Source organism: Arthrobacter sp. UYCo732 (genome assembly GCF_040547265.1).
Classification (GTDB): Bacteria; Actinomycetota; Actinomycetes; order Actinomycetales; family Micrococcaceae; genus Arthrobacter.
This window is the reverse complement of sequence record NZ_JBEPPJ010000014.1, coordinates 1-99,212: the sequence shown is the minus strand read 5'-3', so window position 1 is coordinate 99,212 and position 99,212 is coordinate 1. Positions and strand designations below refer to the sequence as shown.

The following is a 99,212-nucleotide window of genomic DNA, read 5'->3' as shown; positions in this document are numbered from 1 at the left end:
GTGGAGCTGCTGATCCCGGACTTCTCCGGCAAGCCCGAGCACATTGCGGCGATCTGCGATTCCAAGCCGGAGGTCTTCGCCCACAACGTCGAAACCGTGCCCAGGATCTTCAAGCGGATCCGGCCCGCGTTCCGGTACGACCGGTCCCTGGATGTCATCACGCAGGGCCGGAAGCTGGGCATGGTCACCAAGTCCAACCTGATCCTGGGCATGGGCGAGACCCGCGAGGAAATCTCCGAGGCCCTGCGGGACCTGCACGAGGCCGGCTGTGACCTGATCACCATCACCCAGTACCTGCGCCCGTCCGAACGGCACCTGCCGGTGGACCGCTGGGTCAAGCCCCAGGAGTTCGTGGACCTGCAGAACGAGGCCGACGAGCTCGGCTTCCTCGGTGTCATGAGCGGCCCGCTGGTCCGGTCCTCGTACCGTGCCGGGCGGCTCTGGGCCACCGCGATGCGTAAGAAGGGCTGGGAAATCCCCGCCGAACTCGCCCACATCGAGTCCTCCGGCAGCACCCGCCAGGAAGCCAGCTCACTGCTGGCCGCACGTTCCTGAGCCGCCAGTTTGTTGTGCCTTGAGGGCCGGCACCGGAGAATATCCGGCGTCCGGCCCTCGGCCACAAATCACGTAGAATTGAGGCACTATGGCGAACTCCCCTGATTCCAGTAACACGACGCCGGCGGCCGAAGGCGCCCCGAAGCGTGGTCTCTTCTCGCGCAAGCCAAAGGAAGCAAAGGTCAAAAAGCCCAGCCGCCTTAAGCAGATCGGCGAAGTCTTTAACATGACCCGCCGCCATGACCCCATGGTCCCGTGGCTGATGCTGCTGGTGTTCCTGGGCGTTGTGGCCGTCAGCTTCCTGGTGGGCTTCTGGCTCGATAACTGGATCACCGGCCTCCTGATCGGCATCCCCCTTGGCCTGCTCGGCGCCACCCTGATCCTGTCCAGGCGCGCCGAACGCGCAGCGTTCGCCCAGATCGAGAACCAGCCCGGCGCTTCGGGCGCTGCGCTGGGCACGCTCAAGCGCGGCTGGGTCACCGAAGACCAGCCCGTCGCAGTCAATCCCCGCACCCAGGACGCTGTGTTCCGCGCCGTCGGCCGTCCCGGCGTCGTCCTCGTCAGTGAAGGACCCACCGTCAGGGTCAGGCCGCTTCTGGACGCCGAACGCAAGCGACTGGCACGGATCCTCCCGAACGTCACGGTCCACGTGATCGAGAGCGGCCGCGGTGAAGGCCAGGTTCCCATCAGCCAGGTAGCCAAGAAAATGGGGAAGCTGAAGAACGAACTGACCAAGCTCGAGGTGAACGCAGTGTCCAAGCGCATCTCGTCTCTGGGCAACCGCCTCCCCATCCCCAAGGGAATCGATCCCTACAAAGCGCGCCCCAACCGCGGACGCTAAGACATTTGAACCGCCCCGGTCCCGGCTCAAGCCGGGCACCGGGGCGTTCTTATTTGTGTCACCAACCGTGCGCCAACGCATCCTGAGATCGGAGAAGCCCATGAAAATGCCGCTGAAGACTGGTGTAATCCGCGCCTTCCGAATCCTGGCAGTGGCCGAGGCGTTCAGCTGGGCAGCCCTGCTGGTCGGCATGTATTTCAAGTGGATCGCCAACACCAGTGAGCTCGGCGTGGAAATTGCCGGCCCGATTCACGGCGCACTCTTTGTCTGCTACGGAGTGGCAGCCCTCGCCCTGTGGCGGCTGCAGCGCTGGCCGTTCACCGTGGCGTTGTTTGCCGGGATCTCCGCTGCCTTCCCCTTCGCCACCATCACCTTTGAGCTTTGGGCCGGGAAACGCGGTTACCTCACAGACGCCGCAGCACGCACAACGGACGTCAAGGAAACCGCCGGAGTTTAGAGGCGGACCAACACCGTATTCATGGCTTTGTCGTGCAGGCCACGGTGGTCCGGATCAAAGATCACGGCCGGGATGACGAGGCACAGAAGCACGGTACGTACCAAGGCCGCCAGCGGACCTGCCGGCGCCCCGCCCATCCGGACCACGTGGATCCCCACCACCCGGTGGCCGATGCTGTAGCCGAGGGTACCCACCAGCAGCATCTGCTCAGCGGCGAAGACGGCCAAGGTGGCCCAGGAGTCACCGCCGAAGGCGAAGTTGCTGATCAGCAGGGCAACCGCCCAGTCCAGCATGATGGCCACAATGCGCCTGCCGGCCCGGGCTATCGAGCCGGAGCCGGATTCGGGCAGCCCCAGCCGCTCCCCGGGGTACTTAGAGATGCCGGAGGTGTCCGGTCCGGTGAGCCAGGAGCCGATGTCGTTGCGATCTACCACCGTCCAAGCTTACCGACTCCCCGCGTTCACAGAGTGGAAGCCGCTGGACCACACTATGGACAGCAGATAGCGTTGCCTGATCAGGGCATTCTGTAACCTGCCCGAAACAATGTGGACACCGACGAGAAATGACGTGTCCATAGGCTGGTAGCAGTTTCAAGCAATACCCCCAAGCAGGGAAACAATGTTTCCCTGCTTTTCGGATTGCGCTTTGTGGCTTGCCAGCCAGATATTACATATGCGTTAGGAGCATAGATGTTCAAGAATGCGGACGAAGTCCTCAAGTTCATCAAGGACGAAGATATTAAGTTCGTCGATATCCGCTTCACCGATCTCCCTGGTGTGCAGCAGCACTTCAACGTGCCGGCAAAGAGCGTGGACGCAGACTTCTTCGTCAACGGCCAGCTCTTTGACGGATCCTCCATCCGCGGCTTCCAGGGCATCGCCGAATCGGACATGCAATTGATCCCGGACGTAACCACCGCATTCCTGGACACCTTCCGCATGGAAAAGACGCTCGCGCTGAACTTCTCCATCGTGAACCCGCGCACCGGGGACCCCTACCACCGCGATCCCCGCGGCGTGGCCGAGAAGGCTGAGGCCTACCTCGCCTCCACCGGCATCGCCGACACCGCGTTCTTCGCCCCCGAGGCCGAATTCTTCGTTTTCGACAACGTCCAGTACCAGTCCTCCCCCGAGGGCAGCTTCTACAAGATCGACTCCGAAGAAGCACACTGGAACACCGGCCGTGAAGAGGAGGGTGGAAACCTCGGCTACAAGACCCCCATCAAGGGTGGCTACTTCCCCGTTTCCCCCACCGACAAGCAGGCTGACCTCCGCGACGCCATGTGCATCGCCCTGGACGAAGCCGGACTTGAGGTCGAGCGCAGCCACCACGAGGTTGGCTCCGCCGGCCAGGCTGAAATCAACTACAAGTTCACCACGCTGACCCACGCCGCTGATGACCTGCAGAAGTTCAAGTACGTCATCAAGAACACCGCTGACGCCTGGGGCAAGTCCGTGACCTTCATGCCGAAGCCGGTCTTCGGCGACAACGGTTCGGGCATGCACTGCCACCAGTCGCTGTGGAGCAACGGCGATCCGCTGTTCTACGACGAGAAGGGCTACGCCGGCCTTTCGGACATGGCCCGCTGGTACATCGGCGGCCTGCTGAAGCACTCGGACGCCGTGCTGGCTTTCACCAATCCGACGGTCAACTCCTACCGCCGCCTGGTCAAGGGCTTCGAAGCGCCCGTGAACATGGTTTACTCGCAGGGCAACCGCTCCGCCGGTATCCGCATCCCGATCACGGGCTCCAACCCCAAGGCCAAGCGCATCGAGTTCCGTGCGCCGGACCCCTCCTCCAACCCGTACCTGGCCTTCGCTGCCCAGCTGATGGCCGGCATTGACGGCATCCGCAACCGCATCGAACCGCCGGCTCCCATCGACAAGGACCTCTACGAGCTCCCCGCCGAGGAAGCCAAGGACATCCCCAAGGCTCCGGGAACGCTGGAAGAGGCCCTCGAGGCACTCCGCGAGGACAACGAGTTCCTGCAGGCCGGTGGCGTGTTCACCCAGGACCTGATCGACACCTGGATCGACTACAAGTATGAGTACGAGATCCGCCCGCTGTCCCTGCGCCCGAACCCGTACGAGTTCGAGCTCTACTACGGCGTCTAAGACACCCTGCGGCTGACCCGCTCAGCCCAGGAAGTCAGGCCACGAAGTCCGCCCGGGCTGCCAGCATGCGTGCTGGCAGCCCGGGCGGACTTTTGCGTATCTGTACCTGTGATCACACCGAAAGGCGGAGGCTGGCCCCAGACGTGCTGAGACCAGGAGCCAGCCCCCTGACATGTGCTCCCCGAGACGAAGACTTTTCAAGCCTTCCCCCCAACAAGGTTTGAAGAACACCGCCACCCACATAATCTGTCAATGTGCGCCGGGAGGCAACGCTGTGGGAGCCGTGTCCGGCTAATTCATCCGATGAAGCTGCTGTACATGACCCGCTGCGGGCCCGAACTGCCGCCGAGGTACCGTCCGTGGTCCACGAATCCGGCATGCCGGTAAGCCGCCAGTCCCGCCGGGTTGCCCTCGTTGACAGACAGAACGACGCCGGACTCTCCGCTCCCGTGCCCCGCCGTCAGTTTCGCGGCGGATGCCACAGCCGCGGCAGCAGCGAGCCGCCCCAGTCCCCTGCCCTGGCACCGGCGGTCGATCACGAACCCGCGCAGCAACCAGGCGGAGTCGTCATCCGGCCAGCCGGCGAGGGTAGCGGCTCCCGACTGCAGGGTCAGGACACCTATGGCGGTCCCATTGGAGTCAATGGCAAATGGATGCCGGCCGTCCTCTTCCAGTCCCACGAGGACCATTCGCAAGGGGTCACCGACAAAACGCCGCTGGGCGTCATCGACTTCGAGTTCGCCTATCTCACCCAGCTTGACGGCGCGGGCGTCGCCGTCAATATCCTTCAGCGGCAACAGCCACACGTTTTCAGGCATCAACGCAGCCTAGCCGGCGCATGTCGTAGACCCTGCTGCTGCACAGGCCGGACCTGCCGTTCCGGACGTTCCAGCCAGGATCACAGAACTTTGGACAGGAAGTCCCGGGTCCGTTGCTGCTGGGGATTTCCGAACAACTGCTCCGGTTTCCCTTGTTCGCAGATGACACCGTCCGCCATGAAGAGCACCCGATCCGCGACCTCGCGGGCGAAGCCCATCTCGTGCGTCACCAACACCATGGTCATACCTTCGCCGGCCAGGTCCTTGATGACCTGCAGGACCTCGCCGACCATCTCGGGGTCGAGCGCGGACGTAGCTTCATCGAAGAGCATGATGTCCGGGTTCATGGCCAGCGCCCGGGCGATCGCAACACGCTGTTTTTGGCCGCCGGAGAGGGACGCCGGCCGGGCGTCGGCCTTCTCGGCCAGCCCGACGCGTTCCAGCAGCTTCAGGGCGCTGGCCCGGGCCGCCTCCTTGCCCTGTTTCTTCGACTCCACCGGGGCCAGCATGATGTTCTCGATCACGGACATGTGCGGAAACAGGTTGAAGTGCTGGAAGACCATGCCGATGTGACGGCGGACCTCGTTGATGTCCACCTTGGGGTCCGACACGTCAAAGCCATCCACCGTGACATGACCGGCTGTAATGTCCTCGAGCTTGTTCAGGCAGCGAAGGAACGTGGACTTGCCTGAACCCGAGGGCCCGATCACACACACCACCTCGCCTTCCGCAACCTCGGCGGTAATGCCTTTGAGGACCTCGTGCGCCCCAAAGGACTTCTTGAGGTCCCTGACCGAGATCTTGCTGGCGGCACTTACTGCTGTGCTCATTTGTTGAACCTCTTATCTGCAACGTTGGCCAGTTTGGTCAGGAGCATGATCACTACGAAGTAGAGAACAGCGACAATCAGCAGTGTTTCGGTGATCCGGAAGTTCCCGGCGTAGATCTGCTGGCCCTGGTAAAGGAGCTCTGCGAAGCCGATCGCGAGCAGCAGTGAGCTGTCCTTGAGCATGATGATCAGCTGGTTTATCAGTGAGGGGGTCATGATCTTGAACGCCTGCGGGACCACAACCTTCTGCATGGACTTTGCGTAGCCCAGGCCCAGGCTGCGGCTGGCTTCGAGCTGGCCCGGATCCACAGACTGAATGGATCCTCGGACGATTTCCGTGATATACGCACCGGAGTTCAGGCTCAGGGTGAGGACGCCCGCCACCCAGATATCGATCGGCTGGCCGGTCAGCTGAGGGATGCCGAAGTAGAAGAAGAAGGCCCACACCAGCAGCGGCGTGCCGCGGAAGACGCTAACAAAGGTCGTTGCGATGCCACGGAGGAGCACACTGGTGGAGATCTTCAGGAAACCCATAAGCAGGCCGATCAGCATGGCAATCGCGAACGAGATGGCGGTCACCAGCACCGTGTTGCCAAGGCCCTTCATGAGCGCGGGGAAGCTGTTGCCCAGCAAATCCCAGAAGCTGGACGGGGTAGCCTTCGTCGGGTCCTTGAGGTACTTGTCCAGGATCCCCTGGTACTTGCCGCTAGACTTCAGCTCCCCCAGGCCTGTATTGAACGCCTGCAGCAGCTCCGGGTTCTTGCCCTTGTTGACGGCGAATCCGTAGGAGCCTCCCTTTTCCTTCTCTGTGACCGCCTTCAGCCCGTTGTTCTGGCTGATCCCATAAGCCAGGACAGGGTAATCGTCAAAGACGGCGACGGCGTTCCCTGACTTCACGAGCTCATACATGGTGGCGGACTGGTCCAGCGATTTGACGGCGAAGCCGTACTGGTCCGCGATGGACTTGGCGTACGTTTCGCCTTCGCTCCCGGTCTTGGCCGTGACGGTCTGGCCCTTGAGGTCCCCGTAACCCTTGATGTCCGAGTTGGACTTGGCGACGGCCATCTGGACACCCGACTCGAAGTAGGGGTCGGAGAAATCGTAGATCTGCTTGCGGGGCTCCGTGATGGACATTCCGGCGATCACGCCGTCCACCTGGTTGGAGGAGAGCGCTTGGAGGGCAGCGTTGAAGCCAAGCGACTTGATCTCAACGGCGAAACCCTGTTTTTGGGCAATCTCGCGGATGATGTCCATGTCGATGCCGGTCAGTTCGCCGCCGGCATCGCGGAATTCGAACGGGGCAAACGTTGTGTCCGTGCCGATGACGAAGGTCTTCCCCGAAAGGCTCGAGGGTGCGGCGGCCGCATGGGCTGAACCGACGGTGGCCTCGGTTGCCTCTGTCGGCGCGGCTGCGGCGCCGACAGCACCGAAGAGCATGGCGGCTAAGGCCAGCAACGCGCCTATGACCGTGGCCGTCCGCGGCCTTGCGGCCCCGGTCTGCTGGAGTCTGGACAAGTTCAAACATCCCCTAGGTAAGTGCGGCAGCCGGTCTTTGGACCGGCAAACTAACCCCTAGAGGCTACCTGTATTTGGCCGTCTTCATTACCCGCGCACGCCCAGCGCAACCGCCGCGGCGCTCGTCCGGCCGCCTAGTGGCCGTAGAACACCCGCTCGAAGACCGCACGTGCACGCCTGCTCAGGCGCAGGTAGTCCTCTTCCAGGGCCGCGGCGTGGCCCGGTTCGTACCCGCACCACCGTGCCACGGCTTCGAGGTCCCGTCGTGAGGACGGCAGCAGGTCCGAAGCCCTGCCGCTCCAAATCACGTTGGCGGAACGGATCCGGCTGGCCAGCCGCCACGCATCCGCAAGCAGCTTCGCATCATCCGTGGCGAGCAGCCCCAGGGAGGCCGCCGCATCTAGAGCCTCCACCGTTGAGGTTGTCCGCAGTTCAGGGTGTCTATCTGCGTCCTGGAGCTGCAGGAGTTGCACCAGCCACTCGACATCGCTCAGTCCCCCGCGCCCAAGTTTCAGGTGGCGGGCCGGATCCGCCCCGCGCGGCAGCCGTTCGGCTTCCACCCGCGCCTTGACCCTGCGCACCTCCCGGACATCGTGCGCCGAAATATTCTCCGGATACCTCATCGGATCGATGAGGGCCAGGAAGTCGCGGGCCAGCGCGTCATCTCCGGCCATGGGCCTTGCCCGCAGCAGCGCCTGCGCTTCCCAGATCAAAGACCACCGGCGGTAATATTCAGCGAAGGAATCGAGGGAACGCACCATGGCGCCGTTCTTCCCCTCCGGGCGGAGATCCGCATCCATCTGCAGCACCCGCTCGGCCATGATGGCGGGTTTGAGCGGCTGGGTCAGGAGGCTGGACACCTTGGACACAATCCGTGCGGCCTGCTCCTGCGCTTCCTCCTCCGTAAAGCCCGGTAGGGCGCGGTGCACGTACATCACATCGGCATCAGAGCCATAACCAATCTCCCGCCCGCCCTGCCGGCCCATGGCAACAATGAGCACGGCTGTCTTCAACGCTGCCTTCGAGGACACAATGCCCTCGGCCACGCGGAGGGCACCCAGCACTGCTGCCCTGTCCGTGTCCGCCAGGGCTGCACCCACCTCGTCCTGGTTAAGCAGCCCGGCAGAATCAGCAATGGCAATCCGCAGGATCTCGCGCCGCCGGATCAGCCGGATGAGCCGCATGGCGCTTTCCGGATCTGCGTGGCGTGACATTTTGGATGTGATCTCCTGCCACTGGGCTTCAAAGCCCAGCGGGACGAGGTCCTTGTTGGTGCCCAGCCATGCCACCGATTCCGGCGATACCTCCAGCAGGTCAGCGATCAGGCGGGAGTTGGAGAGCACGTGGCACAGCCGTTCGGCAGCGGCCGTGGAATCGCGGAGCATGCCCAAATACCAGTGCGTGGTTCCAAGCGCTTCGCTGACCCGCCGGAACGCGAGCAGCCCGGCGTCGGGATCAACGCCTTCGGCGAGCCAGTCCAACAGGATGGGCAGCAGCTGGCGCTGCAGTGCGGCCCGCCGGCTAACCCCGGCCGTGAGCGCCTGGATATGCCGCAAGGCGCCCTTCGGGTCACCGTAGCCCAGGGCGGCGAGGCGGCCCTGGGCTGCCTCCGGGGTCAGCTTGGCGTCTTCGCTGCTGAGTTTGGCTGCAGTATTGAGCAGCGGGCGGTAAAAGATGCGTTCGTGCAGTTCGCGGACGGACTTTTTGGTCTTCTGCCACTGCGCGAGCAGCGCATCCGGGTGCGGCCGGTCAGTGGAAAAAGGGCCCAGGACTGCCTTGGCGAGGGCTCGGAGGGCTGCCTCGCTGACTGGCATAAGGTGCGTCCGGCGGAGCTGGAAAAGCTGGATCCGGTGTTCCAGGAGCCGTAGGTAGCGGTAGGCCTGGTCGAAGGCGGCAGCGTCGGACCGGCCAATGTAGCCGCCGGCCGAGAGCGCCGTGATGGCCGCTGTGGTGTCCCTGCGGCGGAGGGACACGTCGGATTTCCCATGTACCAGCTGGAGCAGCTGGACGGTGAACTCGACGTCACGGAGGCCGCCCCGGCCGAGCTTGATCTGCCGCTGTTCCTCGGCGGCGGGGATGTGTTCGGTGACCCGGCGGCGCATCGCCTGCACTGACTCGACGAACCCTTCGCGCCCGGCAGAACTCCAGATGAGCGGCGCTACGGCATTTTCATAGCGTTCCCCGAGTTCTTTGTCGCCGGCGATGGTGCGCGCCTTCAGCAGTGCCTGGAACTCCCAGCTTTGCGCCCAGCGGGCGTAGTAGGTTTCGTGGGACGCCAGGGTCCTGACCAGCGGCCCGGACTTCCCTTCCGGACGGAGGTTCGCGTCCACTTCCCAAAGACCGGGCTCGCGTGCCACCGAGGAGATCGCCCGGGAAATGCCGGCGGCCAGGGCGGTACCGATGGTGCTGGCCCGGGCATCGTCCAGGTCGCCGGCATCGATCACGTAGATGACATCGACGTCGGAAATGTAGTTCAGTTCCCGGGCCCCGCACTTGCCCATGCCGATGACGGCCAGGCCGACGCCGGCCACTTCGTCGGCGCTGAACTGCTCTGCGGCCTCCGCCCGGGATACCGCCAGGGCGGCCTCAATGGCGGCCCCTGCCAGATCCGCGAGTTCAGCCCCGACGGCCGGCATAAAATCCAGCGGGTCGGCGGCGCACAAGTCCTTGACGGCAAGGTCCACCACCCCGCGCCGGTAGGCCGTCCGCAGTGCCGCATAGGCTTCGGTGCCGGTTATCCCGGCCAGCGGCCGGGACGACCGTGAGTCGGCCCGGACGGACGACAGGAGGGCTGCTCGGAGCTGCTCCGGATCTGCCGGCAGCGGTTCCGGGCTGGCCGTGACCTCGAAGGCTACCAAGTGTTCCGGATGGCGGATGAGGAACTCGCCCAGCGCTTCGGAGGCCCCCAGTACACGGTAGAGCGGCTCGCTGGTCTCCGGATCGGCGGCCGCCAGCTCCCGAAGCCGCGGGTGCTTTTCAATCAGCCTGACCAGGGACTGCAGCGCGACATCCGGGTTGGCGGCCATTTGCAGGCCGGCGAAGATCCTGTCCTGGTCCAGGCCGTCCAGTTCAGGGGCAGCCAGAAACCTCTCTCCCTTCTCCAGGTCACTGAAGCCGGCCGAGATCAGGCGGCGGGCGAAGCTCACAACCACCGCCTACAGAATGCCGAGGTTGCGCTGCAGTTCGTAGGGCGTCACCTGGAGCCGGTAGTCCTGCCACTCCGCGCGCTTGTTGCGCAGGAAGTGCTCAAAGACCTGTTCGCCCAGGATCTGCGGCATCAGTTCCGATTCCTCCATGATCCGGATGGCGTCGTGGAGGCTCGCCGGAAGCGGATCATGCCCCATGGCCCGGCGCTCCGCGGAACTCAGCGACCAGACGTCATCCTCGGCCGCGGCCGGGAGTTCGTAGCCTTCCTCGATTCCCTTCAACCCCGCGCCCAGCAGGACCGCGTAGGCCAGGTAAGGGTTGGCAGCAGAATCGATTCCCCGGTATTCGATCCTGGCGGACTGTCCCTTGCCCGGTTTGTACAGCGGTACGCGGACCAGCGCAGAGCGGTTGTTGTGGCCCCAACTCAAGTAGCTTGGCGCCTCGCCGCCGCCCCAGAGCCGTTTGTAGGAGTTCACGAACTGGTTGGTTACGGCCGTGAATTCGGGGGCATGCTTCAGGATTCCGGCGATGAATTGGCGCGCTGTTGTGGAGAGCTGGAATTCCGCGCCGGCCTCGTAAAATGCGTTGGCGTCGCCCTCAAACAGGGAGAAGTGCGTATGCATTCCGGACCCGGGGTGCGGGGTAAACGGCTTGGGCATAAAGGTTGCGTAGGTGCCCTGCTGCAGGGCCACCTCCTTGATGACTGTCCGGAAGGTCATGATGTTGTCCGCCGTCTGGAGGGCGTCCGCGTACCGGAGGTCGATCTCGTTCTGGCCCGGACCCGCTTCGTGGTGGCTGAACTCCACCGAGATACCGACAGATTCCAGCATGGTGACTGCCGTGCGGCGGAAGTCCTGGGCCACGCCGCCGGGGACATGGTCAAAGTAGCCACCCTCGTCCACCGGAACAGGCGACCCATCCGGGCCGGGTTCCTGGGACTTCAGGAGGTAGAACTCGATTTCGGGATGGGTGTAGCACGTGAACCCCATGTCCGCGGCCTTGGCCAGCGTGCGTTTGAGGACGTTGCGCGGATCCGCGGCCGACGGTTCGCCATCCGGGGTGAGGATGTCGCAGAACATTCGCGCAGTCTGCTCAGTCTCACCGCGCCACGGGAGGATCTGGAACGTGGCCGGGTCCGGCTGGGCCAGCATGTCGGCTTCGAATACCCGGGCCAGGCCTTCGATGGCTGAGCCGTCAAAGCCGAGGCCCTCCTCAAAGGCGCCCTCAACCTCGGCCGGGGCGAGCGCCACTGACTTGAGTGAACCCACGACGTCGGTGAACCACAGGCGTACAAACCGTACGTCGCGCTCCTCGATTGTGCGCAGGACAAACTCTTGCTGGCGGTCCATGGTGGCCTCTTCTCCGGTCAACGTTCATGCTCCGGGTCCGCGGAAGCGGCAGCCGGCAGCAGTTCACCATAACTTTACTAAGCAATCGACACCGATGCTGGAGCCGCCACCGCACGTAACGCAGGGTTAACATCCCAGCGCCTCCCGGCCCACCGGACAAAATGGCAAATACGCCTTCTCGGGAGCCCCGGCTATGACGGGGATCACAGGCTGCGGTCCTGTCCGCGGGTGGCTAGGACCGCGGGTGCCGCACTACGCTCTTGCCATGGCCTCAACCAATAGCTCTGACTCAAGCGCGTCCGTTGACGTACCCGCACCTTACGGAAACGGGCCGGCACCGGCGCAGGCGCCGTCGTCGGGCGCTCCAGCCAAGCCGGCAGCCAAAGTCCGCATCCACCACCTGCAGCAGGCCAAACGGGACGGCACCAGGTTCGCCATGCTGACTGCCTACGAGCAATACAGTGCTGAGATCTTCGATCAGGCCGGTATTGAGGTGCTCCTGGTGGGAGACTCCGCATCCAACAACGTCTTTGGCAACGAGACCAGCCTCCCCGTGACGGTGGATGAACTCCTCCCCCTCTGCCGGGCTGTGGCCCGTTCAGCCAAGCGCGCCCTGGTGGTGGCGGACCTGCCGTTCGGCAGTTATGAAGTCTCAGCCCAGCAAGGCGTGGCTAGCGGCGTCCGGTTCCTTAAGGAAGGGCTGGCGCACGCCGTCAAAATCGAGGGCGGGAAGTACTACGCCGAAACTGTGCGCGCCATGGTCCAGGCCGGCATCCCGGTCATGGCCCACATCGGGTTCACCCCGCAAAGCGAACACGCCCTGGGCGGTTACCGTGTGCAGGGCCGCGGTGATGACGCGCAGCGCCTGATTGACGACGCCGTGGCGCTGGCTGAGGCGGGTGCGTTCAGTATCCTGATGGAAATGGTGCCGGCGGAAACCGCGGCCGCCGTTGACGCGGCCGTGAGCGTGCCGACCGTCGGCATTGGCGCCGGTAACGCCACCACCGGGCAAGTGCTGGTCTGGCAGGACATGGCTGGACTCCGGGGCGGCCGCATGGCGAAGTTCGTCAAGCAGTACGCCGATCTCCGCGCCACACTCGGCGATGCTGCCAAGGCCTACGGCGAGGACGTACGTTCAGGCCAGTTCCCCGGCCCGGAGCACTCCTTCTAAAGCAGCGGCTTCCGGGTTGGCACCTTACCCCTCAGCCCTGTGCAGCGCCCTCTTCGACCTTAATGGCGGACTTCTCGAACTCCAGGGTGATCTTGTCCGACACCAGCACCCGCCCGAGTCCAGGTTGGTATTCCATTTGAGCCCGAAATCCTGGCGGTTTATCCTACGGGTACCTTCAAAGCCGGCCCGGAGGTTGCCCGCGGGGTTCCGTTCAACGCCGACGAAGTCGATCGGGATCGAAATCTCCCGGGTGATGCCCCGGATAGTTACGGCTCCACTGACAATGAAGTGGCCCTCGTCAACCTGATCCACGCGGTCGCTCACAAACGAAATCTCCGGGGACTGGGGAGCGTCAAAGAAGTCGTTGGTCCGCAGGTGCTGATCGCGGTCGGCATTGCGGGTGCCAATGCTCGCGACTTTGATGGTCAGCTCAACGATTGAGCGTTCGGGCGCCTCTGAGTCCACCATGATGGAGCCTTCGATGTCATTAAAGGCCCCGCGCACTTTCGTGACCATTGCGTGGCGGGTGGAAAAGCCGATACGCGTATACGCCGGGTCGAAGCGCTACTGTCCTGAGTATTCTGGCTTGAGTCCGGCCATGATGTGCCTCCTTGCGGTACCACCGGTCCGTCGTCCGGGCGTGTGTAGTAACTCTCCCAGCCGAAAGCCCCGTTGGGGAGTTGCAGCGGCCCTCAAAAACCGACGGCGGCACGGGGGTGCCGCGGCCCCCTTCAGTCTTCGTCGCCCTTTTCCCACGCCGCGTTGCGGGCCCGTACCTTTGCGAGTGCGTGCTCAGCTTCCTCCCGCGTTTTATACGGGCCAATCAGCTGGGTCCAATCTGACTGGGCGTCTTCTTCCACCTCGTGTGTTTTCACGTTGAACCAGTACTCAGTCATCGGATGCTCCTTCGTTCCGTCGGGCAGCAGGCCCCGGCTGTGACCCGCGTAACCCAAGTGACCACGGGTGCAGTTTAAGCCCTCGCGTTTCTTGGCGTTCTACGGTCCCTTATATGATCAATCTATGCCTTCCCTAGCCTCGACTGCACCCACCGGCACGCTGACCCGCGGAACGGTCAGCCTCCAACTGTCCGTTCCGGCGTCCATTCCGCGCCCGGAGTACGTGGGCAAGCCTGGCCCGGCCAAGTTCACCGGCTCCGAGGTCAAGTCGGCCGAGACCATCGAGAAGATCCGTACCGCCAGCCGGATCGCCGCGCAGGCGATCGTTGAGGTGGGCAAGCACGTCAAGCCGGGAGTCACCACCGACCAGCTGGACAAGGTGGGCCATGAGTTCCTGCTGGACCACAAGGCATACCCGTCCACCTTGGGTTACCGGGGATTCCCCAAGTCTCTGTGTTCGTCGCTGAATGAAGTCATCTGCCATGGCATTCCGGACAGCACCGTGGTTCAGGACGGCGATATCCTCAACATCGATATCACGGCCTTCATTAACGGGGTTCACGGCGACACAAACTACACCTTCCCGGCGGGCGACGTCGACGAGGAATCACGCCTCCTGGTGGAGCGGACGCAGGAGTCCCTCAACCGGGCCATCAGGGCCGTGGCGCCCGGCCGCGAAATCAACGTCATCGGCCGCGCCATCCAGTCGTACGCGAAACGTTTCGGCTACGGCGTGGTGCGGGACTTCACGGGTCACGGGGTGGGCGAAGCCTTCCATACCGGCCTGATCATCCCCCACTACGATGCCGCCCCTGCCTACAACACGGTGATCGAAGCAGGAATGGTGTTCACGATCGAACCCATGCTGACACTCGGCACCGTCGAATGGGACATGTGGGAAGACGACTGGACGGTTGTCACCCGCGACCACAAACGGACCGCGCAGTTTGAACACACCCTGCTGGTCACGGAATCCGGCGCGGAGATCCTGACGCTCCCCTGAATCCCCCGGTCAGCCGACCGGCCCGCCCGCCCTGCCACGAACGGATAAGACATTGGCCAAGAAGGACGAGAAGTCGCACAAAAAAGCTCCGCTGATCGGCATCGACATCGGCGGTACCGGAATCAAGGGCGGTATTGTCGACCTGAAGAAGGGCAAAGTCCTCGGCGAGCGGTTCCGGGTGCCCACTCCCCAGCCGGCCACCCCCGAGGCAGTTGCCGACGTCGTGGCGCAGGTCGTGGCCGAACTCTCCGGCCGCCCGGAGGCCCCGGCACCGGATTCGCCTGTGGGCGTTACATTCCCCGGCATCATCCAGCACGGCGTGGTGCATTCTGCGGCCAACGTGGACAAAAGCTGGCTTAACACAGACATCGACGCCCTGCTCACGGCCCGCCTGGGACGCCCGGTTGAGGTCATCAACGACGCCGACGCCGCGGGGCTGGCGGAGGCGCGCTTCGGTGCCGGCGCCGGGATTGACGGCACTGTCCTGGTGATCACCCTCGGCACCGGGATCGGTTCTGCTTTCATCTTCAACGGCCATCTGGTGCCCAACGCGGAGCTGGGCCACCTGGAGATCGACGGCTTCGACGCCGAGACCAAGGCTTCCGCCGTGGCCCGCGAGCGGGACGGCCTGAGCTGGGAGGAATACAGCGTACTGCTGCAGCGCTATTTCGCCCACGTCGAGTTCCTGTTCTCGCCCGAGCTGTTCATTGTGGGCGGCGGCATCTCCAAGCGCGCGGACGAGTTCCTGCCCAAGCTGAAGCTGCGCACTCCCATCGTGCCTGCTGAGTTGAAGAACGAGGCCGGAATCGTGGGCGCCGCCGTCGAAATTGCCTTGAAGCACAAGTACGTTAAATAGCTATTGGCTGGTTCTGATGCGGCTTCGCCTGCGGTGATGGTTGTTACCGGTGCCAGCAGCGGCATCGGGGCGGCTATCGCCCGCCGTGCCGCACAGGAGGGGTACGCCGTCGTCGTGAATTTTCCAGCCTACGCCGCAGGTGCCAGCTTAGTGGTGCGACACATTACTGGAAGCGGCGGGACGGCTGTTGCCGTCCAGGCGGATGTGAGCGACCCCGCCGCAGTGGAGGCCCTCGTCGACGCAGCCGACCAGCTGGGCAAATTCGCCGCGGGTGTAAACAAGGCCGGCATCACCGGGAACCTGATCGGCAAACTCGCCGACGTTCCCGCCGAGACGGTGCGGCGCGTGATGGACGTGAACGTGTCCGGCCCGATCTACGTCTGCCAGGCGGCCGTCCGCGGGCTGGGACGGAACACCGGCGGCAACGGCGGTTCCATCATCAACATCTCTTCCACGGCCACCAAGGCAGGTTCACCGGGAACGTGGGCGCACTATGCCGCGTCCAAGGGCGCCGTAGACGTCCTCACGGTGGGGCTGGTGGCCGGCCCGCAGTGACGGTGCTGGCTGCGTCTGCCCTCAGCCGCCGTACGGGAGCTTACAGGGGACTCTTTGCGGAGTTCTTAGTGCTCTTTGCAGGCTGTACCGGGATTTCTTCCGCGGACTCGTGGCGGAGCAGCGCAATGGCGGTCTCGAAGTCTTCAAGGGATTCGAAGGCCTGGTACACGCTGGCGAACCGCAGGTACGCCACCTGGTCGAGCTTCTGCAGCGGGCCGAGGATGACGAGGCCAACTTCATGCGCATCAATCTCTGCGGCCCCCGAGGCGCGGATCTGCTCCTCAACCTCCTGCGCAAGGAGCGCAAGGTCATCTTCGCTCACCGGGCGGCCCTGGCAGGCCTTGCGGACGCCGTTGATGACCTTGCTACGGCTGAACGGCTCGCCGACGCCGGAACGCTTAATGACGGACAGGCTGGTGGTTTCGACGGTGGTGAACCGGCGTCCGCACTCGGGGCACTGGCGGCGGCGCCTGATGGCTGAACCGTCGTCGGCCATGCGGCTGTCGACAACGCGGGAGTCCGGGTTGCGGCAGAACGGACAGTACATGGTGTCCCCTCCCTCGATCGTCAGGCATCAGTCTACGACCGGATGGTGTCTAACACCAAGCCTGTAACTACTACATGTAGTGAAGGCCAGTACTACATGTAGTACTTTCGCCCCGTCCCGGCGGTAATCAGGCGTTCCCCGTGAACCGGGCCGTCACGGCCTGGCCGTGGGCAGGGAGGTCCTCCGCCGCGGACAGGCTCACGATGTGACCGCTGACTTCGGCAAGGGCAGCCCGGCTGTAATTGACCACCTGGATGGCGCGCAGGAAAGTGGTGACGTTCAAGCCGGAGGAAAACGCCGCCGTACCGCTGGTGGGCAACACGTGGTTGGACCCCGCGCAGTAATCCCCCAGGCTGACGGGACTGTAGTCCCCCACAAAGATCGCACCGGCGTTCCGGATCCTGGCGGCCACCGTGGCCGCGTCCGCGGTCATGATTTCCAGGTGTTCCGCGGCATACGCGTCACAGGCGGCGATGCCCTGTCCGAGGTCCTCCACCAAAACGACGCCCGACTGAGGTCCGGACAGGGCCTCGCACACACGCTGCGAATGCTTGGTGGCGGCCGCCTGCCGGTCCAGTTCGACGCGGACTGCCGCGGCAAGGTCCTCCGAATCGGTGATGAGCACCGAAGCGGCCTGTGGGTCGTGTTCGGCCTGGCTGATCAGGTCCGCGGCCACAAGGTCAGGCTGGGCGGAGGAATCGGCCAGGATGGCAATTTCCGTGGTTCCGGCCTCGGAGTCGATGCCCACCACGCCCTTGACCAGCCGCTTCGCGGTGGCCACAAAAATGTTTCCGGGACCTGTCACTACGTCAACGGGTTCCAGCGCGGGCCCGGCGTCGCCGGCGTCCACGCCATAGGCGAACGCAGCGATGGCCTGCGCGCCGCCGATGGCGTACACCTCGCTGATGCCGAGCAGGGCCGCCGCCGCAAGAATGGTGGGGTGCGGGAGGCCGCCGAAGTCCTTCTGCGGCGGGGACGCCAGGGCGATGGACTCCACCCCGGCGGCCAGCGCGGGGACAACGTTCATGATGACCGACGACGGGTAGACGGCCAAGCCGCCCGGAACGTAAAGCCCCACCCGCGAAACCGGTACCCAGTTCTGGCTCACCAGCGCACCGTCGCCAAGTTCGACGTTGACGTTGCGCGGCCGCTGGGCGTCGGCAAACTGCCGGGCACGGCTGATGGATTCCTCCAGCGCGCTGCGGACGGCCGGATCCAGATCCGCCAGCGCCTTAGCCAGTGCTTCGGCAGGGACCCCGGGATGGACCTGGTCCACGCCGTCGAACCGAAGGGCAAGGTCGCTGAGGGCGGCAAAACCGTCCTGCCTGACAGCCTTGATGATGTCGAGGACTTTTTCTTCCGCGTCCGCCACCGTGTTGTGCCGGGCACGAGGCACGGCGGCACGCAAGCCGGCCAAGGTCAGGCCCCGTCCGCGCAGATCGACCGTGCGGAAGCTCACGGTTGTGGTTGGCGGGGTGGCGGGAGATTCAGGAGAAATGGTCACCTGATTATTTTACGCGCCGGGCGCCGTGCCTTCGGCGCGGGGTGCACTCCCGCCGTTTGGTCCCTTCTTCAGCAGGTTCAGTAGGCTCAGGCCAAACACGCAGGTTGCGGTTGCCGCCGGCCACAGCAGCACTACAGACCACGAGCGGAGGGAGAAGGCCACGCTGGAACTGAAGGTTGTGTCCGCCGGGACGCCCCACAGCCGGCCCGCCATCATGCCCGTCTGCCAGGCAATGAGTGCGCCGGCGAATCCGCCGGCCAGGCTGAGGAGGAAAGCCGGTTGCGCTGCCCGGCCGCCTTTGTCCGTAAGGAAGACGGCCATCAGGCAGCCGGCGAAAACGAGGAGGCCGCCGAGAGTCAGGTCCCGCGGCAGCCATGCGTCCGGATTGGTCCCGTCACCGAAGGCGGGATTGCGGGTGATCAGGTTCAGACCGCCCGGGGCGAGCAGCCACCACAAAAGTCCCACGGGGATACCACCGGCCGCGGCAGCAACAAACCACTTCCACGGCAACCGGGCGGACCGGTGGCTGATGTGTTCACTCATGAAACAAACCTTAACAAAGGTTCGATGCACGAGGTCACATGACGTGGGTTGTCAGCCGATTCCGCCGCGCCCGGCCGGACCAATACCCTTAAGGGAGAGTCCAGATCAGCATGTTTCCAAGGAGCGGTTTACACCATGTCAGATGCATCGCCGTTTGAGGGCACGTTCAAGGAAATGTTCCGGCGCCACGCGGCCGGCGTCGCCATCATCACGGTGAACTACAAGGGTGAGCCGTACGGTTTTACCGCCACGTCGGTTGCGTCGCTGTCAGCACAGCCGCCGCGGTTCACCTTCAACATGGCACGGAGTTCAAGTTCCTGGCCGGCCGTTGCCAACGCCACCCACCTCGGCGTCCACATGCTGGGCCTGGAAAACCAGGCCCTGGCCGACCGGTTCGCGCGCACGAAGGACCGCTTCGGCGGAGACCACTGGGAACTTGGCCCGCACGATGTCCCGGTCCTTAAGGACGTCGCCGGGTGGCTCATCGGCAAGATCCAGATGCGGCTCTCCTTCGAGAACAACGCCGTGGTGGTTGTCGAAGTAGTGGCGGGCGCCGTCGGCGCGGACGGCTCGCCGCTCCTCTACCACGCGGGCAGCTATGGCCAGCCGGTCCCGCTGGACTACGAAATCTAGCCAGAGAGACTAGTAGTCCAGGCAGGTTGGCCCAAGGAGGACCTTCAAGTCCCCGAACAGCGATGGGCTTGGATTGACCCTGAGATGGACTGGCAGGGCCATGACTTCGGTGCGCGTATCCCCCTGCAGGTGCAGCCGGACTTCGGAGTTGCCCCGGTGGTTCCGCAGGACGTCCCCCAGCTCGGTGACCACTGTTTCGGTGGCCTTGTGGGTTGCCATGGAAATCTGCACGGGACCGTTTGTGCCTTCACTGAGGTCCGGGACACTGAGTTCCATACAGTTTAAAGCCACGGCACCGTCGTCGCGCCGCTGCAGGCGGCCCTTGACCACCACAATCAGGTCCTCAGCCAGTACTGATGCGATGGGGCCATAGACCTGGCCGAAAAACATAACCTCCATCGAGCCGCCGAGGTCCTCGATTTCGGCACGTGCGTAGGCGTTGCCGCTGGCCTTGGCGATCCTGCGGCTGAGCGAGGTGATCATGCCCGAGATGGTGACAATTGCGCCGTCGTGCGGCCCGTCATCGGCGATGATCGAGGTGATGCTCTGGTCCGCGTGCTGGCTGAGGAGGCCTTCGAGTCCCTGGAGCGGGTGGTCCGAGACATAGAGTCCCAGCATGTCCCGTTCGAAGGACAGCTTGTCCTTCTTCTCCCATTCGGGCAGGTCGGGAATCTCAATGCTCAGCGAGGCCTCGGACTCGGCTTCCTCGAAGCCGGCGAAGAGGTCGAACTGGCCGATCGCTTCATTGCGCTTGAGTGTGATGACCGAATCGATGGCCTCCTCATGGATCATCGCCAGGGCGCGCCGATGGTGTTTGAGGGAGTCGAACGCGCCGGCCTTGATCAGGGACTCAATGGTGCGCTTGTTGCACACCACGGCGGGAACCTTGACCAGATAGTCCTTAAAGGACGTGTAGGCGCCCTCCTTTTCGCGCGCGGCCACCATCGCTTCGACGGCGTTGACCCCCACGTTGCGGATGGCCCCCATGCCGAAGCGGATGTCGGTGCCAACAGGCGTGAAGTTCAGTGCCGACTCGTTGACATCCGGCGGCAAGACGGTGATTCCCATGCGGCGGCATTCGTTGAGGTAGATAGCGGATTTGTCCTTGTCATCGCCAACCGACGTCAGCAGGGCTGCCATGTACTCCGGCGCGTAGTGTGCCTTCAGGTAGGCGGTCCAGTAGGAAATCACGCCATACGCGGCTGAATGCGCCTTGTTGAACGCGTAGTCGGAGAAGGGGAGCAGGATGTCCCAGAGAGTCTTCACGGCCTCCATGGAATAGCCGTTGTCCTGCATGCCCTGGGAGAACCCGGCGAACTGCTTGTCCAGCTCCGATTTCTTCTTTTTACCCATTGCGCGGCGGAGGATGTCGGCCTGGCCGAGGGAATAGCCGGCGAGCTTCTGCGCCACGGCCATCACCTGCTCCTGGTACACGATCAGGCCGTAGGTGCCGCCGAGGATCTCTGCGAGGGGTTCCTTCAGCTCCGGGTGGATCGGAATGACTTCCTGGATCCCGTTCTTGCGCAGTGCGTAGTCCGTGTGGGCGTTGGCGCCCATCGGACCGGGGCGGTACAGGGCGAGCACAGCGGAGATGTCTTCGAAGTTGTCAGGCTTCATCAGCTTCAGGAGCCCGCGCATCGGCCCTCCGTCAAGCTGGAAAACGCCCAGGGTGTCGCCCCGGGCCATCAGTTCGTAGGAGGCGACGTCGTCAAGGGCCAGGCTGTCCAGGTCGAGGTCGTGGCCGCGGTTGAGCTTGATGTTTTCCAGGGCGTCGGAAATGATCGTCAGGTTCCGCAACCCCAGGAAGTCCATCTTGATCAGGCCCAGGCCTTCGCAGGTGGGGTAATCGAACTGCGTAATCACCTGGCCGTCCTGGATGCGCCGCATGACGGGGATGACGTCAATAATGGGGTCCGAGGACATGATGACGCCGGCCGCGTGCACACCCCACTGGCGCTTCAGTCCCTCAATACCGAGGGCCGTCTCAAAGACCTTGGCTGCTTCGGGGTCCGTGCCGATCAGCTGCCGGAAGTCGCCGGCCTCGCTGTAGCGCTTGGAGTCCTTGTTCTGGATGTCCGCCAGCGGAATGTCCTTGGCCATCACGGCCGGAGGCAGGGCCTTGGTGAGCTGCTCGCCCATGCTGAACGGGTAGCCCAGCACCCGGGACGAGTCCTTCAGGGCCTGCTTGGTCTTGATGGTGCCGTAGGTCACGATCATGGCCACGCGCTCGTCACCGTACTTGCGGGTGACGTAGTCGATCACTTCGGACCGGCGGCGGTCATCGAAGTCGACGTCGAAGTCAGGCATGGAGACACGGTCCGGGTTGAGGAACCGCTCAAAGATCAGGCCGTGGTGGAGCGGATCAAGGTCGGTGATCCGCATCGCGTAGGCCACCATGGAACCGGCTCCGGAACCACGGCCCGGACCGACGCGGATGCCGTTGCTCTTGGCCCAGTTGATGAAGTCGGCCACCACCAGGAAGTAACCCGGGAATCCCATGGAGGTGATGACTTCGAGCTCATAGTCAGCCTGCGTGCGGACCTTGTCCGGGACGCCGCCCGGGTACCGGAACTCCAGGCCGGTGGCCACTTCCTTGACCAGCCAGGACGTCTCGTCCTCGCCCGGCGGGCAGGGGAACCGCGGCATGTAGTTTGCGCCCGTGTTGAACGAGACTTCGCAGCGCTCGGCGATCAGCAGTGTGTTGTCGCAGGCGTCAGGGTGGTCCCTGAAAAGCTCCCGCATTTCCTGCGGTGACTTCAGGTAGTAACCGCTGCCGGAGAACGCGAACCGCGAGCCGCCATTGTCATACGTGGGCTCCAGCAGGGTGGAACCGGACTGGATCGCCAGCAGGGCCTCATGCGCCTTGGCATCATGTTCGTGCGTATAGTGCAGGTCATTGGTGGCCACCAGTGGCAGGTTCAGGTCCTTGGCCAGCCGCAGCAGGTCCCCCGTGACCCGCCGTTCGATGTCCAGGCCGTGATCCATGAGTTCGCAGAAGTAATTCTCCGCACCGAAAATGTCACGGAATTCCGAGGCGGCCTCCAAAGCCTCGCGGTACTGGCCAAGGCGCAGCCGGGTCTGGACTTCTCCCGACGGGCAGCCCGTCGTGGCGATCAGGCCCTCCGAATACGTGTTTAGGAGTTCCCGGTCCAGCCGCGGCCACTTGCCGAAGACGGCATCCAGGGAGGCGATGGAAGACGCCCGGAAGAGGTTCCTCATGCCGGCGTTGTTGTAGCTCAGCAGTGTCATGTGGGTGTACGAACCACCACCGGAGATATCGTCTTTGCGCTGGTGCTCCTCGCCCCAACGGACACGGCTCTTGTCCGTCCGCGCGGTGCCGGGGGTGACATAGGCTTCGACGCCGATGATCGGCTTGATGCCCTGGTCCGTTGCACGTTTCCAGAAGTCGAAGGCGCCGAACAGGTAGCCGTGGTCAGTGGTGGCGAGTGCTGGCATCCCCAGGCGTTCGGTCTCATCGAAGAGCTCCCCCAGACGGGCGGCACCGTCCAGCATGGAGTATTCGGTGTGGTTGTGAAGATGGACGAACGAGGCATTGCTGGAAGTCACCGCACCATTCTAAGCGCTGGCGGGCGGCCCCTGGCCCAGCGGCGCAGCCGGTAGGGACTAGGTGATGAGGAACTCAGCGGCAAGCGGGCGGCAACCAGGCCGCGTGGCTAGGCTTGGCCTGATTCGAGAACTTCCAGGGCATAGGCAAGGTCCTGGGGGTATTCGCTGGTGACGGTCACACGCTCGCCAGTGACGGGGTGGTCGAAGCCGAGCTGGCGCGCATGCAGCCATTGCCGCGTCAGGCCCAGGGTTGCCGCAAGCCGCGGGTCAGCCCCGTAAGTAAGGTCACCGGCGCAAGGGTGCCGGAGCGCTGAAAAGTGCACCCTGATCTGATGCGTGCGTCCCGTTTCCAAGTGCACCTCCACCAGGGTTGCTTTGCCGAAGGCTTCCAATACTTCGTAGTGCGTCACCGACGGACGGCCGTCCTCAATCACCGCGAACCGCCAGTCGTGTCCGGGGTGGCGGCCGATGGGTGCGTCAATGGTGCCCTCCAGCGGGTCCGGGAGTCCCTGGACCACGGCGTGATATACCTTCTCCACGGTGCGTTCCTTGAAAGCCCGTTTCAGGGCCGTATAAGCGCGCTCGGTCTTGGCCACAACCATCACACCCGACGTGCCGACGTCGAGCCTGTGGACGATTCCCACGCGCTCAGGCGCGCCCGACGTCGAGATGCGGTACCCCGCCCCGGCAAGACCTCCCACCACAGTCGGTCCCACCCAGCCGGGAGAAGGATGCGCTGCCACGCCTACCGGCTTGTCCACCACCACGAAATCGTCGTCGTCGAGCAGGATTTTCAGGCCTTCCACAACTTCCTCCACCACTTCGAGCGGGTCCCGTCGATCAGGCACCGTCACTTCCAGGACGTCCCCGGCCACCAGGCGCGCGGACTTGCCGAGCTTTTTCCCGCGGCTGACCACATTGCCTTCGGCAATAAGGGTCGCCGCCAGGGAACGGGAAATCCCCATCAGCATGGCCAGCCCAGCATCGGCCCGTGTTCCACCGGATTCCTCATCCACCACCACACGCTCAGGCATCATCGGCTTTTTCCCGCGCGGCAGCGACGTGCCGTGAACCGTCCAGCGAGATCCCCCGCAGTGTCAGGATACAAATGATGGACACAGCGGAAACCACCGCCGAATCGGCAATATTGAAGATCGCGAAATTGGGCAGCTGGATGAAGTCCACCACGTGCCCCATGCCGAAGGAAGGTTCGCGGAACAGCCGGTCTGTCAGGTTGCCCAGGGCACCGCCCAGGAGCAGCCCCAACGCAAGTGCCCACCAGGCGGAGCCGAGCTTGCGCACCTGGAACAGGATGGCTATGGATACCCCGGCCATGATGATGGAAAACACCCAGGTTACGTTCTCGCCGATGGAGAAGGCCGCGCCGGAGTTCCGGATAAAGTACCAGTGCAGGAGCGGCGGCAGGACAGGGATGCGCTCCCCCTCCACCATGGAGGTGGTCACCCAGATTTTGGTCAGCTGGTCGAAGACGTAAGCAAAGATTACAAAGCCTGCGAAGAGGGAGAACAAGAGCGTCTTCCCTGGGCGGGGCGTTGAGGGAACCGGGTGTGCAGCGTCGGCGGCAAGATCGTCAGTCATGGTGCTTTCATTTGTAAAACCGATGTTAATCACAAAAACCGGCGGCCGAGGAAACCTCAGCCACCGGCTTTCAGAATACTTGCTTGACTGACTAGTTCGCTTCGACCTCGGGGGCCGCGACGGAACCGCGGGCGTCAAGGTCGCGCAACTGGCCTTCGATGTAGGCCTTCAGGCGTGAGCGGTAATCGCGCTCGAATCCACGAAGCTGCTCCACCTTGCGCTCCAGAACCGAGCGCTGCTGCTCCAAGGCGCCGAGGATCTTGCGTGACTTCTCCTGGGCATCGTTGACCAGGCTGCTGGCCTCGATCTGGGCCTCAGCGATGATCTTGTCCTTCTGCGACTGGCCATCGGCGACGTGGCGGTCGTGCATCTGCTGTGCCATGGCGAGCAGGCCGGCCGCGGACTCGGCGGAAACAGACCTTCCGCCGGCCGGTGCGGGGGCAGCGGCCGGAACGGCTGCAGCGGTGGCCACCGGCTCGGCTTCCTTCTTCTTCACAGCGTCGGCAGGTTTCGAGTCGACTGCGGCCTTCGCCGGAGCCTCAACCTTGTCTGCCTTGACGGGCGCGGGGACCTTCTCAACCACCGGGGCGGCTGCAGCGGAGCTGGCCGGCACGGCGGAACCGGATTCGGCAAGCTTCTTGCGGAGCTCGTCGTTCTCCTGGTTCAGGCGCCTGAGTTCCACAACGATTTCGTCCAGGAAGTCGTCAACTTCGTCCTGGTCGTAGCCTTCGCGGAACTTGGTCGGCTGAAAGCGCTTGTTGACAACGTCTTCTGGCGTCAAAGCCATCTGGTCACCTCATTGGTCTAGTTAGTCAGTAGGCCTTCCGGCCGTCAAAACTACGGTACCTAAATTTTGTCTGGTTCCTCTAATTCAACACTGGGTGTCAAACCGGAGATTTCTTTCGCGTCACAAGGATAAGTTCGCTTCCGGAACTTAGCCTGTGCCCGCTAGGTCTTGTCGAAGATTACGCGAAACCCCTGGTCACCGCCATCGCGATGCTCACGGCGATGAAAAGGACCAGGAAACCAAGGTCCAGTGTCACGCCGCCAAGCCTCAGCGGCGGGATCAGCCTTCGGAGCCCCTTGAGCGGCGGATCGGTAATCGAATAGACAGAATGGGCGGCCACGAGGGCAATTCCGCGGGGACGCCACTCCCTGGCGAACATCTGGACCCAGTCAAAAACCAGGCGGATGATCAGCGCCACTAGGAACAGCAGGAGGATGATATAGACAAGTCCGAAAACAATTCCCATGACTTAACTCATATCTCCATGTCCATTCCGGATACCGCAGTGCCCTGCCAACGTTTCTTGTCTATTTCAGCACGGATGCCAGACAGGTGTACCTGCCTGGCATCCGCAATAAGCTTTATGGGCTAACTTTGGTTGAAAAAGCTGGCCTGGGTCTCGCTGATCTTCTTGTCGTCGCCGATGACCTCAATGTATGACGGCGAAAGCAGGAAGACCTTGTTAGTAACCCGCTCGATGCTGCCCCGGAGCCCGAATACAAGCCCGGCTGAGAAGTCTACGAGGCGCTTTGCGTCCGCTTCACCCATGTCGGTGACGTTCATGATGACCGGAATGCCGTCACGGAAACTCTCACCGATGAGTTTGGCGTCGTTATAGGACCGCGGGTGGATCGTGGTGATCTGCCGAAGCCCGGACGTTTCTTCGCGGCTCGAGGCCGCGCGCTTGATGGGGGTCACTGGTGCGCGGTATTCCTCTTCAGGGGCGTGCGACGTCTCACGGCTGACTTCGCGGATCGGCGCCGGAGCCCGGCGTTCCTCGCGGTCAGCTTCCATGGGATCGTCCTCGTCCTTACGTGTTGTGGTGTGTTCGGACTCGTAGTGTTCATCGCCATCGGCGAGCCCAAGATAGATCATTGTCTTGCGCAGAGCGCCGGCCATGGTCGACTCCTAATCGTGTCCGTAGGCGGGCCGCCCAATAACTTGACAGCATTGGAATCCCCCGCCACTCACTTCCTATGTGTTCGACGCTACCCCACGTCGGGACGCGATCCGAGAATATCGGAACCGATTCGCAGGTGTGTCGCCCCGAACCGGATTGCCACTTCGAGGTCCTGGCTCATACCGGCGGAAATGGCTCCGGCGCCCGGATGCCGGGCCACCATGGACGCTGAAATGCCAGCGAGTTTTTCAAAAGCCGCCTCTGGACTGGCGCCCAGCGGGGCAACAGCCATCACACCTACCAGTTCCAGGCCGTCGGCCGCGGCCAGCCGGTCGGCGAGCAGCGGCACTTCAGCCGGCGCGGCGCCACCGCGGTGGGCGCCGGCGTCGTCCTCGAGACTGACCTGGATGAAGCACTGCAGGGCGTCCCTGCCAGTCCTGTCCTGCTCCACCGCGATGGCCCGCTGCAGGATGTCAATCAGGGCCGGCCGGTCTACGGAATGGAGTGCGCGGGCATATTTGACCACCGACTTGGCCTTTTTGCTTTGCAGTTGTCCGACGAAATGCCAATTGAGCCCAAGCTCAGCCAGTTCCGCTGCCTTCGATGAGGCTTCCTGGTCCCTGTTCTCGCCAACGTCCCGGACGCCCAGCGCGGCAAGGCGCCGGATGTCCTCCACCGGATGGAACTTGGTGACCACAATCAGCGTGGGCAGCTCACCGGCACGGCCGGCCGAGGCTGCAGCCAACCCGATACGACGCTGAACAGCCGCGAGCCGCTCCGCCAGCTGGGTCATCCGTGCTGAGTCTTCCATGGTCAGCCCTCACCCATGGGACCACACGAGGCCGGCAAACCGACCGGTGGCGTTGGACCTCCGGTAGGAGAAGAGCTGGTCGCTTTCCAGCGTGCACGGGCCCGCATATTCGATGACGACGCCCGCCGCCTCCAGTTGGCTGCGCGCCCCGGCAGGGAGATCCAGCCCATCAGTGCCCCAGGACGTAGTGCTCCACGTTGACGGCACCTGTTGGGCCACTTCGGAACGCAATTCAGCGGGGACTTCGTAGCAGTTGCCACAGATGGACGGTCCGAGCCAGGCACGGATGGCGGTGGCCCCTTCCGCCCGCATCCGCTCCACTGCCGCAGGCAGGATGCCGTTGGCGATCCCCGGGCGGCCCGCGTGCACGGCGGCCAGGACAGGACCGTCCGGCCCGTGGCCTACGAGCACTGCCGGGATGCAGTCGGCCACCATTACTGCCAGCGGCAGTCCCCGTGACACCATGCCGTCCGCGGTAGGGGCAGGCGTATCGGAGTCCATCATTTCCACGACTGTGCCATGGACCTGCTCCATAAAACGCAGGGATCCGGCAGCCAGGTCCGCTGCCTTCTCCAGCGTCCTGCGGCGCTGGTGAACGTCTGCGGCGTCGTCCCCGACGTGTAGGGCGAGGTTGCCGGCGTGAGTGTCCGTGAACGCCACACTCACGCCGGGTGAGACTTCAGCCCGCCAAAGGAACAAGCCGTGCCCTACTTCAGGAAGTCGGGGACATCCAGGTCATCTGCACGGTTGCCCGAGAGATCCGGCTCCACTACTGAGGGAAGGTCGACGTCGAAACCTGAGTCGGCGGGGACGGCCGACGGACGCTGCTGGCCCCAGTTGCTCAGTCCGGACGCGCCCACTCCGGCGTGGACGGGCTGGACGTTCATCTGGTGGCTGCCGCCGCCTAACGTGGGCGCCTGGGCGGGCGCGGGAGCCGCGGCAGGCCGCTGCGGTGCTACCTGCGGCTGGGACTGGTCCATCGAGGGCGAGGTGGCCTTGACATCATCGAATCCGGCGGCGATGACCGTAACACGTGCCTCGTCACCGAGGGCGTCGTCGATCACGGCACCGAAAATGATGTTGGCTTCGGGGTGGGCCACTTCCTGGACCAGGCGTGCTGCTTCGTTGATTTCAAACAGGCCGAGGTCTGAGCCGCCCTGGATGGAGAGCAGCACACCGTGGGCGCCGTCGATGGACGCTTCCAGCAGCGGTGAGGCGATGGCCAGTTCCGCTGCCTTCACGGCGCGGTCTTCGCCGCGGGCGGAGCCGATGCCCATCAGGGCGGAGCCTGCACCCTGCATGACCGACTTGACATCGGCGAAATCGAGGTTGATCAGGCCGGGCGTGGTAATGAGGTCAGTGATGCCCTGGACACCGGACAGCAGGACCTGGTCAGCGGATCGGAATGCGTCCAGGACGGAGACGTTTCGGTCGCTGATGGAAAGGAGCCTGTCGTTCGGGATCACGATCAGGGTGTCCACCTCGTCGCGGAGGGCGTCAATGCCCGCCTCGGCCGAGCCGGCACGGCGGCGGCCCTCAAACGTGAACGGCCTGGTGACCACGCCGATGGTCAGCGCACCAAGGGAGCGGGCGATGCGTGCCACCACGGGCGCGCCGCCGGTACCTGTGCCGCCACCTTCGCCAGCGGTCACAAACACCATGTCTGCGCCACGGATGACTTCTTCGATCTCGTCAGCGTGGTCCTCGGCAGCCTGCTTGCCCACCTCAGGATTCGCCCCTGCGCCGAGCCCACGGGTTAGCTCACGCCCGACGTCGAGCTTGACGTCGGCGTCACTCATCAGCAAGGCCTGGGCATCAGTGTTGATGGCGATGAATTCAACACCCCGGAGGCCGACCTCGATCATGCGGTTGACTGCGTTCACGCCACCGCCGCCGATGCCGACGACCTTGATGACGGCCAAGTAATTCTGCGGAGCTGCCACGTTACGTGTCCCTTGTTCGTGTCCTATTGCGAAAACTGTGGAGTCGGGCTTGAAGCCTGCAACCTTAACCTTCGAGTTGAAGGTTATAGTTATGTCAAGTAACTCATGTTGGAACGCTATTTCCTATGGTTCGGACATTCAATAACCGGCGCCGCGTGTCGCGGGAATACCGTGAAATATTGCGACTTCCACGAGAGAGCGTTCAGCGCGTCACCGGATGCCGGGGCGCGCTCACATCGTACACGCGCACGGGGTTCTTCGGGTCCGCGGGAACCTTAAGCAATGCCTCGAGTACTTTGGCTTTGAGTTTCTTGTCCCCTTCGTTGCCCCAGATGATGCTTTGACCGTCCACCAGTTTGAGCTCCACAGCGTCCACGGATTGGGCGGAGGCGTTGGACAGCCTTGCGAGGACGTCCGGCGGGAGCGCCCCCAGGACGGCGGCGGTGGCCTGGAAGAGATCCTTGCCGATGGCACCGGCCCCGCCGTCGATGACAGGCAACGAAACAGACGTCGGATCCGCCGTGGCGGCAAGCACCACGCCGTCCACATCAACCATCTGGTACTGCTCCCCCTGCTTGACCAAAGCCACCGGAACTCGTTCCAGCACCTGCACAACCAATTCCGACGGCGGCCGCGCCTGCGTCGACACGGATTTGACCTGGACCAGCGGCTCCAGCAGCCGGCCCACCTCGTCGTCGTTGACCTGCGGCAGAGGTTTGCCCTTCAGCGGCTCCAGCGCGGCCCGGACCTGCTCCGCGGTGACAAGCTTGGTCCCCGTTACTGAAATGGTGCCCACCGCCAGAATGGGAGAAAAGATGGCGGCAGCCAGCAGTGCCGCGACCAGCGCCAGCACAGTTCCCAGGGCAACAAGCAAGTGCCGCTTCCGGCGCTTACCCGGCCGCTCCGGAAATACCAGCACGTTGTCGCCACCGGCCGGCGTCTTTTCCCGGGCGGCAAACGTGTCCGGGTTCTTCCCCTTAGTGCGCGCTGCTGCGGATGGTGCCTCCGGCGCTCGGGTGGCACTTTTGGACGCGGAAATCACTTCCGGTTCCGCCGGCGTCTTGGCCGCCGCTTGCCGGCGCGGCGAGGCGTAGGTGGGCCGGCGCGGACTACCCATCGAGGGCCCGCACGATCTGCGGCCCGAAACCGGTCACGTCTCCGGCTCCGACGGTCAGGATGATATCGCCCGGCCCGGCGGCCGCCACGAGGGCTGCCACCGCTTCGCCGGCCGCCACCAGGCGGCCGCCGGAGGCCAGGTGATCGGCGATGAGCTGGCTGGTGACCCCGGGGACGGGATCCTCGCGGGCGGGATAAATGTCCAGTACCAGTGCGGTGTCTGCCAGGTTCAGTGCATCGGCGAACTCGACGGCGAACTCCCTGGTACGCGAGAACAGGTGCGGCTGGAACAGGACGTGTACGCCGTGCCCGTCCGCTACGGACCGCGCCGCAGTCAGGGCCGCCCTGACCTCGGTGGGGTGGTGCGCATAGTCATCAAAGACGCGCACGCCGCGTCCCTCGCCCTTCAGTTCAAACCGCCGGGACGCGCCGGAGAAGTGCGCCAGGGCGCGCGCTGCAGCAGCGGCGTCGACCCCAAGCTCCAAGGCGACAGCGACGGCGGCGCATGCGTTGAGTGCGTTGTGCCGGCCCGGGACCTGCAGCTCCAAGGCGAATCGACCGTCGGCCGAGGAAACCTCGACGTGCCCGGGGCCGCCGTCGTGCAGTACCAGGTCTGCCCGGTCAGAGGTTCCATACAGGACCACCCTGGTGTTGCCACGGGCCACAGTACGTTCCGCGAGGGCCAGGGCGCCGTCGTCGTCCGCACAGGCGATCAGGACACCGTCCGCCGGCAGCAGGTCCGTAAAGCGGTCAAAGGATTCGTAGACAGCTTCGGGCGTGCCGTAGTGGTCCAGGTGATCGGGTTCGACATTGGTGACCACGGCGATTTTCGGCCGGTAGTTCAGGAAGGAACCGTCCGATTCGTCCGCTTCGGCCACAAAAATGCCGGCAGCGCCGTGCGCCGCATTGACGCCGAGCGCCGGCACATTCGCGCCGATGGCAAACGAGGGGTCAAGTCCGGCCCCCTGCAGCAGGACCGTGATCATGGAAGTGGTGGTGGATTTCCCATGGGTCCCGGCGACGGTCACCACAATGTCATTCCCCATGGTGGCCGCCAGCGCCTCCGAGCGGTGCAGCACCGGCAGGCCGGACTCGCGCGCAGCCAGCAGTTCGGGGTTGTCCGCCCGGATGGCCGAACCTGCCACCACGGTCTGGGCATCGCCAAGGTTGTGGGCGCCATAGCCCACGGAGACTCGGGCCCCGGCGGCAGCCAGGTCCGCCATGACCGGCAGGTCTTTGGCGTCGGAGCCGCTTACGGTGACGCCGCGGGCCACCATGATCCGGGCCACCGCGGACATGCCCACGCCGCCGATGCCGATGAAGTGGACGCGGCCCAGTGACTCCTGGCTGCGGATGCTTGCGGGGATCATGCGGATACCGCTTCCAGGACAAGATCAGCCATGCGCTGATCGGCGTTTCGGATGCCAAGCCGGCGGGAGCTGGCGGCCATCGTGGCCAGCCGGGCGGCGTCGGTGGCCAGCGGGATCAGTTTCTGCGCTATCCACTGCGCGGTGAACTCCTTGTCCGTGACCAGGAGGGCGCCACCGGCGTTCACCAGCCCCGCCGCGTTGAGCGCCTGCTCGCCGTTGCCGATGGGCAGGGGGACAAATACTGCCGGCACTCCCACTGCGGCCACTTCGCAGACGGTAGCTGCACCGGAGCGTGCCAGCAGCACGTCAGCTGCGGCGTACACCCGTTCCATTCCGTCCACGTACTCAACCTGCCGGTAGCCGGCTGCGGTGAGCGGGCCGCCGTCGGGCCCCAGGACCGTCTTTCCGCGGCCGGTGATGTGAAGCGTCTGGATCCCGGCGGCGCCCAGCTCCCGGGCCGCAGCAGCCACGGCCCGGTTGATGCTTTGGGCGCCGGAGGACCCGCCCGTCACAATCAGCGTGGGCCTGCTCGCGTCCAGGCCCAGTGCTTCGCGCGCGGCAGCACGGGCGGAGTCCCTGTCGAGGCCGGAAATTTCGCTCCGCATGGGCATGCCGACGTGGCGTGCGTGCCGCAGGCGGGTGGTTTCAAACGCTGTGGCCACGTGCCGGGTCAGGAACGATCCAACGCGGTTGGCCAGGCCGGGCCTGGTATTGGCTTCATGGATCACGATGGGAATCCCCCGGCGGCAGGCGGCAAGGTAGAGCGGAGTGCACACATAGCCGCCCACGCCCACCAGGACGTCAGCCGAAGACTCGTCCAGGATACGGCCTGACTGCCGTACCGCCCCGGCCAGCCGCGAGGGCAACTTCAGCAGGTCCAGGGAAGGTTTGCGGGGAAACGGAACCCGGTCGATAGTGGCCAGCTCGACGCCGGCGGCGGGCACCAGCCGGGTTTCCATACCCGCCGGCGTACCCACAGCGAGCAGTCTGGCTCCCGGGGCCGCGGACCGGAGCGCGGCCGCGATGGCCAGGAGCGGGCTGATGTGGCCGGCGGTTCCGCCGCCCGCCAGGACAATGGACAGGTTCTGGGAAGTCATCTGGTGCTAGGTACGCTTTCTTGCGGTCTTGGTGCTGCGGGTGGATCCGCCGGCCTTTTTGGCGCCGAACTTCAGCATTCTCTTGGGCCGGATGGCGGGCGCCATTTGTTCGCGGGCCAGCGACAACACCACCCCCACGGCACAGAGGGACATCAGCAACGCCGAACCGCCGTAGGAAATGAACGGCAGCGGCACCCCGATGACGGGCATCAGGCCCGTCACTACGGCCATGTTGACGGTGGCCTGCCCCAGCAGCCACACCATGATGGTGCCGGCCAGGACACGGTGGAACATATCGTCCTGGGCCACCACCACGCGGTAAATGGCGGCACCGAGGATGGCGAAGAGAACCAGCACGACGACGGTGCCCACCAGGCCGAGTTCCTCGCCGATAATGGCAAAGATGAAGTCGTTGTGGGCTTCCGGAATCCAGCTGTACTTTTGCCGGCTTTGGCCTAGGCCCACACCAAACCAGCCGCCGGACGCAAGCCCGTAGAGCCCGTTGGTGGCCTGGTAGTTGGCGTCGATTCCTTCGGCACAGGACTGGCCCGTCCACCAGGAGGTGATGCGGCACATCCGGTTCGAACTGGTGACGGCCATAACTGCTGCGCCCGCGCAGCCCAGCACGGCGGCAAACCCGAACATGTACAGCGGCACGCCGGCGAAGAACAATGCGGCGGCCGTGATCATCATGATGATCATCGCCGTGCCCAGGTCGTTGCCCCACAGCACCAGGCCGATCACCGCACCTGCCAGCGGCACGGCCGGGACGAACACATGCTGCCAGAGACGGAGCAGTTTGCCCTTCCTGGCCATGACCGTCGCCATCCACAGCGCCAACGCCAGTTTGGAGGCTTCAGACGGCTGGAACGTTATCCCACCCAGGTCAATCCAGTTTTTGTTGCCGTTGACTTCGTCACCGACCAGCTGGACCAGGACCAGGAGGACAAGGGCGGCGCCCAGTACCGGCCAGGCCAGTCGCTTGAGCCAGACCACGTTGACGCGCGACAGCACAAACATGGTGAAGATGCCGATTGCGGCGAACATGCCCTGCTTGAGGGCATCACCATAGGGCGACTTTCCGGCGGCAATGGACTCAACGCTGGAGGCCGACAGCACCATCATGATGCCGATGGCGGTCAGGGCCAGCGTGGAGCCCAGGATGAGGTAGTAGGTTGAGCCGTTGCGGGACGTCCCTGTTCCTTCAAGGGCATACCAGAAGCCTCGGTACCAGCCCTGGATCCGGACCGGCATTGTGGTCCTGGCCGGCGGCGTCGCAGATCCTGCGGGCCGGGTAGGGGTGTTCCTGGACGTTGCGGGCCTGGCGCCGGTGGGCGAAGCTGGTTTGCCGGAGCGCGGCTGTGAAGCCTTGGGCCGGGTGGGTGTGCTGACCATTGTTACTCCTCGCCGGTCTGGGTGTGCCCTTCCACCAACTCGCGGACAGCTTCGATGAAGGCGTTGCCGCGGTGAGCGTAGGAAGAGAACTGATCCATGGAAGCAGCTGCCGGTGCCATCAGTACGGTATCGCCTGACACGGCCAGCTGCGCCGCTGACGCAACGGCCCGGAACATCACGTCCGCCCCGGAAACCGGAGAATTGGCCGCGCCGGCTCCGCCCGTTGCGGCAGTCTGCATAATTTCAGTGTCGCCCGCCGGGGTGGTGATCACGGGGACATCCGGCGCGTGTCGCTGCAGGGCGTCTGCCAGCGGAGTGGTGTCGAGGCCAATGAGCACCACTGCCTTCAGCCGGGCCGCCTGGTCCCGGACGAGCTCGTCGTAGCTGACCCCCTTGGAGAGTCCACCAGCAATCCAGATCACGTTCTCGAAGGCAGCCAGCGACGCCGCTGCGGCATGGGGGTTCGTGGCCTTGGAATCGTTAACCCAGTGGACACCGTTCTGGCGTGCCACCGTCTGGATGCGGTGGTTGCCCGGCACATAGTCCTGGATGCCCCGGCGCACAGCCTGGGCATCCACTCCGTAGGCGCGGACCAGGGCGGCCGCTGCGAGGGCATTGGCCACCATGTGGCGGGGAGCAAACTGCCCCAGGTCCGCCATGGAGGCCAGCTCGGCAGCGCTGTCCTTGCGCTGTTCGATAAAAGCGCGATCCACCAGAAGGCCTTCCACCACGCCAAGCATGCTGATGGCCGGGGCGACTGTGGTGAAGCCAACGGCCCGGCAGCCCTCCACCACGTCGGCGTCTTCCACCATCCGTTCAGTTTCGATCTGCTCGGCGTTGAAGATGCAGGCCTTTTGGGTCCGCGCATAGACCTTCGCTTTGTCAGCGAGGTAGGAGTTGTAGGAGCCGTGCCAGTCAACATGGTCTTCAGCCACGTTGAGGCAGACACTGGCCACGGGCGACAACGACTCCGCCCAGTGCAGCTGGAAGCTGGACAGTTCAACGGCGAATACGTCGTACTCAACGGGATCACGGAGGGCATCGAGGATGGGCGTGCCCACATTGCCCACGGCAATGGCCTTCAGGCCGGCGGCCTGCAGCATCGATGCCGTCAGGCCAACCGTGGTGGTCTTGCCGTTCGTGCCGGTGATGGTCAGCCAGTCAGCCGTCTTGTGACCCTCCCGGACGCGCAGCCGCCAGGCGAGTTCGACGTCGCCCCACACCGGAATGTGAGCGCGCGCCGCGGCGGCGAGGAGCGCCTGGTCAGGGCGCCAGCCCGGCGAGGTCACAATCAGGTCGGGGAAGCTGCCATCCACCTTGGGGATTCCGCTGACGGCCGCTTCGCCGAGGAGCACGTCCACGGCGCCGACTATCTTCAGGGTGTCGGCCTGCGCCTCGGCGGTCTCTGTGGTGGCGGCGTCGACCACTACCACCCGGGCACCGAGTTCGATGAGCGTGTCCGCTGCAGCGAAGCCGGAAACCCCGATCCCGGTGACCACAACACGCAGGCCCGCCCAGTCGGAGTCCCAGCTGACAAGGTGTTCGAGTCGGGGGGAAACAATCACAGGAGCACTACCCACTCAGCGTAGAAGACACCCAGGCCGACGGCTACGAAGAGCCCGCCCAAGATCCAGAAACGGACAACGACTGTGACTTCGGCCCAGCCTTTAAGCTCGAAGTGGTGTTGCAGCGGCGCCATCTTGAAGACGCGCTGGCCGCCGGTGATTTTGAAGTAGCCCACCTGGATGATGACCGACAGGGTAATCAGGACGAACAGGCCGCCGATGATGCCCAGCAGCAGTTCGGTGCGGGACAGGATGGCGAAGCCGGCAACGGCGCCGCCGATAGCCAGGGAGCCGGTGTCACCCATAAAGATCTTGGCCGGCGACGTGTTCCACCAGAGGAAGCCCACCAGTGCCGCGCTGAGGATGGCTGCCAAAAGCGCCAGGTCCAGGGGGTCACGGACGGAGTAGCAGCCGCTGCCGGCTTGTCGTGGGGAACCGCAGGCCTGGTTATTCTGCCAGATTCCCATCAATGTGTACGCGCCGAAGACCATCACCGCCGCTCCGGCTGCCAGACCGTCCAGACCGTCCGTCAGGTTCACGCCGTTGGTTGTTCCCGTGACGATCAGGTTGGACCAGAGGACAAAAAGAATGGCGCCGACAACCGTGCCCGCGAACGCGAGGTCCAGCCAGGGAATGTCACGGACCAGGGAGATTTTGGTCGAGGCCGGCGTGAGGCCCTGGGAGTCGGGAAAGTTCAGCGCCAGGATCGCGAAGCCTATGCCTACCGCCGCCTGGAGGATGAGCTTGGCCTTCGTGTCCAGCCCCAGGCTGCGCTGGCGTGAAATTTTGATGAAATCGTCCAGGAAGCCCACCAGGCCCATGCCGACCATCAGGAACAGCAGGATCAGGGCGGACGCCGATGGGCCGGCAGAGCCAGGGTTCATCAGCCACATGATCAGGTGGGTCAGTCCGTAGCTGAGCAGGACTGCGCCCACCACCACGGTTCCGCCCATGGTGGGCGTGCCGCGCTTGGTGTGGTGCGAGGTGGGTCCGTCGTCGCGGATGAATTGTCCGTAGCTCTTGCGGACAAGCAGTCGGATGAACAGCGGGGTTCCCACCAGTGCGAACAACAGGGCAAGTCCTGCGCCGATCAGCAGTGCAATCACAGCAACTCGCTCCTTTCGTCGGCAGGTTCCGTGGTTTGTGGGGGTAATGCTATCCGATCGCCCAGGTGCCGAAGCCCCACGCTGTTGGACGACTTGAAGAGCACCAGGTCACCGGGTTCAAGCTCCACGTTGAGGAGGTCGTAGGCGTCCTCGACGGTTTCGGCAAAGACACATTCGTCGCCCCAGGAGCCTTCCTGGACAGCGGAAACGTACAAAGCCCGCGCCTCGCGGCCAACAACCACCAGCCGTGAAATGTTCAGGCGCACCACTTGGGTGCCCACCGCAGTGTGCTCACGGATCGAGTCAGGCCCCAGCTCCAGCATGGCGCCCAGGACAGCCCAGGTGCGGCGCCCGCGGCCCAGATCGGCCAGGGTGCGCAGAGCGGCCCGCATGGATTCCGGGTTGGCGTTGTAGGCGTCATTGATGACTGTGACGCCATCAGGGCGTTCCGTCCGTTCCATCCGCCAGCGGCTGGCCGGCGACTGTGTGGAGAGGGAAACAGCGATGTCCGTGCCCGGCACTCCGGCTGCGTGCGCGGCCGCTGCTGCGGCGAGCAGGTTTCCGATGTGGTGGGCACCGATGAGGCGGCTGCTTACGTGCACTGCTTCTGCGCCGGGCAGGACGAGGTCGAATTCAGGGTTGCCGAAAGCATTGGTGTCCGGATGGTCAGCCCGCACTGTGGCGTCAGGGCGTTCCTCGGCGGAGAAACCCAGCACGGGAGCGCCGGTGCGGGTGCGCATCGCCGCTACCCGGTCGTCGTCGAGATTCAGGATGGCAGTGCCTGTTGGCGCAAGGGCCTCCACCAGCTCTCCCTTGGCCCGCACGATGTTTTCCACCCCGCCGAACTCCCCGGCGTGGGCGGTGCCAATGCCGAGGACCACTCCGATGTCAGGCTTGACCATATCGGCGAGGTAGCGGATATGCCCGATGCCGGTGGCACCCATCTCGATGACCAGGTAGCGTGTCCCGGTGGTTGCCCGGAAGACGGTGAGTGGCACGCCCACCTCGCCGTTATAGGAACCCTGTGGGGCAACCGTGGCGCCCTGCGTCGTGAGGATCCCCGCGAGGAGGTCCTTCGTGGTGGTTTTCCCGGCCGAACCGGTGATGCCGATAACAGTGAGGGTTTCGCCCGTAGCGGCCCGGGCCGCACGGATGCGGCGGACTGCTTCCGCAGCAAGCGCGCCCATGGCCAACACGGCGTCCTCGACCAGGACAGCCGGGTAGTTGGCGCCGTCCGCCCCGGCGACGGGGCGCTCCGCGAGAACCAGGACAGCACCCTGGCCGAAGGCAGCTGCGACGAACTCATGGCCGTCCGCGTGCTCGCCGGGTTTCGCGACGTAGAGGGAGCCTGCCGTGGCTTCGCGCGAATCGGTGACCACCGAAAGCGGGGTGATCCCCGGATCGGCGTCCAGGCGGCCGTTTGTGATTTCGGCGATTTCCGCCGCAGTAAGTGCAATCATCTCGGTTTAGGACTCTATCCGCTCGCCTTGGAGAACGTTGAATCCCTTGGCTGTCAAGGCGTTCCGGAGTTCCACCCTGTCATCGAGTGCAAGGTTGACTCCCTTGACTTCTTGCCAGACCTCGTGACCGCGGCCGGCAACCAGGATGGTGTCCTGCGGGCGGGCCAGCTCAACAGCCCGTTGAATAGCCACGTCCCGGGGATAAATCTCTTCGATGACGCATTCCAGCGCGTCCTGTTGTTGCGCTGCCTGGGCGCCCGCAAGCACGTCCGCCCGGATGGCTGCGGCATCCTCGTCGTGGGGATCGTCATCGGTGACGATCACAATATCGGCAAGCTGGGCGGCTACGGCCCCCATGGCCGGACGCTTTCCCTGATCGCGCTGTCCGGTCGCCCCAAAAACAACAATCACCCGGGAACCGGGCAGCGGTGACCTAACGGCCTCGAGGGCGCGTGCCAGGGCATCGGTGTTGTGGGCAAAATCGACGACGGCCGCGGGCTCCTCGGAGACGAGCTGCATGCGGCCAGGTACCGCCACGGTAAAGGGGTCATGGGCTGCAAGGGCTGACTGTACGGCGGCGCCGTCCACTCCGCTGGCCAGGACCATGACCGTGGCAAGCGCCGCGTTGGCGACGTTGAAGGCGCCGGGCAGGCCGGTGTGGACCTGCTGCGTGGCGCCGCCAGGCCCGCGCAGCGTGAACTCGGTGCCCAGGCCCCGCGCGGCGGTAGCGGTGACCGTCCAGTCTGCCGAAGCTCCGCCCGGAGCCGTCGCGAGGGTGGTGACCGGGATTCCGGTCGAGGCGGCGAGCCTTCGGCCCCATTCGTCGTCGACCGTCACCACGGCCGCCCGGGCACGGCGGGCGCTGAACAGTTCAGCCTTGGTGGCGAAGTACTCATCCATGGTTCCGTGCAGGTCCAGGTGGTCCTGGGTCAGGTTCGTGAAACCGGCGACGTCGAAGACTACCCCGTCAACGCGTTGGAAGGACACTGCGTGGGACGACACTTCCATCGAGGCTGCATCCAGTCCCCGCTCGCGCATGAGAGCCAGCAGCCCGTGAACATCCGTTGATTCGGGTGTGGTCAGGAGGCTCGGAATGGCCTCCCCGCCGGCCAGGATTTCGATGGTGCCGATCAGGCCCGTGCGCTGTCCGAGAGCCCGGAGCAGCGAATTGATGAAGTACGTGGTGGTGGTCTTGCCGTTCGTACCGGTGACGCCGAACAGGTGCGGCGGCTGGCCCGGGTCCGGCTGGCTGCGGTAGATCATGGCGGAAAGAGGCCCAACCACGTTGCGCGGAATGTCCACCACCAAAACAGGGACGGCAGTTTCCGCGGACGCCAGAAGCCGCGCCCCGGCGTCGTCAGTCAGGACCGCAACGGCCCCCCTCGCCACGGCCTGGGAGACAAAATCAGCGCCATGGCGGGCAGCCCCCGGCATCGCGACATACAGGTCGCCGCGTTCCACGGTGCGCGAATTAAGCGAAATCCCCGTGACGCCGACCTCGGCGGAGGCGCCCAGTACCGGGACGCCAATGGCTTCGCCGATGCTGTCCAGCCGGACCGCAGCAACTGCCGTCGGCCTGAACCGGGCAGCGGCAGGTTCCCCTGCCGGCCCTGGATGACTGCCTGGTACGTTCTGGTCTGACAAGGGGATCTCCGATGGTGCTAGTGGAACATGCCCGCGGGAAACTGCTCCCGTGCGGGCGGTGAAAGTAATGCTGCTTGGCTGGGTGCTATTTGGCGAACTGCGGCAGCCGGGCCGGTTCGCCGGTGGACGGCTGGACGTTGTAGGTGCGCAGTACCTGGCTCATGACCGAGCGGAAGACCGGACCATTGGTGATGCCATAGATGCTGCCCTTCGGACGCTGCAGGACCACCTCCACAATAAACCGAGGATCGTCCATCGGCGCCATCCCCACCATGGAGGCCGTGTAGCCGCAGAAGCCGGATTTGCCGTCGTCGCACGGGGACTCGGACGTTCCGGTCTTGGCTCCCACCCGATATCCATCGATGCCGGCGTCCTTGATCTGGCCTTCGGTCACCGCGCTCTCCAGGATGTCCTGGACCTGCTGCGCGGTGCTGTCCGACACCACCTGCCGCGACGGCTGCGGGGCCATCTTTTCCTCGGTGCCGTCTGCTGCGATGTAGGAGTCGATCAGGCGCGGCTGGAGCATCACACCGTTGTTGGCGATGGTCTGGAATGCGCGGACCGTCTGCAGGGTGGACTGCGAGACGCCCTGGCCGAACAGCACCGTGTACTGCTGACGGCTGTCCCACTGGTCCGCGGGCGCGAGGATGCCGGACGCGGTGGCAGGCAGTCCGATGTCCGGTGCCTCGCCGATGCCGAATTTCCGCAGCCAGTCGTAGCGTTGCTCCTTGCTGAGCCGGGAGCCGGCCGCAACGGTTCCCGTGTTCATGGAGTAACCCAGGATGCCGGCAAGGGTACGTTCTTCGGTGCCGTGGGTGAAGGCGTCCGTGAAGGTCTGGCCGTCCACCGTGTACGACGGCGGGAGCGTGAAGGTATCCAGGGGGTTGGACTTTCCTTCCTCGATCAGAGCCGAGGCCGTGATCATCTTCTGCACAGACCCCGGTTCGTAGGCGGCGGTCACCGACCGGACACCCCTGTCCTTAGCGGCCACCCGGCCGGGGTCGTTCGGGTCAGGGGCGTTGGTGTCCGCCATGGCCACGATGTTGCCCGTCTTGGTATCCATCACCACAATGCTGCCCCACTCCGCACCCAGTTTGTCGCTCTGGCTTTGGATGGCCTGCTGGGCGAAGTACTGCAGATCCGAATTAAGGGTGAGCTTGACGTCCTTGCCGTCCTGCGGGGGTGTCAGTTCATCCACACCGACGGGAATGCGCAGGCCGTCGGCGCCGATTTCGAAGAGCCGTTTGCCGTCTATACCCCGCAGCAGCCCATTCTGGGTCTGCTCGATGCCCGCCTGGCCAGTGTTGCCGTCCTGCAGGAAGCCGATAATCCCGCCGGCTACGGATCCGTTGGGATACACCCGTTTGCTGACGCCCACTGTGTCTACACCCGGGATGCTGAGTTTCGAGACCCTAAGCTCCACGTCCGGCTTCAGGTCCTTGGCCACGATGTAGTAGCGCGATGTACCGGTGACAGCTTCGCGGATGGCGTCCTGGCTCATTCCCAGGACAAGGGCCAGGTCCTTTAACCCCTGTTCCCGGCTGACGTCCACGAGCTTGTCCTTGCCATCAACTTGGGCAAAGCGTTTAAAGGTCTCGGTCTTGGTGTTGACGGTCTGGTCCACTATGACGTTGTACCGGATCACACTGTTGGCGAGGACAGTGCCGTCGGCGGCCAGGATGCTGCCGCGCTCGGCGGGGAGGGTTGTTTCGCGCATGCGGTAGTCAAGGGCAGCCGCAGCCATCCCGCCGACGTCCAGGCCCTGGACCATAAAGAGCTTGCCGCCCACCACCACCAGGAGTGTGAGCATGATTCCCAGGCCGAGGCGCAGCCGTTTGGTGGGGTTGGGCACCTTGCCGCCTTTTGCCTTGCCGGTCCTCTGTGCCACCGAAATTCCCTTGCTGCTCGCCTTGTTGCCTGCTGTTATGCCCGGCTGGTCGCCTGGCCTCCTGCCTGATCTGCTTTCAGCGGCGGTCAGTTACTGCCCGGGCAACTTCTGTTCCGGGGCCGGAACAGAACCGCCGTGGAGCTCCACGGCTGGTGCCGGCGGTGCCGGTACTGCGGCCGGAGCCGGCACAGCCGCTGCGGGGGCAGCCTCTTCGGGGACCGGCGTGCGGTTCGACAGCGGCTCCGACGCGGAGGGCGGCGGGACCACAGTCAGCGCCCCTGCGACCGCAGGAGCCGGGATAACGGCTCCCGCAGCGCCACCCTTCACGGCCGCTGTTGCCTTGCCCGTGACAGCGAGCGTGGAAAGGTCGATCTGGCCTTTGACGGTGGACGGTACCATTCCCAAGTCTCCCGCCTTGGCTGCCAGATTCTGGGGAGCTTCGAAGTGCTGGAGCTGCTGTGTCAGATCCTGATTCTCTTTGGTCAGCGTGCTTTGCTTGCCCCTCAGTTCCACCAGCTGGTACTGCGAGGTGGACACCGAGATGTTGAGGACCAGCACCGCCATCAGCGCCACGGAGAGCAGCGCGAAGCACATCACCACAAACGGGGCGCGGCGTTTCCTCGGTGCCGAGCGCACCACGGACAGGGGGGTGCGTTCCTTGCGGCCCGGGCCGGCAGGGTGGGTCCTTATCGCCGGGGCACTGCTGCCGGAGAGGACCGGAAAGTTCTTGACGGCGGCGGTGCTCATGCTTCGCTCCTGGCTCTGATGCGTTCCACTGCGCGCAGCCTGGCGGAGGCGGCGCGGGGGTTTTCGGCGATTTCGACGGCGGTGGGAACCTCAGTGCCCCTGGTCAAGGTTTTGAGGGGAGCTTTATGTTCCTCCAGTTCCACCGGAAATCCGAGTGGCGCAGAGGACTTGGAGCCGGCCTGGAAAACGGACTTGACGATCTTGTCTTCGAGGGAGTGGTACGACATCACCACAATCCGCCCGCCGAGGGCGGTTGCTTGCACGGCTGCGGGGACGGCCCGTTCCAGCACATCCAGTTCTTCGTTGACTTCGATCCTCAGTGCCTGGAAGGTCCGCTTGGCCGGGTGGCCGCCGGATTTGGCGGCAGCCGCCGGAACCACAGAGCGGATCTGTTCCACGAGTTCCCCCGTGGTGGCGAAGGGCGTAATCGCCCTTGCTGCGACAATCCTGTTGGCGATACGGCCGGCGAATTTCTCCTCGCCCCACTTACGGATAATCCGGACAAGTTCCTCTTCGCTGTAGTTGTTGACCACATCAGCGGCGGTCTGCCCGCGGCTTGTGTCCATCCGCATGTCCAGCGGTGCGTCAAAGGAGTAGGCGAAGCCACGCTCGCGCTCGTCAAGCTGAAGGGACGAGACGCCAAGGTCCATCAGGATGCCGTGGACTTCCTTGACGCCCAGGTCCTCGAGGACTTCTGCAATTTCGTCGTAGACGGCGTGCACCAGGTCGGTGCGGGCAGCGAAGGGAGCCAGTCGCTCCCCCGCTAGTGCCAGGGCTTCCTCGTCGCGGTCGATGCCGATCAGGTGCAGGTCCGGGAAGCGCTCCAGCATCGCTTCAGAGTGGCCGCCCATGCCGAGCGTCGCATCAATGACAATGGGTGCTTCGCCCCGGAGGCGTGCGGCTTCGAACCCTGGGGCCAACAAATTAATGCACCGGTCCTTGAGGACCGGCACATGGCGTTCGGACGTCGGCTTCGGGTGGTTGTTCATGCCTTCGTCCTTTCGTTCGGCGGGTGTGGAGGGGTGCTTCTTGAGCCAGATCCCCATCCGCGCCTATCTTCTGCCTGCCTGACTCCGGGGAAGTGAGCCAGGTTGACGGTCCGATGGGCGGCTGGAGATCTCGTTCAAGAAGCGGTCTTCAGTGCCGTTCAGGTGATCACAGGATCCCCGGAATGGCGTCGTCGGTCTCGGAGAAAGCAGTTTCCTTCTCCGCCAGGTACTCGTTCCAGGCTTGGGCGTCCCAGATCTCGGCGCGGGTTCCTGCGCCGATGACGGCCAGCTCCCTGCCGAGGCCTGCATACTCCCGGAGCGCCGCCGGTATGGTTACGCGCCCCTGCTTGTCAGGCACCTCGTCCGAGGCTCCAGAGAGAAAGACACGAATATAGTCCCGGGCCTGCTTGGAGGAGATGGGCGCCTCCCGCATTTGCTCGTGGACCTTCGCAAATTCCTGCTCACTGAAGACGTATATGCAACGCTCCTGGCCCCTCGTGAGAACCAGCCCGGCGGCAAGTTCCTCGCGGAACTTTGCGGGGAGGATAATCCGGCCCTTTTCGTCCAGACGTGGCGAATGCGTGCCCAGAAACACTGGCCCACCGCCTGTCTGCCGTCAGGAACTGCACATCCCCATATGTTTGCAACCACCCTCTTATGCCCTCCACATTACTCCACTTTCCCCCACAGTCAACGCAAAACGAACCCTTTTGCCCCATTTGGTGATCCTTGCCGGCACTGGCGCGGAACAGCACCGCTGATGAAGGTGGAGGGCAAGACGCGTCTGAGGGCACCACCCAATCTGAGGGTACTGAGGCGGTGCCCCCAACCGCCGTCGTGCGCTTGCCTGGCCAAGCCGCATCACCCCCACATCCCTCCCCACGTAGCAACTTTGGAGCGCTACGTGGGGAGGGATGTGGGGGTTAAACGCAGAAGACCCGCCGGGGCGGGTCTTCTGCAGCGGGCCCACTCAGCAGGTCGTCCAGCTGGGGAGGGATGTGGAGGGGTGGACAGTGGAGGAGTGAGGGCGCCGATCACTAAGGCAGACAGTTCATCACCGAGAACCGAGCAATCAGCAGAGACAGTGCCTCATGATTCGTCGCGGCGACGTTCGTCCCAGCGCTCCTCCAAGCTGGACATGAAGGAACTCCTGGGCTTTCCGGATTTCCCTGTGCCCGAAGCGGAGCCCCGCTTGGACCCGGCTGCGTTGCGCATCGTAGCGAAGTAGACACCGCCACCCATCACAACAAAGCCCAGGACTCCCACAAAGATGTTCTGGAGCGTGACGCCAACCAGAAGCAGGAAGATCCCCGCAAGCGCGCAAAGTACGCCAATCACCACATGGCGGGTGGACCAGGTTCGCCCCGGATCCGACCCCATGGAATTCGCGAACTTCGGATCGTCCTCGTGCAGCTGCTTCTCCAGTTGCTCAAGCAACTTCTGTTCGTGCTCCGAGAGCGGCATCACGACCTCCTTAAGTAGGCCAACGTCCGGGCTGGTCGTATCCGGTACTCCTGCTCCAATAACGACCAGCGTGCCCGGGAGGTTCCCGCCCCGCCGACGATGGCGGAATGCGAACACCGGCACGAGGCTGATTAGACCTGCAGTACGTCCAAGAAGTCCGGCAGTAACTGAAAACTATGTACATATAAGGATAGTTTGTTGGGGGCGGTTCTGAAAGACGGCCACCCCCTCGGGAGCCGCCCGGGCGCCGGATCGGCGTGCCTGTCAATGCCCTCTTCCCTGATCCAGCAGGCTGGCCGGCAGCACGGATTTGTCACCAAACTTCCGGCTGACCTGATCCAGCACCTGCTCTGCCGCCCGCCAGTTGTCATCCCGGCGGTCGAGGCTCAATTGCAGGGAGGTCTGGGCGGCCTCTTCGAGCTGCTCGGCCCGGATGCCGACCAGCCGGACGGTCATGGGACGCGGGCCCAGTGATTCCAGCAACTGGACCGCCACCGCATGGATTAGCTGGGCGCTGTCCACCGGCGTGTGAACTGTGCGGCTCCGGGTGATGGTGGAAAAATCGGCGTAGCGGAGCTTCAAGGCAACGGTCCGGGCCACCATCCCTGAACTTCGCAACCGCCCGGCAGTGCGATGGGCCAACCGCAGCAGCTCCCGGCTGATGACCGGGTCCTCCCCTGTATCGACGGCGAAGGTTTCCTCTGCCCCGATGCTTTTTTCCAGCCTTACAGGGGTTACCGCACGGGGGTCGATTCCCCACGACAGCCGGTAGACGTGTTCACCGGTGGCACCTAGCACCTTCTTCAGCGACGTCACGGGGGTGGCCGCCACATCCGCCACTGTCCTGATGCCCATCCGGGCCAGGACGTCCGTGGTCTTGGCACCTATTCCCCACAACGCGCCAACCGGCAGGCTGTGGAGGTACGGCACCGTCTGGTCGGGACCAATCAGCAACAGCCCGTCAGGCTTGCAGCGCGTGGACGCGATTTTGGCCACGAACTTGCTCGCTGCGATTCCCACCGACGCTGTGATGCCCAGTTCAGCAGCTACCCGACGGCGGATCAGTTCACCGATTTCGCGCGGGGGACCCAACCGCCGGATCGCCCCGCCGACATCGAGGAATGCTTCATCGACACTCAGCGGCTCCACGAGCTCGGTGATGGAATGGAAGATCTCCATCAGCTGTCCGGAAACCTCGTAGTAGAGCTTGTGCCGAGGTTCAATAATGACGGCTTGGGGGCACATCCTGGCCGCAACCACCATGGGCATCGCGGACTTAACGCCGAAGGCACGGGCTTCATAAGATGCTGACAGGACTACTGAACGATCCGCCGGAAATCCTACGATCACAGGTTTTCCGCGAAGTTCCGGCCGCGTGCGAAGTTCCACGGAGACGAAAAAGGCGTCCATATCCACGTGCATAATGCAGTTGCGCCGGAGCTCCCGAAGACCCGCTTCGGTGTACTGGTTGTTCTGCTCAGGCACCACAAGGGAAATTCTAGCGGTTGGTACTGACTAAACTGGAGGCAGAGTCCGGCATCAACCCCAGGAGGAAAGTCCCTGTGACGGTCACGACAAGTCTTAAGCCAACAGGATTAGCGGCGTTGGCCGCCGGCGTGATGCTGGCACTTGCTGCCTGCAGCCCCGCGGCGCCCGGCACGACCGCATCCTCGGCAGGCACCTCCGCACCCACAACGAGCCCTTCCAGCGTCACCGCTTCGGCAAGCCCGACGGCCTCGCCCGGAACGTCGGCCACGGTAGGGGAAATTGTGGAGGGGTTTCCGACAACGCTGATACCCGTGATGCCCGGCGCCACTGTGATTTCGAGCAGTTTCGACAAAAACTCACAGCCCGCCACCGTGGCACTGGTTGCCAGCCTTACAGCCCCCACGGCGGCCGTTGCGGACTTCTATACAAAGCATCTCGAGGGGCTGGGGTTCAAAGCCGTGCCCGGCGACGCCGTGGGGGCCGTGGCGTCCAAGGACTTTGTCAGGAACGGCAATGAGACAGTCAACGTCGCCGTGGTCGAAGCGGCCGGGGTATCCACCTTCACCATCGGCGCCAACGTGGCAGTTGAGGCAGCCAAGTGACGGTTTCAGAGCAGCTAAGGCTCGAACAGACCGCCTTCGTGGCCGCAGTCGCCGGTGAGCTGACCGAGTTTCTTACCCAGCGGCAAGCCCTTGTCGCGGCCATCTCTCCCGATATCGAACCCCTCATGGGTTCGATCTCCAACCTGGTAACCGGCGGCAAGAGGCTCCGGGCCCTGATGTGTTACTGGGGTTGGCGGGGCGCCGGCGGTGACCCAGCGGCACTGCAGATCGTCACGGCAGGATCGGCCCTGGAGCTGTTCCAAGCGGCCGCCCTTATCCATGACGACATCATCGACCGTTCCGACACCCGGCGGGGTGGACCCAGTGTCCACCGCCGGTTCAGCCAACTGCACGATGCCCAGGGCTGGGCACTGGACAGCGAACGGTTTGGGCACGCGGCAGCCATCCTGACCGGCGACCTGTGCCTGTCCTTCAGCGAAGAAGCGTTCACCGACATCGGCGGGCAGGCGGCCTCGGGAAGCCGGGCGCGGCTGATCTTCAACCTCATGCGCACCGAAGTGATGGCCGGGCAATACCTGGACATCCTGGAAGAAGTAGCCGGCCCCGTCCGGGACCGTGCAGGAGCAGTGACCCGCGCCCAGTCGATTATCAGGTTCAAGTCCGCCAAATATTCCACTGAGCATCCGCTTGCACTTGGCGGCGCACTCGCCGGGGCCTCGGACGAACTCCTCAGAGGATACTCCGGCTTTGCGTTGCCCCTGGGCGAGGCCTTCCAACTTCGCGACGACGTCCTGGGCGTGTTCGGCGACCCCGTTACCACCGGCAAACCGGCAGGTGATGACCTGCGCGAAGGCAAGAGGACTGTCCTTATTGCACTGGCTCTCGAACAGGCTTCGGCCGAAGAATCCACCTTCATTGACGCCAAGCTCGGCAGCCCGGACCTGGGCGACGGGGATGTTGCCGAGATCCGCCGGATCATTGAAGAGTCCGGGGCCCTGCAGGCAACCGAATTGCTGATCGGCGAATTCGGCGCGGCCGCTTACGAGGCCTTGGAACTGTTGCCACTCGACGAGCTGCCAAAGACGGCACTCCGGCGGCTGGCGGAAGCCACCGTCAGCCGCGCCGCCTAGTTTCAGCGCTGCCGGTCTCCGGCACTACCAGGCCAGAGTCTGCGCCCTGCGCCTGATTTCGGTTTTGCGGCCTTCCCGCAATGCATCAATCGGCCGGCCACGCAGCGATTCGTCGGCCGTGAACAGCCAGATGATCAAGTCCTCATCGGAATAGCCCGCGTCAGCCAGGACCACAATGGTCCCCCTCAAGCTGTCGACAACCTGGCCGTCCAGGATAAAAGCGGCCGGAACTGACCGTATCCGCCGCTCGCCGACCCGCAGGGCCGCCAGCGCCCGTTCATCAATAAGGCTGTGGACTTTCGTAATCGAAACGTCCAACAACTGCGCGACATCCGGCAGGGGCAGCCACTCGCCCACAAGGCTTTCTACGTTACTCACGGATCAAGGTTGCCACGGCCGGAGCCCTGCCGCCTAGTCGGGTTTCGCAGGCGCCCCAACGAAACAGGCGACACTCCACAAAACCAGCTATGCCGGGCAAAGCCAGGCTCTTGTGCTATGGCTGAATTCATGAGAAATTCACATAGATAACATTTGTAACAGCAATAACTTAAGTAACACTAGTATCAGTAATCACACGACATTACCCCGTCCCGGCAGTTCTAGAAGAGGATTCCATCCATGACGACGTCCCGCGCGCCAAAGCAGACCCCGAGGCCGAGTCTGCCCATGATTGCCGTCACCACGGCGGCACTTCCTGCGGTCGTCTTGTCATCCTTGGCCCTCGCACAACCCGCCGCCGCACAGCCACCCTCCCGGGTGATCCCGGCAACGCTTGCCGCCGCCATGAAGGCCCAGGCCGCCGAACCCAAAGCAGCCCTTATCCCGGCAGCCTCTGTTTCCACCACCATTCCGGCAGCCTTCCAGCCGGCACAGCCATCCGCCCCCGATGAGTACACCATTGCCCGGGGCGACACCGTCAGCGCCATCGCCGGGAAATACGGGCTCAACACCAACGAAGTCCTGAAGCTGAACAACCTCCAGCCGAACACGATCATCTACCCCGGCCAGAAGATCAAGCTGTCCGGCTCGGCTTCCTCCCCTTCAGCGGCTCCGGCTCCGGCAGCCCCTGCTCCGGCCGCACTGGCCAGTTCCGGCGGCAGCTACACGGTGAAGGCCGGCGACACTCTCAGCGCCATCGCAACCCGGCATAACGTCAGCCTGTCGGACATCTTCAGCTGGAACGGCCTGAACATGCGCTCCATCATCTACCCCGGCCAGAAGGTCAAGGTCGGTTCGGGCGAATCACCGGCCCCTGCAGCCCCGGCCCCACAGCCAGCGCCCGCTCCGGCTGCACCGGCGGCGGCGCCCGCTCCGGGTGGCTCCTACACGGTCAAGGCGGGCGATACCCTGTCCGCGATCGCTTCCAAGCACGGCGTCAAGCTCTCGGACGTCCTGGCGGCCAACCAGCTCAGCATGACCAGCGTCATTTACCCGGGCAACAAGCTTGTCATTCCGGGTGCCTCCCTCCAGCCGGCGTCGTCGACTCCGGCCGCCACCGTGACACCGCTTGTGCCGAGCTCATTCCTTGGTTTCACCTACCCCGCAGCCGTGGTCAGCTCCGCCAACGAGAACAAAGCCTTGCTGAACGCCTCCCCGGTTCCGTCACGCGAGCAAATGCGCACCATTGTGGCGGACACAGCGTGTGCTATGGGTGTGGAGCCGTCCGTGGCCCTTGCCTTCGCATACCAGGAATCCGGCTTCAACCAGCGCGCGGTATCCCCTGCCAACGCCATCGGGACCATGCAGGTGATTCCGACTTCCGGCGAGTGGGCCTCGGATCTGGTGGGGCGGAAACTGAATCTGTTGGATCCCTACGACAACGCCACGGCCGGTGTGGCCATCATCAAGCGGCTAATCGCCACGAGCAAGGACCAGGACACGGCCATCGCCGGCTACTACCAGGGCCAGTACTCGGTCAGCAAGTACGGCATGTACGACGACACCAAGGCCTATGTTGAGGCCATCAAGGCGCATCAGATGAACTTCGGCTAAACAGCCACCACGCAAGGCGCCCGCGGTTTGCTGAAACGAACTCCGGGGATAACGAAAAGGGTCCGGACCGCACGGCGGTTCGGACCCTTTTCACTGCGGGATTAGGATCGTAGGGTGCAGGAACACGTGTCTGACCTCCTTGCTGGAACGCTGGTGGATAACCGCTATGCCGTCCGCTCCAAAGTCGCGCGCGGAGGCATGTCCACCGTCTATCTGGCAACCGATCTCCGGTTGGAGCGGGATGTTGCCCTGAAGGTCCTCCATCCCCACCTCGCCACGGATGAGACCTTCCTGGGGCGGCTTGGCAGTGAGGCGAAGGCCGCTGCGAAACTGTCCCATCCGCACGTGGTGGGCGTACTGGACCAGGGCAATGACGGACTGACGGCCTATCTGGTGATGGAGTACATCAAGGGCCACACCCTTCGGGACGTCATCAGGTCAAAGGGTGCGCTGCCTCCCCGGCTGGCCCTTGCCTTGATTGATCCTGTGGTTGAAGGCCTGGGCGAGGCCCACGCCGCCGGGCTGATCCACCGCGATGTCAAACCTGAAAACGTGCTCATCGCCGACGACGGCCGCATCAAGATCGGCGACTTCGGTTTGGCCCGCGCCGTGACAACGTCCACCAGCACGGGAACCCTGATCGGTACCGTAGGCTACCTCTCCCCCGAGCTTGTGCTTGGAAAGACTGCCGATGCACGCAGCGACATCTACTCAGTGGGCATCATGCTGTATGAGATGCTCACCGGCCAACAGCCATACGGCGGCGACGTCCCCATCCAGGTTGCCTACAAGCATGTCCACGAAACCGTGGGCCCGCCGTCGGCCCTGGTGCCTGGGCTCGCCGCTGAAATGGATGAACTTGTTCAGTGGTGTACCTCCAACGACCCGGAAAACCGGCCCGTGGACGGCCATGCCCTCCTGCAGGAACTGCGCCATATCCGGACGAACCTCACGAATTCCGAACTGGACCTCCTGCCCCCGGCCGCCGTCCCTGCCGGGCAGCAGAATCCCACCGAGATCATCGCGCGGACGAACAATCCCACCGCCGCGCTGTCGTCCCTTTCCCGGCCGCAGCCCCCGCAACCTCCGCAACCGTCGCGCCAGCCGCACTCCCCTTACGCGCAGCATGCCCTGTACCCGCCGGAGGATCGCTACCCTCCCGAAACACAGCACATCCAGTACACACAGGATGCCCGGAACCAATCACCAGATTCGGCTGCCGTCCCGCTCAGCAAGCGTGAGCAGCGCAAAGCCGATCGCGAGGACGAGAAGGCACGGTCCCGCGCTGCGGCCACCCCCGTCCGGAGCCTGCGCGAAGGCAGCCCGCGGCGCCGCGGCATCTTGTGGGCGGTAGTCCTGATCATCATCGCGTTGCTCGCCACCGGGGCCGGCTGGTTCTTTGGTATGGGGCCCGGATCCGCGGCCACCATTCCGGCGGTCGCCAACAAGTCAGTGGCACAGGCGCAGCAGCTATTGAGCAAGGCAGGCTTCCAGTCCCGGACCAACGATGTATTCGACGACGACGTTCCCTCGGGATTGGTGGTGGGCTCAGACCCGGCGGCCGGGACCGAAATCAGGAAGTTCCTGCCAGTGGCGCTGTTTGTCTCCAAAGGACCACAGCTGTTCGGGCTGCCGAAGCTGACGGGCGGAACCCTCGAGGAAGCCAAGGTGGCACTGAACCAGGCTGAGATGGCCCTGGGGAATGTCACCGAAGAATTTGATGAGGCCGTTGCCGCCGGCGTGGTGCTCGCCCAGGATCCGGCGTCCGCGATTCCCGCCCGGCACGGCACACCGGTGAACCTGCTGGTGTCCAAGGGGACGCAGCCAATACCAGTGCCCGCCGTGGTGGGCCTGGAAGAGAACGAGGCCGTGGACGCCATCGAAGCCGCCGGCCTCAAGGCCGACGTCGCGAAGGACGAGGTCCACGATCCCAAGGTGCCCAAGGGATCGGTTGCCGCGCAGTCGCCGGCCACCGGAACCCTGACGAAGGGCTCAACGGTGACACTGAGGATTTCTGACGGACCCAAGCTTGTAAAGGTGCCCAGCTTCGTCGGCAAGCGGGCCGCGGAAGCCCGCAAGGGACTGGAAGCCCTGGGATTCAAGGTTGAGGTCAACAACATCCTGGGCGGCTTCTTCGGCACGGTCCGGGACCAGGACCCTGTGAACGAGGACGTCCCGGAAGGGTCCGTCATCACCCTCACGGTGGTGTAACCGGCGGCCTGCCGGCTACACCACCGTCGTGATCAGGGGTTCAGTGCTTGACAAGTGCCCCGGCCACAAGGAACGCCATTTCGAGTGACTGCATGTGGTTCAGGCGGGGGTCGCAGACCGACTCGTACTTGTCCAGGAACGCGTCCTGGTCCACTGGATCGGCACCGCCGAGGCATTCGGCAACGTCGTCGCCGGTCATCTCCACGTGCAGGCCACCAGGAACGGTGCCCAAGGCGTGGTGCACTTCGAAGAACCCGCGCACTTCGTCAATAACGTCGTCGAAATTGCGCGTCTTGTAGCCGTTGGGCGACGTGACGGTGTTGCCATGCATGGGATCCGTGACCCAGAGGACCTGGGCGCCGGAAGCGGTGACCTTTTCGACGACGGCGGGAAGCTTTTCGCGGATGTTTCCCGCACCCATGCGCGTGATGAATGTCAGGCGGCCGGGTTCGCGCTCCGGGTCCAGTTTGTCGATGAGGCGCAGGGCGTCGTCGCCGGAAGTGGACGGGCCCAGTTTCACGCCGATCGGATTGCGGACGCGGGAGAGGAAGTCGACGTGGGCGTCGTCGAGTCCGCGCGTCCGCTCCCCGATCCAGAGGAAATGCGCGGAGGTGTCGTAGGGGAAACCAGTGCGGGAGTCGATGCGGGTCAGGGCCCGCTCATAGTCCAGCAGCAGCGCTTCGTGGCTCGCGAAGAACTCCACCCGTTTGAGTGCCTCGAAGTCCGCACCGCAGGACGCCATGAACTTGATGGCACGGTCAATGTCGCGGGCCAGGGACTCATAGCGGGCGTGCGCCGGGTTTTCGGTGAAGCCCTTGTTCCACTGGTGCACCGAACGAAGGTCGGCAAAGCCACCCTGTGTGAAGGCCCGGATGAGGTTCAGCGTGGACGCCGACGTGTGGTAGGCCCTGAGCATCCGGGCAGCGTCGTGGCCGCGGGATTCAGGCGTGAAATCGTAGCCGTTGACGATGTCGCCGCGGTACGCCGGAAGCGTCACGCCATCGCGGGTTTCGTCATTGGAAGAACGTGGCTTGGCGAACTGGCCGGCCATTCGGCCCATCTTGATGACGGGCATCGCGGCACCGTAAGTGAGCACCACCGCCATCTGCAGGATGGTTTTCACACGGGCGCTGATCTTGTCTGCAGTGGCAGCCTCAAAGGTCTCAGCGCAGTCGCCGCCCTGGAGCAAAAACGCCTTGCCCTGGGCCGCGGCTGCCAGCCGCTCACGCAGGACATCGACTTCGCCGGCAAAAACCAGCGGCGGGAGGACGGAAAGTTCCCGGACCGAGGCGTCAAAGACGTCCTTGTCCTGCCAGCTGGGCTGCTGGGAGACGGGAAGATTCCGCCAGTCATCAAGGCCAGGATAGTTGGCTGCTCCGCTCTGGGCGGTGCTGGACAGCGAAAAGGCAGGTTTTGCAGATAGCTCAGTCACCATCTAAGACTAATGCTCGCCGCTGGCTTCAGGACACCTGACCGTCACGCGTTCGGAGAGCGGCGTCACAGTCAGCTTGCGTCCGGGTCCTTGCTGCCGGGCTCCGCAGGTTCCATGGGTTCGGTGGTCTCCACCCCGGCGAGCCGTAGTTTCACCACGGCCGCGTATTCGTCCACATATTGCTGGCCGGAAAGCCGCATCAGTTCGAACATGATTTCGTCCGTGACTTTGCGCTGAACCAGCCGGTCTTCGGCTTGGTCTGCGTACTCGCTGAAATCCAGCGGTGCCCCAAAAATCATGCCGATCCGCCGGATATTAGGCATCCGTTTGCCGATGGGCTGAACCTTGTCAGTTCCGATCATCGCTACCGGAATCACCGGGACCCCGGCCTGGAGGGCCAGCCTGGCCACGCCCACTTTGCCCCGGTAGAGCCGGGCGTCGGGGCTGCGGGTGCCCTCCGGGTAGATCCCCAGCAGGCCGCCGCTGGTGAGGACATCCATGCCGGCGTTCAGCGAACCCGCCGACGCGGCGCCGCCGGACCTATCCATGGGCAGCTGGTTGGTGAGCCTGAAGAACATGGCCGTCAGCCGGCCTTTGACACCGCTCCCCGTGAAGTACTCGGATTTGGCAAGGAAAACAACCGGCCGTGGCACCATCAGGGGCATAAAGATTGAATCGGAGAACGAGAGGTGGTTCGAGGCGATGATGGCAGCGCCCGCTGCCGGAACGTTGTCCAGGCCCTTGACCCAAGGGCGGAAAAGCAGCCGCAGCACCGGACCCAGGAAGACTCTTTTCATGACCCAATAGAACACGTGTCAAACCTCTCCGGAAGCCTGCCGGCTGGCCCGTCGATGGGTCCGGCCAGCACTTCAATGCAACCCTACTCTAGTGAGATTTGTCCGGAACAGTGACACGATGGTGTCATGACAGAAAGCAGCACTCCGCCCCGGCCTGCCGCTTTCAGCTACCCCGGCCATGGTTCCAATGCAAGGACCGGGATCGCCATCTGCCACGGGTTTACCGGAAGTCCGCTCAGCGTCCTGCCATGGGCGGAGGAGCTCGCTGCCCAGGGTTTTGCCGTCTCCGTCCCTCTCCTTCCCGGCCACGGCACGGACTGGCGCCAACTTGCACGCTCGAATTGGCGCGAATGGTACGGAACCTTCGAAGCGGCCTACCAGGAGCTCGAGGCCCGCACGGACCATTGTTTTGTGGCCGGCTTGTCGATGGGTGGTGCCATCGCGCTGCTGACGGCCGCACGGCATCCAGTGGCCGGTGTCTCCGTGGTAAATCCCGGGCTTAGCTTCTACGACCGCCGGGTCCGCATCATCGGGGTGCTCAAGTATTTCCAGCGCACCACACTGCCCATCCAGGAGGAACAGCCGACAGCGGCGGTAACCGAAGACGGCGACTACTCGCTCACGCCCTTGGCAGCGGTGCACGAGCTTAAGCGGCTGTTCGGCGCGGCTGTTCGCGGCTTGCGTAAAATAGACGCCCCGGTGCAGGTCTTCAAGTCCCGGGCCGACGCCGTCGTTCCACCCACTTCGCTCTCCACCCTGCGCCACAGGCTGGGCCCCCGGCTGACGGAGGTTGTGGACCTTCACAACAGTGGACATGTCGCAACCCTGGACGTTGACGCGCCGGAAATTTTCGCCCGTTCCAGTCAGTTTTTCCTCGACCATTCAGCCAGCACGGCAACCCCGGCCCGCACCCCGGGCGCCCCGCACACCACCTCGGAGACTTAATGACCAGCCTTCCGGACCACAGTCCTTTCAGCAGCACAGCGTCCGGTGACGTTGGCCGGATCGGGGTGGTCCTCTCCCACGGGTTTACGGGAAGCCCCCACGGACTCCGTGCCTGGGGACAGTCGCTCGCGGACGCCGGCTTCGCCGTACGGATGCCGCTGCTGCCCGGCCACGGCACAAGTTGGCAGGAGCTGGCACGGACACGCTGGACGCAGTGGCATGCCGAACTGGACCGCGCGTTCCTGGAACTCGACGCCAAGTGTGATCATGTCTTTGCTGCCGGCCTGAGCATGGGAGGGGCACTGGCACTGCGGATCGCCGCCACCAGGCCAGTCAGCGGCGTAATCCTGGTGAACCCCGGACTGGTCATCGACGATCCCCGCGCCCCGCTGGCCGGAATCCTGAAATTCGTCATGAAGAGCACCCCCGCGATCGCCAACGACATCCTAAAACCGGGCATGGACGAAGCCGCGTATCCGCGGACGCCGGTGGCAGCCGCCCACGAGCTAAACAAGATGTTCAAGGACACCGTCAGGCTGCTCCCCCGGGTCACCGCACCTGTCCGGGTGTTCCGTTCGACGGTGGACCATGTGGTCTCAGACTCCAGCATTGTGGCTTTGCGCCGTGGCCTGACCAACGCCCCGCTGACCCTGACCTCCCTAGAGAACAGCTACCACGTAGCAACACTGGACAACGACGCCGAGGAAATCTTCCGCGGGTCCGTGGAGTTTATCCGGACGGTGCTGGCGGACACGGCAGCAGCCCACGTCCAGGAGGGCATCCCCCATGACTAGGCCCAATTCAGGTTCGCCGGATCCGAGTGCAAACCAGGACGATGCTGTCTGGCTGGACCTGGTGGCCCGGCTGGAGGGGAAGTCCGCCGACGGCAGCAGCGTCGCGCCGGACAACAACTCTGCCGACCCCGAGACTACAGGGAGCCCCGATGACCATGCGGGCTCCGATGCCACAGGCCCGGACGCAAGCAGGGACGACCCCGCAAATACGCCGCGACCGTCCGCGACCTTCCGCGACTTTGATCCCCTGGGCCTGGCTGGCCCTGCCCCCATGGAGTTGTCCGCGGCCGAACGGCTCGCGGCCCCGCCCGGCGGCGGGCCATCCCGCCCCAGTGAGGATGCCGGCGTCGGTCAGAACGGTCAGGACGGCCAGGCTGGCGGCCCGCGTGACTATGAGGTGGATGACGACGGCGGCGAGTTCGTTCCCGAAGAACCACCAAGCCTGGCGGGAACAGATCCACTGACCATGCTCGCCTGGCTTGGCGCAGTCGGCGCCCCCGCGGCGCTGCTCCTGTCCGTCATGTTCTGGCGGTCAGCGCCGCTCCTGGCGATATCGGGCATGGTGGCAGCGTTCATCCTGGCCGTGGTCTACCTGATCATGAAGCTGCCCCAGGAAAAGGATGAGAACGACGACGGCGCCCGCGTCTGAGCTGCGGCCCTCACCGCAGTAACGGGCAGCTGCAGCCGCCGGTTCCCATGTCAGGCGCGCATGCGGCTGCTCACCCGTGATAGATCCGCGGCTCCGATGAGCCCTGCGTTGGGTCCCAGCGCAGCCAGCTCGATGCCGGCGGCGGGGCGGAAACCGCGGCCTGTCAGGTTCCTGGCGAACGCTTTGCGGGCCGGCTCCACCAGCAGGTCCCCCGCAGAGCAGAGTCCGCCGCCGATCACAAAGAGCCCCGGGTCCAGCGAGGCTGCCAGGTTCGCCAATCCAAGGCCCAGCCACTCCCCCACTTCCTCCAGGAGTTCGCGGCACGCGGCGTCGCCGGCCAGGGCCAGATCAGTGACGATCGCCCCGGTGATCCGGTCCGTCCTGCCGCCAACTGTGGCCAGCAGTTCCTGGGCCACCGGCGAATTGGCCGCCGCCAGGATCCTCGCCTCCCTCCCCAGGGCATTGCCGGAGGCGTACTGTTCCCAGCAGCCCCGGTTGCCGCACTCACAGCGGTGTCCGCCGGGCATGATGATCTGGTGTCCAAATTCGCCGGCGACACCAAACCGGCCGCGCTCCACCCGGCCATCCATCACCATGGCGCCGCCGATGCCGGTGCCGAGGGTGATGCACACCAGCCGGTCCTCACCTTGCCCGGCACCAAAGCGCCATTCCGCCCAGGCCGCGGCGTCGGCGTCGTTCGACAGCAGGACGGGCCGGCGCAGGAGTCGCTGAAGGTTGGCCCGCAGAGGCTCGTTGCGCCACGCGAGGTGCGGACTGAACAGCACTGTTCCACCGTCCAGGTCCATCCACCCGGCTGCCCCGATGCCCACTGACCGGATCCGGTGGCTCGCGCCCAACTCATCCACCAGCTCCACGATGACCTGCTCCACTGCCCGTGGGTCACTGCCGGGGGTGGACCGCCGTGACTCACTGAGGATCCTGCCGTCAGCGTCCACTACACCGGCAGCCACTTTGGTGCCGCCGATGTCGATCCCGATCGCCAGTCCCTTGCGCCGAAGCCGCAGATGCTCGCGGAACCTTTCTCCCCGCCAGGGCTGCATCCGCGCAGGCCGGGGCCGCCGCCGCCAAGGCGCGGGACGGCCGGGCGGACCGGCCTGCGATGCGGGGGACGTTGCATACATAGTGCCTCATTGTAGGCGCGCCCCGGGCACTGTGCCGGGAGCCCGGCGCCGTGCGTTCGAGCATCCTTTGACGGATATGTTACTGGCCAGTAGGTTTAGTACTGCACGGCCACGTTGCAGGCGTATTAGTCTTTAGGCATACCCTGTGCGGGTCCATGGATATCGAAGGAGCTATAGTGCGAGAATTCAGTGTTCCGCCGCTGGTTGTGGTCCCACCGGAAACCAACATCACACACCTTGTGCTGCGGCAGGCCGCCAAGCCCAGCAACCCGGCACTGTTCTCGCGGCTGAATTCTGCGGGCGCCTGGCAGGACGTCTCCGCCAAGGACTTCCTGGCCGACGTCTCCGCGCTTGCCAAGGGTCTGATCGCAAGCGGTGTGGGTGCCGGTGACAGGGTGGGCATCATGTCCCGCACGCGTTACGAATGGGCACTCGTTGACTTCGCCATCTGGTTTGCCGGAGCCGTGTCGGTGCCGATCTATGAGACCTCCTCGCCGTCCCAGGTTGCCTGGAACCTGGGCGACTCGGGTGCCGTCGCCGCCTTCGGCGAGTCCGCCCACCACGAAGACATCATCCGGCAGGCTGCCACCTCCGAGGGACTCACCGCCCTTCAGCACGTCTGGCAGCTCGAAGGCGCCGGGCTGGACGCGGTCCGCGAGGCCGGGCGTGGCGTCAGCGATGCCGACCTTGAAGCGCGCCGCTCGTCCGCCGGGCTCAGTGACGTTGCCACCATCATCTATACCTCCGGCACCACTGGACGGCCCAAGGGCTGCGAGCTGACCCACGGCAACTTCGTTGAACTGTCCGACAACGCCTTGGCCATACTCGGCGACGTCGTCAATGAGCAGGCCAGAACCATTATGTTCCTGCCGTTGGCTCACGTCTTTGCGCGCTTCATCTCCGTGCTGGCTGTTGCCGCAGGGGCAACCGTGGCGCACACGCCAGACATTAAGAACCTGCTGGCGGACCTGCAAAGCTACCAGCCCACGTTTATCCTCGCCGTGCCGCGCGTGTTCGAGAAAGTTTACAACTCGGCGCTTACCAAGGCAGAGGACGGCGGCAAGGGCGCAATTTTCCACAAGGCCACGGAAACCGCCATCGCATTCTCCAAAGCACGGCAGGCCGGGCATGTGGGCCTGGGACTGAAACTCCAGCACACTGTGTTCGACAAACTGGTCTACGGCAAGTTGCGTGCCGCCATGGGCGGGAACGTGGCCCACGCCGTGTCCGGCGGCGGTCCCCTCGGCGAACGGCTTGGCCATTTCTTCCAGGGCATCGGCTTGCAGATCCTGGAGGGTTATGGCCTGACGGAGACCACCGCCCCTATTTCCGTGAACACTCCGGCCCTGATCAAGATCGGTTCCGTGGGCAAACCCCTGCCAGGAAACTCGGTCCGGATCGCCGAGGACGGGGAAATCCTCGCCAAGGGTGTGTGCGTCATGCACGGGTATTACCAGCGTGAGGACCTGATGGCCGACACGTTTGCCGATGGCTGGTTCCGCACCGGCGACATCGGAAAACTCGATGACAGCGGCTTCCTCTGGATCACAGGCCGCAAGAAGGAAATCATTGTCACGGCCAGCGGCAAGAATGTGGTTCCGGCCCTGTTGGAGGACCAGATCCGTGCCGATGCGCTGGTCTCCCAGGTCCTCGTGGTGGGCGACAACCGGCCGTTCATCGGCGCCCTGGTGACCCTGGACCAGGAGGCACTTCCCGGCTGGCTGCAGCGCCACGGCCTGCCGAACACCACCACCCTGGCGGAGGCGGTGGAGAATCCCGTCGTCAAGGCAGCCGTCCAGGACCTCATCACGCAGGCCAACACTTCGGTGTCCCAGGCCGAGGCCATCAAGTCCTTCCGAATCGTCGCGGCCGACTTCACCGAGGCCTCCGGCCACCTGACGCCGTCCATGAAAGTGAAGCGTGCCCAGGTAATGAAGGACTTCGAGACCGTCATCGAGGAAATGTACGGCGCTCCGCGCAGCTAGCAGTCCCGGCAAGGCCGGAAACAACAAACGCGGGGTCACTTGCCGCCCGTCCGATGCAGCACCCGGATGGGCGGGAAGCGACCCCGCGTTGCTTTAAGTCTTAGTGTTCAACGACCAGGAGGAGATCTCCGCCCTGGACCTGCTCTACTGCCGAAATGGCGAGGCGCGAGACTTTGCCTGCCACCGGCGTTGTGATGGATGCTTCCATCTTCATCGCTTCGATGGTGGCCACGGTGTCACCCGCATTGACCGTATCGCCGGCCTTGGCCGTCACCGTGACAGCGCCGGCGAACGGCGCGGCGACGTGGCCCGGCTGGGCCGGATCCGCCTTCTCGGCAGCCTTGACGTTACTCACCACGGAACGGTCACGGACGACGACGGGGCGCGACTGCCCGTTCAGCGTACACATCACCGTGCGCATGCCCTTTTCGTCCGGCTCGGAGACGGCCTCGAGCGAGGCGATCAGCCGGACGCCCTTTTCGAGCTGGATCTCGTGCTCGGCGCCACGCTGAAGACCGTAGAGGTAATCGCGGGTGTCGAGGACGGAGATGTTGCCATAGGTCTCCACGCTCTTGAGGTAGTCCTTGGTGGGGCCATCAAAGAGCAGCCGGTTCAGAGTACTTTGCCGGGTCTTGGAGTCGCCCTTGAGCGCGGCGCTGTCCTCGGGGCTGAGCTCCACGTCGCGGACCTTGATGCTGCGGCCCTGGAGTGCCTTGGTGCGGAACGGTTCCGGCCAGCCCCCGGGCGGGTCGCCGAGTTCGCCGGACAGGAACCCAATGACGGAGTCGGGGATGTCGTAGTTCTGGGGATTCTCGTTGAAGTCCGCGGGGTCTGCGTTCAGCCCCACCAGGTGCAGGGCAAGGTCGCCCACCACCTTCGAGGACGGCGTGACCTTCACCAGGCGACCCAGGATACGATCCGCCGCCGTATACATGTCCTCGATCGCTTCGAAGCGCTCCCCCAGTCCCAGCGCCATGGCCTGCTGGCGCAGGTTAGACAGCTGACCGCCCGGGATCTCATGCTGGTAGACCCGGCCGGTGGGGCCGGGCAGGCCCGATTCGAACGGCGCATAAACGCGGCGCACGGCCTCCCAGTACGGCTCCAGGGAGCTGACGGCATCCAGGCTCAGGCCGGTGTCCCGCGGGGTATGGGCCAGTGCGGCCACGAGGGCGGAGGCAGACGGCTGGCTGGTGGTGCCGGCCAGCGACGCCGACGCGACGTCGACGGCGTCCACGCCGGCGTCCACTGCCGCCATCAGGGTGGCCAGCTGGCCGCCGGCGGTGTCGTGGGTGTGGAGGTGGACCGGGAGGTCGAAGCGTTCGCGCAGGGCGGCAACCAGCTTCGCGGCCGCAGCCGGACGCAGGAGGCCGGCCATGTCCTTGATGGCCAGGATGTGGGCACCGGCGTCCACAATCCGCTGTCCCAGTTCCAGGTAGTAGTCCAGCGTGTAGAGCTTCTCATCCGGGTTCAGCAGATCGCCGGTGTAGCACAGGGCTACCTCTGCCACTGCCGTGCCAGTGGCCCGGACTGCACGGATGGCGGGCGCCATCTGGTTTACGTCATTGAGCGCATCGAAGATACGGAAAATGTCGATGCCGGTGGCTGCGGCTTCGTTGACGAAAGCCTCGGTCACCTCTTCCGGGTACGGCGTGTAGCCAACGGTGTTCCGGCCGCGCAGCAGCATCTGCAGGCAGACATTCGGCAGCGCCTTCCGCAAGGCCGCAAGGCGGTCCCACGGGTCCTCGCCGAGGAAGCGCAGTGCCACGTCGTAGGTGGCGCCGCCCCAGGCTTCGACGGACAAGAGCTCCGGCAGCAGCGCAGTGACTGCCGGGCCAGCCGCTACGAGGTCGCGGGTGCGAACCCGGGTGGCCAGCAGCGACTGGTGGGCATCGCGGAAAGTGGTGTCCGTGACGGCAACGGCAGTCTGTTCACGCAGGGCCTTCGCGAAGCTTTCCGGGCCGAGCTCCTGCAGGCGCTGGCGGGAGCCGGCGGCCGGCTCCTGATCGCCTACGGCTGGCAGCTTTCTGGCCGGATCCGAGTGCACTGTGAGCTCGCCGTGGGGCTTGTTGACCGTCACTTCGGCCAGCCAGTTGAGGAGCTTTGTGCCGCGGTCAGCGGAGACCCGGGCCTTCAGGAGCTGCGGACGCTCGTCGATGAAGTTCGTTGCCACGTTGCCGGCAATGAAGTCGGCATCGTCCAAAACGGCCTGCAGGAAGGAAATGTTGGTGGATACACCGCGGATACGGAATTCCGCCAGGGCGCGGCGTGCACGGGCTACGGCGGCAGGGTAGTCTCGGCCACGGCAGCTGAGCTTGACCAGCATGGAGTCGAAGTGCGGGCTGATTTCGGCACCTGCGTAAACGGTGCCGCCGTCGAGCCGTACACCGGCGCCGCCGGCAGAACGGTAGCCGGTGATCTTCCCGACGTCGGGACGGAACCCGTTTGCCGGGTCCTCCGTGGTGATGCGGCACTGCAGTGCAGCGCCCTTGAGCTGGACAGTGTCCTGGGAGAGGCCAAGGTCCGCCAGGGTTTCGCCGGATGCGATCCGCAGCTGGGCCTGCACCAGGTCAACGTCCGTCACTTCCTCGGTGACAGTGTGTTCCACCTGGATGCGGGGGTTCATTTCGATGAAGACGTGCTGTCCGGCGCGTTCGCCAACGGTATCCACCAGGAACTCCACGGTTCCGGCGTTGACGTAGTTGAGGGCCTTCGCGAACTTCACGGCGTCACGATAGAGGGCCTGGCGGATGCCCTCGTCCAGGTTGGGCGCCGGCGCGATCTCAATGACCTTCTGGTGGCGGCGCTGGATGGAGCAGTCCCGCTCGAACAGGTGGATGACGTTGCCCTCGGCGTCCGCCAGGATCTGCACCTCGATGTGGCGCGGGCGAAGAACTGCCTGCTCCAGGAACATGGTGGGGTCACCGAAAGCCGCATCGGCTTCGCGCATGGCCGCCTGCAGGGCCTCCGGAAGGGCCTCACGCGTGTCGACCCGGCGCAGGCCGCGTCCGCCACCGCCAGCCACAGCCTTCGCGAAGATGGGGAAGCCGATCTCGTCAGCCGCAGCGATCAGTTCGTCCAGGTCCTTCGTGGGCTCACTCGACTTAAGGACTGGAATGCCGGCCTCACGTGCGGCCTTGAGTGCCGCCACCTTGTTGCCGGCAAGCTCCAGCACCTCAGCCGGCGGGCCAACGAAGGTGATTCCCGCCTCTTGGGCAGCGCGGGCCAGGTCCGGGTTTTCGGAGAGGAAGCCGTAACCGGGGTAGATGGCGTCGGCACCGGATTCCTTGGCTACCCGCACAACCTCGGCAACGTCCAGATATGCGCGGACGGGGTGTCCCTCTTCGCCGATCAGATACGCCTCATCGGCCTTCTGGCGGTGGATCGAGTTACGGTCTTCGTTGGGAAAAACGGCAACGGTCTTGGCGCCCAGTTCGTAGCTGGCGCGGAAGGCCCTAATCGCGATTTCGCCGCGGTTGGCCACCAGAATCTTGGAAAACATACTTCTCCTGCATCATTGCGGGTATATCGGTAGGTGGTCACAGTGTCCAAGACCTGTAGCCACAAACACAAATCATTGTGTCCACAGTCACAGAAACCTCTGTCATGTCCCGCGTGCATCGACAAAGGCTGGCACAACCGGCCCACTTACCGGGCCGCAATGCCATGCCTCGCTCCCATAAGGCGGTAATCGCCGGCATAGCCACATATGATGAATAAGGCGGCAGGAGCCGCCCGGCTTCGGCACTACCGGAGCAAACATTACCCCCAACACGGCAGCCGGCGTTAGGTTTTGGTCTCACAAGTGCAAGTAGTCAGCATCAGCAGCCTCAAGGGCGGAGTCGGCAAGACTTCCGTCACCACAGGATTGGCGTCTGCGGCGCTGGCCGCGGGCATCCCCACACTCGTCGTGGACCTTGATCCCCATGCAGACGCGACCACAGCCCTCGGCGTGCAGCCCGGGGACCACCTGGACATCGGCCGGATGCTCAAAAGCCCACGCCGGACCAAGCTGGCTGATAATGTCGCGGGCAGCTCGTGGACGGCGCGGGGGCACTTAAACGGATCCGGCCAGGCCGTGCTGGACGTCGCGGTTGGTTCGGCCTACACCGGCATCTACGACCGCCCCGACCTTGGCCGCCGCGACCTCCGCCGGCTCTCCGGAGTCCTGTCCGGCGCCACAAACTATGAGCTGGTACTCATCGACTGCCCGCCGTCCCTCAACGGCCTGACCCGGATGGCATGGTCCGCGAGCGACAAAGTGGCGCTGGTGGCTGAACCCGGTCTCTTTTCTGTGGCCGGCACCGAACGGACCATGCGCGCCATCCAGCTCTTCAAACAGGAATTTGCACCGAACCTCTCCCCCGCGGGCATAGTGGCCAACCGTGTGCGCACGGGCTCGTCCGAACACTCCTACCGGCTCGCGGAGATGGAATCGATGTTTGGCGACCTGCTGCTAAGTCCGCGCATCCCGGAACAGGCCAACTGGCAGCAGATCCAGGGTGCCGCCTACCCTGTGCACCACTGGCCGGGCGAATCGGCCAAATCCTCGGCAGCCCTGTTCGACGCCCTCCTGGCCAACCTGCTTGCGGCAGGCAGCGGACTGCGCAACCGAACCCAGCGTTAGGTCCCCGGACAATTCCGGCAGTACCGGACGCCTAACGGGATTCCGGCGGACAACAGAAGAGGCCACCCCGCGGGGTGGCCTCTTCTGTCCGTTGTCTGCAGGAACCCGCTCAGCTGATCTTGCGTGCGGCGCGCCGCTTGCTCAGCTCGTCGTCCGGAAAGGACTGCACTGCTGCGTGTTCGCTCGGCAGGGATGCCAGGCTGCCCTCAACTTCGCGCCAGACCCGGCCCACGGCGATACCGAAAACGCCCTGGCCGCCCTGCACAAGGTCGATGACCTCGTCAGCGGACGTGCATTCGTAAACGCTCGCGCCGTCGCTCATAAGCGTGATCTGTGCCAGATCCTCAACACCGCGTTCGCGCAGGTGCTCCACCGCTGAACGGATCTGCTGAAGGGAGACCCCCGTGTCCAGCAGGCGCTTGACGACTTTGAGCACCAGGATGTCGCGGAAACCATAAAGCCGCTGCGACCCGGAGCCGGCAGCACCACGGACGGCAGGTTCAACCAGCCCGGTGCGCGCCCAGTAGTCCAACTGGCGGTACGTTATGCCGGCGGCCTTGCAGGCCGTGGGTCCGCGGTAGCCGGCGTCTTCGTCAAGGACGGGGAGGTCTTCAGTAAACAGGAGGCCCTGGGCACCGCTCGCGGGCAGGGCCACACCAGCCGTTGTGGGCTGCTTTAGCCCGCCTGCTTCGCCTTTGGGACTCACCTGGATCCTCCTTGTCATAAGCTCCCGGGGACCACTGCACCAGCCGGTGCACACATGAAGTCCATGCATGTAATTTCGCGGGGGTCCTACTTTTACAGTGTGACTTGCGCGGTTGCTGTAAGCAATGGGAGCTTGATACCTTCGACGTTAGGCCCGCGGCGTCCTCAGGTCAAAGATCTAGGACGCTTAGCGAGTCGTGTCGGAACGTTCAGCCTGAACTTTAACCTTAACGTGACATCAGCCTTCGAAATCCTCGGGCTCCACGTCGTCCAGGAACTCACGGAAACGCCGCAGTTCCCGCTCCTCGTCCACGGTGGGGCCCGGCTCCGCATCCTCACCTTCATCGTGTTCTGTAATGCGGACGCCGGCTTCGTCCATAACTGAGTCAGCACACCAGATGCGGCACTTGGCCCGCAACGCAATCGCCAGGGCATCCGACGCGCGCGAACTGACAGTGGTGCCGTTCTCGAACTGGAGCTGGCCGTAGAAGATATTGTCCTCGACCGCCACGATGTTTACGCTGACCACCGAATGGCCCAGGGATTCCACCACGTCCACCAGAAGGTCATGAGTCATGGGCCGCGGCGGCACCACCCCTTGCTGGGCCAGGGCGATGGCGCTGGCCTCGGGCGTTCCGATCCAAATGGGCACGTGGCGCTCACCATGGATCTCGCGCAGGAGGACCAGCGGCTGGTTGGACGGCAACTCGATGCGAACGCCCACGATCTCGACTTCGATCATCAGATATCCATACGGGAGATCCGGTCCTGCACCAGGGCGCGGTGCAGAATCAAACAAAGCTCACTGATTTCACGGGCGGCTTCGGCAGCCCGAGACTGAGAGGCGGAATCGCGACGGGAGGCGAGGGGGGCAACCGCCCGCTCCACGAGACCGAATTCACGTTCGGCGGCGGCCTGGAACGGACGCAGGTGGCGCGGCTCCAGGCCGTGGCCCTCCAATTGCACGCAGGCCCGGGCCACCTGGAGCGCGTTTTCATCAAACTTGCCGTTGCTGTGGCTGACCAGCCCAAAGCTAAGCAGCGACTGCAACAGGGGGACGCTCGCACCGGACTCGGCCCGCAATTGTTCCTCACTGAAATTCCGTCCGCGGTTTTGGAGCTCCGCAGCCAGTTCATCAGACACGATCCGCGGCGAAACCACGACGCCAGGCGGGAGGTTTTCCGGGCGCTCTCCCCTGTCGATGGCATCAAGGTAGTCCTTGATGACTTTCAGGGGAAGGTACTGGTCCCGTTGCAGGGCGAGCACAAACCGGAGACGCTCAACATCGCTTTCCGCGTACTGCCGGTAGCCGGCCGGGGTACGGCGCGGGTTGATCAGTCCCTTTTCCTCAAGGAACCTGATTTTCGACGCACTCATGCCGGGAAAATCGCCGCTGAGCTGGGCGAGGACTTCCCCGATGTTCAGGACTTGGGGCCCCCGGCGTTCCGGTTGTGCCATTGCCACAGGCAACTGTCCCGGTATCAGTCGCGGCCTGCTGCGCGGGCAGGGCTGAGGTAGAAGGTGAGGCGGAACTTGCCGATCTGGACTTCGTTTCCGGATTTGAGCTCAACGCTGTCCACACGGTCGTGGTTGACGTACGTGCCGTTGAGGCTGCCGGTGTCCACCACTTCAAAGCTCCGGGCGGTGCGGCGGAACTCGACGTGGCGGCGAGACACGGTGACGTCATCGAGGAAGATGTCGGCGTCCGGGTGACGGCCGGCGGTGGTGGAGTCCGTGTCCAGCAGGAAGCGTGCGCCGGCATTCGGTCCGCTGTGGGCTACCAGGAGGGCCGAGCCGGCAGGCAGCGCCTCCACGGACGAACGTTCGTCTGACGACAGCCTCGGCGCGATGGCGGGTTCGTCGGTGACGGGGGTGAGGTGTATAGAGGTGGTCTCCGAAGCCCTGGCCGCACCCTTGCCGTAATCGCCTTCGGCATGGTCCTTTTTGTGGCCAACCATGGATTCCTCCTCATTCACTGCAGCTCACACGCCTGCATTCAACATTTCCCTGACGGACACCCCGCGCAGATCCGACTCGGGCCCCGATCCGGCCACTGACGTGCGAAGACGCCCGTGGGCCTGACCGGATGAAGCCGTTAGGTTTAGCCTACCTGTTGTTCGTACTCGGATGCACTGAGCAAAGACTCCACTGCGTCAGCTTCAGCGAGTTTGATCTCGATCAGCCAGCCATCGCCATACGGATCCGTGTTGATCAACGCCGAATCGGTGTCGAGGGACTCGTTGCGGGCCACCACTTCGCCGCTCACGGGCGCGTAAATGTCGCTGACGCTCTTGGTGGATTCCACCTCGCCCACCACTTCATTCGCCGTCACTTTGCTGCCGGCCTCAGGCATCTGCGCGTACACAACATCCCCAAGGGCGTCCTGGGCGAAATCTGTTATGCCCACCCGGACCACGCCGTCGGCGTTCGGTGCGGTTATCCACTCGTGCTCAGCGGTGTAGGACAGGTCTTCGGGAATGTTGCTCATCAGGGGCCTTTCATCGGGTCAATCACCACTGTCAACGGGGCCTAAAAAACAAGCCGCCGCTGAAAGTATAGGCACAACTCCACAAGCGTTCGAGGATGATTCTGACATGATGGGACCCATGAGATCACCTGCACAGGAAACGCCCAGGATAAAGGGAAACTGGGCACCGCGGATCATTCTCGGCGCAGTGGCGTTGCTGGTCCTCGTCATCGCATTCTTCGCCCTCGCGGCTATCCTGCCGGTCTGGTGGGCGAACGTCATCCGTAGCCAGGTGCAGGGGAATCTTGGTGCCGGCATCCAGTTGGGAATGTTCTACGGGTTCGTTTTCACTCTATTGCCTCTCCTGGTCGCATGGCAGGCAACGCACAAAAAGATCGGGTGGGCCTGGATACTCGTGTTCCTGTTTGCCGCCGTGGCCCTCGCGATGCCCAACCTGCTGACCGCGGGCATCACGTTCGGCAACTCCGAGGCCGCGCACAACGGTCAACGAATCCTGGGAACCGAAGCCACTTGGTTCCCGCTGTGGACGCAGATCTCGGCTGTCGCCGCTGTCGTAGTTTTTGTGGCTGGCGTCATCCTGTGGAAGATCTGGCGGCTGCGCGGCAAAAAGGTCAAGGCGCTCAAGAAAGCCGACGCCGACCGCTCCCAGGCTGCCAAGGCGGTTCAGGACCCCGCACTTGCGCTGGCAATCCACGACCCCGCGCCGGACCCAGGGTCCACTTCAAAGCCAGCGATAGCCGACGGCCAGGCCGACCCCAGGTAGAGCCATGCCGGAGCTCCCAGAGGTTGCAGGCTTGGCGGGATTCCTGGATGGGCAGCTGCGCGGATCGATGGTGCAAAAAGTCCAGATCGTCTCATTCGCCGTCCTTAAGACCGCAGATCCGCCTTATGCCGCGCTGGAGGGCTGCACTGTCGCCAGCGTGCGGCGGTTCGGAAAGTTCGTCAGCGTTGACACTGACGGGCCCTCGTTTGTCTTCCACCTCGCCAGGGCGGGCTGGGTCCGGTTCACCGACTCCCCGGCCGACACGCAGCTCCGGCTGGGCAAGGGCTACATCGCCGCGCGGCTCGCATTCACGGGCCCCGACGGGCGCCACGGCATGGATCTTACCGAGGCCGGGACGAAAAAGAGCCTGGCGGTGTACGTGGTGCGCGACCCCCATGATGTGCCGGGCATCGCGGCCCTCGGGCCGGACCCGTTCAGCCAAGAGTTCGACGCCGAGACGCTGGCAGGGATCCTGGGCGCCAGTTCCCAGCAGGTCAAGGGAGTCCTGCGGAGCCAGAGCGTGATAGCAGGGATCGGAAACGCTTACAGCGACGAAATCCTGCACGCCGCCAGGATCTCCCCCTTCGCCATCGCCAAGTCACTGGACCGAGAGACCGTACAGGTTTTGTTCGACGCGATCCACAGCATCCTGGGCACAGCCCTGGCCGAGGCCGCGGGCAAGCCGCCCAGTGAACTCAAGGACGTCAAACGCAGCCACATGCGGGTCCATGCCCGGACCGGCGAGGCCTGCCCGGTATGTGGGGACACGGTCCGGGAGGTGTCGTTCGCCGACACGGCCCTGCAGTACTGCCCCACCTGCCAGACCCAGGGAAAGGTATTGGCGGACCGCAGGACATCCAGGTTCCTGAAATAAGGAATTTCCGGAACATCCTGTAGGAATTTTCCGCAAAAGCCGGCACAAAACAGAAGCGCCCCGGAGACAAATTCTCCGGGGCGCTTCTGTTTTGGTCGGGCTGACAGGATTTGAACCTGCGACCCCTTGACCCCCAGTCAAGTGCGCTACCAAGCTGCGCTACAGCCCGTTAGCTCCGCCGTTCTCCGCTTCGTTTCAATCCAAATGTTTGCCAGGATTTCCACTCAGCAGTCCGGCCGAACCACCTTGAAAAGCTTACACGATCGCGGAGGGTGCCGGTGACACTTTGCCACCCGCACACCCCCGGTGTGTCGTAATTAACGCTTCTTGCCGCGCTTTTCGCGGACCCGCATGTTGACCTCGATGGGCGTGCCTTCAAACCCGAACGTTTCACGGAGCCTGCGCGTGATGAAACGGCGGTAGCCCGGGTCCAGGAACCCGGTGGTGAACAGAACGAACTTGGGCGGCCGGCTGGATGCCTGGGTGCCGAAGAGGATGCGTGGCTGCTTTCCGCCGCGGACCGGGTGCGGGTGCGCCGCTACCAGTTCGCCCAGGAAGGCATTGAGCCTGCCGGTGGGAATGCGCTTGTCCCAGTTCTCCAGGGCCAGGTCCAGGGCGGGAACCAGACGGTCCTTGTGCCAGCCGGTGAGTGCAGAAATGTTGACCCGCGGAGCCCAGGCCACATGGGCCAGATCCTGCTCGATCTCGCGCTCCAGGTAGGTGCGGCGTTCGTCGTCGAGCAGGTCCCACTTGTTGAAGGCAAGCACCAGCGCACGGCCGGATTCGATGGCCAGCTGCAAGATGCGGACGTCCTGCTCGCTGAGCACCTCATCCACCGCGAGGAGAACGACGGCGACCTCCGCCTTCTCGAGCGCGGCCTGCGTGCGGAGGGAGGCATAGTAGTCGGCACCCTGCGCCATGTGCTGGCGGCGGCGGATGCCCGCCGTGTCCACAAAGCGCCAGGTGCGGTCACCGAGTTCAATGAACTCATCCACGGGGTCGCGAGTGGTGCCGGCGGTGTTGTCCACCACCACGCGCTCCGAGCCTGCCAGCTTGTTCAGGAGCGATGATTTGCCCACGTTGGGGCGGCCAATCAGTGCGATGCGGCGCGGCCCGCCGGAGCGTTCCAGGCCCTCGATCGTGGAGAACTCGGGCAGAGTGTCCATGACGTGGTCCAGGAGGTCGGCAACGCCGCGGCCGTGCAGGGCGGAGACGGGGTAGGGCTCGCCAAAGCCAAGCCCCCACAGGGTGGCGGAGTCAGCCTCCTGTGCGAAATCGTCCACCTTGTTGGCCACCATGATGACCGGCTTCTTGCTGCGGCGGAGCATCTTCATGACGCCCTCATCCGTCGCTGTGGCGCCCACAGCGGAATCCACCACGAAGAGCACGGCGTCGGCGAGCTCCACAGCCATTTCAGCCTGTTCGGCCACCCGGGCGTGGATGCCGCGGGCATCGTGTTCCCACCCGCCGGTGTCCACCAGGGTGAAGTTGCGCCCGTTCCAGTGCGCCGAGTACATGACGCGGTCGCGCGTCACGCCCGGGGTATCTTCAACGACGGCTTCGCGCCGGCCAAGGATACGGTTCACCAGCGTGGATTTGCCCACGTTGGGGCGGCCGATAATGGCCAGGACGGGATCGAGCTTGACCGGACCGTCGAAGTCCTCGTCGTCGTACTCCCCGCTCAGCAGGGCCGCATCGTCCTCATCAAGGTCATAGTCCGCCAGGCCGGCCCGGAGCGACGCGGCACGCATCTCCGCTTCGTCGTCGTCAATGGCGGCCAGCCGCTCGGCCACCTGGTCCGTGCCGGTGGGCGTGTATTCGTCTTCGCCGGCGCCGGAGTGGCCGGAGGTTTGAGTCGTATCGCTCATTGCGCTTTCCTTATGTGCTCATCTGCCGGCGTCCCGGCTACTGCTGTGAAGTTCGTGCGGAAATCCGCGTGGGGCAAAGACTGCCCACTATGTTGGATGGTCTCCTGGACGTGCCCCGCAAGCGCAGCACGGATTTCCCTTGCCGCCCTGTCCATTGAAGCACGGCCGGTTTCGCCGGAATTGCGGCTGAGGGTCAGGGCATTGCCGAAGCTGACGTGGAAGCGTCGCCCCGGTTTGGGGACCGAGTCGAGATGTTCGTCGCCGCTGCGGGTGCCGAGAATCGCTACCGGAACCACGGGTGCCCCCGAGTTCAGCGCCAGCCATGCGACGCCGTTGTTGATATCCGTCGCCTGCCCGGTCCCCCGGGTGCCTTCAGGAAGAATCCCGACGCAACGGCCGGCGTCGAGCAGGTGCTTGCCCTGCAGCAGCGCTGCCCGGTCCCCGGAACGGTCCACCGGGAGTTGCCCGGAGGCGTGGAGGACCCGGCCGAGGAAACCCTTGAACATCTCCTTCTTGACAAGGATGTGCATGGGGCGCGGTGATGCACCAAACATCACCGGCCCGTCCAGGAAACTGATGTGGTTGCCGGCGAAAATGACCGGCCCGCCGGTGGGGACGTTGTCCCGTCCGCTTACGGACGTTCGGTACACCACGTGGTCCAGTAACCAGCCAACAGGCCGGCTCCAGGTCATGGTCAGGACGGAAGGAAGCCGCACGCCGTCAGTCACGGTTGAGCACCTTCGTGACGATCACGAGCGCGGCGTCGACAGTTTCGGCGAAGTCCAACTCCGACGAATCCAGGGTGACCACGCCGTCGGCGGCCTGGGTGAAGTTCACCACTGTGGAATCCTTGGCATCACGCTGCGTGACCTGGGCGGCGAGCTGCGCCGCGTTCTGGGTGCCGCCCAACTGGATGCCGCGGCGGCGAAGCCGCGCTTCCTCACTGGCCGTCAGCAGCATCCGGACTTCTGCGCCGGGCGCGACGACTGTAGTGATGTCCCGCCCTTCCACCACTATGCGGCGGTGGTGCAGTTCGATGAGTGCCCGCTGCCGGCGGATCAGTTCGGTACGGGCGCCCAGGGTGGTGGCTACCGCACTGACCGCCGATGAAATGGCCGGTTCGCGGATTTCATCCGTGACGTCGGTCCCGTCCACGCGGACGTATTCCTCCTGGGGTGTGGTGCTCAGGTCCAGAACGATGTCCCGGGCAGCCTGTTCCACGGCGGCGGCATCGGTGAGATCAATCCCGCTGGTGACGCAGAACCAGGTCAGGGCCCGGTACATGGCGCCGGTGTCCAGGTAGGCAAGGTGAAGCCTGCGGGCCACTTCCTTGCTGACGCTGGACTTGCCGGAGCCTGAAGGCCCGTCGATGGCTACCACCAAAGGCCTGCCGACCCGCAAGGCCGGCACGGTGTCAAGAAGTTCCTGTGTCATTACTGCAGTACCCGCCATCCGCGGTCGTTGAGTGCTTCGATCAGGTGGTCATGCTTGTTTGGCAGCACCGAGAGTTCCACCATGCCTACGTTCTGCCCCGAGGAATGGTCAAGCCTCAGGTCCTCCACGTTGACGCCGATCTCGCCGATTTCGGTGAGGAGCTTCGCGATTTGGCCCGGCCGATCGTCGACCAGGACCGTCAGCCACGAGTACGCCTGGGGCGGTCCGCCGTGCTTGCCCGGGATGCGGGCCTGCCCGGCGTTGCCTTCGCTGATCAGCTGGGCCAGGTCCAGCCTGGCGCCCGGCCCCACGGGATCCTCCAGGGTTCCGATGAGCCGGTTCAGATCCTCCCGGACACTGTAAAGAATCTCCACGACCTTCCCCGAGTTGCCGCCGAGGATCTGGACCCACAAGGCGGGATCGCTGGCCGCAATCCGGGTGACATCCCGCAGACCGTTGCCGGCAAGGGACAGCGCATGAAGTGGTGTCCCCTGCAGCCGGCTGGCCAGCAGCGATGACATGACCTGCGGCAGGTGCGACACCAGCGCCACTGCCGCATCGTGTTCGTCAGAGGTGAACTCCGAAACCACGGCACCGAGATCGGTGGCCAGGGAACGCGCTGCCTGCAGGGCGGCGGCGGATGATTCCGGGCTCGGGCAAACCACCCACGGCATGGAGGTGAAAAGCTCACCGCGGGCGGCCACGGGACCGGACTTTTCGCGTCCTGCCATCGGGTGCGTGCCCACGTAACGGGCCATGTCAGCGCCGCTGCCCTGCAAATCCGCAAGGATGGCCGCCTTGACGCTGGCGATGTCCACCACCACGGAATCGGGGTAGTCGGCCAGCGCGCGCGTCACAACGTGTGCCGTCACATCCGGCGGTGCTGCCACGACCACGAGTTCCGGCGCCTCGTCCCCGAGCTGACCCAGCGGCTGGCCGGCGCCGATGTCCACGGCTATGGCCTGATTGGTGGGCGACGGATCAGAGAGGAACACGGGCACGCCGCGTCCCCGCAGGCCCAGTCCAATGCTGGTACCAAGCAGACCGGTGCCAATCACCACCACTGGTCCGTTGAGATGTCCGCGCCCGTGCGAGCGAAATGCGGACATGCCTCAGAGCCCTACGGACGCCAGCAGGTGGCCGACTTCCTGCTTGCCAAGGTTGCGGATGCTGCCCTGGCGCTGGTCGCCCAGGCCGATGGGGCCCACCTTGACGCGCACCAGGCGCAGGACAGGGAAACCCACCTCATCGAACAAGCGCCGGACAATCCGGTTCTTGCCGGAGTGCAGAATCACTTCGATGAGCACGTGGCCCGGAGTGGAGTCAACCAGCTTGAAGGAGTCCACGGAGGCGAAGCCGTCCTCAAGCTCCACGCCTTCCTTGAGCTGGGCGCCGATTCCCTGCGGGAACGGGCCGCGGACCTGGACCAGGTAGGTCTTCGGGACCTCGTAGGACGGGTGGGTGAGCCGGTTGGCCAGTTCGCCGTCGTTCGTGAGCAGCAGCAGGCCCTCGGTGGCGACGTCCAGCCGGCCCACGTGGAACAGTCGCTCGCCCTGGTGGGTCTTCCGCACAAAATCGCTGATGCAGGGACGGCCGTCGGGGTCCTCCATGGTGGACACCACGCCCTTGGGCTTGTTGAAGACCATATACACGAGGTTTTCGTCGAGCTGGATGCGCAGGCCGTCCACGTGGATGACGGCGGTCTTGGGGTCCACGCGGACACCAAGCTCAGTGACCACCTGGCCGTCAACTTCTACCCGGCCTTCGGCGATCATTTCTTCACAGACGCGGCGCGACGCCACGCCGGCCTGGGCCATGACCTTCTGCAGGCGCGTGCCGTCGGCGTCGTGCATTTCAGACTGCGGAACGGGGCCGCGGGGTCCGCGCTTGCGCGAAGGCTTGCGCACAGGGCCAAGGTTCTGCCCGAAGCGTTCGCTGCCAAATGCGCGTGACGCGGCTGCACCGGGCTTGCCGGCGCGTGGCTTGGGCTTGAGTGCCCCGGGAGTGCCCGGCGCCTTTTTAGCGCCCGGCTTCCGGGCAGCCGGCTTCCGCGATGAGGGGGCAGCCGCGGGCTTCCAGGCGGAGTCCCCTCGACCGGCCGGAGCGGCGGGGGCTTCATCCGGATCGACAAAGCGCTCTTCGCGCGGCTTCGGTGCCTTGTAGGGCCTGTCGCCGCCACCGAAACCGGCGTTGCGCTTGCCGGCGCCGGCGCGGAATCCGCCGCCCTGTGCAGGGTTGCGGCCTTCGCCGCCCTGCGCCGGATTACGGCTAGCGCCGCCCTGTCCGGGATTGCGTTCTGGACTGTTTCGTCCTGAACTGTTACGTGGTGAACCCTGGCGTCCCGCCTGTGTCATGACCCGTCCTTCGATATGTTGACCGGCAAGTTGTCCAAGAACAACCCTAGCCAGCCATGCAGAATTTATCTGCCCTGATGAATACTCTTGTGCGCAGACGGGATGTCCCGGCTACATTCTGTCGGCGTCGTAGAACTCCGCGATGCCCTCGAGCCCCGGAAGATGGGGTGCGAGCTGCGGCAGTTCCGCCACGGAGCCGATTCCCATCCGTTCCAGAAAATATGATGTAGTCCGGTAGAGGATGGCTCCCGATTCAGGATCATTTCCCGAGTCTTCGATCAGCCCGCGCTGGGTCAATGTCCGCACGACAGAATCGACATTGACTCCTCGAATTGCGGAGACCCTGGCCCTGGAGACTGGCTGGCGATACGCGATGACAGCAAGTGTTTCCAGAGCTGCCTGCGTCAGCCTGGCCGTCTGACCCTCCAGCACAAACCGGCCCACAATGTCGGCGAAGTCTGCGCGGGAATAGATCCGCCAGCCACCGGCGATGCTCCGCAATTCAAAACCCCGGGGGGTGGAGGTGAAACCAGCAACGCTGGAATCGTCCATGTCCGGGGCTTTAACAGTATAGCCGCTATACTCCGCCTGCAGTTCCGCCAGCAACTGTTCGACGGCGGCGACCGTCAGGCTGAGGCCCGTGGCGAGTTCAGTAGCGGTGGCCGGCTGGTCCAGGACCATCAGGACCGCCTCAAGGGCGGCTTTGGCACCGCCGGGGAGCCCGTGCACTTCCGAAGAGCCCTGCGGCGCGTCGCCCGGTGCACCTGCCGTCGGCGCGGCCGGAACGTCCTCAGTCACGTCTGCTCCCCATATTCTTCGTATTGCTTGATCAGCGTTTCTGTTGCACAGTCCATCCCGCCCGCAATCCAGCGCACGGTGAGATCGCCCAACGGCGACACCTGGTCAAAGGACACCGCCCTGTCCCGGAACATCTCCAGCAAGGCCAGGAACCGGGCTACCACCACCAGGGTGGAGTCGGCGTCGGCGATCAGCGCCCGAAACGACAGCGGCTTTCCCAACTGCAGCCTGAGGCCCAGAATCTCGGCCTGTTCCTTCACGCTGACGGCGCTGCCATGCAGGTGCGACAGGCCAACCTCGGTGGCCTTGGGCGCTTTCGGCTGCAGGGCGGCTTCGGCCAGGCGCGCGAATTGCTGCGGCGTGTGCTTCCACACCAGTTCCGGCAGCATGGCGGTGAAGTGTTCCTCGAGGGCAACCTGCCGGGGGAAACGCTGCTCCTCCTGTTCCAGGGTGACGGCCATTAGCGCGGCCACCTGCTTGAATGCCTTGTACTGCAGCAGCCTGGCAAAGAGAAGGTCGCGGGCCTCAAGCAGGGCGATGTCCTCGTCGTCCTCCACCTCGCCGGTCGGCAGCAGCCGTGCTGCCTTGAGGTCCAGGAGCGTTGCGGCGACGACCAGGAATTCGCTGGCCTCGTCCAGCGCCCAGTCCTCGCCCAGCCTCTGGAGCTTCCTGATGTACTTGATGAATTCATCGGTGACGGTGGCGATGGCCACCTCGGTGATATCCAGCTGATGTTTGGCGATGAGCCCCAACAGGAGGTCAAACGGCCCGGTGAAGTTGGCCAGCCGGACCTCAAAGCCGTGCTTGGACTCAGCCACGGCCTGGCTAGGGTGCGCCGCCGCGCGAAATCAGTTCCTTCGCCAGCCGGCGGTACGCATCCGCTCCGATGTGGTTGCCGGCGTAGCTGGTGATCGGTTCTGCTGCCACCGTGGCATCGGCAAACTTGATGGAGCGCTTGATGACCGTCTCGAAGACTTTGTCGCCGAAGGCTTCCACCAGGCGGGTGATGACTTCGCGGCTGTGCAGCGTGCGGGCGTCGTACATGGTGGCGAGGACACCGTCCACCTGGAGGCGGGGGTTGAGCCTGTCCTGGACTTTGTCGATGGTCTCCACCAGCAAGGCCACCGCGCGGAGTGCGAAAAACTCGCAGATCAGCGGAATGATCACGCCGTGCGCGGCAGTCAGGGCATTGACGGTCAGCAGGCCCAGCGACGGCTGGCAGTCGATGAGGACGACGTCGTAATCGTCCTCAACCTTCTTCAGCGCCCTGTCCAGGACCTGCTCCCGGGCAACCTCATTAACAAGCTGCACCTCGGCGGCGGAGAGATCAATATTGGCCGGCAGCAGATCAACGTTTTCGACGCCGGTCTGACGGATAGCGTCGCGGATATCCACTTTGCGGTCCATCAGGACGTTGTAGACTGTCAGGTCCAGTTCATGGGGATTGATGCCCAGGCCGGCCGACAGAGCGCCTTGAGGGTCAAAGTCGACCAGCAGCACCCTGCGGCCGTATTCGGCGAGGGCCGCAGCCAGGTTAATCGTGGACGTGGTCTTGCCGACGCCACCCTTCTGGTTGACCATGGCGATCACGCGCGCGGGACCGTGGGATGACAGGGGAGCGGGTTCCGGAAACTCGCGGTGGGGGCGCCCGGTGGGACCCATCACGGCGTCTTCCAGATCGAGTTCCGTGCCATCCAGAGTTGCCGAACCCTGTTCGCTGCTCACGTATCTATCCACACTTTCGATGACGGTGATTGTCCTGCCGCTGATGTTCCAGCGCCTATCCTGCTTTTCACCTAGGTTACAGGTCCCGACACGGTATTCGAGGGAACTTGACTTTGTGTGCATTCTGAGCCTTTACCTTCTACTAGAGGTCGAAGGTTGGCCCGCCGGGCAGACAAACCACCCGTGCAGCAGGGCTGCACGGGCGGTTTTTATCCCAGGGTCAGGGGCGCATCTTAGGCGTGCGCCACCGCCTCTGAGTTGGCGGCGGACGTGCCCAACCGGTCACCGTGACCCGGCATCATGGTCTGCTCGTCGAAGGGGAGTTCGCCGGAAAGCACCTTGGTGACCTGCTCGCCGTCGATCTCCTTGACCCAGGTGCCGATCAGCACGGTGGCAACAGCGTTGCCGGTGAAGTTGGTCAGGGCCCGGGCCTCGGACATAAAGCGGTCGATGCCTACGATCATGCCCACGCCGCCCAGCAGTTCCGGCTTGTGCGCCTGGAGTCCGGCGGCCAGCGTTGCCAGGCCCGCACCGGTCACGCCGGCCGCACCCTTCGAGGCGATGATCATGAAGATGAGCAGGGAAACCTGGGCGCCGAGGTCCAGCGGGGTGCCCATGGCGTTGGCAACGAACAGGGATGCCATCGTCAAGTAGATAGCTGTGCCATCGAGGTTGAAGGAGTAGCCGGTGGGGACGGTGACGCCGACAACCGGCTTGGAAACGCCCAGGTGTTCCATCTTGGCGATGAGGCGCGGCAGGGCAGCTTCGGAAGATGAGGTGGAGAAGATCAGCAGGTACTCACGGGCCAGGTACTTCATGAGCCTGAAGATACTCACGCCGGCCACAACCTGGAGGATTCCGCCCAGGATTACCACAATGAACAGTGCGCACGTGATGTAGAACGCCACCATCAGCGTGAACATGCTGATGATCGCCTGGAATCCGGTGGCACCGACCACGGCGGCGATGGCGCCGAAGGCACCCACCGGGGCGAGCCACATGATCATGATGAGGATGCGGAAGACCAGCGCCTGGCCGTGCCCGATAGCCTTAAGGATTGGTGCGCCCTGCGGGCCCATCTTCTGGAGGGCAAAACCTACCAGGATGGCCGCGAGGAGCGTGGGCAGGACCGGAATATCCCCGGGGATGATGCCCAGCAGAAAGTCGACAGTGCTGTCGGTGGCAGCCTTCTTGGTGGGATCGTAAGGGGTCAGCTTGAGGCCTTCGCCGGGGTGGATCAGGTTGCCCACCACCAGGCCGATGGCGAGGGCGAAAGTGGACATGACCACGAAGTAGCCCAGCGCCAGGCCACCCACCTTGCCAACAGTTGCGGCCTTGGCGATGGAGCCGATGCCCAGGACGATGGTGCAGAAGATGATTGGTGCAATCATCATTTTAATGAGCTTGATGAAGCCATCCCCGAGGGGCTTGAGGGATTTGCCGACCTCGGGGAACAGCAGTCCGAGAACGGCGCCCAGGATTACGGCGGCGATGACGGCCATGTAAAGGTAGTGGGATTTGTCGAGGCCCTTGCGGGCGGCCTTCGCAGGCGCAGCTGACTCTCCTCGTTGAGAAGCCATGGTGTGTCTCCTTATGGATAATCTGGTAGACGCTGCGCCACAGTCTCTGGGCCCATCGCGTCAGTCTGTTGTGATACCCATCATTGGGTACGCAGTGACCCGGCTCACCGTTGCGTTCATATTGGTCGTGGAAGGTACAAAATGATCCACCGCTGGAGCATCGCCCGCCGGCTGTTTGTGGCCAATCTGCTGATCGTGCTTGCCTTCACATCGATCGTGGGCACTGCCGCCTCCGTCGATGCCCGGGACCGCAGCTATGAGGAAGCCGGACGGCGGATGACCGGGGTGGCGGCCGCCGTGGCGGCCAATCCGCTGGTCCTGCAGGCTGCTGACGCGCCGAATCCGACGGCGTTGCTGCAGCCGTATGCGCTGGACGTCATGGCGGGTTCCGGAGCGGATTTCCTGACGATCATGGCGCCGGACAGGACACGCTGGACACATCCGCGGGACGAGGAACTTGGCAAGCCTTATATCGGCTCCATCGATGCTCCGCTACGCGGCGAAGTATTCACAGAGGTCACGGCAGGAACGCTTGGGCCGTCGGTGCGGACGGTTGTTCCGGTCAAGGATGCTGCGGGAAACGTTAGGGCCCTCGTCGCTGCAGGCGTCACAGTCCGGACGGTCGACGTTGCCCTGTCCGGCCGGTTGCCTGCACTGCTGGCCATCGGCGGGACCCTGCTCGCAGGCGGGTCACTGGCTTCCTGGCTGTTGGGCCGTTACTTGCGGCGCGTGACCCGGGGCTGGGGGCCGGAGCAACTGGCGCAGCTGTTCGCATACTACGAATCAGTGCTGCACTCCGTCCGGGAAGGCCTCATCCTCATCGACAACAAGGGCCGGGTGGTGATGCACAACGACCAGGCAGCAGATCTGTTGGGCCTGGAGTCGCGGGGTTCGGACGATGATCCGTCGCGGCCACCGTTACTGGCAGACCTCCCGCTGGTACCAAGCCTGAAGCGTCTCTTTGAATCGGGCCGGATTGCCCACGACGAAATCCATCTCACAGGTCCGCGCATCGTGGTGGTGAACCAGGGCCCCGCCGTCGGGCCGGTCTCCCCCGGCATCCGCCGCCCGGCCGTCTTCGGCACAGTGGCCACCATCCGCGACCGGACGGAGATCGAGTCGCTGGGCAGTGAACTGGAGACGATGCGGACGCTATCCGATGCCCTCCGCGCCCAGACTCACGAGCACGCCAACCGGCTGCACACCATGGTTTCCCTGCTGGAACTGGGCCGCACCCGCGAGGCCCTGGAGTTCGCCACCAAGGACCTCGAACTGAGCCAGCAGCTCACCGACGAAATGGTGAGCTCCGTGGACGAGCCGGTTCTCAGCGCCCTGATCATGGGGAAAGCCGCCGAAGCGAATGAACGCGGCGTCAACCTGACGCTCGCCGCCGAAGGGTCTGCGTCCGTCACGGGCCTGGCTGTCCAGGATCTGGTCACCATCCTGGGCAACCTCCTGGACAACGCCATTGACGCCGCGGCTGATGGTCCGGCACCGAAGTCGGTACAGCTGACCGTTGAGTCCGACGCCGAGGGGCTGGACATCACCGTGGAGGATTCCGGTGCGGGCGTGGACCCTGCCGCCGTGGAGGACATCTTCCGGCAGGGCTTCAGCACCAAGGCGCCGGGTCCTTTCGGACGCGGCATTGGCCTGGCCCTTGTCCGCCAGGCCGTACGGCGGCTGGACGGTAACATGACCATCACAGGCACGCACGGGGCACGCTTCCACGTCTTCCTGCCGGCCCTGGCTGCCGGAACCGACAATGAGGAGCAGGTCCTGTGAGAGATATCCGTGTCCTCGTAGTCGAGGACGAACCGGTGGCATCGGCCGCCCATGCAGCCTACGTGGGCCGGCTGCCGGGGTTCTCGCTGGCAGGAACCGCACCCGATGGCCAGTCCGCCCTCAGGCTCCTGACCGAGCTCGCGGCCGCCGGCGAACCGGTGGAGCTCGTCCTGCTCGACATGAACCTCCCGGACCTGCATGGCCTGGACATCGCCCGGCGGATGCGGGCCGCGGGGATCCTCGCGGACATCATCGCCATCACGGCCGTACGGGAGGTGGCCATCGTCCGGAGCGCCGTTGCCATCGGCGTGGTCCAGTACCTGATCAAGCCGTTCACCTATGCCACGTTTGCGGACAAGCTCGCCAGCTACCGGCTTTTCCGGCAGCAACTGGCCGCGCCGGAATCCGGGGCGGGCCGGACCGGGGCATCCCAGAGCGAAGTGGACCAAGCGTTCGCCAGCCTGCGGGCGCCGTCGGAGTTGCCGTTGCCGAAAGGCCTCTCCGGGTCCACGCTCGACGCCGTCAATGAGTACCTGAGTCAGCATGCGGGCGCGGTTTCGGCCTCTGAGGTCATGACGGTGCTGGGCATGTCGCGGGTGACCGCCCGCCGCTACCTCGAATACCTTGCCGACGCCGGCACGGTCACCCGTGCCCCGCGCTACGGCACTCCGGGCCGCCCGGAGAACGAATACGGCTGGAACCGCCGGGACTAGGCGGCGCCCTCCGGCCGGAGCACGCCCAGCAACTGCCCAATCACCTCGGGATCCTCAATCGTGGACGGCACAACGTACTCATCGCCGTCGGCAATTTGCCGCATCGTCTTGCGCAGGATCTTCCCGGACCTGGTCTTGGGCAGCGCCTGCACCACTGTTGCGTGCTTGAAGTCAGCCACTGGTCCGATGTCCTTCCGGACCAATGCAACCAGCTCGCGGACCAATTCCGCTTCGTCACGGTCCACGCCGGCTTTGAGCACCACGTAGCCGCTCGTGCGCTGCCCCTTGAGGGGGTCGGCTACCCCGATCACCGCGCACTCTGCGACGGCCGGGTGGCTGGCGATGACCTGTTCGATCGCACCGGTGGACAACCGGTGGCCGGCCACGTTGATGATGTCGTCGGTGCGGCCCATCACAAACACGTAGCCATCGGCGTCCTGGTAGCCGCTGTCCCCTGTGGCGTAGCTGCCTTCGAAGGCTTCAAGGTAGGAGGACACATAGCGGTCATCGTTCTGCCAGAGAGTGGTCAGGGTGCCGGGGGGCAGCGGCAGCCCGAGGACAATGTTGCCCTCCTCCCCCTGTTCCACGGGCGAGCCGGAGCCGTCCACGATGGCCAGCGCAAAGCCAGGCATGGGAACGGTGGGCGAACCGGGCTTGAACGGCAGATCCTCCAGGCCGCGCGGGTTGGCACAAATGGCCCAGCCGGTTTCGGTCTGCCACCAATGATCCACCACGGGGACATCCAGGACTGCGCCGGCCCAGCGATACGTCTCTGTGTCCAGCCGTTCGCCTGCGGAAAACAGCGTGCGGAGGCTCGAAATGTCGTAGCGGGCCAGCTCTGCTGCCTGGGGGTCGGCCTTTCGGATCGCCCGCAGCGCGGTAGGCGCCGTGAACAGCACGTTGACTTTGTGGTCCTGGATGACGCGCCAGAACGCGCCAGCATCGGGAGTGCCCACCGGCTTGCCCTCATACAGCAGCGTGGTGGCACCCGCCAGCAGCGGTCCATAAACAATGTAGGAGTGGCCCACCACCCAGCCTACGTCGGACGCCGTCCACATCACGTCGCCAGGTCCAATATCGTAGATGTTCGCCATGGTCCAGGAGAGCGCGACCGCGTGGCCGCCGTTGTCCCGCACCACACCTTTAGGCTTCCCGGTGGTGCCGGAGGTGTAAAGAATGTAGAGCGGATCCGTTGCTGCCACGTCCACGGGGGCAGCCGGAACAGCCTCGTCCATGGCCCGGTCCCAATCGAGCCACCCCGGGAAGTCCGAAAGACTGCCGGCGAAGCCTTCGCGGTTCTTGACGATGACGGGCAGCGCGCCGGCGCTACTCATGGCGAGTGCTTCGGCCACGGCGGGCAGATATTCCACATGCCGCGACGGTTCAATCCCGCCCGAAGCGGTGACAATAACGGTGGGCCCGGCGTCGTCGATCCGCGCTGCCAGCTCCTTGGGTGCGAACCCGCCGAACACCACCGAATGCACTGCCCCCAACCGCGCCGTCGCGAGCATGGCAATGGCCGCTTCGGGGATCATGGGCATGTAGATGACCACGCGGTCGCCCTTGCCGACACCCTGCGAGCGCAGCACCCCGGCAAACCGTGCAACGAGCCCGGTCAGTTCGGCGTACGTGTAGCTGCGTTTGATTCCCAGCATGGCGGAGTCGTAGAGGAGCGCAGCCTGGTCACCGCGGCCGGCTTCGACGTGGCGGTCCAAGGCGTTGTAAGCCGTGTTGAGCGTGCCTTCCGGAAACCAGCGGTACAGCGGTGCTTCGGATTCATCCAGCGCCGTGACGGGTGGGCTCGCCCACGCCACTGCAGTCGAAGCTTCCAGCCAGAAGTCCTCCGGCCGTTCCAGACTCCGTGCGTAAGTTTCCTGATAGCTGCTGGCCATAGTGTGCTCCTGTCCACGCCGACATGTTGCCCCAATGCTATTCGGACATCCGGACGCAGACAAGTCTTTTGTATACATTGAAGGAGGATTTGAGCCTATTTTTTGTCAGATACTGCGCAATGCGTCATTTTTTGTATACACTGGCAGCATCTACGGACTGAGGGGAGGAAAACCTTGCGAGCCAGCGACAAAGCCTATGCAGTACTTCGCGAAGACATCATCGAATGGCGCCTCGCGCCGGGCACCGTCCTTGCCGAAGTGGAACAATCGGAACGGCTCGGAGTGTCACGCACCCCCGTCCGGGAGGCACTCAGCCGGCTGAGTGCAGAAGGACTCACGACGGCGGCAGGCGGCCGCGGCGTCGTCGTCACCGATATCTCCCTGGACGACATCGACGAGATGTTCGAGCTCCGCGAAACCCTGGAGGGCAAGGCGGCCGCCTTGGCCGCCGAACGCGGCGAGCGCTCGGTGTTCCTGCAGCTGCACGCCGACCTCCAGCGGGCGCCAGAGCTGATCAGCGACGACGATCCCGCCCGCCACGAGTACTACGCGCTGGTGGGCCGCCTCGATGAGGCCATCGATGCCGCTATCTCCAACTCCTACCTCGCCCAGGCGATGCGGAGCCTGCGGGTCCACCTGGTCCGCGTGCGCCGCCTCGCTGCTGATGACGCGCCGCGCCTGAACGCGGCCGCCCTCGAACACGCAGCGATTGCCGAGGCCATCGCAGCCGGCAACGCCAAGCTCGCCGAAGCAGCCACCACCCTGCATCTGCACCGCAGCCTTTCCCACGTCAAAGCCACCCACTCACCGAATAAGGAGCACCATGGTTAAGCTCAACCACGTCCGTGTCTATAAGAGCGACGAGAACCTCGCCCGTGAAGACCAGCTGGCCCACAAGATCGCCGAGGTCGCCGCCGATGCAGTCGAGGTAACCCCGGAGGTCACCGAGATGGTCATCAACCGGGTCATCGACAACGCATCCGTTGCCATCGCTTCCCTGAACCGCGGCCCGATCATCGCCGCCCGCGCCCAGGCCCTGACCCACGCGCCCACCACCAACGGCAAGGGCAGCGGCATCTTCGGTATTACCGACCGGGTCTCCCCCGAATGGGCAGCATGGGCCAATGGCGTCGCGGTCCGCGAGCTCGATTACCACGACACCTTCCTGGCGGCTGAATACTCACACCCCGGCGACAACATCCCGCCGATCCTCGCTGTCGCGCAGCACGTCGGAGCCAGTGGCAGGGACCTGATCCGCGGCATCGCCACCGGCTACGAAATCCAGGTCAACCTGGTCAAGGCCATCTGCCTGCACAAGCACAAGATCGACCACGTGGCCCACCTCGGCCCGTCCGCTGCGGCCGGCATCGGCACGCTGCTTGGCCTTGATGTGGAGACGATTTTCCAGTCCGTCGGACAGGCGCTACACACCACCACCGCCACCCGCCAGTCCCGCAAGGGCGAGATTTCCACCTGGAAGGCGCACGCCCCGGCGTTCGCCGGCAAGATGGCTGTTGAAGCCGTGGATCGCGCGATGCGCGGCCAGACTTCCCCCGTGCCGATCTACGAAGGCGAAGACGGCGTCATCGCCTGGATGCTGGATGGCCCCGAAGCCGCTTACGAGGTTCCGCTGCCCGAGGCCGGGGAGGCAAAGCGGGCCATCATGGATACCTACACCAAGGAACACTCCGCCGAATACCAGGCCCAGGCCTGGATCGACCTGGCCCGCAAACTGCACAAGGAACACCCGGAGGCCGCTGACCCGGCCAAGGTCAAGTCGGTCCTGATCAAAACGAGCCACCACACGCACTATGTGATCGGTTCCGGTGCCAATGATCCGCAGAAGTACAGCCCCACGGCCAGCCGCGAAACCCTGGACCACTCCATCCCGTACATCTTCACCGTAGCCCTGCAGGACGGCTCGTGGCACCACGTGGACTCCTACTCCCCCGAACGCGCCGGCCGCGCCGACACGGTGGAGCTGTGGAACAAGGTCAGCACCGTAGAAGACGCCGAATGGACCCGGCGCTACCACTCGCTGGACATCGCCGAGAAGGCCTTCGGCGGCTCCGTGGAGATCACCCTGAACGACGGCACGGTCATCACCGATGAAATCGCCGTAGCCGACGCCCACCCGCTCGGCGCCCGGCCGTTCGCCCGCCAGCAGTACATCAACAAATTCCGCACCCTCGCGGCCGGTCTCGTCGCCGAAGAGGAAATCGAGCGTTTCCTCGCTGCTGCCGAAAGCCTGCCCGATCTGGGCCCGGGCGAGCTTGACCAGCTGAACATCACCGCCGCCCCCGGCGTGATCAACCTCAGCGACGCGCCTGCCGGCCTCTTCTAGGCCCCTAACTGCTACAGGAGAACCACATGCTGTACTCCAAGACAACCCCGGAGCAGAAACGCCTCGCGCTTCGCACGATGCTCGCCTCAGGCACCATCCAGCAGTTCCCCGGCGCCTTCAATCCGCTCTCTGCCCGGCTGATCGAGGAAAGGGGCTTCGCCGGCGTCTATATCTCCGGTGCCGTGCTGGCTAATGACCTTGGCCTGCCGGACATCGGGCTGACCACCCTGACCGAGGTTGCCACCCGTGCCGGGCAAATCGCCCGCATGACTGACCTGCCCTGCCTTGTGGACGCGGACACCGGGTTCGGTGAGCCCATGAACGTGGCCCGCAGCATCCAGGAACTCGAAAACGCCGGACTGGCCGGCTGCCACATCGAAGACCAGTTCAACCCGAAGCGGTGCGGCCACCTGGACGGCAAGAATGTGGTGGACGTGGACACGGCCACCAAACGCATCCGCGCTGCGGCTGACGCGCGCCGGGACCCAAACTTCCTCATCATGGCCCGGACCGATATCCGGGCCGTGGAGGGGATTGAAGCGGCCCAGGACCGGGCGCGGGCGCTGGTGGACGCCGGCGCCGACGCCATCTTCCCGGAGGCGATGAAGGACCTGTCCGAATTCCAGGCCATCCGCGATGCCGTGGATGTGCCGGTCCTGGCCAACATGACCGAGTTCGGCAAGAGCGACCTCTTCACCGTTGACCAGCTGCAGTCCGTGGGCGTCAATATGGTGATCTACCCCGTCACCCTGCTCCGTAGTGCCATGGGGGCTGCAGAGCGTACGCTGGAAACGATCAAGGCAACAGGGTCACAGGAAGCACAGGTGGAAAACATGCTCACCCGTGCGCGTCTCTATGACCTCGTGGACTACGAGGCCTACAACCACTTCGATACCGGCGTTTTTAACTTCCAGATTCCCGGCGTCCGTTAGGACCCGGATCCCAGCAAGAACGAAGGAGTTCAACATGGTAGCTGTTGATATCAAGAAGGGACTGGCCGGTGTCGTGGTGGACTACACCGCGGTCTCCAAGGTCAACCCGGACACCAATTCGTTGCTGTACCGCGGCTATCCCGTCCAGGAGCTCGCCGCCAGGTGCAGCTTCGAGGAAGTGGCCTTCCTGCTGTGGAACGGCGAACTGCCCACCCCCGACGAGCTGTCCGCCTTCTCAGCCCGGGAGCGCGCCGGCCGCGCCCTGGATCCGGTGCTGAAGCAAGTCATCGACGCACTGCCCACCACTGCCCACCCCATGGACGTGTGCAGGACGGCGGCATCGGTGCTGGGTGCCCGCCACGAACTGGCCGAGGATTCCTCACCCGAGGCCAACATGGCCAAAGCCGTGGACCTTTTCGCAGCCATGCCAGCCGTAGTTACCTACGACCAGCGGCGCCGGCGCGGCCAGGACCTGGTAGAGCCCCGGGATGACCTGGGCTACGCGGCCAACTTCCTGTGGATGGCTTTCGGCGAAGACCCGGTGGACGAAGTAATCGAGGCCTTCAACGTCTCGATGATCCTCTACGCCGAGCACTCGTTCAACGCCTCGACCTTCACGGCGCGGGTGGTCACCTCGACCCTCGCCGACCTTCATTCGGCTGTCACGGCTGCCATAGGCGCCCTCAAGGGACCCCTGCACGGCGGCGCCAACGAGGCAGTAATGCACACATTCGACGAAATCGGCATCCGCCCCGAGGAATCGCTCGAGGATGCCGCTGCCCGGGCCAAGGCCTGGATGGAAGACGCCCTGACTCAGAAGAAGAAGGTCATGGGCTTCGGCCACCGCGTCTACAAGCACGGTGACTCCCGCGTGCCCACCATGAAGGCAGCACTGGACAAGATGATCGCCCACTACGGCCGGCCGGAACTCCTGGGGCTGTACAACGGCCTGGAGCAGGCCATGGACGAGGCCAAGGCCATCAAGCCCAACCTCGACTACCCGGCCGGGCCCACGTACCACCTCATGGGCTTCGACACCCCTACGTTCACGCCGCTCTTCGTGGCCAGCCGGATCACCGGCTGGACGGCGCACATCATGGAACAGGCCGCGTCCAACTCGCTGATCCGGCCGCTCAGCGAATACAACGGCCCGGAGGAACGGCACGTGCCGTAGTCCCCACCGATTCCCACGCCCAGTACATACGACGGCGGGCCGGTCACCTTTTGGAGGGTGACCGGCCCGCCGTTGGCGTTGCTACAGTGGGGCCATGAGCGACGAGGGTCCACCCACCCTGCCCTTACCAGAGGCCCGACTGCCCGGCTGGCTGGTGCGGAACCCGCTGTATGCCGGTTGGCCATGGACTGGGTTCTGGGCCCTTCTGATTGTTGTGGACGAGTTTGTGGATCTGGCGGGGTGGACCTGGTATCTGCTGGCGGGAATGGCAGCACTGCCAACAGTCCTGTGCGGCCTGGCGGTGCTCCACGCGACCCCGCGCCGGCACCTGAAATCGCCCCGGGAATCCGTGCTGGGGCATTTTTCGTAAGGTTCCTGGCCCTCGTTGCAGCGTTCATGATGTCGGGCGCCTCCGTAGTCATGAGCGCGTCCATCTCACCAACCGTTTAGTCCCCGGCGGGGGGATTCCGAGCGGGCCGTCACCTCGCTTGGCTTAAACCTGCTGGCGGCAGCGGTTCCAGTGGTCATATCGGTGCTGTGGATGGCTTTCATTGTGCGCTGCGCCTGGTTTCTGCGCCGCCGCCGGGGCTGGCGGCAGAGCCCGGAGGACTCGCGGGTGCCCAAGAAGTTCCTGCGGACCAGGCCACGCTTGAGGCAGCTGGTGGTGGGCCTCGCTCACCCCGGCCTCCTGCTCGTCGCCGGACTGGGCACGTCGGTCTTGGGCACTGCTGCTGGGTTCTGTGGAACTCACACTGAACATGCTGCGCTAGCGGCGCTGCCCTTTAGGTGGTGCTCGCCCTGTCCAGGACGTCCCGGACGGTCTCGTTGTCATCGTTGAGGGATACGACAATGTCGATCTCTGATCCGGTCAGCACAACGGGGAGCCAATGTTCGGCGTCCTGCCACATGCGGTCCACCGGCAGCGCCTCCGCTCGGAACCACGCCGGCGCGATTTCCTCGCTCTCCGCCGGCTCACCTTCCCAACGGCGCGCAGTAAAAAGCCGCGTATGCATGTTCCATTCCGGTTTGGCGGGAAACACGAACTCCACGGTCCCCGCATGGCGGAGGTCCTCTTCCAGAACTGTGACTCCTGCTTCCTCGAACACTTCCCGGCACACCGCTTCAGCGTCGCTTTCGCCGGCCTCCACATGTCCGCCAAGGCCCACGATTTTTCCTGTCCCGAAGCCTGACTTCTTGAGTCCGAGCAAAACTTCCTGCCCCGCGGGGGTGTCCCGAAGCAGGAAACACAGGGTCACGGGAACTGAGGTCATGGTCACCAGCGTAGCCCGGCGGCGACGGAGCGGAGCCGGTGTTTGGCGCGGGCACAGCAAATTGCTTTCAGCTGAACGGATACGTGCGCCGTGTCAGCCCAGCGCACGCGGGTGGGCGGCAGCGTAGATTTCACGGAGCGTGTCCGCGGTGACCAGGGTGTAGACCTGTGTGGTGGTGACCGAGGCGTGGCCCAGCAGTTCCTGCACCACGCGGACGTCCGCGCCGCCCTCCAGCAGGTGGGTGGCGAAGGAGTGCCGCAGGGTGTGCGGCGAAACGACCTTCGTGATGTTGGCTTTATCCGCCGCGGCCTTCAGGATGGTCCAGGCGCTTTGCCGGCTGATTCTTCCGCCCCGGGAATTGAGGAACAGCGCCGGCGTACCGTTGCCTTTTGCCGCCAGCAGCGGCCGGCCCCGCACCAGATACGCGTCCAGGGCACGGGCGCCATAGGAGCCGAGCGGCACCAGCCGTTCCTTCGAGCCCTTGCCGAACAGCCGGACCACCGCAGGCCCTGCCTCAGCGTCCTGCAGCGAAATGTCGTCAACGTCCAGGCCCACGGCCTCACTGATCCTGGCGCCGGTGGAGTACAGGAACTCGAGCAGGGCCCTGTCCCGCATTCCGGTGGCGGTGTCCGTGCCGGTGGCCTCAAGGATCCGGGTGACCTCGTCCACGCTGATGGCCTTGGGCAGCCTCTTCCCTGGCATCGGCGGGTGGACATCGCCGGCGGGATCCGTCGTCGTGAGTCCTTCGAGGGCCCAGAACTTGTGCAGTCCGCGGACGGCCACCACGGTCCGGGCCGCCGATCTGACACCCAGTGCCGTGCCGCCGTCGGAACCGTCGTTGAGCGCCATTACGAACCCTGTCACGTGACGGCGGGTGATCCGGCCCGGGCTTTGGCAGCCCTCTGACGCCAGGTACCGCGAATACCGCGCCAAGTCGCGGCGGTAGGCGGCGAGCGTATTGGCGGCCAGGCCCCGTTCGACGCCCATGTGCTGAAGATACGCCGTGATGGCGTGATCGACGTCGGTCAGGGGACGGACGGGCGGCGCTGTGGCTACCGCCGAAGTGGGGGCCGTCATCAACGCTGGCTGGGGTGCGCCGGCCAAGGGGCGTCCGAGGGGCGCAGTCCGGCAAAGCCGTCTGCCCGCGCCGCCGCTGCGGCCAGGATCCCGACGACGGCGGACGGGTTGTGCAGCCGCCCGCCCAGGACTGCCGCCACGGCATCGTCCAGGGCAATCCAGTGGAATTCGATTTCAGCTTCCTCATCGGTCCGCTCATGGCGGTCGTGATGGGGAACTTCCGTGAGGTCGCGGGCAAGGTAGATCCTGATGGCTTCACTGGAGGACCCGGGCGAATTAAAAAAGTCCGTCAGCACGTTCCATTTCGCGGCGGCGAGGTCCGCCTCTTCAGCCAACTCGCGGGCGGCACCCACCACAAAGTCCTCGCCTTCCACATCCAGAAGGCCGGCCGGGATCTCCCAAAGGTCCATGCCCACGGGGTGCCGGTACTGCCTGATGAGGAGGACCTCGCCGGCGTCGTTCATGGGCAGGACCGCGACGGCGCCGGGGTGGTCGATGTAGTCGCGGGTCAGCGCCTCACCGGTCTCGCTCAGCTGGAAGCTGTCGCTCACAACGTCCCAGATCCGGCCTTCATAGACCTTTTCCGTAGACAGAAGACGGCGCGGGCTCGGTGCGTCCGAAACCTGCCCTGCAGCTGGGATCGTTTCAGGTGTACCGGGCATCGCGCCGTCCTCTACTTATTCGGTTCTATTTTGCGGCAACCGTACGTAACGGCTTGGCGGCCGGTGCGTTCTGTGCATTCTGGTGGTCCAGGGCGGCCTTGATCAGCCCGCTGAAGAGCGGGTGGGGCCGGGTGGGACGCGAGCTCAGTTCCGGGTGCGCCTGCGTTGCCACGTAGTACGGGTGGACCTCGCGTGGCAGTTCAACGTATTCCACGAGCTTGCCGTCCGGTGACGTGCCGGAGAACACGAGGCCCTCGGCTGCGATCTGCTCGCGGTACTTGTTGTTGACCTCGTAGCGATGGCGGTGGCGTTCGCTGACGGTGGTCTTGCCGTAGGTCTCGGCGATAACGGAGCCTTCGTCGAGCTTTGCCTCGTACAGCCCCAGGCGCATGGTGCCGCCCAGATCGCCCTTGCCTTCCACGATGTCCAGCTGCTCTTCCATGGTGGCGATCACCGGGTACTTGGAGTCCGGCTCGAACTCGCTGGAGGAAGCGCCTTCGAGGCCCACCACGTTGCGTGCATACTCGATCACCATGCACTGCAGGCCCAGGCACAGGCCCAGGACGGGCAGCTTGGATTCGCGGGCGTACTTCAGGGCGCCCAGTTTTCCTTCGAGGCCACGGATTCCGAAACCGCCCGGAACACAGATGGCGTCCACGCCGCCGAGGGAAGCGACAGCACCCTCATGGGTTTCGCATTCGTCCGACGGTACCCAGCGGATCTTGACCTTGGTGGCATTGGCAAAGCCACCGGCGCGCAGGGCCTCGGTCACGGACAGGTAAGCGTCCGGAAGGTCGATGTACTTGCCCACCAGGGCAATTTCGACGTGGTGCTTCGGGTTGTGGACTGCTTCAAGCAGCTTGTCCCAGCTGGTCCAGTCAACGTCCCGGAACGGCAGGTCCAGGGCGCGGACGATGTAGGAGTCCAGCCCCTGCGAGTGCAGGGTCTTGGGGATGTCGTAGATGCTCGGGGCGTCGGGGCAGCCGATGACGGCTTCAATGTCCACATCGCACATGCGGCCGATCTTGGCCCGCATGGCCTCGGGGACTTCGCGGTCCGAGCGGATCACGATTGCCTCCGGCTGAATGCCGATGGAGCGCAGGGCTGCCACGGAATGCTGGGTTGGCTTGGTCTTCAGTTCCTGCGACGGTCCGATATACGGGACCAAGGAGACGTGGACGAAGAAGACGTTGCCGCGGCCGATGTCCTGGCGGACCTGGCGGGCCGACTCGAGGAAGGGCTGCGACTCGATGTCGCCCACGGTGCCGCCGATTTCGGTGATGATGACGTCCGGCGCGTTCTTACCCTCGGCGGGCAGCCGCATGCGTCGTTTGATCTCATCGGTGATGTGCGGGATGACCTGGACGGTGTCACCCAGGTATTCGCCGCGGCGCTCCTTAGCGATCACGGTGGAGTAGACCTGGCCGGTGGTTACGTTGGCGGAGCCTTCGAGGTTTTCGTCCAGGAACCGCTCGTAGTGTCCAATGTCCAGGTCCGTCTCGGCGCCGTCGTCAGTGACGAAGACTTCACCGTGCTGAAAGGGGTTCATCGTGCCCGGATCCACGTTCAGATAGGGATCGAGCTTCTGCATAGTTACAGACAGGCCGCGTGCCCGCAGCAGGTGACCGAGGCTCGAAGCCGTCAGTCCCTTACCGAGCGAGGACGCCACACCACCGGTTACGAAGATGTGTTTGGTCGTCTTGGATGAGCCCGGGAACCGGGAATTTACACGGGAATTTGATCGCTGCACCACGGAATTCGAGCCTATCATCAATTGAGCCTTCCCCGATCAGGAACTGGATCCCCAAATGATCCAGTGTGCACGGCAAGGCACTCTGCGATCAAGGGGTTGGCTGCCGTCAGGCCCGCTGCGGCAGCAGTTTTGCGTCGTCCAGCAGCTCCTGCGCGTGGGCCTGCGCGGATTCGGAGTCCTCCTGGCCGGCCAGCATCCGGGCCAGCTCCCTCACCCTCTCCGCGCCGTCGAGGAGTCGAACATCACTGGAAGTGAACCCGGTGGCGGTGCCCCCGTCGGCTCCCCTAACCGATGTTTTGGTGACGGTGATGTGTTGGTCGGCGAACGCCGCCACCTGCGGCAGGTGCGTGACCACCAGGACCTGGACGTGCCGGGCGAGCATGGCCAGCCGGCGTCCGATTTCAACGGCGGCCCGCCCCCCGACGCCGGCATCCACCTCGTCGAACACAAAGGTAGGCACCGGGTCCACTGCTGCGAGCACCACTTCGATCGCGAGCATCACTCGTGACAGTTCGCCGCCGGAGGCGCCCTTTCCGAGCGGCCTGGCCGGCGCCCCGGAGTGCGGCTGGAGCAGGAACGCGATTTCGTCGGCGCCATACGGCGTCAGCTGTCCGGCACTTTCGAGGTTGATCAGCAGGGTGGCGTCGGCCATGGCCAGTGCCTTCAGCTCGGCGCTGACACGGCCGGAGAGGACCTTGGCCGCCTTGGCCCGGATCTTGCTGATGGCAGCGGCCTGTTTCTGCAGTTCCGCTCCGGCCCGGAAAACCTCGGCGTCCAGCGCTTCGATCCTGGTGGAATCGTCCTGCAGTTCGTCGAAGCGCACGCGTGCGTTCCCGGCCCACAGCAGGACTTCGTCGATGCTGGGGGCGTACTTGCGGACCAGCTTGGCCAAGGCGGCCCGCCGGTCTTCGATTTCGGCGAGCCGCTCCGGACCCTCCGAGTCCAGGCCTGCCTGGTAGCTGGCCAGCTCCGTGGCGATGTCGGTGAGAAGGAAGCCCACTTCTGCCAGCCGTGCCGCGGCGGCGCCCAGCTCGGCGTCGTGTTCGGCCACATTTTCGAGGGTCCGTTTCGCGGCATCAACGAGTGTGGTGGCGTCGCTTTCGTCGCCGTAGCCTTCCGCAATGAGCGCCTGGTGCGCGGTGTTTGCCGCGATCCTGAGCTCCTCCACGTTGGCCAGCTTCACTGCCTCCGCTTTGAGGGTCTCATCCTCCCCCGGCTGCGGCTCCACCTCGTCGATCTCGGCCAACGAGACTTCCAGGGACTCGGCCTCGCGAAGCCTGTCACGTGCGGCGCTGCGGAGTGTTTCCAGCTCTGCCTTGATGGTCTTCCAGTGACTGTATAGCGCCTGGTAAGCACCCAGCGGGCCTGCCAGGGCTTCGCCGGCAAACTTGTCCAGGGCACCGCGCTGGGCCGCTGCCCCCTTCAGCCTGATCTGGTCCGACTGGCCGTGGACCACCACGAGGGTTTCACCGATCTCGGCAAGGACTCCCACGGGCGCGGCCCGCCCACCCAGGAATGCGCGGCTGCGCCCGTCCGCACCAAGGCGACGGGCCAGGATGAGTTCCGCGCCGCCGTCGAACTCTTCCACATCGGCACCGGCGTCCACGGCCCGGGCAATCGCGGGGTGCCCGGCGTCGAGCTTCAGGACCGCCTCCGCGGTGGCGTTTTTCGCACCGCTCCGTACCGCCCCGGCGTCGGACCTGGCCCCCAGGAGGAGGCCGACGGCGGTGACCACCATCGTTTTACCGGCACCGGTTTCGCCGGTGACGACGCTCAGCCCGGGGCCCAGCGGCAGGATGGCGTCGGTGATGACGCCCAGATCGCGGATTCTCAGTTCTTCAAGCATGGTTCACTTTGCGGTTGCGGAATCGGTATCATCATCCGGCTCGTCTCCGGAGGTGACCTGAAGCGGCGGCATCGGCCGGAGCGTGTGGACGATCGGAATGGGTCCGGTGTGGATGGCTTCCGACTGCGGCACGGGCCCGCGCCAGCCATGGATGGGAAGCTCGAACTTGCGGACCAGACGGCCGGAAAAAGGCGTCTGGTGCGTCCTTGCGAGCCGGACCGGGATGGCGGACTTTGTCACTTCCACGCGCGCGCCGGGGGGAAGATCCACGGAGCGCCGGCCGTCGCACCAGAGCACACCCTGGGCACCGGTGCGGGTGAGGACTTCAACGGCCAGCCGTGACCGGGGCGACACCACCAGGGGCTTGGCGAACAGTGCGTGGGCGCTGATCGGGACAATGACCAGGGCCTCAACCTCCGGCCAGACCACTGGGCCGCCCGCAGAGAAGGCATAGGCCGTGGACCCTGTGGGCGTGGCAAGGACCACGCCGTCGCACCCAAAGGACGTCAGCGGGCGCTCATCGACTTCGGTGACCACCTCGAGCATGCGTTCGCGGTTCCCTTTTTCGATCGCGGCCTCATTGAGGGCCCAGGTGTGCCAGATTTTCTGGCCGCGGACCCAAACCTGGACATCGATGGTCATGCGCTCTTCCACCGTGTAGTCGCGGCGGGCAATCCATTCCACGGTCTGGGCGAGGTCGGCGCGCTCACTTTCGGCCAGGAATCCCACGTGGCCGAGGTTGACGCCCAGCAACGGCACGTCGACTTCGCGCACCAGCTCGGCCGCACGCAGGATGGTGCCGTCACCGCCCAGGACCATAACGAGCTCAACGTCCGGCAGCTGCACATGGTCGTGCAGGATTTCCACAGGCTGGGTGAGGTGGCCGAAGAATCTTTCCATGTCGGCCAGTTCGGATTCCTGCATCACGGGCACAATGCCGGAGTCGTGCAGCCCGGAACAGGCTTCCCAGGCAGCCTTCAGCGAGTCCTCGCGGCCAGTGTGGGCAAGGACAAGTACTCGCCTGCTCATCGGGTTCCGCTTTCTAGTGGTTCGGCCAGATACGTCCAAGCAGGCCGTCAAGGGCTGCGTGGCGCTCTTCGATCTTAGGCAGGTCTTGGGTCATCCTGCGCTTTATCCACAGGAAGTATTCGACATTTCCGTCCTGGCCGGGAAGTGGGCTGGCCGCCAGGCTGCATAAGTCCAGTCCGGCGTCGAGCGCCGCATTGGCGACCTTTTCCACCGCCATCCGGCGTTCACGCTCTGAATTCACCACGCCGGTCCGGCCCAGGCGGTCCTTGCCGATCTCGAACTGCGGCTTCACCATGAGTACCAGGTCACCGCCCGGCTGCGTGCACAGCGCCAGTTGATGTACCACCAGGGTCAGCGAAATGAAGGAGAGGTCAGCCACCGTCAGGTCGGCCTGTCCGCCGATGTCCGCTGGCGACATGTACCGCACGTTCAGGCCCTCGTGCACGGCCACCCGGTCATCGGCCCGGAGCTGCGGGACCAGCTGATCATGGCCGACGTCGACCGCCACCACGTGTGCCGCACCGCGCCGCAGGAGCACCTCGGTGAAGCCGCCGGTGGAGGCGCCGGCGTCAAGGCACCTCTTGCCCCCAACCGTGACCTCCGGAAAGGCGTCGAGAGCGCCCGCCAGTTTGTGACCGGCGCGGCTGACGTAGCTGTCCGCTTCCGTGTGTTCGACGGCCAGGTCCTTGCCGTCGTCAACCTGCAGGGACGCCTTTGACAGGATGTGGCCGGCCGAGCTCACTTTGCCCTCGGCAATCAACGTGGCGGCGTGGGTCCGGGACCTGGCCAGACCGCGGGCGACGAGTGCCTGGTCAAGTCGTGCCATGCTCAAGCTTCTCCCTCGCCATTCCTGGCTCTTCCTTCAACGCTTGCAGCAATGCATCGTGGAGGTCACTGTAGATAGCTTCGTGCTCTGCCACCGGCCTGTCCGCGACGCCGTCCAGCACGGCAACGATGGCCGAAATGCCCGGGTCGCTGAGCTCCTGTGCGGCCGTCTCAGGCCATCCGGGTGCTTGCTGGGCTGGTTCGGGGTTGTCCTCGTCGTTCAGCTCAGTCATTGCACCAGTCTAATGATTGAGCCACTCAAGTTTGGGCTTGGTGGCCCGGGCGGCTTCCGGGACCGCGGTCCACCAGGCCGCGCAGGCGGCCCGCCACGAATCCAGGTCACCTTGGCTGCCACGGACGTGAATGGTGTCACCGCTGACCCGCGCGGTGGAGGCCCCGCAGCGGTGCGTTCCGTCAGCGTGGTCCACGGCCGGGTAGGGACGGTGGAGGTCGCCGAGGGAATCGATGATGTAGTCCGGGCGTTCGGCCGTGCGCGCGGCCAGGATAGTGGCCCGGGTATCGACGCCGGTCAGCACAGCCACCGTGGCAAACCCGGCGTTGTTGCCGCCGAGGATGTCAGTGTCCAGACGGTCGCCCACCACCAGTGGGCGGTCAGCCGCGAGCCGTTTAGCGGCGGTGTGGAAGAGCGGAGCCTCCGGCTTTCCGGCAACCCTCGGAGTCTGTCCGGTAGCGCTGGCTACTGCTGCCACCAGCGTGCCGTTTCCCGGGGCCATGCCCCGTGCCAGGGGAATGGACATATCCGTGTTGGTAGCAATCCACAATGCTCCGGCCGACACCACGAACGATGCCTCGGCCAGTTCTTTCCAACCGATCCCGGGATTGAATCCTTGGACCACGGCTACAGGATCCTCGTCCTGGCTGTAGACAGGAGTCAGTCCCACCAGTTCGATTTCCTGCGCCAGAGCTGGGCTGCCGGTGATAAGCACCCGTGCGCCGGGGGCAACGAGCGATGCCAGGAGCTCCGCAGCGGCTTGCGAGGAACTGACAACCTGGTCGTCTTCGGCCGGCGCACCGAGTTCACGGAGATGCGCCGCAACCTGCGCCGGAGTGCGCGAAGCATTGTTAGTGACATACCCCAGGCCAATGCCCAAACCTTCGAGTTGCTGCAGCGAGTCCACGGCGCCTGGGATGGCGTGCTGTCCGGCATAAACCACACCGTCGAGGTCCGCCAAAAGGGCGTCAAACCGGGAAATCAATGGAATTTCAGTCATGGCGAGCTAGTTCCGTTCTTCAGAGTGGGCATCGGTGCCGTTGTTGCTGTCGCCGGCGTCGCCGTGCCCGGCGTTATGCTCTTCGTCATCGTCCTCGGTGTCACCGGCTTCCAGCTCGTCTCGTTCGACGGAATCCTCATCAGAGTCGGCATCATTTGAGTCGAAGAAATCCGATTCGACGTCGTCGATGGCCGCATCCACGCCGGCGGCCTGAATGACAGTCTTGTCCGCGGCTACCTCGGAACGGGCAGCAGAAGTGGAAGCACTGGTCTCCGGTCCTGCGGCAGCGCGCTCCAGCAGTCTCCGGCGCTGTGCTTCCTCGCGGGCTTCCTCTTCCTCGTCCCAGCCCAGGTCCACGATGTCCGGCTCCTCATCGGCACCAAGGCCAAGGGCATTCTCAGCCACCACGGCCTGCTTCTGCCATTTAGCCGCCTCGTCTTCGCGACCAACGGCGGCCAGAGCATTTGCGTAGGCCCGGAAGAGCCTTGGGCTGTAGGAGAACGCACGGTTCATGTCCAGCTGGGCAATTTCAAGTTCAGCCACGGCAGCGTCCAACTGGCCGAGGTCAGACCGCGCTCCGGCCGCCACGATGGCCAACTCGACTTTGCCGGGCGCGTCCAGGTCATTCGCTTCCTCGGACCGGACCACGTCTAGGGCACGGTCAGGCCGGCCCAGTCCGCGTTCGCAGTCTGCCATCACGGGCAGGTGGACGTTCGAACCGCTGATGCGGCGGTAGGTCCGGAATTCGCGCAGTGCTTCGCCGTAGTGTCCTGCAGCGTAAGCGGTGAGTCCGACGGCTTCACGGACGGCCGCCAGCCGGCCACCACGCCGGCTCGCGGCGAGAGCATGCTGGAAGGCCAGCTCGGGTTCTTCGTCGATCAGGCGTCCGGCCATTACCAGGTGGCGGGCAACCCACTCGGCGCTCTTGTCTTCCAGAGTCTTGATCTGGTGCTGCGTAGCGCGGTCAAGCTCCTTGCCCGTGACATCCTCATCGATTTCCGGGGAACGTTCGCGGTCCGGGCGGTTGGCGCTGCGAAGGTCACGCGCGTTGGGCACGCGGGCCGGGCGGTCTTCGGCACGGTCCCTGCCGAATTGCCGGGGGCCGGAGTCACCGCGGTCGCCGCGGTCGAAACTGCGGGGAGCACGCTCCTGGCGGTCGCCGAACGGCTTGCGGTTCTCGCCGCCACCGAAGCTGCGACGCTCGCCATCGCCTTCACGACGCGGACGGTCACCATAGGGCTTATTGTCACGCTCACCGAACGGCTTCCGCTCACCACCACCGAAGCTGCGACGCTCGCCATCGCCTTCACGACGCGGACGGTCACCATAGGGCTTGTT

90 protein-coding genes, 1 tRNA gene and 1 pseudogene are annotated in these 99,212 nt (G+C 64.5%); 27 read left to right on the top strand and 65 right to left on the bottom strand.

Going from position 1 to position 99,212, the window contains the following annotated elements:
• From ABIB45_RS16350 to ABIB45_RS16340, 3 genes are all read left to right on the top strand, one after another.
• Positions 1 to 555: lipoyl synthase (locus ABIB45_RS16350; protein WP_354216898.1), on the top strand; the 555-nt coding region annotated here is incomplete at its 5' end.
• Between the two features lie 88 nt (positions 556 to 643).
• A complete protein-coding gene (locus tag ABIB45_RS16345; RefSeq protein ID WP_354216897.1) occupies positions 644 to 1,396 on the top strand; it encodes a DUF4191 domain-containing protein in 753 nt (250 codons plus the stop codon).
• A 106-nt stretch (positions 1,397 to 1,502) separates the two neighbouring features.
• Positions 1,503 to 1,853: a DUF3817 domain-containing protein gene (locus ABIB45_RS16340; RefSeq protein ID WP_354216903.1), complete on the top strand. Its 351-nt coding sequence runs from the start codon at positions 1,503 to 1,505 to the stop codon at positions 1,851 to 1,853.
• Here ABIB45_RS16340 and ABIB45_RS16335 read toward each other — a convergent pair.
• Positions 1,850 to 2,287, bottom strand: coding sequence for an RDD family protein (locus ABIB45_RS16335; protein WP_354216896.1), 438 nt, complete (start codon positions 2,285 to 2,287; stop codon positions 1,850 to 1,852). The genes ABIB45_RS16340 and ABIB45_RS16335 overlap by 4 nt on opposite strands.
• 255 nt (positions 2,288 to 2,542) lie before the next feature.
• Here ABIB45_RS16335 and glnA (ABIB45_RS16330) point away from each other — a divergent pair, with 255 nt between their 5' ends.
• Complete coding sequence (glnA, locus tag ABIB45_RS16330) at positions 2,543 to 3,967, top strand: type I glutamate--ammonia ligase (RefSeq protein ID WP_354216895.1); 1,425 nt, start codon at positions 2,543 to 2,545, stop codon at positions 3,965 to 3,967.
• Between the two features lie 296 nt (positions 3,968 to 4,263).
• Here the strand turns inward: glnA (ABIB45_RS16330) and ABIB45_RS16325 are convergent, their stop codons facing one another.
• The 5 genes from ABIB45_RS16325 to glnA (ABIB45_RS16305) form a co-directional block, all read right to left on the bottom strand.
• Positions 4,264 to 4,785, bottom strand: a complete 522-nt coding sequence (locus tag ABIB45_RS16325) for a GNAT family N-acetyltransferase (RefSeq protein WP_354216894.1) — start codon at positions 4,783 to 4,785, stop codon at positions 4,264 to 4,266.
• An 80-nt stretch (positions 4,786 to 4,865) separates the two neighbouring features.
• Positions 4,866 to 5,615, bottom strand: a complete 750-nt coding sequence (locus tag ABIB45_RS16320) for an amino acid ABC transporter ATP-binding protein (protein ID WP_354216893.1) — start codon at positions 5,613 to 5,615, stop codon at positions 4,866 to 4,868.
• Positions 5,612 to 7,051: an amino acid ABC transporter substrate-binding protein/permease gene (locus tag ABIB45_RS16315; protein ID WP_354216902.1), complete on the bottom strand. Its 1,440-nt coding sequence runs from the start codon at positions 7,049 to 7,051 to the stop codon at positions 5,612 to 5,614. Before ABIB45_RS16315 ends, ABIB45_RS16320 begins: the two co-directional genes overlap by 4 nt.
• A gap of 212 nt (positions 7,052 to 7,263) precedes the next feature.
• Entirely contained in the window at positions 7,264 to 10,275 is a 3,012-nt protein-coding gene (locus ABIB45_RS16310) for a bifunctional [glutamine synthetase] adenylyltransferase/[glutamine synthetase]-adenylyl-L-tyrosine phosphorylase (protein WP_354216892.1), read from the bottom strand.
• Between the two features lie 9 nt (positions 10,276 to 10,284).
• On the bottom strand, positions 10,285 to 11,625 hold the full coding sequence (glnA, locus tag ABIB45_RS16305) for a type I glutamate--ammonia ligase (RefSeq protein ID WP_354216891.1): 1,341 nt from the start codon (positions 11,623 to 11,625) through the stop codon (positions 10,285 to 10,287).
• Between the two features lie 265 nt (positions 11,626 to 11,890).
• On the opposite strand from glnA (ABIB45_RS16305), the gene panB reads away from it, so the two are divergent.
• Positions 11,891 to 12,796, top strand: coding sequence for a 3-methyl-2-oxobutanoate hydroxymethyltransferase (gene panB / locus ABIB45_RS16300; protein WP_354216890.1), 906 nt, complete (start codon positions 11,891 to 11,893; stop codon positions 12,794 to 12,796).
• 186 nt (positions 12,797 to 12,982) lie between these two features.
• On the opposite strand, the pseudogene ABIB45_RS16295 reads toward panB, so the two are convergent.
• Both ABIB45_RS16295 and ABIB45_RS16290 read right to left on the bottom strand, forming a co-directional pair.
• Positions 12,983 to 13,312 (bottom strand): annotated as a pseudogene (locus ABIB45_RS16295) (YceI family protein); the annotation flags it as partial.
• Between the two features lie 215 nt (positions 13,313 to 13,527).
• A complete protein-coding gene (locus tag ABIB45_RS16290; RefSeq protein ID WP_354216889.1) occupies positions 13,528 to 13,692 on the bottom strand; it encodes an SPOR domain-containing protein in 165 nt (54 codons plus the stop codon).
• A 124-nt stretch (positions 13,693 to 13,816) separates the two neighbouring features.
• Between ABIB45_RS16290 and map the strand changes: the two genes are divergently transcribed.
• From map to ABIB45_RS16275, 3 genes are read left to right on the top strand one after another with little or no spacing between them, the layout of a single operon-like run.
• Positions 13,817 to 14,695 carry a type I methionyl aminopeptidase gene (gene map, locus ABIB45_RS16285; RefSeq protein WP_354216888.1) on the top strand — a complete coding sequence of 293 codons (879 nt, stop codon included), beginning with the start codon at positions 13,817 to 13,819 and terminating at the stop codon, positions 14,693 to 14,695.
• Between the two features lie 52 nt (positions 14,696 to 14,747).
• Positions 14,748 to 15,551 (top strand): polyphosphate--glucose phosphotransferase, encoded by an 804-nt coding sequence (ppgK, locus tag ABIB45_RS16280; RefSeq protein WP_354216887.1) that lies wholly within the window; start codon positions 14,748 to 14,750, stop codon positions 15,549 to 15,551.
• Between the two features lie 36 nt (positions 15,552 to 15,587).
• On the top strand, positions 15,588 to 16,106 hold the full coding sequence (locus ABIB45_RS16275) for an SDR family NAD(P)-dependent oxidoreductase (RefSeq protein WP_354216886.1): 519 nt from the start codon (positions 15,588 to 15,590) through the stop codon (positions 16,104 to 16,106).
• Positions 16,107 to 16,146: 40 nt separating this feature from the next.
• Here ABIB45_RS16275 and nrdR read toward each other — a convergent pair whose 3' ends face one another.
• From nrdR to ABIB45_RS16260, 3 genes are all read right to left on the bottom strand, one after another.
• Positions 16,147 to 16,653 carry a transcriptional regulator NrdR gene (nrdR, locus tag ABIB45_RS16270; protein WP_354216885.1) on the bottom strand — a complete coding sequence of 169 codons (507 nt, stop codon included), beginning with the start codon at positions 16,651 to 16,653 and terminating at the stop codon, positions 16,147 to 16,149.
• Between the two features lie 127 nt (positions 16,654 to 16,780).
• Positions 16,781 to 18,157 (bottom strand): histidinol dehydrogenase, encoded by a 1,377-nt coding sequence (gene hisD, locus ABIB45_RS16265; protein WP_354216884.1) that lies wholly within the window; start codon positions 18,155 to 18,157, stop codon positions 16,781 to 16,783.
• A gap of 9 nt (positions 18,158 to 18,166) precedes the next feature.
• Positions 18,167 to 18,700, bottom strand: coding sequence for a hypothetical protein (locus ABIB45_RS16260; RefSeq protein WP_354216883.1), 534 nt, complete (start codon positions 18,698 to 18,700; stop codon positions 18,167 to 18,169).
• Between the two features lie 135 nt (positions 18,701 to 18,835).
• Between ABIB45_RS16260 and ABIB45_RS16255 the strand changes: the two genes are divergently transcribed.
• On the top strand, positions 18,836 to 19,333 hold the full coding sequence (locus ABIB45_RS16255; RefSeq protein WP_354216882.1) for a flavin reductase family protein: 498 nt from the start codon (positions 18,836 to 18,838) through the stop codon (positions 19,331 to 19,333).
• A gap of 9 nt (positions 19,334 to 19,342) precedes the next feature.
• On the opposite strand, the gene dnaE is transcribed toward ABIB45_RS16255, so the two are convergent.
• The 23 genes from dnaE to dinB all read right to left on the bottom strand — a co-directional run bounded on the left by dnaE (position 19,343) and on the right by dinB (position 46,423).
• Positions 19,343 to 22,900, bottom strand: coding sequence for a DNA polymerase III subunit alpha (dnaE, locus tag ABIB45_RS16250; RefSeq protein ID WP_354216881.1), 3,558 nt, complete (start codon positions 22,898 to 22,900; stop codon positions 19,343 to 19,345).
• A gap of 107 nt (positions 22,901 to 23,007) precedes the next feature.
• The gene (locus tag ABIB45_RS16245) at positions 23,008 to 23,934 is read right to left on the bottom strand and encodes an RluA family pseudouridine synthase (protein WP_354216880.1); all 927 of its coding nucleotides are present in this window, start codon (positions 23,932 to 23,934) and stop codon (positions 23,008 to 23,010) included.
• Positions 23,927 to 24,499 carry a signal peptidase II gene (gene lspA / locus ABIB45_RS16240; protein WP_354216879.1) on the bottom strand — a complete coding sequence of 191 codons (573 nt, stop codon included), beginning with the start codon at positions 24,497 to 24,499 and terminating at the stop codon, positions 23,927 to 23,929. The genes ABIB45_RS16245 and lspA overlap by 8 nt, the downstream gene beginning before the upstream one ends.
• 91 nt (positions 24,500 to 24,590) lie before the next feature.
• Positions 24,591 to 25,286: a DivIVA domain-containing protein gene (locus ABIB45_RS16235; RefSeq protein WP_354216878.1), complete on the bottom strand. Its 696-nt coding sequence runs from the start codon at positions 25,284 to 25,286 to the stop codon at positions 24,591 to 24,593.
• Between the two features lie 178 nt (positions 25,287 to 25,464).
• Complete coding sequence (locus ABIB45_RS16230) at positions 25,465 to 25,752, bottom strand: YggT family protein (RefSeq protein ID WP_354216877.1); 288 nt, start codon at positions 25,750 to 25,752, stop codon at positions 25,465 to 25,467.
• Between the two features lie 122 nt (positions 25,753 to 25,874).
• Positions 25,875 to 26,405, bottom strand: a complete 531-nt coding sequence (locus ABIB45_RS16225) for a cell division protein SepF (protein WP_354216876.1) — start codon at positions 26,403 to 26,405, stop codon at positions 25,875 to 25,877.
• 89 nt (positions 26,406 to 26,494) lie between these two features.
• A complete protein-coding gene (locus tag ABIB45_RS16220) occupies positions 26,495 to 27,217 on the bottom strand; it encodes a YggS family pyridoxal phosphate-dependent enzyme (protein WP_354216875.1) in 723 nt (240 codons plus the stop codon).
• 9 nt (positions 27,218 to 27,226) lie between these two features.
• A complete protein-coding gene (locus tag ABIB45_RS16215; RefSeq protein WP_354216874.1) occupies positions 27,227 to 27,916 on the bottom strand; it encodes a purine nucleoside phosphorylase YfiH/LACC1 family protein in 690 nt (229 codons plus the stop codon).
• An 8-nt stretch (positions 27,917 to 27,924) separates the two neighbouring features.
• Positions 27,925 to 29,160 carry a cell division protein FtsZ gene (gene ftsZ, locus ABIB45_RS16210; RefSeq protein ID WP_354216873.1) on the bottom strand — a complete coding sequence of 412 codons (1,236 nt, stop codon included), beginning with the start codon at positions 29,158 to 29,160 and terminating at the stop codon, positions 27,925 to 27,927.
• Between the two features lie 202 nt (positions 29,161 to 29,362).
• Positions 29,363 to 30,277: a cell division protein FtsQ/DivIB gene (locus ABIB45_RS16205; RefSeq protein ID WP_354216871.1), complete on the bottom strand. Its 915-nt coding sequence runs from the start codon at positions 30,275 to 30,277 to the stop codon at positions 29,363 to 29,365.
• Positions 30,270 to 31,646: a UDP-N-acetylmuramate--L-alanine ligase gene (gene murC / locus ABIB45_RS16200; protein WP_354216870.1), complete on the bottom strand. Its 1,377-nt coding sequence runs from the start codon at positions 31,644 to 31,646 to the stop codon at positions 30,270 to 30,272. The genes ABIB45_RS16205 and murC overlap by 8 nt, the downstream gene beginning before the upstream one ends.
• On the bottom strand, positions 31,643 to 32,743 hold the full coding sequence (gene murG / locus ABIB45_RS16195) for an undecaprenyldiphospho-muramoylpentapeptide beta-N-acetylglucosaminyltransferase (protein WP_354216869.1): 1,101 nt from the start codon (positions 32,741 to 32,743) through the stop codon (positions 31,643 to 31,645). The genes murC and murG overlap by 4 nt, the downstream gene beginning before the upstream one ends.
• 6 nt (positions 32,744 to 32,749) lie before the next feature.
• Positions 32,750 to 34,138: a putative lipid II flippase FtsW gene (ftsW, locus tag ABIB45_RS16190; protein ID WP_354216868.1), complete on the bottom strand. Its 1,389-nt coding sequence runs from the start codon at positions 34,136 to 34,138 to the stop codon at positions 32,750 to 32,752.
• A 2-nt stretch (positions 34,139 to 34,140) separates the two neighbouring features.
• Positions 34,141 to 35,703, bottom strand: coding sequence for a UDP-N-acetylmuramoyl-L-alanine--D-glutamate ligase (gene murD / locus ABIB45_RS16185; protein WP_354216867.1), 1,563 nt, complete (start codon positions 35,701 to 35,703; stop codon positions 34,141 to 34,143).
• Entirely contained in the window at positions 35,700 to 36,809 is a 1,110-nt protein-coding gene (gene mraY / locus ABIB45_RS16180; protein WP_354216866.1) for a phospho-N-acetylmuramoyl-pentapeptide-transferase, read from the bottom strand. The genes murD and mraY overlap by 4 nt, the downstream gene beginning before the upstream one ends.
• Positions 36,806 to 38,269 (bottom strand): UDP-N-acetylmuramoyl-tripeptide--D-alanyl-D-alanine ligase, encoded by a 1,464-nt coding sequence (locus tag ABIB45_RS16175; protein ID WP_354216865.1) that lies wholly within the window; start codon positions 38,267 to 38,269, stop codon positions 36,806 to 36,808. The genes mraY and ABIB45_RS16175 overlap by 4 nt, the downstream gene beginning before the upstream one ends.
• Positions 38,270 to 38,275: 6 nt before the next feature.
• Positions 38,276 to 39,913, bottom strand: coding sequence for a UDP-N-acetylmuramoyl-L-alanyl-D-glutamate--2,6-diaminopimelate ligase (locus tag ABIB45_RS16170; RefSeq protein ID WP_354216864.1), 1,638 nt, complete (start codon positions 39,911 to 39,913; stop codon positions 38,276 to 38,278).
• Between the two features lie 85 nt (positions 39,914 to 39,998).
• Positions 39,999 to 41,801, bottom strand: a complete 1,803-nt coding sequence (locus ABIB45_RS16165) for a peptidoglycan D,D-transpeptidase FtsI family protein (RefSeq protein ID WP_354216863.1) — start codon at positions 41,799 to 41,801, stop codon at positions 39,999 to 40,001.
• A gap of 90 nt (positions 41,802 to 41,891) precedes the next feature.
• Positions 41,892 to 42,548: a cell division protein FtsL gene (gene ftsL, locus ABIB45_RS16160; RefSeq protein ID WP_354216862.1), complete on the bottom strand. Its 657-nt coding sequence runs from the start codon at positions 42,546 to 42,548 to the stop codon at positions 41,892 to 41,894.
• Positions 42,545 to 43,537 (bottom strand): 16S rRNA (cytosine(1402)-N(4))-methyltransferase RsmH, encoded by a 993-nt coding sequence (gene rsmH / locus ABIB45_RS16155; RefSeq protein WP_354216861.1) that lies wholly within the window; start codon positions 43,535 to 43,537, stop codon positions 42,545 to 42,547. The genes ftsL and rsmH overlap by 4 nt, the downstream gene beginning before the upstream one ends.
• A gap of 166 nt (positions 43,538 to 43,703) precedes the next feature.
• Positions 43,704 to 44,132 (bottom strand): division/cell wall cluster transcriptional repressor MraZ, encoded by a 429-nt coding sequence (mraZ, locus tag ABIB45_RS16150; RefSeq protein WP_354216860.1) that lies wholly within the window; start codon positions 44,130 to 44,132, stop codon positions 43,704 to 43,706.
• Positions 44,133 to 44,626: 494 nt separating this feature from the next.
• Positions 44,627 to 45,001, bottom strand: coding sequence for an SCO2097 family morphological protein (locus tag ABIB45_RS16145; protein WP_354216859.1), 375 nt, complete (start codon positions 44,999 to 45,001; stop codon positions 44,627 to 44,629).
• 264 nt (positions 45,002 to 45,265) lie between these two features.
• The gene (gene dinB / locus ABIB45_RS16140) at positions 45,266 to 46,423 is read right to left on the bottom strand and encodes a DNA polymerase IV (protein ID WP_502909150.1); all 1,158 of its coding nucleotides are present in this window, start codon (positions 46,421 to 46,423) and stop codon (positions 45,266 to 45,268) included.
• A gap of 140 nt (positions 46,424 to 46,563) precedes the next feature.
• On the opposite strand from dinB, the gene ABIB45_RS16135 reads away from it, so the two are divergent.
• Both ABIB45_RS16135 and ABIB45_RS16130 read left to right on the top strand, forming a co-directional pair.
• Positions 46,564 to 47,091 (top strand): hypothetical protein, encoded by a 528-nt coding sequence (locus tag ABIB45_RS16135; RefSeq protein ID WP_354216857.1) that lies wholly within the window; start codon positions 46,564 to 46,566, stop codon positions 47,089 to 47,091.
• Positions 47,088 to 48,182, top strand: coding sequence for a polyprenyl synthetase family protein (locus ABIB45_RS16130; protein ID WP_354216856.1), 1,095 nt, complete (start codon positions 47,088 to 47,090; stop codon positions 48,180 to 48,182). The genes ABIB45_RS16135 and ABIB45_RS16130 overlap by 4 nt, the downstream gene beginning before the upstream one ends.
• Before the next feature lie 24 nt (positions 48,183 to 48,206).
• On the opposite strand, the gene ABIB45_RS16125 is transcribed toward ABIB45_RS16130, so the two are convergent.
• Positions 48,207 to 48,560, bottom strand: a complete 354-nt coding sequence (locus ABIB45_RS16125; RefSeq protein ID WP_354216855.1) for an Rv2175c family DNA-binding protein — start codon at positions 48,558 to 48,560, stop codon at positions 48,207 to 48,209.
• 240 nt (positions 48,561 to 48,800) lie between these two features.
• On the opposite strand from ABIB45_RS16125, the gene ABIB45_RS16120 reads away from it, so the two are divergent.
• Both ABIB45_RS16120 and pknB read left to right on the top strand, forming a co-directional pair.
• A complete protein-coding gene (locus ABIB45_RS16120; protein ID WP_354216854.1) occupies positions 48,801 to 50,174 on the top strand; it encodes a LysM peptidoglycan-binding domain-containing protein in 1,374 nt (457 codons plus the stop codon).
• A 114-nt stretch (positions 50,175 to 50,288) separates the two neighbouring features.
• Positions 50,289 to 52,385: a Stk1 family PASTA domain-containing Ser/Thr kinase gene (pknB, locus tag ABIB45_RS16115; RefSeq protein ID WP_354216853.1), complete on the top strand. Its 2,097-nt coding sequence runs from the start codon at positions 50,289 to 50,291 to the stop codon at positions 52,383 to 52,385.
• A gap of 40 nt (positions 52,386 to 52,425) precedes the next feature.
• Here pknB and ABIB45_RS16110 read toward each other — a convergent pair whose 3' ends face one another.
• Together ABIB45_RS16110 and ABIB45_RS16105 are read right to left on the bottom strand one after the other, a co-directional pair.
• Complete coding sequence (locus ABIB45_RS16110) at positions 52,426 to 53,820, bottom strand: class II 3-deoxy-7-phosphoheptulonate synthase (RefSeq protein WP_354216852.1); 1,395 nt, start codon at positions 53,818 to 53,820, stop codon at positions 52,426 to 52,428.
• A gap of 68 nt (positions 53,821 to 53,888) precedes the next feature.
• Complete coding sequence (locus tag ABIB45_RS16105; RefSeq protein WP_354216851.1) at positions 53,889 to 54,629, bottom strand: lysophospholipid acyltransferase family protein; 741 nt, start codon at positions 54,627 to 54,629, stop codon at positions 53,889 to 53,891.
• A 111-nt stretch (positions 54,630 to 54,740) separates the two neighbouring features.
• Between ABIB45_RS16105 and ABIB45_RS16100 the strand changes: the two genes are divergently transcribed.
• The 3 genes from ABIB45_RS16100 to ABIB45_RS16090 are packed head-to-tail and all read left to right on the top strand — an operon-like array spanning position 54,741 to position 57,002.
• Entirely contained in the window at positions 54,741 to 55,559 is an 819-nt protein-coding gene (locus ABIB45_RS16100) for an alpha/beta hydrolase (protein WP_354216850.1), read from the top strand.
• Entirely contained in the window at positions 55,559 to 56,353 is a 795-nt protein-coding gene (locus ABIB45_RS16095; protein ID WP_354216849.1) for an alpha/beta hydrolase, read from the top strand. Before ABIB45_RS16100 ends, ABIB45_RS16095 begins: the two co-directional genes overlap by 1 nt.
• Positions 56,346 to 57,002, top strand: coding sequence for a hypothetical protein (locus ABIB45_RS16090; protein WP_354216848.1), 657 nt, complete (start codon positions 56,346 to 56,348; stop codon positions 57,000 to 57,002). Before ABIB45_RS16095 ends, ABIB45_RS16090 begins: the two co-directional genes overlap by 8 nt.
• 50 nt (positions 57,003 to 57,052) lie before the next feature.
• Here ABIB45_RS16090 and ABIB45_RS16085 read toward each other — a convergent pair whose 3' ends face one another.
• Positions 57,053 to 58,063 (bottom strand): ROK family glucokinase, encoded by a 1,011-nt coding sequence (locus ABIB45_RS16085; RefSeq protein WP_354216901.1) that lies wholly within the window; start codon positions 58,061 to 58,063, stop codon positions 57,053 to 57,055.
• A 257-nt stretch (positions 58,064 to 58,320) separates the two neighbouring features.
• On the opposite strand from ABIB45_RS16085, the gene ABIB45_RS16080 reads away from it, so the two are divergent.
• Positions 58,321 to 60,129: an AMP-dependent synthetase/ligase gene (locus ABIB45_RS16080; protein WP_354216847.1), complete on the top strand. Its 1,809-nt coding sequence runs from the start codon at positions 58,321 to 58,323 to the stop codon at positions 60,127 to 60,129.
• A gap of 100 nt (positions 60,130 to 60,229) precedes the next feature.
• On the opposite strand, the gene ABIB45_RS16075 is transcribed toward ABIB45_RS16080, so the two are convergent.
• Positions 60,230 to 63,628 (bottom strand): pyruvate carboxylase, encoded by a 3,399-nt coding sequence (locus ABIB45_RS16075; RefSeq protein WP_354216846.1) that lies wholly within the window; start codon positions 63,626 to 63,628, stop codon positions 60,230 to 60,232.
• A gap of 303 nt (positions 63,629 to 63,931) precedes the next feature.
• Here ABIB45_RS16075 and ABIB45_RS16070 point away from each other — a divergent pair, with 303 nt between their 5' ends.
• Positions 63,932 to 64,753: a ParA family protein gene (locus ABIB45_RS16070; protein WP_354216845.1), complete on the top strand. Its 822-nt coding sequence runs from the start codon at positions 63,932 to 63,934 to the stop codon at positions 64,751 to 64,753.
• 109 nt (positions 64,754 to 64,862) lie between these two features.
• On the opposite strand, the gene ABIB45_RS16065 is transcribed toward ABIB45_RS16070, so the two are convergent.
• The 5 genes from ABIB45_RS16065 to gcvH form a co-directional block, all read right to left on the bottom strand.
• A complete protein-coding gene (locus ABIB45_RS16065) occupies positions 64,863 to 65,459 on the bottom strand; it encodes a MerR family transcriptional regulator (protein ID WP_354216844.1) in 597 nt (198 codons plus the stop codon).
• Positions 65,460 to 65,696: 237 nt separating this feature from the next.
• Complete coding sequence (locus ABIB45_RS16060; protein ID WP_354216843.1) at positions 65,697 to 66,200, bottom strand: bifunctional nuclease family protein; 504 nt, start codon at positions 66,198 to 66,200, stop codon at positions 65,697 to 65,699.
• A complete protein-coding gene (gene ftsR, locus ABIB45_RS16055) occupies positions 66,200 to 66,916 on the bottom strand; it encodes a transcriptional regulator FtsR (RefSeq protein WP_354216842.1) in 717 nt (238 codons plus the stop codon). Before ftsR ends, ABIB45_RS16060 begins: the two co-directional genes overlap by 1 nt.
• Positions 66,917 to 66,939: 23 nt before the next feature.
• Positions 66,940 to 67,416: an FHA domain-containing protein gene (locus ABIB45_RS16050; RefSeq protein WP_354216841.1), complete on the bottom strand. Its 477-nt coding sequence runs from the start codon at positions 67,414 to 67,416 to the stop codon at positions 66,940 to 66,942.
• Positions 67,417 to 67,559: 143 nt separating this feature from the next.
• Positions 67,560 to 67,946, bottom strand: a complete 387-nt coding sequence (gene gcvH, locus ABIB45_RS16045) for a glycine cleavage system protein GcvH (protein ID WP_354216840.1) — start codon at positions 67,944 to 67,946, stop codon at positions 67,560 to 67,562.
• Between the two features lie 118 nt (positions 67,947 to 68,064).
• On the opposite strand from gcvH, the gene ABIB45_RS16040 reads away from it, so the two are divergent.
• Together ABIB45_RS16040 and ABIB45_RS16035 are read left to right on the top strand one after the other, a co-directional pair.
• Positions 68,065 to 68,709: a hypothetical protein gene (locus ABIB45_RS16040; RefSeq protein WP_354216839.1), complete on the top strand. Its 645-nt coding sequence runs from the start codon at positions 68,065 to 68,067 to the stop codon at positions 68,707 to 68,709.
• 4 nt (positions 68,710 to 68,713) lie between these two features.
• The gene (locus ABIB45_RS16035) at positions 68,714 to 69,583 is read left to right on the top strand and encodes an Fpg/Nei family DNA glycosylase (RefSeq protein ID WP_354216838.1); all 870 of its coding nucleotides are present in this window, start codon (positions 68,714 to 68,716) and stop codon (positions 69,581 to 69,583) included.
• Positions 69,584 to 69,675: 92 nt separating this feature from the next.
• Here the strand turns inward: ABIB45_RS16035 and ABIB45_RS16030 are convergent.
• From ABIB45_RS16030 to ABIB45_RS15985, 10 genes are all read right to left on the bottom strand, one after another.
• Positions 69,676 to 69,752: transfer RNA gene (locus ABIB45_RS16030), tRNA-Pro, on the bottom strand.
• Between the two features lie 148 nt (positions 69,753 to 69,900).
• A complete protein-coding gene (gene der / locus ABIB45_RS16025) occupies positions 69,901 to 71,451 on the bottom strand; it encodes a ribosome biogenesis GTPase Der (RefSeq protein ID WP_354216837.1) in 1,551 nt (516 codons plus the stop codon).
• On the bottom strand, positions 71,448 to 72,143 hold the full coding sequence (locus ABIB45_RS16020; RefSeq protein WP_354216900.1) for a lysophospholipid acyltransferase family protein: 696 nt from the start codon (positions 72,141 to 72,143) through the stop codon (positions 71,448 to 71,450). The genes der and ABIB45_RS16020 overlap by 4 nt, the downstream gene beginning before the upstream one ends.
• Before the next feature lie 28 nt (positions 72,144 to 72,171).
• Positions 72,172 to 72,885 carry a (d)CMP kinase gene (gene cmk / locus ABIB45_RS16015; RefSeq protein ID WP_354216836.1) on the bottom strand — a complete coding sequence of 238 codons (714 nt, stop codon included), beginning with the start codon at positions 72,883 to 72,885 and terminating at the stop codon, positions 72,172 to 72,174.
• Complete coding sequence (locus ABIB45_RS16010) at positions 72,885 to 73,994, bottom strand: prephenate dehydrogenase (protein WP_354216835.1); 1,110 nt, start codon at positions 73,992 to 73,994, stop codon at positions 72,885 to 72,887. Before ABIB45_RS16010 ends, cmk begins: the two co-directional genes overlap by 1 nt.
• A gap of 3 nt (positions 73,995 to 73,997) precedes the next feature.
• Entirely contained in the window at positions 73,998 to 75,239 is a 1,242-nt protein-coding gene (locus tag ABIB45_RS16005; protein WP_354216834.1) for a pseudouridine synthase, read from the bottom strand.
• Between the two features lie 111 nt (positions 75,240 to 75,350).
• Positions 75,351 to 75,968, bottom strand: a complete 618-nt coding sequence (gene scpB / locus ABIB45_RS16000; protein WP_354216899.1) for an SMC-Scp complex subunit ScpB — start codon at positions 75,966 to 75,968, stop codon at positions 75,351 to 75,353.
• A 65-nt stretch (positions 75,969 to 76,033) separates the two neighbouring features.
• A complete protein-coding gene (locus ABIB45_RS15995; protein WP_354216833.1) occupies positions 76,034 to 76,855 on the bottom strand; it encodes a segregation and condensation protein A in 822 nt (273 codons plus the stop codon).
• A gap of 7 nt (positions 76,856 to 76,862) precedes the next feature.
• Positions 76,863 to 77,762 carry a ParA family protein gene (locus ABIB45_RS15990; RefSeq protein ID WP_354216832.1) on the bottom strand — a complete coding sequence of 300 codons (900 nt, stop codon included), beginning with the start codon at positions 77,760 to 77,762 and terminating at the stop codon, positions 76,863 to 76,865.
• A gap of 233 nt (positions 77,763 to 77,995) precedes the next feature.
• Positions 77,996 to 79,342, bottom strand: coding sequence for a cation:dicarboxylate symporter family transporter (locus ABIB45_RS15985; RefSeq protein WP_354216831.1), 1,347 nt, complete (start codon positions 79,340 to 79,342; stop codon positions 77,996 to 77,998).
• 141 nt (positions 79,343 to 79,483) lie between these two features.
• On the opposite strand from ABIB45_RS15985, the gene ABIB45_RS15980 reads away from it, so the two are divergent.
• Both ABIB45_RS15980 and ABIB45_RS15975 read left to right on the top strand, forming a co-directional pair.
• Entirely contained in the window at positions 79,484 to 81,124 is a 1,641-nt protein-coding gene (locus ABIB45_RS15980; RefSeq protein ID WP_354216830.1) for a sensor histidine kinase, read from the top strand.
• Complete coding sequence (locus tag ABIB45_RS15975; protein WP_354216829.1) at positions 81,121 to 81,837, top strand: response regulator; 717 nt, start codon at positions 81,121 to 81,123, stop codon at positions 81,835 to 81,837. The genes ABIB45_RS15980 and ABIB45_RS15975 overlap by 4 nt, the downstream gene beginning before the upstream one ends.
• On the opposite strand, the gene ABIB45_RS15970 is transcribed toward ABIB45_RS15975, so the two are convergent.
• Positions 81,834 to 83,729, bottom strand: coding sequence for a propionyl-CoA synthetase (locus ABIB45_RS15970; protein WP_354216828.1), 1,896 nt, complete (start codon positions 83,727 to 83,729; stop codon positions 81,834 to 81,836). The two genes, ABIB45_RS15975 and ABIB45_RS15970, sit on opposite strands and share 4 nt — an antisense overlap.
• Before the next feature lie 174 nt (positions 83,730 to 83,903).
• On the opposite strand from ABIB45_RS15970, the gene ABIB45_RS15965 reads away from it, so the two are divergent.
• From ABIB45_RS15965 to ABIB45_RS15945, 5 genes are all read left to right on the top strand, one after another.
• Positions 83,904 to 84,560 carry a GntR family transcriptional regulator gene (locus ABIB45_RS15965; RefSeq protein ID WP_354216827.1) on the top strand — a complete coding sequence of 219 codons (657 nt, stop codon included), beginning with the start codon at positions 83,904 to 83,906 and terminating at the stop codon, positions 84,558 to 84,560.
• Positions 84,553 to 86,073, top strand: coding sequence for an MmgE/PrpD family protein (locus tag ABIB45_RS15960; protein WP_354216826.1), 1,521 nt, complete (start codon positions 84,553 to 84,555; stop codon positions 86,071 to 86,073). The genes ABIB45_RS15965 and ABIB45_RS15960 overlap by 8 nt, the downstream gene beginning before the upstream one ends.
• Positions 86,074 to 86,099: 26 nt before the next feature.
• Positions 86,100 to 87,005, top strand: a complete 906-nt coding sequence (gene prpB / locus ABIB45_RS15955) for a methylisocitrate lyase (protein WP_354216825.1) — start codon at positions 86,100 to 86,102, stop codon at positions 87,003 to 87,005.
• A 34-nt stretch (positions 87,006 to 87,039) separates the two neighbouring features.
• The gene (locus ABIB45_RS15950; protein ID WP_354216824.1) at positions 87,040 to 88,179 is read left to right on the top strand and encodes a bifunctional 2-methylcitrate synthase/citrate synthase; all 1,140 of its coding nucleotides are present in this window, start codon (positions 87,040 to 87,042) and stop codon (positions 88,177 to 88,179) included.
• A 94-nt stretch (positions 88,180 to 88,273) separates the two neighbouring features.
• Positions 88,274 to 88,549, top strand: a complete 276-nt coding sequence (locus ABIB45_RS15945; RefSeq protein ID WP_354216823.1) for a hypothetical protein — start codon at positions 88,274 to 88,276, stop codon at positions 88,547 to 88,549.
• A gap of 412 nt (positions 88,550 to 88,961) precedes the next feature.
• Here ABIB45_RS15945 and ABIB45_RS15940 read toward each other — a convergent pair whose 3' ends face one another.
• The 10 genes from ABIB45_RS15940 to ABIB45_RS15895 form a co-directional block, all read right to left on the bottom strand.
• On the bottom strand, positions 88,962 to 89,450 hold the full coding sequence (locus ABIB45_RS15940; RefSeq protein ID WP_354216822.1) for an 8-oxo-dGTP diphosphatase: 489 nt from the start codon (positions 89,448 to 89,450) through the stop codon (positions 88,962 to 88,964).
• Between the two features lie 93 nt (positions 89,451 to 89,543).
• On the bottom strand, positions 89,544 to 90,527 hold the full coding sequence (xerD, locus tag ABIB45_RS15935; RefSeq protein WP_354216821.1) for a site-specific tyrosine recombinase XerD: 984 nt from the start codon (positions 90,525 to 90,527) through the stop codon (positions 89,544 to 89,546).
• Positions 90,527 to 91,189: an NUDIX domain-containing protein gene (locus tag ABIB45_RS15930; protein WP_354216820.1), complete on the bottom strand. Its 663-nt coding sequence runs from the start codon at positions 91,187 to 91,189 to the stop codon at positions 90,527 to 90,529. Before ABIB45_RS15930 ends, xerD begins: the two co-directional genes overlap by 1 nt.
• 25 nt (positions 91,190 to 91,214) lie before the next feature.
• Positions 91,215 to 92,960: a CTP synthase gene (gene pyrG / locus ABIB45_RS15925; protein WP_354216819.1), complete on the bottom strand. Its 1,746-nt coding sequence runs from the start codon at positions 92,958 to 92,960 to the stop codon at positions 91,215 to 91,217.
• A gap of 88 nt (positions 92,961 to 93,048) precedes the next feature.
• Complete coding sequence (gene recN, locus ABIB45_RS15920; protein ID WP_354216818.1) at positions 93,049 to 94,788, bottom strand: DNA repair protein RecN; 1,740 nt, start codon at positions 94,786 to 94,788, stop codon at positions 93,049 to 93,051.
• A gap of 3 nt (positions 94,789 to 94,791) precedes the next feature.
• Positions 94,792 to 95,817 (bottom strand): NAD kinase, encoded by a 1,026-nt coding sequence (locus ABIB45_RS15915; RefSeq protein WP_354216817.1) that lies wholly within the window; start codon positions 95,815 to 95,817, stop codon positions 94,792 to 94,794.
• A gap of 13 nt (positions 95,818 to 95,830) precedes the next feature.
• On the bottom strand, positions 95,831 to 96,643 hold the full coding sequence (locus ABIB45_RS15910; protein ID WP_354216816.1) for a TlyA family RNA methyltransferase: 813 nt from the start codon (positions 96,641 to 96,643) through the stop codon (positions 95,831 to 95,833).
• Positions 96,630 to 96,875, bottom strand: coding sequence for a hypothetical protein (locus tag ABIB45_RS15905; protein ID WP_354216815.1), 246 nt, complete (start codon positions 96,873 to 96,875; stop codon positions 96,630 to 96,632). The genes ABIB45_RS15910 and ABIB45_RS15905 overlap by 14 nt, the downstream gene beginning before the upstream one ends.
• Positions 96,876 to 96,884: 9 nt before the next feature.
• Complete coding sequence (locus tag ABIB45_RS15900) at positions 96,885 to 97,874, bottom strand: HAD-IIA family hydrolase (protein WP_354216814.1); 990 nt, start codon at positions 97,872 to 97,874, stop codon at positions 96,885 to 96,887.
• Positions 97,875 to 97,880: 6 nt separating this feature from the next.
• Positions 97,881 to 99,212, bottom strand: a 1,332-nt coding sequence (locus ABIB45_RS15895) for a tetratricopeptide repeat protein (protein ID WP_354216813.1), incomplete at its 5' end; no start/stop codon positions are given.

What these genes read in the sequence shown, in the direction of transcription:
- ABIB45_RS16340 (WP_354216903.1), top strand. Translation starts at nt 1,503, where the DNA reads ATGCCGCTGAAGACTGGTGTAATCCGCGCCTTCCGAATCCTGGCAGTG.
- ABIB45_RS16275 (WP_354216886.1), top strand. Translation starts at nt 15,588, where the DNA reads ATGGTTGTTACCGGTGCCAGCAGCGGCATCGGGGCGGCTATCGCCCGC.
- ftsR (WP_354216842.1), bottom strand. Translation starts at nt 66,916, where the DNA reads ATGGCACAACCGGAACGCCGGGGGCCCCAAGTCCTGAACATCGGGGAA.
- ABIB45_RS16255 (WP_354216882.1), top strand. Translation starts at nt 18,836, where the DNA reads ATGTCAGATGCATCGCCGTTTGAGGGCACGTTCAAGGAAATGTTCCGG.
- ABIB45_RS16325 (WP_354216894.1), bottom strand. Translation starts at nt 4,785, where the DNA reads ATGCCTGAAAACGTGTGGCTGTTGCCGCTGAAGGATATTGACGGCGAC.
- ABIB45_RS15900 (WP_354216814.1), bottom strand. Translation starts at nt 97,874, where the DNA reads ATGACTGAAATTCCATTGATTTCCCGGTTTGACGCCCTTTTGGCGGAC.
- prpB (WP_354216825.1), top strand. Translation starts at nt 86,100, where the DNA reads ATGCTGTACTCCAAGACAACCCCGGAGCAGAAACGCCTCGCGCTTCGC.
- pyrG (WP_354216819.1), bottom strand. Translation starts at nt 92,960, where the DNA reads ATGATAGGCTCGAATTCCGTGGTGCAGCGATCAAATTCCCGTGTAAAT.
- ABIB45_RS16100 (WP_354216850.1), top strand. Translation starts at nt 54,741, where the DNA reads ATGACAGAAAGCAGCACTCCGCCCCGGCCTGCCGCTTTCAGCTACCCC.
- ABIB45_RS16075 (WP_354216846.1), bottom strand. Translation starts at nt 63,628, where the DNA reads ATGTTTTCCAAGATTCTGGTGGCCAACCGCGGCGAAATCGCGATTAGG.
- ABIB45_RS15950 (WP_354216824.1), top strand. Translation starts at nt 87,040, where the DNA reads ATGGTAGCTGTTGATATCAAGAAGGGACTGGCCGGTGTCGTGGTGGAC.
- ABIB45_RS16205 (WP_354216871.1), bottom strand. Translation starts at nt 30,277, where the DNA reads ATGGGTAGTCCGCGCCGGCCCACCTACGCCTCGCCGCGCCGGCAAGCG.
- ABIB45_RS16095 (WP_354216849.1), top strand. Translation starts at nt 55,559, where the DNA reads ATGACCAGCCTTCCGGACCACAGTCCTTTCAGCAGCACAGCGTCCGGT.
- der (WP_354216837.1), bottom strand. Translation starts at nt 71,451, where the DNA reads ATGAGCGATACGACTCAAACCTCCGGCCACTCCGGCGCCGGCGAAGAC.
- gcvH (WP_354216840.1), bottom strand. Translation starts at nt 67,946, where the DNA reads ATGAGCAACATTCCCGAAGACCTGTCCTACACCGCTGAGCACGAGTGG.
- murC (WP_354216870.1), bottom strand. Translation starts at nt 31,646, where the DNA reads ATGATCCCCGCAAGCATCCGCAGCCAGGAGTCACTGGGCCGCGTCCAC.
- ABIB45_RS16145 (WP_354216859.1), bottom strand. Translation starts at nt 45,001, where the DNA reads ATGCCGCTCTCGGAGCACGAACAGAAGTTGCTTGAGCAACTGGAGAAG.
- ABIB45_RS16245 (WP_354216880.1), bottom strand. Translation starts at nt 23,934, where the DNA reads ATGCCTGAGCGTGTGGTGGTGGATGAGGAATCCGGTGGAACACGGGCC.
- ABIB45_RS16085 (WP_354216901.1), bottom strand. Translation starts at nt 58,063, where the DNA reads ATGCAGCCCTGGCGGGGAGAAAGGTTCCGCGAGCATCTGCGGCTTCGG.
- glnA (WP_354216891.1), bottom strand. Translation starts at nt 11,625, where the DNA reads ATGGACCGCCAGCAAGAGTTTGTCCTGCGCACAATCGAGGAGCGCGAC.
- ABIB45_RS15915 (WP_354216817.1), bottom strand. Translation starts at nt 95,817, where the DNA reads ATGAGCAGGCGAGTACTTGTCCTTGCCCACACTGGCCGCGAGGACTCG.
- panB (WP_354216890.1), top strand. Translation starts at nt 11,891, where the DNA reads ATGGCCTCAACCAATAGCTCTGACTCAAGCGCGTCCGTTGACGTACCC.
- ABIB45_RS16175 (WP_354216865.1), bottom strand. Translation starts at nt 38,269, where the DNA reads ATGATTGCACTTACTGCGGCGGAAATCGCCGAAATCACAAACGGCCGC.
- ABIB45_RS15985 (WP_354216831.1), bottom strand. Translation starts at nt 79,342, where the DNA reads ATGGCTTCTCAACGAGGAGAGTCAGCTGCGCCTGCGAAGGCCGCCCGC.
- xerD (WP_354216821.1), bottom strand. Translation starts at nt 90,527, where the DNA reads ATGACGGCCCCCACTTCGGCGGTAGCCACAGCGCCGCCCGTCCGTCCC.
- ABIB45_RS16235 (WP_354216878.1), bottom strand. Translation starts at nt 25,286, where the DNA reads ATGGCTTTGACGCCAGAAGACGTTGTCAACAAGCGCTTTCAGCCGACC.
- ABIB45_RS16005 (WP_354216834.1), bottom strand. Translation starts at nt 75,239, where the DNA reads ATGACACAGGCGGGACGCCAGGGTTCACCACGTAACAGTTCAGGACGA.
- ABIB45_RS16120 (WP_354216854.1), top strand. Translation starts at nt 48,801, where the DNA reads ATGACGACGTCCCGCGCGCCAAAGCAGACCCCGAGGCCGAGTCTGCCC.
- ABIB45_RS15980 (WP_354216830.1), top strand. Translation starts at nt 79,484, where the DNA reads ATGATCCACCGCTGGAGCATCGCCCGCCGGCTGTTTGTGGCCAATCTG.
- ABIB45_RS15930 (WP_354216820.1), bottom strand. Translation starts at nt 91,189, where the DNA reads ATGCCCGGTACACCTGAAACGATCCCAGCTGCAGGGCAGGTTTCGGAC.
- ABIB45_RS16020 (WP_354216900.1), bottom strand. Translation starts at nt 72,143, where the DNA reads ATGACCTGGAGCCGGCCTGTTGGCTGGTTACTGGACCACGTGGTGTAC.
- ABIB45_RS15970 (WP_354216828.1), bottom strand. Translation starts at nt 83,729, where the DNA reads ATGGCCAGCAGCTATCAGGAAACTTACGCACGGAGTCTGGAACGGCCG.
- cmk (WP_354216836.1), bottom strand. Translation starts at nt 72,885, where the DNA reads ATGACACAGGAACTTCTTGACACCGTGCCGGCCTTGCGGGTCGGCAGG.
- ABIB45_RS16225 (WP_354216876.1), bottom strand. Translation starts at nt 26,405, where the DNA reads ATGGCCGGCGCTCTGCGCAAGACAATGATCTATCTTGGGCTCGCCGAT.
- ABIB45_RS15960 (WP_354216826.1), top strand. Translation starts at nt 84,553, where the DNA reads ATGGTTAAGCTCAACCACGTCCGTGTCTATAAGAGCGACGAGAACCTC.
- glnA (WP_354216895.1), top strand. Translation starts at nt 2,543, where the DNA reads ATGTTCAAGAATGCGGACGAAGTCCTCAAGTTCATCAAGGACGAAGAT.
- ABIB45_RS16010 (WP_354216835.1), bottom strand. Translation starts at nt 73,994, where the DNA reads ATGTCCGCATTTCGCTCGCACGGGCGCGGACATCTCAACGGACCAGTG.
- recN (WP_354216818.1), bottom strand. Translation starts at nt 94,788, where the DNA reads ATGCTTGAAGAACTGAGAATCCGCGATCTGGGCGTCATCACCGACGCC.
- ABIB45_RS16110 (WP_354216852.1), bottom strand. Translation starts at nt 53,820, where the DNA reads ATGGTGACTGAGCTATCTGCAAAACCTGCCTTTTCGCTGTCCAGCACC.
- murG (WP_354216869.1), bottom strand. Translation starts at nt 32,743, where the DNA reads ATGACTTCCCAGAACCTGTCCATTGTCCTGGCGGGCGGCGGAACCGCC.
- ABIB45_RS15945 (WP_354216823.1), top strand. Translation starts at nt 88,274, where the DNA reads ATGAGCGACGAGGGTCCACCCACCCTGCCCTTACCAGAGGCCCGACTG.
- ABIB45_RS16040 (WP_354216839.1), top strand. Translation starts at nt 68,065, where the DNA reads ATGAGATCACCTGCACAGGAAACGCCCAGGATAAAGGGAAACTGGGCA.
- dinB (WP_502909150.1), bottom strand. Translation starts at nt 46,423, where the DNA reads ATGCACGTGGATATGGACGCCTTTTTCGTCTCCGTGGAACTTCGCACG.
- ABIB45_RS16315 (WP_354216902.1), bottom strand. Translation starts at nt 7,051, where the DNA reads ATGCTCTTCGGTGCTGTCGGCGCCGCAGCCGCGCCGACAGAGGCAACC.
- ftsL (WP_354216862.1), bottom strand. Translation starts at nt 42,548, where the DNA reads ATGAGCACCGCCGCCGTCAAGAACTTTCCGGTCCTCTCCGGCAGCAGT.
- ABIB45_RS15910 (WP_354216816.1), bottom strand. Translation starts at nt 96,643, where the DNA reads ATGGCACGACTTGACCAGGCACTCGTCGCCCGCGGTCTGGCCAGGTCC.
- ABIB45_RS16090 (WP_354216848.1), top strand. Translation starts at nt 56,346, where the DNA reads ATGACTAGGCCCAATTCAGGTTCGCCGGATCCGAGTGCAAACCAGGAC.
- ftsW (WP_354216868.1), bottom strand. Translation starts at nt 34,138, where the DNA reads ATGGTCAGCACACCCACCCGGCCCAAGGCTTCACAGCCGCGCTCCGGC.
- ABIB45_RS16290 (WP_354216889.1), bottom strand. Translation starts at nt 13,692, where the DNA reads ATGACTGAGTACTGGTTCAACGTGAAAACACACGAGGTGGAAGAAGAC.
- ABIB45_RS16320 (WP_354216893.1), bottom strand. Translation starts at nt 5,615, where the DNA reads ATGAGCACAGCAGTAAGTGCCGCCAGCAAGATCTCGGTCAGGGACCTC.
- ABIB45_RS16230 (WP_354216877.1), bottom strand. Translation starts at nt 25,752, where the DNA reads ATGGGAATTGTTTTCGGACTTGTCTATATCATCCTCCTGCTGTTCCTA.
- nrdR (WP_354216885.1), bottom strand. Translation starts at nt 16,653, where the DNA reads ATGTACTGTCCGTTCTGCCGCAACCCGGACTCCCGCGTTGTCGACAGC.
- rsmH (WP_354216861.1), bottom strand. Translation starts at nt 43,537, where the DNA reads ATGAACAACCACCCGAAGCCGACGTCCGAACGCCATGTGCCGGTCCTC.
- map (WP_354216888.1), top strand. Translation starts at nt 13,817, where the DNA reads ATGCCTTCCCTAGCCTCGACTGCACCCACCGGCACGCTGACCCGCGGA.
- ABIB45_RS16035 (WP_354216838.1), top strand. Translation starts at nt 68,714, where the DNA reads ATGCCGGAGCTCCCAGAGGTTGCAGGCTTGGCGGGATTCCTGGATGGG.
- ABIB45_RS15940 (WP_354216822.1), bottom strand. Translation starts at nt 89,450, where the DNA reads ATGACCTCAGTTCCCGTGACCCTGTGTTTCCTGCTTCGGGACACCCCC.
- ABIB45_RS16345 (WP_354216897.1), top strand. Translation starts at nt 644, where the DNA reads ATGGCGAACTCCCCTGATTCCAGTAACACGACGCCGGCGGCCGAAGGC.
- ABIB45_RS16220 (WP_354216875.1), bottom strand. Translation starts at nt 27,217, where the DNA reads ATGGAAGACTCAGCACGGATGACCCAGCTGGCGGAGCGGCTCGCGGCT.
- ABIB45_RS15905 (WP_354216815.1), bottom strand. Translation starts at nt 96,875, where the DNA reads ATGACTGAGCTGAACGACGAGGACAACCCCGAACCAGCCCAGCAAGCA.
- ABIB45_RS16060 (WP_354216843.1), bottom strand. Translation starts at nt 66,200, where the DNA reads ATGATCGAAGTCGAGATCGTGGGCGTTCGCATCGAGTTGCCGTCCAAC.
- ABIB45_RS16050 (WP_354216841.1), bottom strand. Translation starts at nt 67,416, where the DNA reads ATGGTTGGCCACAAAAAGGACCATGCCGAAGGCGATTACGGCAAGGGT.
- ABIB45_RS16260 (WP_354216883.1), bottom strand. Translation starts at nt 18,700, where the DNA reads ATGAGTGAACACATCAGCCACCGGTCCGCCCGGTTGCCGTGGAAGTGG.
- lspA (WP_354216879.1), bottom strand. Translation starts at nt 24,499, where the DNA reads ATGACTGACGATCTTGCCGCCGACGCTGCACACCCGGTTCCCTCAACG.